Below are 107,121 nucleotides of genomic sequence, written 5' to 3'. Positions count from 1 at the left end.
GCCGGCGCCGCGGCTGTTCCAGACATTGGTGCCGATGTGATGGTGGTAGCCGCCGGTTGAAAAGAAGCGCGCGGCGGGAAGCTCCGAGACGAGGTCGAAGCCGAGCTCGCCGGCATAAAAGGCTTCGGCCGCCGCGAGATCGCCGACCTGCAGATGCACGTGGCCGATGACGGTGCCGTCGGGCGCGCCGGACCAGCGGCCGGGGGCCTGGAGGAGGCTTTGGATATCGAGCCGCAGCGTGTCCATCACGATCATCTGGCCCTCGAAGGTCCAGTCGGTGCGGGGCCTGTCGGCGTAGATCTCGATGCCGTTGCCTTCGGGGTCCCGGAGATAGACGGCCTCGGAGACGAGATGGTCGGAGGCGCCTTCGAGCCGTCCGCCGGCCTCGCCGAAACGCCGGAGCCAGCGGCCGAGATCGTCACGATGGGGGAGGAGGAAGGCCGTGTGGAAGAGGCCGGCCTCGAAGGGGAGGGACCGCGCCTGCGCGTCGCGGCGGAGCTCGATCAGCGGCCGGTCGCCCTCGCCGAGGAGGCGGCTTTCGCCATCGCCGGCGATTTTTTCAAGGCCTATGACGCGCTCATAGAAATCGCCGACCGTGTCGAGATCGCGGACGGTGAGGGCAATATGGTCGATCGAAAGCGGGGCGTTGCTGGTCGCCATGAAACATCTCCTTGGGGCGCGCCGCGGAAGGGCGCGCCGGGTAATGGTGGACGCTGGGGGGCGCGTGCTGGGTGCGCGTTCATGGACGGAATTTAGGGCGGGCGGTCTGTCGCGATAACGGGCTTGATGGGCGAATGACTGTCGCCGTATCGTGGACAATATGGATTATGCGGACGGGATCCGAAGCTTTGTCGCCGTGGTCGAGACGGGCTCCTTCACGGCGGCCGGAGAGCGGCTCGGCATCTCCAACAAGCTTGTCAGCAAATATGTCGCCGCGCTCGAAGAAAGGCTCGGGCGCGCGCTTCTCTACCGCACGACCCGCTCCGTCTCGCTGACGGAGGATGGCGAGCGCTGGCTCCCCTATGCGCGAAAAGTGCTGGATTCGCTGGAGGCGGCGGATGCGGCGTTGATCGACAGCGACACCGAGCTCGCCGGGCGGCTGCGCATCACCTCCGGCACGACCTTCGGCGAATTGTGCCTGGCGGACGCCGCCCAGACCTTCATCGACACCTATCCCGGAATGCGCGTCGATCTCGTTCTGTCGGACGCGATGACGGATCTCGTCGCGGGCGGGTTCGACCTTGCGGTGCGCATCAGCGTGCCGCGGGATTCAAGCTACAGGATGCTGCGCATCGGGGCGATCACGTCGCAGATCGCGGCAAGCCCCGCCTATCTCGAAGCACATGGCACGCCGCGCCATCCCGACGATCTCGCCGATCACCAGGCGATCCTCGATTTGAACGACGACCCGCCGCGGCGGTGGCGTTTTCGCGACGGCAAGAAAGAGAAGGTGGTGGAGGTGGCGGGGCGGCTTGCCGTCAACAGCGCCTCGGCGGCGATCCGCCAGGCGATCGCCGGGCACGGGCTGGTGCGCGCGCCCGATATCTTTCTCTCACCGCATCTCGCGCGCGGCGATCTCGTGACGGTGCTCGATGCGTTTTCGGGGGGTGAGATGGGAGGCGGTATGGGAGCCGCGCGTGCGATCCATCTCCTCACCGCGCCGAGCGCCTTCCGCTCCGACAAGGTCGCGGCCTTTGCGTCCGTGCTCCGGCAGCATCTCGAGCGGCTGAGAGGGCGGGCGTGAGCGCCGCGGCCTTACTGGAATGCGGGCACCGAAGGGGGGCGTTGCGGGGGGCCACAGATTTCAGAGTGGGCACGGGTTTGAGAGTGGGCACGGATGTCCCCCTCCCCCTTGTGGGGAGGGGGTAGGGGTGGGGGTCCGCTAGAAGAAACAACGTCTGAGATCTGACGGGTCCGCGGCGACCCCCACCCGACGCTCCTGGCGGAGCGTCGACCTCCCCACAAGGGGGAGGTGGGCGCGTGCGGCGTGGCCTTGCTGGAGAAATAGGCGCCGGAGGGGGTGGAGCGGCGTTGGGGGCGTGAAGATGGCGGGAATGGACTTGCGTTCCCGTATTTGAGGGCGTGCCTGGATTTGAGAGCGGGCACAGTTTTCAGAGTGGGCACGGCCGTCCCCCTCCCCCTTGTGGGGAGGGGTTAGGGGTGGGGGTCCGCTAAGGAAATCGGCGCTGGGTGGCTGGAACGAATTCGGCGACCCCCACCCGACGCTCCTGGCGGAGCGTCGACCTCCCCACAAGGGGGAGGTGGGAGCGCACGGTGCGGCCTTGCGGCGGCGCGGTGAGCGTTTTGGGGTTCGGTCAGATCCGCAAACCGCTCATTCGCTGCGAAAGCGGATGTGGGGGCGGCCGGTGTCGTCGGCGGGGCTCACTTCCGCCTTGATGCGGAAGACGTCGCGCAACAGAGGCTCGGTCAGGACGTTCGACGGCAGGTCGCAGGCGACGAGGGCGCCGCCCGCAATGACGGCGATGCGGTCGCAGAACATGGACGCGAGATTGAGATCGTGCAGCGCCACGACGCTGGTGAGGTCGAGATCGCGGACCATGCGCAGGATCTCGATCTGGTGGTGGATGTCGAGATGGTTGGTCGGCTCGTCGAGGAACATGATCGTCGGCGATTGCGCCAGCGCGCGGGCGATATGGACGCGCTGGCGCTCGCCGCCGGACAGCGTCTGCCAGGGCTGGGCGCGACGCTCGACCATGTCGACGCGCGCGATGGCGGCGGCGACGGCGGCTTCGTCGGCGGGCGACCAGCCGGAAAGGGCCGAGCGATGCGGCGTGCGCCCGAGCTTCACCACGTCGCGCACGCTGAGATTGGTGTCCGATGCCGCACTTTGCTGAACGAAGGCGAGCTGGCGCGCGAGAGCGCGGCGCGACAGGTTTCCGATCTCGCGTCCCTCGATCTCGACTTGTCCCGAACGCGGCCGCTTCAGCCCGGCGAGAAGCCGCAGCAGCGAGGATTTGCCCGAGCCGTTCGGGCCGATGAGCCCGAGCGTCTCGTTCTTTTCGACGCGCAGGGAGACATCGCGCACGATGGTTTTTCGTCCGACGCCCCAGGTGAGATTGTCGGCGCGGATCGCCATGCGCGTCATGTCGTGGGCCGCGCGCGATAGAGGATGATGGCGAAGAACGGCACGCCGACGAGTGCCGTCACGACGCCGATCGGCACGGTCTGCTGTGTGGCGACGACGCGCGAGGCGATATCTGCGAGCACCATGAAGACGGCGCCAAGCGCGGCCGAGGCCGGCAGAAGGCGCAGATGCAGCGGGCCGACGATGTAGCGCGCCGCATGGGGAACGACGAGGCCGACGAAGCCGATCGCGCCGACCATGCTGACGATCGTCGCCGTGATCAGCGCCGTCACCGCGAAGAGGACGAGGCGGATGCGCGCCACCGGCACGCCGAGCGCCGCCGCATCCTCGTCGCCGAAGGTGAAGGCATCGAGCGAGCGGGCCATCCAAAGGCAGACGGCGAGGCCGAACGCGATGACGAGGGTGAGAAGCTGAAAATCCGGCCAGCGCACGCCGCCGAAACTGCCGAGAAGCCAGAACATCACGTCGCGCGCCTGCTGGGCGTTGCCCGACGTCGTCACGATGTAGGAGGTGAGGGCGTTGAAGAGCTGCGCCGCCGCGACGCCGGCGAGGATCGTATGGTTCGGGCCGCTGGTGGCGCCGTTGGAGAGAAGCGCGACGAGGGCGAAGGCCGCAAAGGCGCCGGCAAACGCGCCCATCGACAGGGAGAGGCTGCCGGCCCCGATGCCGAGGACGATGACGCAGACGGCGCCGGTCGAAGCGCCCGCGGAGACGCCGAGCACGAAGGGTTCGGCGAGCGGGTTGCGCAGAAGCGCCTGCAGGATGGCGCCGCAGAGCGCGAGACCGGCCCCGGAAAAGGCCGCCACCAGCGCGCGGCTGAGGCGCAGATCCCAGACGACGGATTCCTGAATGGGCGGGATATCGGCGCCGGTGAGCCCGAGACCGTTGCTGATCGCCAGAACCACCGTCCCGAGCCCGATCCTGAAGTCGCCGATCGTCGTCGCCAGGGCGACGACAAAGGCGAGCGCCACGAGCATGAGCGCGAGGAAGAGGGCGAGCCAGCCCGCCCCGTCTTCCGCGATCTCTGCCAGAGCCTCTTCCTCAGTCTCTTGCAATGTCTCTGGCGCAGTCTCTTGCAATGTCGCTGGCGCTGCCCCGGGCGCTGTCTCTGCCGTCGTCACTGGAGGTCGAGCGTCCGCAATTGCTTGGCGACCTCTTCGGCGCCGTAGAGGGTCTGGATGCTCGGATTCATGGCCGCGCCCCTCATGACGACGATGCGGCCCTTTTTGACCGCCTGCATCTGGCTGACGGTCGGGTCGGAGGTCAGATAGGCGATCTTCGCGTCCGCCGCGTCGAGCGCCCAGCGCTTGCGATCGACCTGCGAGGCCACGATGACGGTCGGATCGGCGGCCATGATGCCTTCCCATCCGAGCGTCGGCCAGTCGGCTTCGGTCTTGATGGCGTTCGAGCCGCCGAGGAGATCGGCGATATAGCCCGACGGGCCGTTGCCGCCGCCGAGATAGGCATCGTCCGCGGGCGAGGGGCTTGAGAACCAGAAGACGAAGGTGGGGTTTGCGGGACCTGAGAATTCGGCACGCAAGGCCGCCTCGCGCGCCTTCAGATCGGCGATGAGGGCCTCGCCGCGATCGGCGACGTCGAAGATCCGCGCCAGGTCGTCGATCTCCTGATAGAGGAGGTCCATGGTCCACAGCGCGTCGCGGCTGCCATAGGCGTCGTTGGCGTCGAGCGTCGTCGAACAGGCGCTCGGCGCGAGATAGGTCGGGATGCCGAGGCGTTCGAAATCGTCGCGCTTTGCGACCTTGCTGTCCGGCCCGAGGAGCGTCGTCAGCATCGCGGCGACGAAATCCGGCCGCTTCGACAGGACGGATTCGAGCGTCGGAAATTCGACCGTCAGGACATCGACCTCGTCCTTTGCCGCGCGCAGCTCCGGCAGCACTTCGTTCGGCCAGAAGGCGGTGGCGGCCATCCGGTCCTTCAGCCCGAGGAGGAGCATGATTTCGGCGGTGTTCTGCCCGAGCGCGACGGCGCGCTCCGGCGCCTTGTCGAAGGTGATTTCCCGGCCGCAATTTTCGATCGTCAGGGGATAGCTCGTCGCTTCCGCCTGCGCCGACGCGCTGAAGGCGGCCATGAGAACGGCGAGCGAGAGCAGAATCCTGTTCGGCATGTTCGGGTCCATTGTGCACAGGGAAACGTGGCGCCTGCCTATTCGGACATGCTTCAGAAAACAAGACTCTCGCGTTCATGATTTTGTGGGGGTGCGCGGTGGTGGGGACGCGCCCGGGCCTGCACGTTGTGTGCACGGCAAAACCCGTAGGGCTGTGCCGGCTGCCAATGGCTGGCTTCTGCACGAGGCTTGCGGAGGGAAGGTTTGAGCAGCGTCAGGTGCGCGCGTGCAGGTTTCACAGAACCTCTTAAGCGATATCGCTGGTACTGGCGGATCGAGCTTGATGCGCTCCTCCCGAACCGTTGGACCGCATGGGGGGGCGACTTGCCACTCTAGTTCAACTCGATGGCAAACTCGCGAAGATCGATAGAAAGCGTCTTCGCCATGTGTACGAGATTCTTTCGCAGCAGGCTGATAAATCACTACCACTCTCGACCGAGAGTTCTCCCAGTTTCAAAGTCGAGGAAAATGCTTTCGTCATATAGTCCGCAGGAGAGTTGTGCTCTTACGGTTTCTGTCACATTAGTTTATGAGTGCCAGTAATCGTCTGGCAATAATTTCCGGCGCGCCGCTGGCATAACGATAGGGCGAAACCGTCTGGGCAATCCCAGCGACCGTCGTCGATGCAGAGCTGCCTTCCTCCGATGTTATCGGCGGGGCGTGCCATGCGACGGGAGGGTGCCGGCCTTAGGCAATTCGCTCCCGGTGGATCGCCTGGTATAACCATCAGAGACCCCATGCCAGCCTCATCGGACGATCACCCGCTCAAGCCCTCGCCGGAACAATCTGATCAGAAATCACAACTTGGCCTGCAGCTCCGCCGGGACCGCTTAGCGGCCCCGGCAATATGGAAGAGCCTAGTCTTCGCGGACCGTCGTATTGGGGCTAGTCTTGCCGTGTTTTGTGGTGACATACCGCCCCGTGATCGCGCTCCGGTAGTGCGGCCCCGAACTGCCGCTCTTGCCTGGGGCTTCTCGGACTGTGGTGTTCGGACTCGCTTTCCCGTGCTTTGAGGTCACGTATTTGCCCGAAATCGCGCTGCGGTAGTGGCCGCCACCTTTTCCTTTTGACATCGTTTTCTCCTGCACATCAGATTGCATAAGTGCAATCGGAAAGCTATGTAGGTACTTGACCGCTACGGTTGCAAGAGTGAAAATGAATGTCTGGAACGAAATTCGACGGAGACGCCTTCTTTGCATCCCTGGATGCCGAGCGGCAATCTAGGCGCTTGACGTGGAAGAAAGTGGCACAAGAAGCGGAGGTCAGTCCCTCCACATTAACCCGTATTTCCCAGGGGAGGAGACCAGATGTCGACAGTCTAGCGGCTTTGTGTACGTGGTCCGGGCTTAAAGCAGATCAGTTTGTTCGCTCTCGAATTTCGGCAGATGGAAGCGTTAGCTCGCTGGCCCAAATAACGACCTATCTTAGGGCCGATCCACTGCTATCAAAGGAAGGCGCGGACGCGCTGGAGACACTTATTAAGACAGCCTACGAGCGATTGCGTAAGGAGTAGGGAATGGGTCTACGGCGCGGGTTTAAGTCAGAAGCAAATTGGTATGCCCGCATATTTCGCGAGGAGATTGGTCTCGAACCGTTTGAGCCGCTGTGCCCGTGGCAGCTTGCAGATCACTTAGGTTTGCCTGTTGTCTCCCTCGAGGAATTTGCCATCAAGCACCCCGCTGAAGTTGCCTACCTTCGTAGCTCGAGGGGGCAGAAAGATTTCTCTGCCGTTACAGTATGCAGTAATCGCCACCGGCTTGTCGTTTTCAACGACGGTCATTCGCCTAAGCGCCAAAGAGCTGATATCGCACACGAGCTTAGCCACGGTATCCTTATGCACCCTCCCAGCCCACCATTCGGTTGCGACGGAACACGAGGATATGACGTTACTCAAGAAGAGGAAGCGAGCTGGCTCGGACCGGCACTTCTAATTTCTGAAGAAGCAGCACTGTGGATCGCGCGGAACGATTATTCCGTGCCAGCAGCAAGCGAGCTGTTTGGAGTCAGTGAAGCGCTCGTGAGAATGCGCCTGAACGTTACTGGTGCAAGGCGTCGGCTAGCCCGATCCTACGCTTAGCCTTTATGTCTCCACTTTAAAGAAGTTCGCAGATCTGCAAATCCTCACACCCTTAGCAGGGCTTTCAAATCCAGAAGGACGGTTCCAGAAGGACGGCGGCGGGAGATTGTGGTCTTCGGTGGGCTGGTCGGCGCGTGTCGGCCGGCGCTCCAGAGCTGCGACTGGGGCAACGCTGCCGTTTCGTGAGGGGCTTCTCAGTCGCTCTCTCCCCCCTTTTTTGGGGCCTGCGGCCTGGGGCCTGGGGGGCTCGAGGTGGAAAGGCCGTCGCTGTTGCGAGCGATGACCTATTCGGCAAGCCGACGCTTTGCCTCAGGAACGGCGAAATCGAGAAGGACCTTGAGCGACGTCCGCCAGGCTTCGGGATCATTGTAGCGGCCCGCAAAGGACGCAACGACGAGGCCGGGATCGGGCTGCACGGTCAGCCTCTGGCCGCCGTTTCCGACCGCAATGGCGATAATGCGATCCTTGCCGCCTGCAAGATACCAGAGATAGCCGTATTGCGTCGTTTCGTTGACCTGTGCGCGGGGCTGAAACGAGAGCGCCAGCCAGTCTGAGGGAACGATCTGCTTGCCCTTATAGCGGCCTCCATCGGCGACCATCTGCCCGATCTTCGCCAAGTCCGGCAAGGTCAAGCGCAGCCCTGACGCCGCCGAAGGTTCGCCGTCCGCGCCTGCGATCCACTCAACGTTCTCAATGCCCAAAGGAGCGAAGAGCTTTTCCTTGGCAAAGGCATCGAGTTTCATGGCGGTGCCGGTCTCGATGAGTTTGCCCAAAAGCGCAACCGCTCCACCGCTATAGATCCAGCTTCCCCCCGGCGGCTCACGGATGGGCTGTTCCAGGACGTAGCGATAGCGGTCAGGCGCCATTTCCATCGCGACTTCGCTGTTGTGGGGGTCGTCGTAGGGCAGGTCTTCGTCCCATTCGAGCCCCATCTGCATGGAGAGCGCGTGCCGGACCAGAATCCGGTCTCGTCCTTGTTGCTCAAGAAGGTCGGGGTACTGAGGAAAGTGAGCATAAAGCGGCTCTTCCGGCCCCGGAACCTTGCCCTCGGACAACGCAATTCCATAGAGCAGCCCGACCACCGATTTCGTCACCGAACGCAGATCGTGCAATGTGTCCGGCCCATGGGTCTGGAGCCCGAGCGGCCGGCCCCAGCGTTCGTCCTCGCCGGGGAAGTATACTTCTGCGAGCCTTTCGCCCTTCAAATCCACGATGGCACCGTGGAGCCCCGGGAGGGCACCGGCCTCGAAGCCGGACCGCAGCTTCTGATCGAGTGACTGAGCGTGAACTTGCAGCAGCGCGCCGATCCATAGGACGGCCGCGGCGAGCGGCAAAATAGCTGACCTCTTGAGCATGCAGAAACGTCGCATCCTCTCCCGCGAAACACAATCGGGCAAAAAAAGGGTCGGGCGGGCCAAAATGGAGGGTCTCGGCGCTTGCCATGCCGAGACCGACGATCCGATCCCGCCGGGCGCCCTTTGGCAGATCTCTGAGAGGGATCTCAGATAGATTTCAGATGAATGTCAGTGGCAGCCGTATTTTTCGACGAGATGGTCGACGATCACGGGGGCGGCCTCCGTCTGCGTCCAGGTGGCGGTGTCGGGCGCGGCCTTCTGGAAAGCGGCGATCAGCTCCTGGGCGCTGAGGCTGCCGGAGATGTCCTGGCACAGGAACGGCTTTTCGCCGGCGGCGAGGCGGGCGCGCTCGGCCGCCGCAAAACCTTCCACGAGCCCGCTCAGATAGGCGACCACCTCGTCGCGGGCCTCCTTGGAGGTGTCCGCCTGGACGAGACCCTGGACGACGGCCGCGACCGTGACCCGCGCCTTGGGGGAGGGCGCAGCCGCAGCGGGCGCGGCACAGGCGAGAGTGACCAGGCCTGCCGCGAGCGCAAGGCTGAGAGAGCGGCGGCCAAATGACATCGAGACGACCATCGGGAGCTCCATTGATTTGCCGATTCCTCCTTCTATAGCAGAAAGAAATTTCTGTAAAACAATAAAATAATCTTGCCGCGCAGGGAGGCCTGCGCTAGAGACGACGCGTCTTTCGTTGCTGGAGGTTTCCATGCAAGCTGATCTCGATGCCTCTCTCGGGCTGGAGCCGGGGCGGCCGCGCGAGGCGGCCTGGCGCATGCGCCTGCTTTGCCGGGCTCTCGCCGCGACCTGCGTGATCGTTGCGGTCACGCTGCCCGCGACGATCCTCTTCATGTGGATGTTTCAGGACGGGGAAACGCTTTATCGCGCCGCCCTTGCGGACCCTTCGGCGCAGATCTCCGCCCATGTGCCGCACGATCTCGCGCTCTGGCAGCGGCTTGCCGGCGCGGCGCTGACGCTCGTTCCCGCGGTCTTCACGGCCGTGGGTCTTCTCAAGGCGCGGCGGTGTTTCCGCCTCTTTGCCGCCGGCACCTATTTCGACCCGGAGGTGGTGCGTGGTTTGCGCGGATTTGCCGGCATGACGGCGGTTTCCGTGGCGCTCGGGCTTTTGATGCGCGCGCCGGCGAGCGCCGTCATTTCGCTGTCGAACCCGCCGGGCGAGCGCTTCGTGACGCTCGGGCTCGCAAGCGGCGATCTGAGAGATCTCTTCTTTGCCGGCATGGTGTGGGCGATCGCGGCGGTGATGGCGAAGGCGGTCGTTCTCGCCCGCGAAAATGCCGCGTTCGTGTGAGCGGGGCGGGAGGAATGTCGATCGTCGTCACGCTGGATGTCATGCTCGCGATGCGCAAGATGAAGTCGAAGGATCTCGCCGAGACGGTCGGCATCACCGAGGCGAACCTGTCGCTCCTGAAGCAGGGACGGGTGAAGGGCGTGCGCTTCGAAACGCTGGCCGCCATCTGCCGCGCGCTCGACTGCCAGCCGGGCGATCTCTTGCGATATGAGGACGAGGCCGGCCCGGCTGGCTGAAAGGTTTTTCGGGTTTTTGGTCGCCAGGCGGGGCGGCCGCGGGGAGCCCGGTGCCGCCCGGTCATGCGTGAGACGGCGCTCTAAGCGTCGAAGCTCGTCGAGCGGGAGAGGCCGTCCCAGGCGGCGAGCTCGGCCTGCATGGCCGCCAGCTTCTGCTCGACGAGCCCGAGCGCATCCTCGCCCAGAAACAGGCGCAGGGGCGGGGTCTCGGCCGCGACGAGAGCGAGGAGGGCATCTGCGGCCTTCTTCGGGTCGCCCGGCTGGTTGCCGCTCTTGGCCTGGCGGGCGGCGCGGATCGGGTCCATCACCTCGTCATAATCGGCGATGCTGCGCGGTGTGCGGTCCATCGAGCGGCCCGCCCAGTCGGTGCGGAACTGGCCGGGGGCGAGCGCCGTCACGCGGATGCCGAAGCCGGCGAGCTCCTTGCCGAGCGCTTCCGAAATGCCTTCGAGGGCGAATTTGCTGCCGCAGTAAAAGGCGATGCCCGGCATGGTGATGAAGCCGCCCATGGAGGTGACGTTGACGATGTGGCCGCGCCGGCGCTGACGCATGCCGGGGAGCACCGCCTTGATCATGGCGACGGGGCCGAAGACGTTGGCCGCGAACTGGCGCTGAAGATCGTCGATGGAAGATTCTTCGAGCACGCCTTCATGCCCATAGCCGGCATTGTTGACGAGAACATCGACGGGCCCCGCTGCCGTCTCCGCGCCGGCAACGGCATCCGGGATCGCGGCATAATCGGTGACATCGAGGAGGAGGGGATGGGCGCGATCGGGTGCGGCGGCGGCAAACCGCTCGCCGTCTTCCGCGCGCCGCACCGTGCCGACGACGCGGTGGCCGGCGGCAAGCGCGCCCTCCGCGAAGGCCCGTCCGAGACCCGAGCTGACGCCGGTGATGAGAAAGGTTTTTGTTGCCATATGGCTCATGCTAGCTCCTGATCCGATCAACAGATTATATCGTGATATAATTCCGCCATGCCGCGCCGCAAGTCCACACCCTCCCTCTCCGATGCAAAGGCCGGTCCGGCCGCACCCGCGGCTGCGTCTTCCGGGGCGAGCGCCTCCGGGGCCAAGACGTCCGCGAAACCCCGTCCGAGCGCGACCACCCGCGAGCGCGTGCTCGCGGCGGCCGAGCGACTGCTCGAGAAAGGCGAGCCCGCCTTTTCGATGCGCGAGCTGGCGGCCGAGGCGGGCGTGAGCTTTGCCACGCCCTTCAATCAGTTCGGCAGCAAGGCGGCGATCATGCACGCTTTGTCGGCGGAGCTGATCGCAGCGATGCATGCGCGCCTGGCGGCACGTGAACCGGGGGGCGACGCGGCCGCGCGCATTCTGGCGGCGGTTGCGATCGCCGCCTCCGTGATGCTGGAGCGGCCAGCGGTGAACCGAGTGATCATGGCAACGCTCGGTGCGCCCGAAGGCCATCCGGGTCAGGTTCTGGCGCTGTCGCGCGCCTATTGGGCGCGGGCTCTGGGTGAGGCCGAGGGGTTTTCAGATCCGCGGTGCGCGCGCGAGACCCTGCCCGATCAGCTGGCCTTCACGTTTCGCGGCATCCTGTCTTTCTGGACGGCGGGCGAAATCTCCGACGCGGAGCTTCGCGCCCGCACGGCCCGTGCTGCCGCAGCCTCGCTCCTGGGCTTCGCCGGCCCGGACCTGCACGACACGTTTCTGCGGGTTTTGACGCGGGCGGAGGTGTGAGGGCGCGCGATCGAGGCTCTGCGCCTGAGAGGGAGGACCACCCGGATCGCTCCCGGGGAAGCGGCATGCATCGGACCCGCGCCATGCCGGCCCGCCCGCTCAGAGCTCACCCGCATCCGCGCGCCTCACACCCGCAGCAACGCCTTCAGGTCCGGCAGGATTGCGGCGGCGGGAAGGTCGTGGTCTTCGTCGGCCTGCCCGGCGCGGGCGATCCACACCGTGCGGAAGCCATAGGCGGTGGGGCCGGCGATGCCTGGCGAAGCCCGCCGGGGTTGTGCTGGCGGCAAGTGGCATGGCCTCCGCATGAGGCTTGCCGAGGGTGGGGGTGAGGGGTGTCAGCTCAGAGGTCGGAATTGCCTCGATGTCCTGCCGTAAAGCTGCCATTCTGAATTCCCAGCATGCCTTCGGTGAACGTCGCATCTGTATAGCCATCCCTCCTGAACTGGACATCCATGCCCAAGAAGCGTTCGACCCTCCCCAAGAACTTCGAGGAGCTTCTCACCGAAGGTGACCTGGATCGGCTCAAGGCCGTGTTTGACAAGTGTGACCTCGATGCGCGAGGCGGCATTTTCAAGCAAAGCGCGTTGGCATTTGCCGAATGTCCCGACGAGTTGATGCGCTGGTTGGTGAGACGTGGCGCGGACCTGCATGCCGAGGACAAATATGGGGAAACGCCGCTCCATTCCCAGGCAGGTCATTGGCGCGGAAAGGTCGAAGCGCTGGTCACTTTAGGTGCGGACGTTGATCGCGGTGTGGGGAGCCGAAAAGGCACGCCACTTCATCGGGCATCCAGAGCCGGGCTGATTGCGAATGTCCGCCAGTTGTTGGCTGCGGGGGCAAGCGTCGATGCCTTGGACGGGGAGGGTCGGACTCCCTTGGAGCGCTGCTTCGAACACTGTACGAATGCAAATGTCGATCGAGCCGCCGATGTGGCGGCAGCCTTGTTGAACGCAGGCGCGCAGGCGACGTCTCGATGCCGAACGAGTGTTACACGCATCGGCGAGACCTTCGAATTCCATCGCGCTGGCTTCAATCCTGAGCGCGTCGATCAGGCAAGTCGGTCGCTTGAAGAGCTCTACCGCCTGTTTGATGTCACCCCGGTTCCTCGGCGCACCATGCACGACGGCACGTCGCCGATCATCGCTACTGCCGCGCGCTGGGAAGATCGCTTCAACGAACTATGGGAGCTCCTGGTGCCCTCGAGCGGCGCGGCGCAAACCGTCCAAGGCGAGGTCGTTCGCCTCGCGGGAAAAATTCAGCGCGAACTGGACGGCAATGGCGGCGCCAACTGGGATGACGACTTTCACCGAATGGCGGATGCTTGGCTCGTTCTTGTCGGGAGCGGCACGCCATTGGGCGGGGCAGATTTGGCGGAAGCCGGCAACCTCGTTGTCGACGCCAAGGCTCGTGGTGGTGATATGGAGCGTCTCTGTGCGCTCGCGGTTTCCTGGGTCGAACGCAATCCCGATCCGGTTCCGCTACCGCCGCCGCTCTATGCTCGTTGAAACCGGGTATTGAGTGGAAAGGAATGCCTGGAAGCGGCCCGTCCGGTTTCGACCTTTCTAAGACACCCGCTTGCTCTTTAGTGATGCCGCGAAGCGGCCGTTGCTACGACCTCCTGCCTCATTCACATTCGGCTCTGGCTAACTGACCCGGCGGAGTGCGTATGAGTGCCGGCCTGGTTCCTCATTGCTCCGCGAGCACCGCGCTTTGCACGAGATCGTACGCGCTTTGGCCGGGTAGGCGCGTGACGATCATGCTTAAAGGGCGGCCTTCTTCCTCGGCGATATTCGAATAGTAGCTCACGACGAACAAGCGTCCGTTGTTCCAGAACGTCTTGCCTTCGAGTGTTCCGGCACCCTCGCCTTTGGAATTGGTGACGGCGAAGCGAAAGGCTTCGCCCTTCAAGGTGCCATCGCTAGAGAGGTTGATCGGCTCACGCGATTGCAGTTTCGGCCTTGGCAAACCCTCGGATTGCCCCATCAGTTGACGCTGCGCCATCTCCACCCCCGCATCCAGCGGAATCGGCCCCTTAGGCGTATCGAAAACGGCAAGCCACACCAAAGCGCGGACGCCTCCGTCCCTTTGGTCAAGAAGATAGAGTTCTCTCGCGGCACCAGGCTTTTCGAAGTCGTTGAAGACCACCTTCAGCGGGCTCGGGACGGGCAGTTTTGTCGGCGCATCTCCGATCAGAACGTCGATCCATGTGGCTGCGTCGCCGTAACCGTCCGGTCGGCCGTCGTCAAAGTCGAGATTGGAAACGATCGGCAGGGCGACATCGAGCGCGGCATCGACACGCGCATTGAGATCAGCGGGCTCGCTCGCCGGCGCCAGAGGAAACTCGAAGGAATGGATGATCATGTCGTGCCCGCGCGTGCGGCAGTCCGCGAAGAAGCCCTGTTGGGGTCTGTCCTTTTCGTCGAATGTGGCGGACAGCAGCTGCGCGTGCGTCTGGTCGCGATTGGTATCGGCGATCAGCGTCCTGTACTCTTTAGCGGATAGAAACGCCTTACAGAGGCGGTTCGCAGCCCCCGTATCGCGAAGCTGAAACGCCGTGACCGTGCCATCGATCGCGCCGTAGGGGAAATCGAGAGCGTATTTCGCCACGACGCCGACATGACCGAACCCTTCGAAATTCGGCCCGTCGAGGGGAGCGGTCCGAATGCTGGCGTCTTCGGGCAGATAGGTCTCATAGTTGAAGCTGGGAGCCCCAAGGTCGATATCCGCGCGCTTCCATCCCTGCGCCTCGGCCTCTTCGTCCGTCCAGCGGACCGGCGGAAAGGGCACTCCGGCTTCATCGATTTTCGGCTCGGCGACCGCTGCGCCTGTCAAGGCAAGGAAACATCCCAGTTCGAGAAGGCGTTTGCGCATGTTTCGGTGCATGAACTTGATCCGTCACCAGCTCTGAACCGAGCTCCAGCACAAGAAGCTATCGCTGGCTTACGATCGATCAACGCTTCGCTTCACAATGCGTCTGAGGTCCGCAATCTGCTCGGGCGTCAACGCCCGCTTTGGAAGGACTTGGTAGTTGAAGCGCGAGGTCGCGAAAATAAAGACGTTCTTGTCCTCCCTGAGGAACACGTAATCCCGCCAGGCGTACCGACTGTGCGCGTTCTCCTGCGTGACCGTATAGAACTCATCGTCCCAGGACGCGGTGCCCGGTTCGGCGAGCAGCTTTTCCTGTTCCAGTCGCTTTCGGATGATGCGCGGTCCGAGAACCAGCGGAATACCGAAGAGCACCGCTCCCATGACGAAGCTGGCGAGCGACGCGGAAGCGGCAGCGGCGATGACTCCATCGAACCAAGTGCGCCAATCGGCATAGGTGAGGAGCATGAGCACGATGACGGTTCCCACCCAGATCGCCGCCAGTTTTGCGATCGTCTTCGACTGGCGATAGTTCCCGAATGCGTGCAGGCGCATAGCCTGCGTGAGATCGTCTTCCGTAATGGTGAATGTGGTTTGTTGCTTCATGGCGTCGTGTTCGCTCTACCCCAAATACCCCTTCATGGATGAGGATATAGGAATACAGACATGCTGTGCTGCGCCGATATCCGCTGGAGCTTCGTAGTTGTGGAGAAGTCGTGATTGAAAGGGCGGCTATTCTACTTCAACGCCGGAAGGCTGCCTGGCTGGGTTCCACCCTTCCACGATGTCGCCAGGCGACGGGGAGCGTCCACTTCGAAGGAGCCGCCTGGACCGTTTGAACGTTCGCCATGGGCGCATCGCCGTCGGGACGTAACGACCTTGCCGCCTCAATGCTTCTGGAAAAGCGAAAGGGCGCGGGTTGTCACCTCGCGCGCGTCACACCCTGAGCAACGCCTTGAGGTCCGGCAGGACGGCGGCGGCGGGGAGGGCGTGGTATTCGTCGGCCTGGCCGGAGCGGTTGATCCACACGGTGCGGAAGCCATAGGCGGTGGGGCCGGCGATGTCTGGCGAAGCCCGCTGGCCTGTCTCGACCGCCGGTGGCAGGGCCTCTGCACGAGGCTTTCCGAGGGTGGGGTTGAAGGGTGTCGGCTCAGAGGCCGGAATTGCCTCGATGTCCTGCCGTAAAGCTGCCATTCTGAATTCCCAGCATGCCTTCGGCGAGCGGGAGGCGAACGGTTTCCTCATGCCAAGCGAAGCCGCTTCTGGTGACGAGTTGGGTCTGCTGGCCACGGAGGACGATGTGCAGGCGGATCGCGTCACGGCGATCCTCTTTCGGGTCGCCCCGGGCGAACAGCCGCGCTCCTATGGCCTCGATGTCTCCCGTCACTTTTGCCATCCAGGGTTTTTCCCCTGTCTATGCCTGGACGTGGAGCACCGCCGTCGGCCTGTCGATCATCACGGCATTCATTGTGGCTGACATCGTACGTGGCCGAACAAAGCCTATGCCGCGAGTATCCTGAGACCTGTTACGTGACAGGTGTTGGTCTGGTCGCAAAATGCGTCGCAGGTTTCGGGGGTTTTCGCGAAGGGCGAGCCGCGTTGGTAAGCGTCCATGGGTGATAGCCTATTTTCTGGGGGTGAGTAATGATCCGTTTCTTCCGTATATTTTGGGCTGTGTTTTGGCGGTCGATCTTTGTTCTGGCAATAAACGCCGGAATAAACTATGGAATTGCGAGGATGGCCCGCTCTCTGTTTGTTCAGACTGATTTTTTTATAAAAACACGAGCTTCAATCGGCTTGCTCCCTGCAGTAATTATCTTCACGGCCTTGGCCGTGGGAGTCGGAAGAGGTCAAAGCATAATTCTTGAGAGGCGCTCGCCTATGTCTCTTGCGCAATGGCAACAAACCTATTTCGCCACGGCAGCGTGCGCTTTTATAGTAATGATAAGTATTTGTATTGTAGCATTAACAGCAAGTACGGACTTTTGGTTTGCTTTCCGTATGCTGTTCTCGCTCCCGATGTTCCTGCTCTTCTGGATTGGAGTTTCGATTTGGCAGACCAACTCGCGGAAGACCTGACGACATGGAGTGGACCCCGTTTCGCGGGACAGTCGGCGGTTGGGTGTAGGCACTGAGGCGCATGGAGTCCCGAGGCGATCGCTTGGGGCCTGTGGACGGGACGCATGCCGGGTCTGTCGCTCTACCTGCTCGGCGTCGGGTCGGTCGCGGGACTGGCCAATATCAGCTTCCTTCCCGGCACGAACTACGCGTCTCAGCTACTGAGAGGTGTATTCACTGACAACCTGCTCGCCCTCCAACCCGTGTTCGGAGCCATCGTCCGTCTCGCGGTGTCCGGCGAAATTCCCACAGCTTCCGCCCTGATGGGATGCCTACCAGCCTTACTGCCGTCCTTGCCATCGCGAATCCGAAACTCCGGTCGCGCCGCCACAACGCTCGCACCGACGAGGAAAGCGAGACTCTACTTGCGACGCCGAACCGGCCGAATACCAAGCCCTGAACGGCAGCTTCGACTCTACCGACATGCTTTAAGACGGACAGTCAGCAATCCACCCTTCCACGATGTCGCCAGGCGACGGGGAGCGTCCGCTTCGAAGGAGCCGCTTGGACCGTTTGAACGTTCGCCGTGGGCGCATCGCCGCCGGGATGTGACGACCTTGCCGCCTCAATGCTTCTGGAAAAGAGGCGCGTTCATCCGTCTTGTAGAGGCGGATGTCGTCGACGGTTAAGGCCCGTCCTCCTCGGCGATAAGTTCGATATCTCGCGCGCGAAGAGCCTTGAGGAGTTTGGCTCCAGGCTTGCTGTTTTCGAGCCCGCTGATCCGCTTGAGATTGGGAACGAGATCGAGATCGTTCGCGGCCTTCGCCGTGACCGGAACGGGGTCGTCTCCGGCTCCGGGGTCCCAGAACGGAAACAGGTGCTCGATGTAGCCCGGACCGCCATCGAGACCGCTCGATTGATGAAGCCTCTCGACCGTCGCGAGAAGGTCGTCGGAGATTGCGAGATCGCGGAAGTATCTGGCGACTTCGGGAATGATATCATAGCCGTCGTCCTCGACGGAGATCTCGCGCTTGTCGTACTCTTCCGCGAATTCGTGAACATCGAAGCGCGGCCGAAGGTCGTCTCGGCGATACATCAGCTCCTCGATGACGAGAAGCTTGAACCCGAAATCCTTGAAGCGTTTGTCGGCAGGTTTGGGCATCGCAAAGCGCCGCGGTCGCTCGGCATAGGATCGGGCTTCGTCGAGGAGGGTTGCGATGGGCGCGGTGGTGTCCCCGGGCAAAAGCTTGACGACCGTCTGCAGCGCGCGGCGCGTGGTGTGAGACACTGCAACGCGGCGCACGGCCTTGGCGCGCCGCCGGGCGAGCCAGCCGTCGAAATCCTGGCGCACCGCGTCAAGCTCGCGCTCGGACTTGACCAGCCGTTCCTCGTCGTTCGCCTTTTCTTGCGCAGCGGAAAAGCCAAGCGTTCCCCGGCAGGTGTTGGTTTCGATGCGGCGACGTTGGCGCTCCACCTCCTTCGCTATCCGGTCGATCGTGTCCTCTTGCGTCGTGGGTTCAAGTCCGAGCGCGGCAAGAACGAACTCTTCGACGAAAGGCACGGCACGTTCGCGGGGCCAGGATCGCCCGTCGTAGAGAGCTTTTGCGAGAATCGTCGGCGCCTGCGAATGGCGGGGATCGTCGCGGCGCGCATAAAAGCCGAGCATATCTTGCTGCATCCAACCCATGGCGCCTTCGGACACGCTTCGACGTTCCAGAACATAGAACCGGATGATCTCGGCAAAACGCTCGGCGCTTTCCGGCGCATCCGCCAGCAATGAGAGTGCTGCGATGCTATTCTGCCGCGGAAAGGCGCGGAAAAGCCTGGGTACGCGCAACGCCGCTTCCACGGCCTGCGGCCACGGGCGTCCTTCGAAAGGGCAGTGCCAACTGTAAATGTCGATCATGGCACCCGCGACATCGCCGAGGGTTCCGGTGTGGCGAAGCCGTGGCTTTGGGCACAGCCGCCGGTCGGGCATTTCGAGCGCACGATCGATCAGAGCGAGATGCTCCTCATGGCGTGCCAACAGGTGTTCAAAGGCTTCGGCGCGCCGACGCCCGAGAAAGGAACCCGACGAAAAGGCAAGCACGAAGCGATACTGATCGAGTGTGTCGGGCAGGAGCGTCGAAACGCCGTCCTCTTCCCCGAGGAGGGCGTGGACGGCTTGAAAATAGTGGCCGTAAAGCGCGGATATGACGCTCGCGTCCTTGGCAATCAGGTCGTTCAACTCCGCACGAAGCTGCTGGACCGCATCGAAATCGTCCGCGGGTGCGCGTAGGAACGACCGCACCGTCTCAACCAATGCTGCTTCATGATCCGCCAAACCGATCACTCCCCCGATACGCTGTGGTCTGCAAAACGACGATAAGGGATACGCGTTGCGAAATCAGGCGCTCTTCCTGTGCTCAGCCTCAGTTTTGCTGTTGGGCGGCGACGAATTCTTCGAAGCGTTGCTGCTCAAGGTCGTTTCAGCCAGCACCGCTCAAACCCGCATCCGCGCATCGCCTTCACACCCTGAGCAGCGCCTTCAAATCCGGGAGGACGGCGGCGGCGGGGAGGTCGTGGTATTCGTCGGCCTGGCCGGAGCGGTTGATCCACACGGTGCGGAAGCCATAGGCGGTGGCGCCGGCGATGTCCCAGCGGTTCGAGGATTGAAACGAGATCGCTTCCGGATAGACGCGGAAATAGGTGGTGGCGAGCTCGTAGGCGCGTTCATCCGTCTTGTAGAGGCGGATGTCGTCGACGGAGAGGACGGCATCGAAGAGTCCGTTGAGCCCGGCGGCGGCGATCGCCGCATCGAGCATGTCGCGCGTGCCGTTGGAGAGAATGGCGAGCTGGCATCCGGCCGCGCGCAGCCGGCTCAACGTCTCCGGCACCTCCGGATAGCAGTCGAGGCTGCGATAGGCGGCAAGAAGCGTCGGCTTCATGGAGGAATCGAGCGCGGGATAGGACTGGAAGGCGTGGTCGAGCGCGGTTTCCGTCAGCGTCCAGAAATCGACGTAGCGCCCCATCAGCGAGCGCACCCAGGAATATTCGAGCTGTTTGGCGCGCCAGTGATGGGAGAGTTTTTCCCAATCCGGCCCGACGGCTTCCGCATGCCGGCGCACGGCCGCATGCACGTCGAAGAGCGTGCCATAGGCATCGAAGACGAAGATCGATGGCTGCATGCGGCTTCCCCCTTGTCTCGCGCCCCTTGTCTCGCGCGCCGTCGGCTTTCGGGCGCCAAATCGCCGGCGCGCCCGCATTCCGGGCCCGCCCGCAGATGCCGCCCGTCGGCGGCTTGTGACGAGATAGGGTCTAGCAAGACGGCGGCATTCAGGCTACCGCCAGGAGTTCATATTGGCGGCGACGGGCGTCTTCGCCGCGCCCCGGCCGCGCCGCGAAAGACGTGGCGCAACCTCGCTGGAACGGGGTCGGGACGGGCGTTTTTGAAGGCGCGGGCCGTTCGCCGCAAAAAGCGACAGACGAGAGGCACGACATGGCTGAGTGGTCGAAAACCTGGACCTTTGTGGATGGCGACTGGCATGAGGGGAATGTCCCGCTCATCGGCCCGCGCAGCCATGCCATGTGGCTCGCCTCGATGGTTTTCGACGGGGCGCGGCGCTTTGAAGGCGTGATGCCCGACCTCGAATTGCATTGCGCGCGCGTCAATGCCTCGGCCACGGCCTTGGGGCTCGAGCCGAAGGTCGACGTGGAGACGATGGTGGGGCTCGCCAAAGAGGGCGCCAAGAAATTCGACGACGAGACGGCGCTCTATATCCGGCCGATGTACTGGGCGGAGGAGGGCGGCTTCATGTCGGTGCCGCCGCTCGCCTCGTCGACGCGCTTTTGCATGTGCATCTACGAGACGCCGGTTCTGGAGCCGAAAGGCTTTTCGCTGACGCTCTCGCCCTATCGCCGTCCGACCATCGAATGCGCGCCGACGAACGCCAAGGCGGGCGCGCTTTATCCCAACAACGGGCGGGCGATCTTGGAGGCGAAGTCGCGCGGCTTCGACAATGCGCTGGTGCGCGACATGCTGGGCAATGTCGCTGAGACCGGCACCTCCAACATTTTTATGGCGAAGGACGGGGTGGTGTTCACGCCGGCGCCGAACGGCACGTTCCTGAACGGCATCACGCGCCAGCGCGTCATCTATCTTCTGCGCCAAGCGGGCGTGGAGGTGCGCGAACAGGCGCTGACGATCACCGATTTCATGGCGGCCGACGAGATCTTTTCGAGCGGCAATTATTCCAAGGTCGTGCCCGTCAATCGCATCGAGGACCGCGATCTGCAGCCTGGCCCGATCGGCAACCGGGCGCGCGCGCTCTACTGGGAGTGGGCGCACGCCTGAGGCCGGCTGGTCGTCGTTGGTCCTGTTGGGGCCGCTGTCGTGGGGGCCGGTGTTCGGCCGTGTGTTGGAAGCGGCCGGCCGGAACCCCAGATAAAGCTGACGTCTGTTTTCAAGGGAGTTGTGTATGTCCCGCTTTCTGCCTGCCGCCGTTTCGGCCGCCGCCCTGTCCGGGCTTCTTCTTCTCGGCGGGACGGCGCCGGCCGACGCCACCTGGCTGCGTTTCGACGACGGCGTGGGGACCTGCAAGGCGCTGACGGCGCGCTATGATGCGAAAAGTCTGTGGTTCGGCTGGGTCGCCTCGCAGGGCCAGGGGCCGGCGGGCGGCGAACGCGGCAGCCGCCGCTTCTATGCCGAGGGCTGCTTCCGCACCAAGATCGAATGCCAGCGCTTCGTCAACGAAGGGCTGAGCTTCTCGCGCGGCCGGCTCATCGCCATGCAATGCGAGCCGGGCGTGCCGCCGCGCGCGCTCCGCTGAGGTTTTTTTGGGGGGGGGCGGGTTTCGTTGGCTCTCCGGCGCTTTTCTGGCTGGGTCCCAACTCGTTTTGGGGGGACCCCCACCCCTGTCCCCTCCCCACAAGGGGGAGGGGGACCGCGCGGCTGATGCCGGAGTTTTTTGGTGCGCCGCTGCGGGCTGGCGGAGGGGCCGGCCCTCTGCGGGGTCGATCGGCTCTCTTCTGGTTTGACCGACCCTTTTTGCGTTCGAGATGTCGTCGTTTTGGCGGGTGGTTCTGCCCGGCGGATGGGTGCGCTCCACCACCTCCCCCTTGTGGGGAGGTCGACGCGGCGGCGAAAGCCGCTAGCGTCGGGTGGGGGTGGCGGCGCTGATGGCCGTTCTCCGAAGTCAGCACTCGGGAAGGCTCCCACTTTTTGGGGGGACCCCCACCCCTAGCCCCTCCCCACAAGGGGGAGGGGGACCGCGCGGGTGATGCCGGAGTTTTTGGTGCGCCGCTGCGGGCTTGCGGAGGGGCCGGCCCTCTGAAGTCAGCACTCGGGCAGACGCCCACTTTTTTTGGGGGACCCCCACCCCTAACCCCTCCCCACAAGGGGGAGGGGGACCTTGCGGCTGACGCCGGAGTTTCGTCGGGCCGCCCGGTCAAGGGGCGCATGATCAAGGGGCTGGATGATCAAGAGGCTGGCGGGTCAAGGGGATGATCCGGGGATAAGTCTCGCCTGGGGGCGGTTCAGCTTTTCGGGGCTGCCTTTCCGGTCCACGCTTTATCCTCCGGTGTTGTCCGCGCCGCTGCCTCCGCTTTTGCCGGCGCCGAGGGGCGGGATGGCTTTGAGGTAGGCGGCGATGGCGGCGCGGTCTTCGGGCGGGAGTTTCGCGAGGTTTTCCTGCACCGGCACCATCGGCCCGCCGACGCTGTCGAAATCGGGCGTGAAGCCGCTTTCGAAATAATAGGTGAGGTCGGAGAGGCTCCAGCCGCCGATGCCGTCATCGGACGGGGTGATGTTGGGGATGCGGCCTTTGCCTTCCGGGTTCGGCGCGCCGGCGAGCCAGCGATCGGTCTCAAGCCCGCCAAACGCATCGCGCGGCGTGTGGCACTGGGCGCAATGGCCGGGGCCTTCGACGAGGTAGCGCCCGCGCATGAGCTCGTCGTTGCTCTCATCGACGGCGATCACCGGCGCGTCGGAGAGATAAAGCCGCTTCCACAGGCCGATGCCGCGGCGCAGCGAATAGGGGAAGGGGAGGTCGTGGCCCGCGACCCGGTTTGCGCTCGCCGGAAGCGTGTCGAGATAGGCCTTGAGATCGAGAAGATCGGTGAGGCTCATCTTGGCGTAGGAGGTGTAGGGAAAGGCCGGATAAAGATGCGCGCCCGACGGCGAGAGCCCGCGCTTCATCGCATTGACGAAATCGATGTCGCTCCAGGAGCCGATGCCGGCTTCGCCGTCTGAGGAAATGTTCGGCACGCGGAAGAGGCCGAAATCGGTGTCGAGCTCGAGCCCGCCGGAGAGCACGAGCTTTGCCTCGCCTTCCGCTTTGGGCGCGGCATGGCAGGAGGCGCAGCTGCCCGCCAGGAACAGGCGCTCGCCATTGGCGACATCGGGCTCATGCGCGGGAAGCGCCGCGGCCGCGAGCGGCCACGGCATCGTTACGACATAGAAGCCGACGAGTGCCGCGGCCGCCAGGACGACGACCGCTGCCAGAAGCTTTTTCGCCACGAAAACCTCAGTCCTTTTTCACGCGATAATCTTCGTGACAGGATTTGCAGTTCTTCGCGACCTTGCCGAACGTCTCCTTGAAGGCGTCGAGATCCTGCGGCTTCGCTTTCACGGCCGCGGCGGTCGCCTCTTGCAGATCGCCGATCTTGGCGTGGAAGCCGTCCATATCCTGCCAGATCTTGGGCGAGGCTTCGGTGTCGCCGGTGTCCGAGCCTTCCGGGAAATAATGCCCGAACGTGTGGGCGCCGGCATCGAGGGTGGCGAGGACGAGCTGGCCGACCGCGGGATTGTAGGGGATTTCGCCCTTGATCATGCCGCCGCCGACCTTGGCGGAGGCCCCGAAGGATTCCATGATCGTCTGGCGCGTCTTGATGGGGTCGTCGGTGCCGCTGGATGCCGCGTCTTGGGCATGGGCGGCGAAGCCCGCGACAGAGGCCGCGGTGAGGGCGCCGGCGATGGCGAGGGAGATGCTGCGAAGCATGAGGCTGCCTCCTGTTTGTCTTGGACAGGTCTAGTTATAGGGGGCGGTTTCGCGGCAGCCAGCGGCAGAGACCGCGACGGCGCCCCTTCACGCAGGCGTGACGGCGCGCGAGCGATCGGGAGGTTTCGTGATGGCGGCATTGAGAAGCTTTGGGGCGGCGCAGGGGCGCGGGGCGCAAGGTGAACCGCGCGCGGCGGCGAAGGCCGGGGTTTTGGCCGGGGTCTCTGCCGCTGTCGGGGTGGCGGCTCGGGCGGTGGTCTTGGCGGGGGGCCTGGCGACCCTCGTGGTGGCGGGTGCGCTCACGGCGACGCCCGCGGCGGCCGTGGTCGGCCACCCGCCGGCACCCGAAGGCGGCGGCGCCTGCGAGGCGGGCGGCTGGAGCTGGGTCGGGACGTTTTCCGGCACGAGGGAAGACCCGATGAACGACTGGCGCCGCCCGGTCTTCCTGCGCGCCTGCTTCCCCAACGAATACACCTGCCGCCGCTGGGTGAACTCGGTGCAGACCTGGGCCGAAGCGCCGGGGCTGATGCGGTGTGAGAGGATCAAGTAAGTTGCCATTCGCAGGACGGGCCGGGCACGAAGCATGGCTTCAAGCCGCTCGGCAGCTGGCGAATTCGCCAACGTGATCGATGGGGCGCAGGCGGAGTATCTGCTAATGTCCGATGCGATGGCCACTCTCGCGCGGATCCCCGACGGCCCGTCGACCGGCTCTTCCGGCGCCGAAAGCGGGGTGGTGAGGGGCGGTAAGACGGTGATAGTACTTCCTAATACGTCTCTAGCATGTCGCAGCACTCGACAGCGTACAGTTGCCTTCCCTGTCGGCCCATCAGGTAGTGGACTGCCTACATATCTCACTCGTTTATCTAGATTGTCGGGGACCCTTCCAAGCGGCGAATCTCGTTCCTCAGAGCGTTCACTTCCTTGTCGTGGACGTGATTGAAATCGCGATGGCTGGCGTAGAAGACGTTTATCGCCTCATCGCGCCGCTCAACTTTCTCCGGATCGATAGCCTCTCAGCAGGCTCTAAATGCCTCTGCAACCGCCCTGCCTTTTTCGAGCATATCGGAGATATGCGCTTGGAGATCGTCTCCACAGGCTCCCCTGCATTCTTCAACGGTGCTGGAAAGCGATGCAACCGACTTGACGCGGCTAGTTTGGTTTTGGGGACTATCTTTAAAGGTCTGAAGTTCGCGAATGCAGGCCGCCAACTCCTCCGAATAGGCTTTCGAACGGTCCAGTTGTCTCAATGTCTGGCGCAGCCGATCGGCTCGCATCATGGCGGTTTGATGAGCGATTTCGCGAAGCGTGTCGTTGAGTGTTCGAAGCGTCAGCGCCGCGGCTAGAACCGCGAGAGCGCCAGCCAGCAACGTCTGCCATTTATGAGCGGCCACGATGAATTGGCAGAAGAGACCCTGACCGTCGATGGCCACGCAGGCCGTCGTGCCTCCCCATAGACCGAGTACGAGAGCGACCGTCACGCCAATGAGGGCTGCATACGCCGAAATGCTTTTCATTATGCCAACGTTAGGTTTGCCGGCTTCTCCGCAAAGCTGTTCGGAGAACGCTAGTGCCGGACGGTAGGAATTCGGCCGAAAAGCAGGAGCGGTTCGCCCTGCCAGAAGACCGAGACGTCCTGGCTCAGCCCATTCACGGCATGGTAGAGAGCTGCGAATGGGTCTTCGGACGCAGCGATACCCAACTGCGCGCGGATCTCCCGCCGCGCTGCGCCGGGCGTGGCAATCGAGAGGCCAGCCGATCCGTAAGGCCAGGGTGCATCAAGATCCGCTTCGAAACCGTTTTTTTGCAAAAAAGCTTCCCAGTCAGCGCGGGCACGGGCGATGTCGGCTTCTCCAACAAATCGCAGAGCGTCGCGCCAGATCGGCAGACCCGTGGCGATCGCAATAAACGTGTCAAAATCAGGTGCGACGATGCCGTACAACCCCTCCGAATCGATCAGGAGGATCCGCCCATCCGGCGTCACGCTGAAAAAGCCGCCAGATCCATCCATCGCGAAGGGCCGCGCCTCCGGAGGCTCGATCCGGTAATCATCGAGGATGATCTTTGACGGCCGCACCAGCTCAAGCTCGACGATCTCCTCGATCTCGGGTTTGAGCGGTGAGGCCTCGATTCGTTCGGTGATCTCGTCCGCTTTCATGGTTCCTCCCGAAGCCGAAACGTTGCTCACAATGATGCCTGCGATGACGCAGGACATGAAAACGACAAGTTGCAATCGTGTCCGCATGCCGCACCTGCTCCTGACGCCATTTATCGATTCTCTCATCTTGCTAACCCATCACGCAATCGAATGTCGGCGTCCGGGGGATCAAGGCGCCAGCTCAGGTGCAGCCTGGGCCGGATGCAACCGCCGCGGCCGTTCCGGGTTCTCCCTCGGCATTTTGGGAGGGGCGGGGTTCATGAGACGGGTTGTTTTTGCGCTTGCGGCATTCGTCGCCTCGGCCGGGTGTCTTCCGGCGGCGGCGCAGTCCGGTGCGCGTGAGCAGGCGGAGAGGGCGGCCGCCGGAGCGCGGGCGGAGCGTTCGGCGGACGCCGCCTTGGTCGAGGCGGTGCGGGCTGTCGGGATGCGCATCCGCGCCTGCTGGAACCCGCCGCTGGCCTCGTCGGGCGCGCGCGCCGTCGTCTCCTTTGAGGTTGGGGAAGAGGGACGGCTCGTCGGCGAGCCGCACGTCGAGGAGGCGGATGCAGGTGCCGCATCTGGGGCCGCCTCGGGGGGCGCTGGCGTCTCTGGGGCCGACCAGGCTTTTGCGCTCTCCGCGGTGCGTGCCGTTCGCAACTGCGCGCCCTATCCGGAGATCCCGCCGGGCGAGACCGTCAGGGCGCCGTTCGTGTTCGTGGCCGAAGGCGGCGGCGACGATGCCGACACAGGGGCGGATGCGAACACTGCCTCCGATGCGAACACGGCCACCGATGCGAACACTGGCACCGACGCGAACACTGGCACCGACGCGACCCCCGGCGCCGACAGCGCAGGCATGTCGGCCGCGCGCAGGATGGAGGTCGGAGGACGCAGCTTCGGCTATCGTGTGCCGCCCGGTTTCTGCCGGGTCGAGGCTGCGATTTCACCCTATGACGCGGTCCTGCTCGAGCGTCTCGAGCCGCCGAAAGGGCGCGGCGCGACCTTGGTGGCGCTCGAAGCGGATTGCGATGAGCTTGAAGCGGCGCGGGCCGGTGCCGACGTCAAGCCGCGCCGGCTCATCTCCATCGTCGCGATGATCGACGGTGCCGGCACTATTGTCGTCGACGACAAGACGCCGCGCGAGGAATTCCTGAAGACGATGAGGGCGCGTTTTTCCGATATGGCGCCGCTCGGGGAGAATGACGATGCGGAGTGGGAGGGGTCGCGCCGGCTCGGCCACACCGACGAGGCGGTGGTCGTCGTCCACCAAAATCCGGGCGGCGACGGTCGCTCGGCCATCAACCTGGCGAACGCCTATACGCTCGTGCGGGGCGTGCCCTTCATCGTCAACATGCTGGCGGCCGATCGGAGCGAGAGTGTTGCGACGGCGGCCGACATGGCGAACGCCGTCGTGCACACGATGGTCGTCATGTCGGAGCCCGAGCGAGGAGAGGAGACGGGGGAAGGCGACGCGCCCGCCATCGAGCGCTGAACAGCTATTTCGGGGCGCCCTGCGTCTCGGCCGCGCGCAGGCCGACGGACATGCGCGGTCTCCGCGGACCTCTCGCCAATCATGCGCGGGCGCCTATGATGCGGGTTTCGCGATGCCAGGGGATTCAGTTTCGCGATGCCAGGGATTCAGGCGCGTGCCGGTGTCTCGACGGCCAGGGGAAGGGACATTCGATCATGACCACGGGAGGCGCAAGCGCGGCGGAGGGGCCGTTCGTGTTTCGGCTGAAGCTTCCCGCGGGTGTCGAGGCGTGGATTTATCCCTCCGCCTTGGTCGTGGCGGTGGTCTTCAGCGCGCTCGTTGTCTATCACCACGCGCATCAGTCGGTCGCCCTCGCGGTCATCCTTCTGATCGGTCTGGTTCTGTCGGATCTCGCGCATCCGATAGCGGCGCGCGGCTTCGGGCTCACGTGCGATCTGATCGTCCTGTCGGTCGACGGGGCGTTCGGCTTCCTCGAAGAGCCGGAGTTGCGGAGGAGCGCGATCGCCTTCGCTGGTCCAGCGCGCGAAGACCCGATGAACGACATCGATCTGTATCCAGCCTGACCGACGCTCTGCGTTCGCGTCCGGCGGGCATCCGTCCTTGTCAAAGCAATTCGAGTGTCGGCCGAAATTCCTGCGCGGATGTCTCGGCGAGGGTGGCCGCGCGGCTGGAGGGGTGGTTTTGCAGGTAGTTTTCGATGAGGCGGAAGCCGAGGGAATAGCCGAGCCATCTTGGCAGGTCGCCTCGGCCGTAGAACCAGGCTTCATGGTTATAGTCTGTTCTGTCCCATTCGTCCGCCACGCGCGCCGAATGGGGGCGGATGTCATCGTCTGGCAGCCGCTCCCAGGGTTCTGGCGGGCCGCCAAAAAGCTCTTGAACGAAATGGCCTGCCAGTCCTTCCGAGACCAGCGCCTCGCCCAATGATGAGCCATAGCCGGGTCCGTCCCAACGCGCAGCGTGATGAAGCTCGTGGGCGAACATGCGCTCCAGAGACATGTCCGCGTTGGGGCGGAGGGCTGGATTGCCGGGATCCACGGTGACGAAAATGACGCCAGGCTTGGGCGAGCGACCGACATGTCCCTTCTCGGGGATGACCCATGTCCCGCTTTGCACCACGACATCCAGGGGCTGGAGCGGCATGAGGGCCGCCCCCTTCTCGTGCGTGGCCGTCAGGGTGTGGCGGAGCCAGGCACGGATGTCCGCGAGGGTGCCGCGCGCATCGAGGACATGGAGTGTGAGCGAGGACATGCCGGCAGCATAGCGCATCATCCGGCCTGCCGAGCATTGGCTTTCGGATTGCCCGAATGGCGCCGGGGCGCGACAGGACGCTTGGTTCCAGACTGTATGGGGGGAAAGGGGTCGGTCCGCGTCCGAAGCCGATCCTGGGAAATCGGTCGCTCAGACGGCGATGTGATGGCTGACCAGGTCACGGCCGACAAGGCGGTGAACCATGATCATTGGAGGTTCGTGGACGACGGGCACATCCGGTCCGCCGAACCAGAGCGGATTGGCGGGGCAGATCGAGCCGCAGATATGCGCGGGAACTCCGCCGAGAAGGCTGGTCATAGGCCGGTGAACGTGGCCGGAAGAGATGGCGAGCGGCCGGTGCGGCCGTCGTCGAAGCAGGTCGCCGAACTCCCTTGCTCCTTGCGCCATGACCGCGTCCATCGGTGCGATGCCGCTGGCAAAAAGGTGATGATGCGAAAAGACGAGCGATGCATCGGCCCGCGGCGCGTCCAACACCTCTTCGACCCAGTTGAGGTGTGGGGCGACGTCACCCGCGGACGTGTCGTTCAATGTCGTATCGATGCCGATGAGCCGCACACCACCGATCTCGGCCACAAAGTGCATGGCATCGCCGCGCGCAACAGAACCGGGACGGTCCGAAAATGTCGCCCGCATGGCGCTGCGGTCATCCGAGTTGCCGGGCAGGAGCAGGACGGGGCAGCGCAATTCGCCGAGGCGGGCAGCGATTTCCCTGTATTCTTCGCTTGAGCCGTCTTCGATGAGATCGCCCGACATGACGAGTGCGTCGAGGTCGAGCCCGTCAAGCCATGACAGCGCGCGGGCGAACCTTGTCATATTGTCATTGTCCGGCGCTGCATGGATGTCGGAGATCTGCGCTATGATCATCGGGGCGTCCTCCATCGGCGGCGGCAGGACGTTACCACATGGCCGAGGCCGGATGACGGAAACGCGAGGTTCTCTGAAACGCTCGCCAGTCATGCGCGGGGGCCTATGATGCGGAGGACCGGGGGATCTGGATGACACGGGATGCGGACGTCAGGCGTCGGGTTCGTCCGGGGCGGCGGCTCCGCAACTGGCCGGGATGAGGGGCATTCGATCATGACCACGGGAGGCGCAAGCGCGGCGGAGGGGCCGTTCGCGTTTCGGCTGAAGCTTCCTGCGGGCGTCGAGGCGTGGGTTTATCCCTCCGCTTTGGTCGTGGCGGTGGTTTTTAGCGCGCTCGTTGCCTATCACCATGCGCATCAACCCGTCGCGCTCGCGGTCATCCTTCTCGTCGGTCTCGTTCTGTCGGATCTCGCGCACGAACTCGCGCATCTGATCACCGCGCGCGGCTTCGGGCTCGCCTGCGATCGGATCGTCCTGTCGGTCGACGGGGCCTTCGTTTTTCTCGAAGAGCCGAAGTCGCGGAGAAGTACGATCGCGATCGCCTTCGCGGGCCCGGCGGCGAACCTTGTCATTGCGGGCGTCGCGTTCGCGATCTGGGGCTTGAGCCCGTCTGCGCCGGTGCAGCATCTGCCGGGCTTTGCGACGCCGCTGCCCGCGTCCCCGACGCTCGCGCACGAGGCGGCGTTCTTTCTCGGCCTCTTCAATCTGGCTTTCGGGCTCGCCAATCTCGCGCCGGCCGTTCCAACCGATGGCGGCGTCATTCTCTGGTCGGCGTTGCCACGACGGGTGTCGGAAAGGACTGCGCGCCTGATCGTGTCAGCCCTCGGGCTCGTCTTTGCCGTCGTCTCGACCGTGGTGCTGATCGCGAGCGTTCTTGCGATGGTGCCGCTTTATCTGCCGCCGTCCTTCGGCGACAATTTTCGCGAGTTCCGCCGCGCCTGGCGGATGGTGCCGGGTTAGCACCGAAGGATGGCGTCTCTCAGCCGGCACCAGTTTTCAGACGCAAAATTCGTGAGTTCCTCCCCGCCAAGCCCGCAGTTTTCGATGAAGGCGCGGGCCTGCCGCTCCGGGCGGTACTGGTAGGGAAAGTCTGCGGAGAACAGCAACCGATCGGGCCCGACCACGCCCCGTGCGCGGCGCAGATGTTCCGCCGAGAACATCCCACTCGCGCCCAGATAGACGTTCCGGCGCAGATAGGTGTCCAACGGATGGGCAAGTTCAGAGACCGCGTCGAGCGCACGCAACCGGTCGACGTAATAAAGGACGAGCTCGCCCCAATGGCCGAGAAGGACCGGCAGATCGGGGTGCCGGTCGAAGAGCCCCGACAGAAGCAGGCGGATGAACTGGATGCCCGCATCGAGATGCCAGCCGATCGCATAGCCGGCCAGGGCCATCTCGACCCTGTCGCCGAAACCCGAGAACCAGGCGGTGCGCACCCCCTCCGGCACGACGCGCGGATGCAGCAGGAGCGGCACGCTGCGCCGGCCCGCAACCTCGAAGATCGGCGCGAAATCGGGATGGTCGAGGTGGTGTTCACCCACCCGTCCGCACAGCATCGCTCCGGTGAAGCCGAGCTCGACGATGCAGCGTTCAAGCTCCGCCGCCGCGGCCTCGGGCCGGGCGACCGGGAGCGTCGCCATCGCCTCGAACCGGTCTGGATGGCGCGCGACCGCTTCGGCCAGCGTATCGTTCACCCGCCGCGCAATGTCGACGCTTTCGGCCCCAAGGTCGTGGAGCGCCGGCGTGGTCAAGGACAGGACCTGCACGTCGACGCCGGCCTCGTCCATCAGCGCGATGCGGTCCTTGGAGAGGTCGAGCAGCCGTTTCGCAATGTCACCGATCTGGTGATAGGCGACGCCCGGATCGCGGCTTTCCAGTCCGAGCCTGGACCAGGCGTCGATGACTTCGGCGGTCGCCATATGCTCTTCGGTGGCGATGATCTTCACAGGCTCGCCACGCAAAAGGGGCTCACCATGCAAGAGGGTCACCACGCCACCGTGCAACCGTCGCGATCCTCGTAGCGCAGGCCGGGCCTTCCCGTCTGCGCAAGGAGAAGATCGACGAGCTTGGGCGCCGATTCTACGAGCGTGTAGCGCGCTTCCGCCCCGCCCAGCTCCGTCTTGATCCAGCCGGGCGCGATCAGCAGCATCGGGTGCGTATTTCCGGCGCGGATCGCATAGCTTCGCATGTGCTGGTTCAGCGCTGCCTTCGAGCCGCGATAGACCTCGTGGCCGCCGCGCGTGTTCTCGGCGATGCTGCCCTGGCCAGAGGACATGACGGAGATGGTTCCTTCGGGGGTCGTGAGGTCGGCCAAGGTCTCGACCACCCGCATCGGGCTGAGCGCGTTGGTGACCATGACGCGGATGAATTCCTCCGTCGAGGTCTCGGCGATCGTCTCGCTCTGGTTGGCGTTCGCCGTTCCGGCGTTCACGAGCAGGATGTCGTAGCGCCGGTCCTGAAGCTTCTCGCGCAGAGCCTCGATCTGGGTGGGCACGGTGATGTCCAGCGAGGCGATCTCGACCGCCTCGGGGTGCTCGTCGCGCAGCGCGTGCAGGGGCGTTCCGGCGGTGTGCCGGACCGTGCCGGTCACATGCCAGCCGCGCCCCACGAACTCACGTGAAAGGGCATGACCGATCCCGCGGGACGCGCCGATGATGAGAATGCCTTGCATGGGATGTCTCCGTTGCCAGTTCGAACAATGTTCTCTGCAAGCTAGGGAGCAAAAGATGGTTTCGCGAGACGCATCACCTTCAAAAACAAATTGCGCGCCATGCAAGTCTTGCCCATACCCGGGGCATGGCAAATACGGATCTCAACCTGTTGCGGGCGCTCGATGCCCTGCTCGCGACCGGCAGCGTGACCGAAGCGGCCGCACGTCTTGGCCTGAGCGTATCGGCGATGAGCCGCAATCTGGCGCGATTGCGCAAGGTCACCGGAGACCCGCTGCTCGTGCGCGCCGGATCGCGGCTGGTGCCATCTCCACGTGCCGTCGCCTTGTCCGCCGAAGTGCCCGCGCTGCTGGCTCGGGTCGAGAGCGCGCTCGCCCGGGACGAGCATGGTCTCGAGCTTGAGACGCTCAGCCGGACCTTTTCGCTCCGCGCCAATGAGGGGTTCATCCACCGCTTTGCCGCGCCCCTGCTCCAAAGGATGCTCTCGGCGGCACCGCAGACCCGTCTGAAGCTGGCGGCGAAACGGGTGAAGGATGGGGCGCCGCTGCGCGAAGGCACCGCGGATTTGGAGATCGGCGTGTTAGGGGATTTCGCGCCGGAAATCCTGACCCGGCGGCTTTTCGATGACGAGTTCATCGCTGCCGCGCGTCCCGGTCACGCTTTGCTCGATGCGCCGGTCACGCCGGAGCGCTTTGCGAATTGCCTGCATGTGGTCGCGTCCCGACGCGGCCAGACGACTGGGCCGGTGGATGAGGCGTTGGCCCGCCTCGGCCTTGTTCGACAGGTGGTGGCGGTCGTACCGGGATTTCCCGACGCGATGGAGATCGCACGCCGGTCCGATGTGATCGCGCAGATCCCCCGCTCCGTCCTGAGCTCCGATCTGGTCGGAATAGAACTGCCGGTGTCGGTGCCGGGCATTTCCGTATCCGCCATGTGGCATCCGAGGTTCGATGTCGACCCCGAACAGAAATGGTTCCGGGAGATGGTCTTCGAGACGGTGCTGAAATCCCCCGGCGAGCCCTCCTGACGAGCGCGCCGTCCTTCTGTCGGCTTCGGTGTCACGTTCTGGGCGGTCCGGTCGCCGCTCTCTCCTCACCGATAGACCATGTCGATGCAGTCGAAGGCGCCGAGCGCGTGGTCTTCGCGGAAATGCTGGTGGTCGGCCTGGAGGCGGTCGGCGGCTTCTTCGGCGAAGCGCACGAGATCGGCGATGAAGAGTTTTCGCGGTGTGGCGGCGGCGATGATCGAGGGCTCGACGTCATAATCGATCTGGCCGAGATCGTCTGAGAGCGCATGCGCCTTGGCGAGCGCTGCGCCGCAGACTTCGGCGTAATCCTTCCAGGTGCCGTAGCTCAATTCGTCGAGATCGATGTCGTCGCGGAAGGGGGCGCGCTCGCGGCTCATGAAGCTCTCGCCGTCGATTTCGACGGCGCCGTAAAAGATGTCGCCATGGGCGAGCTGCACGGCCTGGCCGTGGACGATGCGGTCGGCCTTGGCGCCGGCATGAAATTCGGAGGGCGGGGTGAGCCCGTCGAGGGCGGAGCGGCGGGCGCGCTTGAACTCGATGATGATGTCGTCGGTGGCGTTCTTCGACGGGCCTTCGATGAGGACGTAATAGCGCGGCAGGCCGAGCGAGGCCGTGCCCTGGCCGTGGCGCACGCACACATCCTTGACCTTGAGCTCGCCGGCGCGGTCGGGCGCGTCGATCCCGTTCGATTTCGCCAGATCGTCGACCGCCTTCTGGAATTTTGTCACCTGACCCGAGATCGGCTGCAGCTCGTCGCTCGCCTTGAAGCCACGGCCGGAACTCTTGAGGTAATCCGCCCACAGCCAGTCGTGGCGGTCCTCCCAGGCTCCCTTGAAGAGGCGGCGGATGACTTTCGGGGAATTGTCCATGCGGTAATCGTCGTTCTTCTCCGTCGCGTGTTCGGCATAGGCCTCCATCGCCTTGAGGTAGCCTTTGACGAATTTCTTCACGACCTTGCGCCGCTTCTTGCGGGTGAGGCCGCCTTCCTCGCGCGCGGCGATCCAGAAGCCGACGGCGCCGCGTTTGATGTCGAAGGTGAAGGGCGCGTAGATCGTCTCGTCGAAATCGTTGACGCCGAAAATGGGCGCGCCGTTTTCATCCGGCATGACGCCGAAATTCTCCGGATGCACGTCGCCGAGTGCCATGACGGAAGGCATGTTGGCATCCTGGCCCGCCAGATCGCGGTAGAAGAGAAGCGCCGTGCCGCGGAAGAACTTGAAGAAATCGTCGGCGAGTTCGTCGAATTTCGCCCGCGCGCCGTGGTTGCGCTGCTCGATGCGCTGGGCGTGGTCTTCCCGCAGGGTGGAGCGGACATGCTCGCGCCGCGCCTGCCCGGTGAGGAGCACGGGCGGGACGATATGCTCGCCGGAGGCGATGCGCTGGGCGAGGTCGCGAAAGGCGTCGCGCTGGCCGCTCGCCTTGCGGGCGGGCTTGATGTCGGCGGATTGGGTTTCCGTATCCGCCGTTTCTGTCGCCGGCGTGTCGGTTGACGGCTTTCTCTTCGCTTCGGCCATGGTCGCTCTTTCCTCTGGCGTCAGCTTGAAAACGCAAACCAGGAGTTGCCGTTCCGAGGGCGACTTTCCGGGGGACCGTTCGGGGTGACCGTTCGGGACCGGGGCTCTCCAGGGTCGTGACGCTGCAGGCCTGTCTCTGAGGCCGGACCATCGCGCCGGCTGTGGGCTTCCTGCACCAATCTCTCTGAAATGTGCCATTCCGCCGGGGAATGTCTGTCTGCCTGCGGCCTCTGCCTTGCGTTTTCAGCTTCAAGCAGGCTTTGGATGCTTTCCAGGTTCGGCAACCCCAGTTTGGCAGCACGTGCCGCTAGGTGTTGCCTACGGATTGCGTCTGCCCCCGCAGGAGGCGATGGGGGGTGGAGGTGAGAGCGGACATTTGGGTCGCGATGGTGGGCACGATCGCGGCGGGATGAAAGGCTGGAAGCGGCAGATCGGCATGGGCGGGCCGGATCGACCGGGACCGGATGCAGTGGGAACAGAATGTTGACGGGACCGAACCCGAGAATGTCGCCTCGCCTTATGGGGATTGTTCGCAGCGGCCTCGCGTTGATCGTGGCGGCGCTCATCGTCATCGCTTCGGCCGCGCCGGGCCGCGCCGTCGAATTGAGCGAGACCGAACGCCAATGGGTGGCCGAGCATCCGACCGTCACCGTCGGTGTCGTCGCCGACAACGAGCCCTATTCGTTTTTCCGCAACGGCTCGATGATGGGCTGGACGCTCGATGTGCTCGACCGCATCGAGGTGGAAAGCGGCCTCACCTTCGTGCCGCGCATGGGCACCTGGCCGGAGATTTACGGCAATTTCCGCGCCGGCCGGCTCGAGGTCGTTGCCGACATCTCCCTGACCGAGGCGCGCCTGCCTTTCATCGCCTTCACCGATCCCTATCACCAGCGCCGCACGGTGATCTTCCAGAACGTCGACCATCCGCTCGCGCCGCCGATCGATGTGGAGGCGCTGTCGAAGAAGCGCATCGGCGTCATCAAGGACATTTATTACGGCGGCGCCCTGCGCAAGGCGGGCATCGAACCCGTCGAATACGACACCTACCGCGATCTGATGGCGGCGCTCGCCTTCGGCTGGGTCGATGCCGTGATCGCGGCGGAGATGACGGGCAATTTCTTCGCCCGCGAGAACGGCTTTTCCAATGTGGAAGCGGTCGGGCCGGTCCCGATCGCCGGCGTGTCGCTCGAAGATTTCCGCCTGGGCGTGCTGAAAGCGGAAGCCGAACATGTCGGGGGAGATGCCGGGAACGCATCGCAGAGGGCCGCTGAGGGCGTGGCGGCCGAGGCCGCGCGCGACCGCGACCGGGAGATGCTGCACGAGATTTTGGCGAAGGCCGTCGCCGCACTGCCTACGGAAGAGCTCGCTGCCATCACCGAGCGTTGGCTCAGCTATCGCAGCGGCCGGGTGTTTTCCGCAGGGCCCCTGCGCCTTCTGCCGGAAGAGCAGCAATTCGTCGCCAATGCGCCGCCTTTGAAGGTCGGCTTCATCAGCGATTACGAGCCTTTGAGTTTCTTGCGCGACGGCAGGGGGCAGGGGTTTGCGGTCGATCTGATGCATGAGATCTCCGCCGCGACGGGGCTTGCCATGATCCCCGTCTACGACAGCGGGGCGAACATTCTGCAGGCGTTTCGCGACGGCGACATCGACATCATGAGCAACATGTCGCGCACGGCCGAGCGCGAAGACTACACGCTCTTCACGCGCGAATATCACCGCATCCCGAACGCCGTCTTCGTGCGCTCCGGCTTCGGCCCCTATCGCGGTCTCGAATCGCTCGAGGGCCACAGCGTCGGCATCGCCGAAGAGATCTATTATGCCGACGCGCTGAAGGCGCGCGTCGCCGATGTGCGCACCTACGCGACGCAGGAAGAAATCCTGCAGGCGCTGGCGCGCGGCGAGGTGGATGCGGCGATCCTGGCGCTGTCCAACGGCAGCGCCATCATCCGGCGTCTGGGGCTCATCAACATCGACATCGGCGGCGAATTTCTGATGCCGGGCGTGGAGCGCGAGGATCTGCGCTTCGGCGTGTCGCCCCGCTATCCTTATGCGCGCAGCATCATCGACCGGGCGATGAGCGCCATGTCGGCGACGCGGTGGAACGAGCTCGAAACGCGCTGGCTCGGGCCGACTGTCGCCGGGATGGAGCGCCAGCGCCCGCTTCTGACGAGCGAAGAGCGCAGCTATCTCGATCGGAAAGGCGTCTTGAAGGTCTGCGTCGATCCTCTGACGCCGCCTTACACCTCCGTCGACATGGATGGCGATTTCACCGGCGTCGCCTCCGAGGTGATGGAGCGGCTCGCCCGCCAGGGCGGCTTTTCCTGGCAGGTGGTGCCGGTGCCGATCTGGGGCGGCGGCCTCAAGAAGGCCGAAGATTACGAATGCGACGTCCTGCCCTTCGTCACCGACAGCGCCGCGGCCGACGACCGCTGGACGTTCACGCTGCCCTATCTCGTCTTGCCGATGGCGGTGGCAAGCTCGCTCAACGAGCCGATCGTCAGCACGATGAACGATCTGGCCGGCAAGCGCGTCGGCATCGCCCCGGGCGAAAGCCCGCTGCGCGTTCTGCAGGAGCGCTATCCGAACGTCGACCTGGTGGAGGTGGCGAGCGAGGCGGCGGCTTTGACCGGCGTGCGCCGGGGCGAGCTCGACGCCGCCCTCGGCACGCTGCCGAGCCTCGGCTATCTCTTGGCCTCCAAGCGGCTTTACGACGTGAAGGTGGCCGGCCGCATTTTTGAGGATTGGCGCGCCTCGATCGCCACCCGCGCCGACGAGCCGATGCTGGCGGCGATTTTTGCAAAACTCGTCGCCGGCCTCGACGAGCAGGACGTGCAGACGATGCTGAGCCGGCAGATGCTGGTGCGCATCGACCAGCGCGTCGATTACAGCCGCCTTCTCCTTCTCGGTGGAGTGGCGCTCGTCACCCTCGTTCTCGTCGTCTACTGGAACCGCAAGCTGCGGCGCCTCAACGCCGCGCTCGAACGCGCCAACCAGAAGCTTCAGGACGTGTCGATCACCGACGCGCTGACGGGCCTCTACAACCGCCGCCATTTCGACGCGCGCGCCGCCGACGAATTCGGCCTGTGCCAGAGGAATGGCTGGCTGTTTTCGGTGGCGATGATCGATGTCGACCATTTCAAGAGCGTCAACGATGCGCGCGGCCACCTCTTCGGCGATCAATGCCTGCGCCACATCGCCCGCCTGGCCCGCGAGATTTTCGGCGAGGACGGCGACATTCTGGGCCGCTATGGCGGCGAGGAATTCATCATCTTCACGCTCGGCGGCGCGAGCGAGGATTTCTTCGACCGCCTGGAGCTTCTGCGCCGGCGCGTGGAAGGAGAGCCGTTTTCGACCGGCGAGGAGACCTGGCGCCTGACGATCAGTCTCGGCGGCTATGCGGCGATCCCCGCGCCGGAGGCGAAGCTCAGCGATTTCGTGCGCGAAGCCGATGCGCGGCTCTACGAGGCGAAAGCGCGCGGCCGCAACCGCGTGGTGGGCGAGACGCGGGCGGAAAAGGGCGCCGACGCGACGGCGGAAGGGCGTGGGGAGATGGAGGGGGCGGAGTAGGGGGCGCGGCTCTGATGCAGCCGTGAGACGCGCGGCTGCTGTGTTGCGATTCGGGCGGTTTCCTGTGGGGCCGAGATCGGACTGTGCCGCCCAAGCGCGGACGTTCACGGGTGAGCCGCATCAAATGAACAAACCCGATCCTTCCAGCCGCTCGGCGCCCCGAGCCGCAATCCAGATGTTCCCGGAATCGCTGCTGAAAATCTGGAACACCCAACCGGCGTCGAGCTCGATCCGTACGGTCATTTGTTCAGAGGTGTAGTCCACCTCTGCCGTCCACTCGCGGCCTTTGTGCTCGGCGACAAAGAGGCCTCTCGGATCATCGAGGAGCTTCGGGTCGTGTGGAGATCCCGTGAAGACGCAGTCATGTCTGCCGGCTGGCGGCCATTCGCCTTCATGTCGGGCGAACATCAGGAAACCGAGATCTTCTTCGTTTTCCGTCCAGATCACGAAGCTCGTCATGTCGGAGCCTTCCACTTCATCATTGGCACACGGTAGTTCAACTTCACCTAAATCTGAACGCGGCCGCTCCAAAGACGATCCAGGCCTGTTCGCGAACCGGCCTTCGGGCAGAAGGGCGACCGCTTCGCGGCGAGAGCGGAGGCGAAGCGACCGGCCTCGGCGAATTCGTCACCGCGCCGAGAGAGCGCGACAATCCGCCGATGCAGGACCTCGTCGAGTTCGGCCGCGGGGGTCGCTTGCACGAACTCGATCTGAGGCGGGGGTGTGGCGGGGTCGTCCATGACGGTTCTGGCACTCGATTGGCGGTTGCGCCGATGTCGTCGGCTCGGTCAGCATCCTACTTCAAAGCGGGCGTCTGCTCATCACTTAGAGTTGTCATTCGCCGTTAATAGATCAAAGTATTTTCCATTTTTTATATCGGTAGACATCCTTGGAGAATCGACGAGATATTGCTCTATTTTAAGCGACCGCTCGCATGGATGCTGCGGCTTGATGGGAGGCATATTTTGGTCGGTTTTGAGGCTGCTGTGGCTATCGTAAAAGATTTTGTGCAAATAATTTTTTGGTGCGTTGCAGGGGTTTTGGCTGTTCTGTCTTATAGGCAGGCTCGAAAGAGTATTTTTCAGCCCGCAAAAAATGAAGTTTTTAAGATTCAGATAAAAGAAATTCAAGATATTATGAAAAAACTTGACTGGAAATCGAGTATTGAGGATTGGGAAAAATCTGGACTAAGAGACTCCTCAGATATGTCACTATATAACATATTCAAATTATATGTACGAGATAGATTTTATTTGGAGTGACAATTTGGTGGTAATCAAAATATATCTTCTGTAGGAGCAATAATGTCAGATCCGCATCGAAATTTACGTCTAGTGATGGGGCCGGCGGATGATGTGGACGAAGAGATTATTAAAAGGAAAATAATTTGGGAAGAATTCAAGTGGGAAATGTTTGAAGTTAGTGCCAGGCTTCAGGGTGTTGTAGATTTTCTTGAGGAGTCATCAAATAATCCTGTGCTCCATAGTGGAATAGCGTCAAAAATAGGATGTTTGTTGAGTGAGCTGAGGCACTCAGCAATTCGAGCTGCGGAAGATATGGAACGTATGGTGCGTGAATTTCCTCGACATTATCCCACAAAAGAAAGCATAAATAGCGTAAATCTTGCGTGGGCGCAAAATATGCAAAATGAAAGAGGAGATAAAATATATTATAAGTTGGAGGAATTGAAGAGAGAAATTAGAAATTATCTAAGTGCTGATGAGCTTTTTGGGTTATAGGTGCAATATAAATATAATAAATTATTTTAGGTATACGGGGGTGCCTCGGAATTCGCCGGAAAGGCGGCCTGCAACGTCGGCTGACCTCTGATGCTTGCCGCTCCCAATCTCCCCCCGCACGCTCCCTCACAAGAAAGCTGGCCACTTGGACCGGGGATTGAGCTCCCGCAAGAGCTTAAAAGCTGTCGAGAGCCTGAGGGTGTCGAGCCGGCGGCGATTTCGGCCGGAGCTTCGCGCGCCGCGGGCGTCTTCAGCCGAAAAGCTTATTTCGCGGCCTCGTCTCGCTCGGCGGCGTCGTCGCAGTTGATGCGGTTGTCGAGCCCGCCCGCGCGTTGCTGTTGTCGAGGGAGCGGGCGAGGGGCGGCGCTGCGGCCGCCGCCCGTCCGGCCCCGGAGCGCGCGCCGCGATGGCGGGAAGCGGAATGCGGGGGCGGACGAGATCGCTTGCGCGGCTTCGCATGCAAGGGCCGTCTCGTTCATCGCCCGGCCGGGTGCCGGGCTTTCAGCCGTGTGCCGGACGATCGGTCGAACCTTGCCGGGCTGGCGGGAGTCTCGGCCGTTCGGGGGGCTGCCAAAGCTTGCCGATCCGCCATGCCGGCTGGCGCATGCGCTCGTCCGGTTACGGCAAGCAGGGCGAACCCCATGGCGATGAGGCGGGCGATCGTATCGGGCTTTCGGGCCGGTCCGGCTCAGTCGATGTCGGCAAAGCGCCTCAGAAATGCGAGATATTTGGGGTCGTCGTCTTCGAAGATCTCAGAACCGCCGCCCATATAGGCGCGCATCAGGTCGTCCTTGGCTCGATCCTCGTCTCCGAGCTCGAGCGCGCATTCGCCCAGGCGGAGATGGATGAAAGGATTGCCGAGCCCGTCGGGGCCGGCAACGGCCTTGCGAAACGCGTCCCGGCACGCCGGCCAGTCACCTTCGAGGAAGAAGGCGTCTCCGCGCGCCGCCTGCAGCCAGGTCCATGCCGACCATTCGCTCTTCGGTTCGGGCAGAAGGGCGACCGCTTCGTCGTATGCGGTGAGAGCGGAGGCGAAGCGACCGGCCTCGGCGAATTCGTCACCGCGCCGGGAGAGCGCGACAATCCGCCGATGCAGGGCCTCATCGAGCTCGGCCGCGGGGGCCGCCTGCACGAACTCGATCTGAGGCGGGAGTGTGGCGGGGGCATCCATGACGGTCTGGCACTCGATTGGCGGTTGCGCCGATGGTGTCGGTTCGGTCAGCAGCCTGCTTCAAAGCGGGCTTCTGCTCGTCACCTGCGTGTGTCGTTCGGCCTTCGGCGAGAATGGGCCGTTATCGGACTGGCAAGTCTCGGCGCGGAAAGGGCCATTATAACGCCGATCATCAGGAAAAGCGGCCGTTCAATCGTGACTATTCGCGCAGGGCAAATTCGATCGCTGATCCGGCCAGCCGCGCACTTGCCAGAAGTTGATCGAGGCTATGCCCATTGCGGGCCTTGGCAGACAGACCGAACATGGTTGTTGTCATGAAGTCCGTCACGCTCGCTGCGGCTTCTGGATGGCGCTTTGCGACATAGTCGCGAATCTGTGTCTCCGCCGCAATGTTGTAGGCGAGAGCGGCGTCTCGCGCGCCCACGTCATTGCAGCGTGTCCCTTCGACGACGAGACAACCGGCCGCCGCCGGGTTGGCGCCGTAGTGCCGGGCCGCCTCCTCGAGCAAGGTTGCCAAGCTCTCGGCTACTGAACGATCTTCCCTCAGGATGTCCGCATAGGGAATCGCTCCATCGAGCGCGTAGCGCTCGAGGACACGGGCGTAGAGACCCTGCTTGCTTCCGAAGGCCGCATAGAAACTCGGCGGGTTGATCCCGAGTGCATCGGTCACGTCCGACACGCTGACAGCGTCGTAACCACGGGCATGGAAGAGGTCACGCGCGACGGCGACTGCCTGCTCGGGATCGAACCGGCGGGGACGACCGCGCGAGCGTGCTTTTTTTGTATTGTCGGATACAAAATTCATTGACAGCACTCCTGGTGCAAAATATGTAGCGGCCCCTAAATTAATGTGCAAGGAGGCGATAGATGGCGACGTTTCAAGGCAAGACGGTTCTGGTACTCGGCGGAAGCCGGGGGATTGGCGCCGCGATCGTGCGACGCTTCGTGGCGGATGGCGCGAGCGTCACCTTCACGTATGCCCGCTCGAAGGACGCGGCCGATGCGCTCGCGGCGGAAACCGGTTGCAAGGCGATGCGCACGGACAGTGCCGACCGCGACGCCGTGATCGCGACCGTGCGCGAAAGTGGCCCGCTCGACGTTCTGGTCGTCAATTCCGGCTTCGCGATCTTCGGAGACGCGCTGGACCAGGACCCGGACGAGATCGACCGCCTGTTCAAGGTCAATGTCCATGCGCCCTACCATGCCTCGGTCGAGGCGGCTCGGCGGATGCCGCAGGGCGGACGGATCATCGTCATCGGCTCTGCGAACGGCGACCGCATGCCCGTGCCCGGCATGGCGTCCTATGCATTGAGTAAGTCCGCCCTGCAGGGACTGGCTCGGGGACTGGCTCGGGATTTCGGGCCGCGCGGCATCACGGTCAACATCGTCCAACCCGGGCCGATCGACACCGACGCCAATCCGGCGGACGGACCGATGCGCGAACTTCTTCATAGCTTCATGGCATTGAAACGCCATGGCAGGCCCGAAGAGGTCGCCGCGATGGTCGCCTGGCTCGCCGGTCCGGAGGCAGGCTTCGTGACCGGCGCCATGCACACGATCGACGGCGCCTTTGGCGCTTAGCAGCCCTACTTCGATCGGTCGTGAAACGGTCCGCTTTCTGACCCAATCGGCGGAAAGCAGACCGGGAGCTTCCCACCCTTCGACGACATTGCCCAGACAAAGGCGAACGCCCGCTTCGGAGGGGCCGACTGATCGCTAGGAACGCCCGACAAGGGGCGCAAAGCTGCCGTCGTCGAAGAAAGGGAGATGCACGCATCGACCCTCTGAAAATCTACGGGTGAGACCCGGCGTGGATGTGCCAGCGGCACTGGCCGCCATGTGGCGGCCTTGCCTGGAACTTCGTCCCATCTCCCGTCACCACGCTACGGTTGATCACCGACGCGAATGCGGCGCTCCAGTTCTTCGTAATCGATCCGCGCCTCGGCAAGATGTTCCTGATCCTCTGCCTCCTCAAGACGTGCGATGCGCTCCAGCATCAACGCGCGCGCTTTCTCGGGGTTTCCACGTTCGTAGGCGAGCACTCCGCGCTGGAACAGCATGTCCTGGACACGATCGAGGTCTTTGTCGTTTTCGCCGATCTCCTGGACACGGATGAGATAGGGTTCGATGTTCTCGCGCCGTTCGAGCGCATGGAGGTTCTGGGCGATGTTGGTCAGAACCGACGCGAGAACGGAAGCGGTCGGCCCATGAAGCCGCTCACCGATCGCCAGCACGGAGCGATTGATGGCCAGCGCCTCGTCGTAGCGTCCCGCCTCGTGCAATTCGTATGCCTGACTTTGCCTGAGGCCCGCACTCTGGTCCTCCGAAAAGGTTGCGAGCGTGTCGGCGATCGCAGCGGCTGCGCCATATTGATCGGCGGCCAACGAATGCCATGCGTTGTTGCCAGGCAGCGTCGCATAACCGCTGGCGAGTTCCGCGTAGGTGAAATGGTCGTACAAGCGACGCTGAGGCGGACGGTCTTCGCCGATCCCGATCTCCATCAATTCGCCGAGGGGCTTGAGCCCGTCCTCGAATTCCATCAGCGGCGCTCTATTCACGATACGCCCCATCATGGACAGGATTTCCCGGCGCTGCCCAAGCAGGTCTTCGCGCTCGCCCGCATAGCTGCGTAAAACACGCAGCGCCTGCATGGCCTCGGAGGCGCTGAAGCGTGCATCAGGATCGTCGAGGTGCCGCCGCATGTCGGCAACGCGCTCCACGAAAGCCTCGTCGTTGTGAGGCGATACCTGCTCGAATTCGACATTGGCCCCAGCGGTCATGGCATGCGTTCCAGGTACAGGTCCAAAGAGAAAAGCGGACAGAAGAAGGACGAAACGGATCCCCCCGGCGAGGAAACGCCGATCGCTGCGCACCGTTGCCGCCGGCTGCATGACGTTCGCTCCGGCCCGGTCCCGTCCGATCATACGGTGCTCCCCCATCTCGCCGACAGAACCGCGCGATCCAACGGCGAGAAGACTTTGAATGATCGAGATGGGCGGTGCAAATTTTCAGCTTCGGGCGCGCGCGCTCTTTGATCGCTTCAATGCCATCAATTGCGCGTCGCCGATCTCCAGGCAGATGGTGTCGTGGCGACGCGCGCCTTGAAGGCGCGTGCAAAATGGCTCTGGCTGGAGAAGCCGCAGGCCGCGGCGATTTGCACGAGAGGGTCGGTGCCGCGCAGCAGCTCCTTGGCACGGTCGATGCGCCGTTCGGTGATCCAGGCGTGCAGGGCCATGCCGCGCGAGGCGCGGAACATCCGGTGGAGGTGGAAAGGCGAAAGACCCGCGAGCGCGGCAAGGTCCGGCAGGCGGATCGTCGCGTCGAGATGTGAGTCGATATAATCGTCGATGCGGCGCAGGATATGGGGGGCGAGCCCGCCCCGCAGAGAAATCCGGCGAGAGCCGATCTGCGCAACGATTTCGGCCATGGCGGCGTCGGCGAAGAGGATGTCGCCGGCGTCGGCCGCGCGGGCAAGGGCATGGAGCGGTCCGGCCAGGGCCGGCATCTCGGCGAAGGTGATTTCCGGCAGGTCGAGCCGGCGGGCGTCGCAATCGTGAATGCGCGAGAAGTCGGCACGAAGACGGTCGTCGGGCATGTAGAGATGCACGAAGCTCGAGTGCGTCGTGATCTCCCAGTCCGAACTCTGCCCGTCGGGGAAGATGCAGACCGCGCCGGGCCAGCCGCGCGCGCCGCGCCCGTCGATGCGCCGCGTGCCGGTCCCGCCCTCGAGGTAGAGGCTGAAGGCATGGCCTCGCGCCCCATCGTAGGAGACGCGGTCGTCGTGGTTCTCCCAGATCGTGACGCCGCGGCCCCCGCCGAGATCGAGCGTGGCGGCCGCGCGGGCGACCGGAGAGCCGAGAAGGAAATCGCGAACAGAGGCCATGAGCTCCTCTAGGCCAGCCGTGCACGGCAGGGAATGGCTGGATCGCAATCCGCCGCAAGATCGTGCAAGAGGCCGGGCCCAGGACGGCGTAGATGACGCGCCACAGGAGCGTCAGATGACCACCCCATTCCTCTTCGTCGCGACCGTTCTCGTCTGGGGAACGACGTGGATCGCCATCGCTGCGCAGGTCGGCGACGTTCCCGTCACCGTCTCGATCTTTTACCGCTTCGCTCTGGCCGGAGTATTGATGCTCGCCGGCCTCGCGGTGATGCGCCGCCTGCGAAGGCCCGCCGTCTGGCGGTTCGTCGTGGTGCAGGCCCTCTGTCTTTTCTGCCTGAACTTCGTGGGGCTCTACACCGCAACGTCGCTCGTGCCCTCGGGGCTCGTCTCGGTGATTTTTTCGCTGGCCTCGATCTTCAACGCCATCAATGCGCGGCTCTTCTTCGGCGAGAGGATCAGCCGGCAGACGGTGCTGGCCGGAGCCCTGGGCGTCACGGGTGTCGTCTGTCTCTTCTGGCCGGACATCGACATGGGCGGGGGCGCCGAGACTTTGCGCGGCATTGGCTGGGCCGTGCTCGGCACGGCGTTCTTCTCCTGGGGCAATATGGCCTCGCGGCAGAACACGCGTCTCGGCATCACCCCCGTCACCGCGAATGCCTGGGGCATGGGGATCGGGGCGCTGTGCCTTCTCGCGATACTGACCGCGACGGGACAGCCGCTTGTCCTGCCTGCAGGAGGCGTCTACTGGACGGCGCTGCTCTATCTCGCGATTGTCGGCTCCATCGTCGGGTTCACCTCATATCTCATGCTGGTCGCCCGCATCGGATCGGCGAAAGCGGGCTACGCAACCGTTCTCTTCCCGATCGTCGCGCTCGCCGCATCGACCCTCTTCGAGGGGTATGCGTGGACCCCGATATCGATCCTGGGCATAGCGCTTGCCGTCGTCGGAAACATCGTCATGTTCTGGAGACGGTGAGCACGGCATGACGGACGCGGGTTTTGCTCGCGTCGCTGACGACGTGCGACCGACGCCCCACCGACGCGCCACCGACGCCCCCCCACAGACATCCAGTGATGCGCGGCCGCTGCGAGCGGCGAGGGCATGCCCGCAATCCCGCGCCTCGCCCACAAAAAAGCCCCGGCCACAGGGGCCGGGGCAGAGCTCCCGCATGGAGCTTGAAGCGCATTGAGCCGACGGCCTGGTCGGCCGAAAAACCGATTTCGCGGCTTCGTAAACCCCGACGACGTCGTCCCAGTCGACGAAGGCGTCGAACCAGGCCTTTCGGCCCTTTGCCGGGTTCCGTCTTCGCCACGGGCCGCGCCCGCCTGTCGGCCTGTCCGCTGGCCCCGACGCAGCGCGGAACTCGGCCGGGGAGGATGTGTTGAATGGGCGAGGACGGACGTCGAGACAGAAGTGGCATAAGATCGCTCTGACGGCCTCGGCCGCCGCGTGTCCGCCTCTCTCGCATCGAAGAAACCACACGCGACCATGACTGAAACACGCCGCCTTTTTCTGAGCTTTGCCGCGACCCTCCTCATTCCCCTCCTTGCCGGCTGTGACGGCTTTCCCAAAGACATCGCCGGGACCATGCAGAACGTGAAGGAGAGGGGCGTGCTGCATGCCGGCATCGTGGCCGACGGTCCGGTTGAGGGCGAGGAGCGCGCGCTCGCCGAACGGGTCGCGCAGGCCACCGACGTCAAGGCGGAGTTCGAGGTGGGCAGCGACGAAGTTCTTCTGCGCCGGCTCGAGGACGGCGACATCGACCTCGTCCTGGGCGAGTTCGCCAAGGCTTCGCCCTGGAAGAAGCGGGTGGCCTTTACCGCGCCGGCGGAAGCGAAATCGCCGTCTGTGCATGAGCCTGTGCTGCGTGCCGCCGTGCGTCCGGGCGAAAACCGCTGGCTGATGTTCGTCCAGCAGACCTTGAGGCAGAAGACCTGAGACAGGAGGACCGCGATGCCGCCGGTGCCCGATAAGCTGAAGTCGGACCTGAACCGGGCCATTCACCTGGAATGGTGGACGCTCGGATGGCAGGCCTCGATCGTCGTCATCATGTTTCTCGTCATGGGATCGAGCCAGGCGATGAAATCGGCCTGGGCGGAGGATCTTCTCGGCCTGTTGCCGGCGACGGTGTTCCTGCTCGCCGTGCATTTCGAACGGAAAGCTCCGAACCGGAAGTTTCCCTACGGCTTTCAGCGCGTCAACAGCCTGGCCTTTCTCGCCTCCTCGAGCGTGCTCGCCTTCATGGGGCTTTATCTCCTTTACGATTCCGGCAGCAAACTCATCGCCATGGAGCATCCGACGCTTGGTCCTCTGGAGGTGTTCGGGGAGACCATCTGGATCGGCTGGGCGATGATGGCAGCGCTCGCCTATTCGGTCGTGCCGCCGGTCATCCTCGGGCGGCTGAAGAAGCCGATTGCCGAGCGGCTCAAGGACAAGGTGCTGCACACCGATGCGCTGATGCAGAAGGCCGACTGGATGACGGGCGTGGCGGGCATTCTCGGCATCGTCGGCGTCGGCTTCGGCCTGTGGTGGGCGGATTCCGCCGCGGCGGCCCTGATCGCCTTCGACATCGTTCACGACGGCTATCGCGCGGCGCGCGTGGCGATGGCGGAGCTCATCGACGGGATGCCGCGCGAACTCGGCAGTACGGCCGTTGCCGACGACGCAAAGGCTCTGCGTGAGGGGCTCCAAGAGCGCTTTCCGGAAGCGGAGGTGCGGCTTCGCGAGACAGGGCGCTACATCGCCGCCGAGGTGGTCGGCGCAGAGGCGCCGACGAAGGCGATGGTCCTGAAGGATTACTGGGCGGGAGACCCGGAACGCGCATGGCGTCTCGCCAATCTCTCCTTTGCGCCCCGTGAGGGAGCCTGACGCCGGTCTCCCTGGGCTTGCGATCAAGCCGGAAGGACGACGCGCCGCCGGCGCGGCCGCAGCTCGCCACGAGCCGGATCCCCACAAAAAAGCCCCGGCCACAGGGGCCGGGGCAGAGCTCCCGCAAGGAGCTTGAAACGCCTTAGAACGCATTGAGCCGACGGCGTTTTCAGCCGGCGGCCTGTTCAGCCGAAAAGCTTACTTCGCGGCTTCGTAGAGCTCGGCGACGTAGTCCCAGTTGACGAGGTTGTCGAACCAGGCCTCGAGGTATTTCGGACGCGCGTTGCGGTAGTCGATGTAATAGGAATGCTCCCACACATCGACGCCCAGCAGCGGCGTGGCGCCGTGGACGAGCGGGTTCTCGCCGTTCGGCGTGTTCATGACGGAGAGCTTGCCGTCCTTCATGGCGAGCCACGCCCAGCCGGAGCCGAACTGGCCCTTGCCGGCATCGATGAACTTGGAACGGAACTCGTCGAACGAGCCGAGATCGGACTGGATCTGCGAGGCGAGACCGCCCGGCAGGGAGGTGCCGCCGCCGCCGGCCTTCATCCACTTCCAGAAATGGATGTGGTTGTAGAACTGCCCGGCCTGGTTGAAGAGCTTCGGGTTGTCGGTGTGGCTCTTCTTGACGATCTCCTCAAGGTCCATGTTCTCGTATTCGGTGCCTTTGATGAGGTCGTTCATCGTCGTGCAATAAGCGTTGTGGTGCTTATCGTGATGATATTCGAGCGTCTCCGCCGACATATGGGGGGCGAGCGCGTCGTAGGAATAGGGCAGGTCCGGCAGGGTGAATGCCATCGATCCATCTCCTTGTCTTGAGATTGCAGTCGGGTGCGTAGTCAACACGACCGGCCCGGGGCCGGTTCCAGGCTACATAAGTGCGATGGCCTCTTTGACAACGGCTTTCCGCAAGGGAAGGCCTCTGATACCGGCCGCGGCCGCCTCTCGGGCCGCTTGTCCCGGCAGGGCCGCATCGCTAACGTCCCGGGCACCATCGAGCGGCCGAGGGAATCGAATCGGATATGGCGCAGAAATTCCACGTCCTGGGAGCACTCCTCGCTTCCGTGTGTTTTGCTGGAACGACACAAGCATCTGAGTTTACTGGGGTTTTGAGCGAGGCGACGAGCTTCGCGGGCGAGCGTCCGGGCGCGCCTCCGACCTTGGTGAAAACACCCCTTCTGCGCCTGGCGCAGGCCGAGATCTCCGTTACGCCGGCGGAGGAGAGCGAGACCACGGACGGCGAAACGGCGCCTGACAAGGCCGCCGACACGGACAGGGATGCGGCCGGCGACGAGGTCGCCGAAGAGCCCGCCGACGAGACTGCCGACGAGACCGCCGACGAGATCAACGATAAGGGCGGCGCGGCCGATTCCGCCGGGGCGGAAAAAGGTGCCGCGGACGGCGCGAAAAGCGAGGCGCCCGAGGACGAAGCCTCAGACAGTGAAGCCTCGGAGAGCGAGGCCTCCGGTGGGGCAGAGAGCACGCCGGCCGAATTGAAGGCGGAAGACGCCTCCGAGGCCGGCAGTGCGCCCGCAGCCGCCGAAAGCCCGGCGGAAGACGGCCTTTCGGCGCAAGACGGGGCGGCACCGGCCGACGGTGCGGTGCCGGCTGAGGGCGAAGGCGCGGATGCGGCCTGTGCCGGGGCGGAAGAGGCCTTTGCCAAGGCGATCGGCGCGGACGGCGCGGACGCGCTCGAAGCCTATGTGAAGGATTTTCCGGACTGCAGCCTGAGCGATGTCGCGCGCACGGAGATCGACCGGCGCGAGGCGGCGGCAGAAGAGGTGGAGCGCGTCTCGCGCGACGCCGAAAGCCGCATCTCCGACATGCAGAAAAAGCTCGACGAAGAAACCCGCAAAGGGGTCGCGGCCGCCGCGGAAAAGCAGGCGCCGTTCCTGGCGCTCGCCTGCGATACGCTCGCCGCCTCTCCGGAAGATCCCGAAAGGCCGGCCGATGTGCCGGGCGTGCCGTTTGCGATCCTCGATGCGCCGCGCGCGATCGAGGCCTGCGAGACGGCGCTCGCCGCCAATCCCGATGAGCCGCGGCTCGAGTTTCAGCTCGGCTATGCGCTCGACAAGGCCGGGCGCGACGATGAGGCGATGGCGCATTACCGCAAGGCGGCCGATGCCGATTACACCCACGCCTGGACGCTGATCGGCACGATGTACGATTTCGGCGAGGGCGTGCCGGAAGACGACGCGGAGGCGATCACCTGGTACCGCCGCGCGGCGGAAGCGGGCGATGCGCTGGCGCAGCGTTATCTCGGCACGAAGTATCGCAACGGCGAAGGCATCGAGGAAAATTGGGAGGAGGCCGCGAAATGGTATGGCCTCGCCGCCGAACAGGGTGATGCTTTTGCGCTGAACGAGATGGGCTGGCTCTATGAGACCGGTCGCATCGTCGAGCAGGACGACGTCAAGGCGGCGACCTACTACCGGCAGGCGGCGGAGAAGGGCAACCGCACCGCGCAGCACAATCTGGGCCTTGCCTATCTCTACGGCCGCGGCGTGGCGCAGGACCCGGTGACGGGTGCCCTGTGGCTGTCGCGCGCGGCGGAAGCGGGCGACACGGATTCACAGAGCGAGCTTGCCGGCCTCTACCGCGAAGGCCGCGGCGTCGACAAAGATCCGGAGCTCGCGCTCACCTGGCTGCGGCGGGCGGCCGATGCCGGCAACGCCTCGGCGCAGAACGAGCTCGGCCTTGCCTATGAGCGCGGCGACGGCGTGGAGAAAGACATGGTCCAGGCGGCGCGCTGGTACCGCAAGGCGGCGCTCGCCGGCGAGGGCTCCGCGCAGAACAATCTCGGCGTCCTCTACCGCGACGGCAACGGCCTGCCGCAGGACGACGAGAAGGCGGTTTCGTGGCTGCAAAAGGCGGCCGACCAGGGCAACGCCGTGGCGCTCGCCAATCTCGGCTTCATGTACATGGAAGGCGGCAATGGCGTTGAGGCGGACCCGCTGCGCGCCGCCAATCTGATGCTGGAAGCCTTGGCGCAGGGCGAGGACAGGGCCGAAAGGCTCTTGATCGACGACAATGCCCGCGGCCAGCCTGCCGCCTTCCGGCGCGCCGTGCAGGAGCGGCTGCAGGACAAGGGGCTTTATAACGGCCCGATCGACGGCATTCTGGGGCGCGGGACACAGGCGGCCTTGCGCCGCTTCCAGGAGCTGCGCGGCTGAGACGAATCCCGGGGCGCTTCGGCGCCTCGGGCTTTCTTGTGAACCGCGGGGTCTTTTGTGGGCCCCGGGGTTTTTTGTGCCCCGGGGTTTTTTGTGCCCCGGGGGTTTTTGTGCATGCGAGCGCTCGGGCGATCGCCCGTGTCAGGTCCCCTCGGCGGGGATGAGCCGTGTCGTGGCGACGCCGAAGATGGCGGCGATGAACATGACGAGGCAGATCGCGCCGAAGACGAGGCTGCCGGCAAAGAGGCCGAAGGCGTTCGACGCAAAGCCCATCGACAGAACGGCGAGCCCCGCCGTGCCGTAGCCGCCGAGGAAGAAGGTGGCGTTGACGGAGCCGAGGATCTCTTCCGGCGTGTGCCGATTGACGAGCTGGACGCCGGTATACTGCCCGACGCTCTGAGCGATGCCGGCCGCCGCCGCGGCGAGTGCGAAGAGCGGCAGCGACACGGAGACTTCGCTCAAGAGCACGAGCGCGAGGCTTGAAAGCGCCAGCGCCAGGCTGAGCCAGGCGGAGCGCCACACCGTCAATTTGCGCGCAAAGACGCCGCCCAAACCGCCTGAGGCAAAGACCAGGAAGGCGGCGGCGCCGGCGACGATCGGGCTGGCGTTATGGAGAAGATCGGCGAGCATGGAGGGCGCGAGCGAGATGAAGAGCGCAGAGAGCGCGAACGGTCCGGCAAAGATGACGATCGCCGTCAGAAGGATGGGCCGGTTCTCCGCCGGCAGGCGCGGCATTTGCCAGATGCGCGCGCTCTGAGACGGTCGCCGGAGCGGCGGCAGAGTGCGGGCGAGGACGAGAAGGAGCGCCGCGAGCAGGCCGGCGAGGAGGACGAAGACGAGGCGGCTTGGTGCGGGGGCGAAGCTTGCAAGTGCGCCGGCGGTCAAGGGGCCGAGGCCGAAGCCGAGAACGACCGACAAAGTGGCGTAGAGCGAGATATGGCCGATGCCGCGCCGGCGCCCGGCGAGGAGAATGGCCGCCGTGCCGGCACTGACGCAGCCGCCGGAGGCAAGCCCGATCAAAAAGCGCGCGACGCACAAGACGGCGACATTGGGCGCGAAGGCGAAAAGAAGCGCGGCCGCAACCGCAAGTACGAGCGCCGGCAGAAGCACGAGGCGCGGGCCATAGAGGTCGGAAAGCCGGCCGCAGCACAACAGCGCGAGCAAGACGCCGAGATTGTAGAAGACGAAGATGACGCCGATCGTGCCCGGCGCGAAACCCATCGCATGCTGCCAGATCGGATAGATCGGCACCGGCGCATTGGCGGTCGCAAAGACGACGAGAACCGCCGCCATCAGGGCAAAAAGCGGCAGGGTGTGTTCTGCAGATGCGGCGGAAGGGGCGGCGGCACCGGCTGGGGGCGTGGCCGGCGGCTGGGACGAAGATGGCATGGCGGGATCGTGCTTTGGCGGAGGCGGGCGAAAGGACGTCCGCGGGAGATACAGCGGAGCTAGGGGGAGACGCCGCTGCGGCAAGGTTTTGGGGGCTGCGAGGCCTCGCGCGACGGACCGGACGACCTCACTGGGCCGGCGCGCGCGTGCCCTGAAAGTCGTGAGACCTCTCTTGCACCTATGGCCGCGAGGTTGCGCGGCGGCCTCCGGCGTGGCTGATCGAAGCGTGGTCTTTTATAGGCGAACGGCGGCGGGCGGAATTTATTCCTCACCTGCCGCCGTCAGCTCCCGTGGCGCCTTTTCGGCCGGCGCCTTGCGGGGCTGAAAGCTGAGCCGCAGGCCGAGCGCTTTGGCGACCTTCAGGATGGTGTCGAGCGTCGGGTTGCCTTCCCCCGAGAGAGCCTTGTTCAGGCCTTCGCGGCTGATGCCGGTGTCGCGCGCGAGCTGGCTCATATTGCGGGCGCGCGCGACGACGCCGAGGGCATGCGCGACGAAGGCCGGATCGTCGCCGCCTTCGTCCATGACGGCTTCGAGGTATTCCGCGATCCGGATCTCGTTCGTCAGAACCTCAGCAGGATCGAACGGGCGCAGTGTTTCCACGGTCATATCTGATCTTTCCACTTGTGAGCCAAGGCCTTCGCCTTCTTGATATCGCCGGCCTGACTGCTCTTGCCCCCGCCACACAGGAGCACGATCACGATAGCCCGGTCCGAAAGGGCGCTGCACGGGGGGAAGTATCACTGTCGCCGCAACGATAGCGCCAACGCCCTTTTACTCATCGGCAGCTGTGTGACTTCGCCGGTGAACCGCTCATGCTGCGCGTATTGGCATATTTTGCAATAATAATTACACTTGAGGATAATATAGAAGATCGATTCGCAGTAATGGCAATCAATTTTCATCCTCACGCCGGCACTGTCTTAATTTGCGATTTCAGGGGATACGAGGAGCCCGAAATATGCAAAAAGCGACCAGTCGTCGTGATCACGCCGAGACTGCCATACCGTAGCGGCTTGGCGACTGTAGTGCCGATCAGCCTCACTGCGCCAAAGCACGATCAACCATATGTCGTGCGGCTGTCCAAAAACTATCATCCCGACGAATGCGACGAGCTGCCATGTTGGGCCAAGTGCGATCTGGTCGCGAGCGTAAGAATGCAGCGACTAGACCGCTTTAAAACAGGGCGTCGCAAGTGGGAAACGCCAAGGATGAGCGGAGAAGATTTGCAGGCCGTTCGTCTCGGAGTCGTGCATGGCTTAGGGCTCGGGGGCTTGCTTAAATGGCCCGATTCTACTAAATAAAACGCGTATCCCGTATATCGGGCTTTAAGACCTAGATCACTAGGCAGGCTGCCCACAGGACGATGACAAGTTCAGGGTAGCCTAGGTCTTGTCACATGTCCCAGAACCCCGCTTCGGCGGGGTTTTGTGTTTCTGAACTCATTTCACAATCTTACCTTTGCCTCGCCACCTGCGCATAGAACACGTTCCCCCGCTCGTCCCGCGACGAACGCACCACGCCTTTCTCCATCTGCTGCGGCAGAGCCCAGCCCACGCGCCCTGTGGCGCCGACGACCTGTCTCCGGTCTCGCTGGTTTCCTGAGGGGATGCTCTTTCATCTGATAGCCGTCGCGTGCAGGGCAGGAATTGCCAACTGGAGTTATCAGACGCGGCGTGGTCGGTCTGCCGGGGCGTCGCCTGGCGTCGGCCCGCTCGCTTGACTTTGGGGGCGGAAGGCCTAGCCTGAGGGCATCATGATCCGAGCGCTTCTTTCCATTCTGCGAATGCTCCAAGGCCAGCCCGTCACGGGACTGTAGCCCGAAGCTCGGCCGTTGCGCCTTCCGAGCTTCGGGGGTGCGCAGCGATTTTTCATGATCCATCAACTGCATGATCTGTGATCCGGTCGTTCTGCGACCGGGACGATCCGCGATCTGAACGATCGGCGCGAAGGCGTTTTTCCCAAAACTCGTTTGCGTGGTCCGGCGGGATGTCTCGTCGGCCGAAGGGTCGTGCAACCATGTCTCAGATCGCCGAAAAAACTCAGATCGTCCAGAAACCCGTCGTCCAGAAACCTGTCGCCCAGAAACCTGGCGTCCGGAAACCCAAAGCCCTGCCGCGTCTCGTCATCGGCAGCGAAGATCATGCGCGCCTTTATGCGATCGCCAACAGCCTCGGCGGACCGCTCGCCGAGCTCGGCGAAAAGCTCCTGAGCGAGCTCGACCGCGCGCGGATCGTTCCTCAAGAGAAGGTCCCTGCCAAGACGGTGCGCATGGGCTCGACCGTTTCCTTCGCCACGAGCGACGGTTTCGAGCGGACCTACAAGCTCGTCTATCCCGAAGAGGCCGATGTCGCGCAGGCGCGCATCTCGGTGCTGACGCCGATCGGCGCCGCGCTCATCGGGCTCTCGGGAGGCCAGACGATCCCCTGGGAGGCGCGCGACGGCCGCGCCCTGTCGCTCACCGTCCTCAAGCTCGCGGACGAGGGATGAGCCCGATGTTGTGCCGTGATGTCCGCGCCTGCAGCGGAGCGGGGGTTCTGAAATTCTGCACGTCTGGCCGGGCCGGCATCAGCCAGCCCGGCCGTGGGTCCTTCACGAAACGACATAACCGGGACACCAGACATGCCAGATGCGATTTTTCCCAAAGTTACTCCGCGTGATTTCTCCATCCTCGAGAACCTGCTCGAGGCCCGCCTCGGCAGCGACGAGCTTCTCGTGGCCGCATTGCGACGCAAGCTGCGCGAGGCGCAGCTCGTCTTCTCCGAGGATCTCCCTGCCGATGTCGCAACGATCGATTCGCGCATCCTATTGCGGGTCGACGAGCGGCTGCCGGAGGAACGAACCCTGGTGACCCCTGCCCATTACATCCCGGGCGTGGGTCATCAGTCGATCGCCACCCCGCGCGGCGTGATGCTGCTCGGGCTCACGGAAGGCGAGAGCGTCGACGTCGATCACCTCGACCGGATCGAACGCGTCGAGGTCCTGAAGGTGCTGTACCAGCCGGAGGCGGAACGCCAGCGCTGGGCGCGCATGACGCGCCCGCATCTGGTGCCCGTGCGAAGCGCCGCGAGCAACAGCGGGGCTGCAGGCGGGGTCACGGGCGGGATAGGGTCCGGCGGACGGCCGGGCGCTGCCAACACAACGCTCATGTCGTCGCATGACGACGATCCCGGGCCGGCAGCCGCCTGAACCCGGCCCGGGGGCAGGACCTCCCGGGTCAGGACTTTGCGGAGAAGCGCGCGAGGATGCGTGCGAGGAAGCCTGACAGCGTCGCCCGCATGCGCCGTTCGCGCGCATGGAGAAGATGGAAGGGCCGCGCCGGACCTTCGTAATCCGGCAGGAGACGCACGAGCCGGCCGGATGTGAGATCGTCGGCGACGGCGCTTTCATAGCCGAGCGTGATGCCGAATCCGTCGAGCGCCGCCTGGTGGATCGCCCGCCAGTCGTTGATCGACAGACGGCTCGCGCTCGGCACCTCGACCGTTTCTCCCCCCTTCGAGAAGGGCCATTCGCGCCCGAGCGGCCCCGACCAGGGGCTGAAGCCGAGGCATTCGTGGTTGCGCAGATCCTCGGGTGTTTCGGGCGTGCCGTGTTCGGCGAGATAGGCGGGTGCGGCGCAGGCGACGAGCCGGTAAGGCGTCAACGGATGGGCGAGAAGGGCGTGCGTCTGCGTCAACTGGCCGGCCAGTGGGCCGGACAGCGGGCCCGACAGCGGACCGATGCGGAAAACGAGATCGAAACCCTCTTCGATCGGGTCGACATAGCGGTCGCTCAAGACGAGGTCGCAGGTGACCTGCGGGTGGGCGCGGAGATAGGCGGTGACGAGCGGCACGAGCACCTGGGCGCCGAAGGTCACCGGCGCGTTGATCCGCAACAGGCCGCGCGGTTCCGAACCGGTTTCCGACGCCTGCGCTTCGGCGTCCGCGACATCGGCGAGGATCGCCTTGCAGCGGTCGCGGTATTGCCGGCCGAAATCGGTGAGGCTGTGGCGGCGTGTGGTGCGGTGGATGAGGCGGGTGCCGAGACGCTTTTCGAGCGCCTCGATATGCTTGGCGACCATCTGGGGCGAGATGGAAAGGGCGGTCGCGGCGGCGGAAAACGAGCCGAGCTCGGCGACGCGCACGAAGACGGACATGCTTTCCAGCCGATCGGGCATTCACCACTCACACTTGGGACAGGAACAACCGGAGAGGCATTTATCACTCCTGGTTGGTCACCGAAACTCGGCGTCCTGATTTTCAGGAACCTGGTTTTCGAGGAGTGAGGCATGGCCTTTTACATCGTGACGATGACGCATCCGGACGGTCCCGGCTGGAACGAGCATGTGCTGGAGCATGTGGAATATCTGCTCGACCTGATCGACGAGGGCACCTTGAAGGCCTCGGGGCCGCTGAAGGGCACGCCGCTGCGCGCCGGCTTCCTCATCATGGTCGCCGACAGCCGCGAAGAGATCGAGAAGATCGTGGCGGGCGATCCGTTTGCGCGCGAGGATCTGATCGTGGAATTGATGATCGAGGAATGGGACCCGCTCTTCGGCGCATTCGGGGCGGAATCGAGCAAGGTGCTGCCGCCGGACATGAAGCCGCTGGCAGAACGGCTCGGCTATCAATGATTGGCTATCGATGAGGTGAGGGCGCGACATGCTCTATGAACTTGCGACGCTCTCCTGCCCGGTGCTGGGCGTCACCAAGGCGGCCGAGGGCGCGCGGCGGTGGATCGGCGATGAGGATGCGCTCGGCACGCCGCTCGGCATGTGGCGCTCCGACATCGGCACGATCGGCGAGCTTTTCGTGCTCCGCTCCTTCGAGGCGGAGGAGGAGCTGCGCGCCGAGCGCGAGCGCGCTTTGATGAGCGAGGACCCGTTCTTCGCCCGTGAGACGGCGAAGGGGCTCCGGATGGAGAGTTTCGCGCCCTTTCCCTTCCTGCCTGAGATTGCGCCCCGGCAATATGGCGGCCTCTTCGAGTTTCGCACCTATCACCTGCGGTCGGGCGGGCTGCCGCGCACACTCGCGGGCTGGGAGGCGGCGATTGGCCCGGCTGCGGCCTATACCGATCACCTCGTGACGAACCTTTACGCCTTGGACGGGCCGCCGCGCATCACGCATATCTGGGGCTTTTCGAGCCTCGAAGAGCGTGCGCGCCTGCGTTCAGAGCACTACGCCGCCGGTCTCTGGCCGCCCAAGGGTGGACCGGAGGAGATTGTCGAGGCGACCTCGACGATCGCCAAGGCTGAAGAGGGGTGGCCGATCGGGTAGCAGAACCGGGATGCCGCCGGGTTCTGCCGTTCTGTCGTTCCCGAGATGGGAAAAGCGACCTCACACAGCCGGGAGCGGGGCTTTGTCGGTGAGGCCCATCACCTTGAGGGCGAAGGCGTATTCGATGGCGACTTCCTTCAAGGCGTCGAAGCGGCCGGAGGCGCCGCCGTGGCCGGCATCCATATTGGTGCGCAGGAGAAGGATGTTGTCGTCGGTCTTGGTGTCGCGGAGTTTTGCGACCCACTTCGCCGGTTCCCAATAGGTGACGCGCGGATCGGTGAGCCCGGCCATGGCGAGAAGCGGCGGATAGGCCTGCGCGGTGACGTTGTCATAGGGCGAATAGGCGAGGATCGTCTGATAATCGGCCGCGCTTTCGACCGGGTTGCCCCATTCGGGCCATTCCGGCGGGGTGAGCGGCAGCGTGTCGTCGAGCATGGTGTTGAGGACGTCGACGAAGGGCACATCGGCGATGACGCCGCCGAAGAGGTCCGGGGCCATATTGGCGACGGCGCCCATCAGCATGCCGCCCGCCGAGCCGCCATGGGCGACGATCCGCCCGCGCGTCGTCAAACCTTCGGCCACGAGATGCTCGCCGGCGGCGATGAAATCGGTAAACGTATTGGCCTTCTTGCTGCGCTTGCCCTCTTCGTACCAGGCAAAGCCCTTGTCCTTGCCGCCGCGGATATGGGCGATTGCGTAGATGAAACCGCGATCGACGAGCGACAGGCGGGTGACGGAAAAGCCGGCCGGAATGGCGATGCCGTAGGAGCCGTAGCCGTAGAGAAGGCAGGGCGCGGAACCGTCGAGCGGCGTGTCGGCGCGGTAGAGAAGCGAGACCGGCACCTCCTCGCCATCCGGCGCTTGGGCGATGATGCGGCGCGAGACGTATTTCGCCGGGTCGTGGCCCGACGGCACCTCCTGCTCCTTGAGAAGCGTGCGGGCGCGGCTCTCCATGTCGTAATCGAAGATGCGCGACGGCGTCGTCGGCGAGGAATAGGAGAAGCGGATCGTCGTCGTGTCGAATTCGTAGCCGGGATCGAGGCCGAGCGAATAGGCCTCTTCGGCGAAGGCGATCTCGTGCTCCTCGCCGTCTTGAAGCCGCCGCACGACGATGCGCGGCAGCCCGGCCTCGCGCTCCAGACGAACGAGATGGCCGGCGAAGAGGGCGTGCGACAGGAGAAGGCGCCCCGGCACATGGGCGACGAGCGGCCGCCAGTTCTCCGGCGAAGGCGACGCGACGGGCGCCGTCAGAATCTGAAAATCCTTGGCGTCGCCGGAATTGGTGCGGATGAAGAGCGTGCCGTTCGCCTCGTCGACATAATATTCGATGCCGTCGCGGCGCGGCGCGATCAGGATGGGCTCCGCCTCCGGCCGGTCGGCCGGGATGAGGCGCGTCTCCGAGGTTTCGTGCGTGTGGCAGTCGATGAGGATGAAATTGCGCGACCGCGTCGCGCCGAGGCCGACGAAGAAGCCGGGATCCGCCTCCTCATAGACGAGGACATCGTCCGTGACCGCGGTGCCGAGCCTGTGGCGGAAGACTTTCGACGGCCGGTGATTGGCGTCGAGACGCACATAGAAGAGATGCGTGTTGTCGGCCGCCCAGACGGCGCCGCCGCTCGTATCGGGGATGACGTCGGCGATGTCTTCGCCCGTCTCCAGATTGCGGATGTGGAGCGTGTAGAATTCCGAGCCGGCATCGTCGAAGGCCCAGGCGAGGCGGGAATGGTCAGGCGAATGCGCCGCGCCGGCGATCTTGAAATAGGCATGGCCTTCGGCAAGCGCGTTGCCGTCGAGAAGGATGGTTTCTTCACCGCCCGAACGCTTCTGGCGCACGAAGAGCGGGTGCTGGCCGCCCTCGATGTAGCGGACCGCATAGGAATAAAGTCCGTCAGGCGCCGGAACGGAGGAATCGTCCTCCTTGATGCGCCCCTTCATCTCGGCGAAGAGCTTTTCCTGTAGCGCTTCCGTGTCGGTCATCTGGGCGGAAAACCAGGCGTTTTCGGCCTCCAGATAGGCGCGGATCTCAGGATCGAGGACGGAGGGATCGCGCATCACCTCCTGCCAGTTGTCGGCACGCAGCCAGTGATAGGGATCGTTGCGGGTGTGGCCGTGGCGGATGATCTCGTGCGGCCGCTTTGCGGCGCGCGGCGGGGAGGAAGGAATGTCGTTCATGGGCGCGAGGTAGGCTCGTTTGTTTTCCGGGGCAAGGGAATGGGTCGTGCGGCGTTAACCGAGGGCCTCGCAGGGACGGTGCGCGAACCTGCGGGAACCAGCATTGCCCCTGCGGCATCCGCGCACGGGGTGACGGCTGCAAGACAAAGCCGAGCGTTGCGTGTGGAGAAACGAGCGCTCGCATAAAAGACCCATGACCTCAGTGTTTCTGCCGTCAGGAATGGCTGAAGCTCCGCCAGAAGCGCGATGTCTTGTGCCGTCTCTGCCGTCCGACATACTTGCGATCGCGCGACTTCGACTGTGCTCGAGATCACACTTCTGCGAGGAAATGCGGCGGCGGCTGGACAAGGAAGGCGCCACCCGGTCTTTCTCCTGTCGCGATTTGCCGGAAAGCATGGGTCATGCTTGAAAATCGCCGCTCTCTAAGGATTGCCAGAAGCGCCCAAATGCTTAGCTTGTCCGGCTGAGGCGGCAAAGCTGGCAGCTTGCCCCGCTCTGGATCGCCCGCTATCCGTTCCTGGTCCCTCGAACGTCACCCCGCTGATGCAAGAATCCCAAATCGACTGGACTTACCTCGTCATGGCCGCCCCGTTTCTGGCGGCGTTCGTGGCGCCGCTTTTGAAGCGGCTGTTGGGTTCTGGCGCGTCCTGGATACTGGCGGCGGCACCCGCGGCGATGTTTGTCTATTTCCTTGGCCTGATCGCGCCGATCGCGTCCGGCAGCGTCATCGCCAACGGCTTTGCCTGGGCACCGTCGCTTCAGATCAACTTTTCCTACCGCCTCGACGGGCTGTCGCTGCTGTTTGCGCTTCTCGTCTCGGGCATCGGCACGTTCATCCTGATTTATGCGGGCGCCTATCTCAAAGGCCATGCGCATCAGGGGCGCTTCTTCTCCTTCATCCTCCTCTTCATGGGGGCGATGCAGGGGCTGGTGCTCGCCGACGATTTCATGACGCTCTTCGTCTTCTGGGAGCTGACCTCGATCACCTCCTTCCTGTTGATCGGCTTCGATCACACGCGTGAGGCGGCAAGGCGCGCGGCACTGCAGGCGCTGGTGATCACGGCGGGGGGCGGGCTCTGCCTGCTGGCCGGGCTTTTGATCATGACCGGGCTCGTCGGCGTGCATTCGATGTCGGAGGCGATCGCGCTCGGCTCGAGCTTTGCGGAAAACCCCTATTATCTGCCGGTGCTGATTCTGCTTCTCGGCGGCGCCTTTACGAAATCGGCGCAGTTTCCGTTCCATTCCTGGCTCGCCAACGCCATGGAGGCGCCGACGCCGGTCTCGGCCTATCTGCATTCGGCGACGATGGTGAAGGCGGGCGTCTATCTGCTTCTGCGCGTCCATCCCTTCATGGGCGAGACCGCGCTGTGGACGACGATCCTGCCGCTCTTCGGGGGCGCGACGCTTCTCGCCGGCACGCTTCTGGCGCTCCGCCAGACCGATCTGAAACTCATCCTCGCCTATACGACGGTCGCCTCGCTCGGCCTTCTCGTCATGCTGACGGGGACGAGCAACGAGACGGCGATTTTGGGCGCGCTCGTCTATCTTCTCGCCCATTCGCTCTTCAAGGGCGGCCTCTTCATGATGGCGGGCTCGGTCGACCATGAGGCGGGCACGCGCGATCTGCGCGAGCTCGGCGGTCTCGGGCTCAAAATGCCGGTCACCTTTCTTTCGGGCCTCGTTCTCGCCTGGGCGATGGGCGGGCTTTTCGTGACGCTCGGCTTCTTCGCCAAGGAGGCGATGTATGAAGGGCTTCTGCACGGAGAGGGCACGACGCCCGTAACGCTTGGCGTCGCCGTCCTCGGCAACGGTCTCATGTTCGCGGCCGCCTTCGCCGTCGGATTGCTGCCTTTCATCGGCAAGCGGCCCGAAAACCTTTCCGGCGCGCATGAAGGCCCGATCGGGTTGTGGATCGGCCCGCTCGTCCTCGCCTGTCTCAGCGTCGCCGGCATCGTCTTTGCGGCCTTCACGCAAGAGGCGCTGATCGGCCCGACGCTTGCCGCCGTCGCCGGGGCAAAGCCCAATCCGGATCTCTCCTACGCCATCCACGTGAACGAGGCTTTTGCCGCCTCCGGCGTCACCTGGGCGATCGGCATCCTGGCGCTTCTCGCCCTGCGGCCGGTGCGGTGCGGGCTCGCGGCGATCCTCGATGCGATCGGCTGGGGTCCCGACCGGGGCTTCGACCAGCTCGTGAACGGGCTCACGACCGGCTCGGCCGCGGTGACGCGCTTCATCCAGAACGGCGATCTGGAACGCTATCTTTCCATCACCTTCACGGTGCTGGCGCTCGTCCTGGTCGTGCCGCTTCTGGTCTTCGGCGAATGGCCGCATGCGCCTGAGACCTTCGCGCTCGCGCCGCATGAATGGGCGGTGATGGGGCTTGCGGCCGTCGGTCTCGTCGCCGTCATCGTGGCGGAGAACCGGCTGACGGCGATCGTCTCCCTCGGCATCCAGGGCTTTGCCGTGGCGCTGATCTATATGCTCTTCGGCGCGCCGGATCTCTCCTTCACGCAATTCATGGTGGAGACGCTTTCGGTCGTCATCCTGGCGCTCGTGATGACGCGCCTGTCGCTGATGACGGCCGACCGGCGCAATTATTTCCAGCGCGCCAAGGACGGAACGATCGCGCTCGCCTGCGGCATCGGCACGGCGGCCTTGCTGATCGCCGTGACGAACCAGCCCTTCGATTCGCGCCTGTCGGATTTCTTTGCAGAGCATTCGCGAACCATCGCCCATGGCCGCAACATCGTGAACGTCATCATCGTCGACTTCCGTGGTCTCGATACTTTGGGTGAGATCGCGGTCGTCATGATCACCGGTCTCGCCATTCTCGCTCTGCTGCGCTTCCCGGCGCCGTGGCGTCAGACGAGAGCCGTGGAGGAAGAGAAGTGAGCACCGTCATCTTTCGCGCGATCGCGCCTTATCTCACGGCCTTGATGGTGCTGTTTTCGGTCTTCGTGCTCTTGCGCGGCCACAACAATCCGGGCGGCGGCTTCATCGGCGGGCTGATCGCGGCTTCCGCCTTCGCGATTTACGGCATCGCCTATGGCGTGCCGCCGGTGCGCCGGGCCCTGCGCTTTCATCCGATGGGGATCGCCGCTTTCGGGCTCGTCGTGGCGACCCTCGCCGGGGTGCCGTCGCTTCTCGGCGGCAAGCCGTTTTTGACGGTACTGTGGGCCTATCCGAAGATCTTCGGCATGGAGGTCGCCGTCTCCACGGCGACGTTCTTCGATATCGGCGTCTATCTCGTCGTTCTCGGGACCATCACCTCCGTGGCGCTGTCGCTGGAAGAAAGGGAGCGCTGATGGAAGGCCCGCTCGCGCTTCTCGTCGGCTGCTTCTTCGCATCCGCCGTTTATCTGATGCTGTCGGATTCCCTGATCCGCATCCTGCTCGGCGTGACCATCCTCTCGAACGCCGTCAATCTTCTGATTTTCACGGCCGGGCGGATCGTCAAGGAAGTGCCGCCGATCATTCCCGAAGAGGCGATGGTGCCGCCGTTTGCGACCGCCAATCCGCTGCCGCAGGCGCTGATTTTGACGGCGATCGTCATCTCGTTCTCGTTCTTCGCCTTCCTGCTGGTTCTGGTGTTCCGCGCCTATCAGGGGCTCGGCACGGACAAGACCGGGAAGATGCATATGGCCGAGCAGCCGGGTGATCCGGTTCCGCCCAGGGGCTATTGATGGCAGAGAGTGCAGGCCATGCAGCGGTGGACGTCGCGTCCGCCATGGTGACGGTGCCGATCGCGCCCTTGGACGCGATCATCGTCGCGCCGACTTTGATCACCCTTCTTTTCGGATCCGTCCTTTTAATGGCGCGCAAGCGCCCGGAAACGCAGGCGCCGCTCGGCATTGCGGGGCTCCTGTTTTTGACGGCGGCGACGGCCGGCATTCTGGCGCGCGTCGTGACCGGCGGGCCGCTCACCATGACCATGGGCAGCTGGCTGCCGCCCTTCGGCATCACCTTTGCCGTCGATGCGCTCGGTGCCTCCTTCGCCTTCGTGTCGTCGGTGGTGGCGCTCGTCGTCGGTGTTTTCGCAAGCCGCGGCCTGCGGCGCGTGGAGAGCCGCTACGGGTTCTATCCCTTTCTGCTGCTGATGATGACGGGCGTGTGCAACGCCTTCCTCACCGGCGACATCTTCAATCTCTATGTCTGGTTCGAAGTGATGCTGATCGCCTCCTTCGGCCTGATCGTCCTCGGCAATTCCAAAGAGCAGCTCGACGGCGCGGTGCGCTATGCCGTCCTCAATCTTCTGGCTGCGGCCTTCTTCCTGACGGCGACCGGCTATCTCTATGGGGCCCTCGGCACGCTCAACATGGCCGAGATCGCGATCAAGCTGCGCGAAGGCGTGCCCGGAATGCCGATCAACACGATCACGGCGCTTTATATTCTGGGCTTCGGCATGAAGGCGGCGGCGTTTCCGGTCGCCTTCTGGCTGCCGGCCTCCTATCACACGCCGTCTCCTTCCGCGGGCGCCGTCTTTGCCGGGCTTTTGACCAAGGTCGGCGCCTATGCGCTGTTGCGCACGCTGATCATGCTGATGCCCTCGGAAGAGGCGCTCTACGACACGTTTCTGACGGCGCTCGCCATCGGCACGATGCTTCTCGGCTCGCTCGGTGCGATGGCGCATTCCGATTTCCGGCGCATCCTCGGCTATCTCGTCATCTCCGGCATCGGCGTGATCCTGGCGGGGCTGGCGATCGGCACGGCGGAGGGGCTGTCGGGCGGCATCTTCTATGCCTTCCATTCGATGATCGTCATGTCGGCGCTCTATCTCGCCTCCGGGCTCGTCGGCCAGCTCGGCGGCAGCCAGGACCTGCGCAAGCTCGGCGGGCTCTACGGCGCGAGCCCGCTTCTGGCCGGGCTGACGCTGACCCTCGTCTTTTCCGTCTCCGCGCTGCCGCCGTTTTCCGGCTTCTGGGCGAAGATCCTGGTGACCGAAGCGGCGATGGTGGACGGGCGCTGGTGGCTCGCCGGCATCGTGCTCGGCACGGGCCTTCTCAACGCCCTCGCTTCGGGGCGCGCCTTCACGCAGATCTTCTGGCGCGGCGGACCGGTGGGGACGCCGGACGGCGCGGAAAAGAGCGTGCCCGGCGAGATCGTCGCTGAAGACCGGGCGGTGCTCTTCGGCTCGCTTGGCGCTCTCACCTTGATGAGCCTCGTCATCGGCCTGTGGCCCGCGCCGCTGATGCGGCTTGCGGAAGCCGGTGCGGCCGGGCTTCTTGATCCGACCCTTTATATTCGCGCGGTGTTTGGAGGCGCTTCCTGATGGTGCTGTTTCCCGTCAACGTGCTTCTGGCACTCGCCTGGGCGTCGATCACCGGCAGCTTCACGCTGCCGAACCTGCTGTTCGGCTTCGTGCTCGGCGCCATCGCGCTGTGGCTCATTCGCGAGCAGATCGGCACGCGCGGCTATATCGGCCGCTCGCTCAGGGTGATCAATCTGTTCTTCCTGTTCATCTACGAACTGGTCATGTCGGCGCTGAAGGTGACCTGGATCGTCCTGCAGCCGAAGATGCCGATTTCGCCCGGACTGATCGCCTATCCGCTCAGGGTGAACCGCGATTTCGAGATCACGTTGCTTGCCAATCTCATCACGCTGACGCCCGGCACCTTGTCGGTCGACGTGTCGGAGGACCGGCGCACGCTTTACATCCATGCTATCGACGTGCCCGACCCCGACCAACTGAAACGCGATATCGCACAAGGCTTTGAGCGAAAGATACTGGAGGCGTTCCGATGAGTGCTACCGAGTTTCTCGAAATCTGTGTCGCGATTTCGCTGGCGCTTCTCGTGCTTTCGTTTGCGCTGATCACCATTCGGATCGTGCGTGGCCCGACTTTTGCGGACCGGGTTCTGGCGCTCGACATGCTGGTGTCCACCGGCATCGGTTTCATTGCCGTGATCGGCGTGAAAACTGGTTTTTATCTTTATATCGACATTGCAATCGCTCTTGGGCTCGTCGGTTTTCTTGCAACCGTAGCGTTTGCCCGCTTCGTGATGCATTGCGGAGACGTGCTCGGAGGCGAATCAGCAATGTGCTACGGCTCCGATTCGGAGAAGCAGCGATGAGCGGCTTTCTCGACGTCTTGGTCGGCGTGATGATTGTGATCGGCGCGCTTTTCGCAGTCGTTGCGAGCGTCGGCCTCTTGCGTTTTCCTGACCTTTACACGCGCATGCACGCGGCCAGCAAAGCGGGAACCTTGGGCTCCGGGCTGATGTTGTTGGCCCTTGCCTTAGAAGCGCCCCATTTAGACATCTTCACTCGCGCCGTGGCAGGTGTGGTGTTCTTCCTTCTCACCGCTCCGGTTTCCGCGCATCTTCTGGCCCGGGCTGCCTACCTCACTGGTGTAAAGCCGGTTCCTGAGACGGAACCCGACGACTATTCGCGGGCTATCGGGGTGACGCGCTCCGATCCGGAAGGCGAGCGCTGAAACAAAGACTGCCATCTTCCGTAAAAGCGGGGTGGCACTTTGTTGGCGAATTCCTATCTTTCCAGGAATGAGCAAGCGAGTGCTGACATATTTTCACACCTTCTTGTTGCGCGCGGTGAAACGCCGCTAAGATTGCTGTGATGTAAGGTTTTTTCTTCTTGTCAGACCGCGCCACCAGCAGTAGCAAGGCGCACTTGATGACTTGCAGTGTGTTGCTGCAAAGGTCACATAGCGAGGATTCAATGGCAGAGGCTATCCAGAACGACAACCTGATCGAGCTCACGGCAGACATCGTATCTGCCTATGTGAGCAACAACACAATTGCGGCTGGCGATATTTCCGGTCTGATCGGCAATATCTATCAGGCGCTGCAGACGACCGCCGATGGCGGCGCTGAGCCTGAGCCGGAGCCGCAGAAGCCGGCTGTTCCGGTCCGTCGCTCGATCAATCCGGACTACATTATTTGTCTGGAAGACGGAAAGAAGTTCAAGTCGCTGAAGCGTCACCTGCGCACGCATTACGACCTGTCTCCGGAAGAGTATCGCGAGAAGTGGGGCCTGCCGGCCGACTATCCGATGGTCGCTCCGAACTATGCAAAAGCCCGCTCGCAGCTTGCCAAGCAGATGGGTCTTGGTCAGAAGCGCGGCCGCCGCTGAACGACGTTTTCTTCCGAACGTGTCAGACGCCGGCCCTTATGCCGGCGTTTTACTTTTCCGGTCGGCGGCTCCCACGCCGGCGCTATGCTTTCCCCGGACGCCGGCTCCCAGGCCGGCGTTTTGCTTTTCCCAGACGCCGGCTTTCATGCCGGCGTTTTGCGTTTCAAGGTCTGGGCCTGGCAGAGCCGCGCAAGCTCGCCGCTTTCGACGTCGAGCGCTGTCTTGAGCGCGATGTGGCGATTGAGATCGTAGCTCCCATGGCCGGCCCGGCCTTTCCTGCGCTCCGCCCGCAGGGCGCATTTGAGACGCGCGACGATGCTGCGCACGCGCTCCGTGTCATTCTTTCCGAGCTCTCCCGGCAGACGATGGATCAACCGCGGCAGGTCGCTGTCGCGGCAATAGGTGCCGGCGCCGCTTTTGGCCAAGCGGGGAGGCGCCGGGTTCTGACGCCGTTGGCGGCGAGTGGGCCTGCCGGCCCCGCCTGAGATTTGGGGATCGTAAAAGCACTGCGCATCGACCATGCCGGGAGCTCCTGAAGCTTTCGTGGCACGATCGCAGGCCCCGGAGCGGCGGGGATAAGTTCGGCGCCTCCCGGCTCGACAAGGTGTGCGGTAAGCTTAAAAACATATCCCCGGTTGCGCTTCTTCGCGGTATAGGAAAGAAATCCTATTATCGGAGGAGGGGCCATGCAGAACCATTTTTACGACGATTTGCGGGGCCGCAGGGGGCTTTTGGGCCATACCAGGGCGAGGGCGGCCGCGCCGTCGCCCGACCCGCCATCGTCAGGGATCGGGGGATCGATGCGGAGAGTTCCGTCTGCCGCTTTGCCGAGGCGGCGCTCGGGGCGGTCTTTCGGGTCGGGCACCATGACCTGCGCAAGGCCGGACGGGGCGTTGCGCGGGTGGCGCAGACGCGGCAGGCGGCGATGTATCTCGTCCATGTCGGCTCCGGCCTGACGCTGACCAAGGTCGGCGCGCATTTCGGCCGCGACCGCACCACCGTCGCCCATGGCTGCCGGATGATCGAGGAACGCCGCGACGAGCCGGTCTTCGACCAGGTGATGGAAAGCCTCGAATTCGCGCTGCGGCGCTGGATGGAGGTTTTTGGCGAGGATGCGAGATGAGCCGCGGGAAGAGACGCGGCGGGGCGCTCGAAAGCCTGATCGAGATGCTGCTGGCCCATGCCGATGCGCGGCTGGTGGAGGCGGATGCGGCGACCTTCTGCTGCGAGGGCGTGCCGGGGCGGCGGCGCGAGATCCCGGCCGCCCTCGTCAAGAAGCTTCTGGCGGCCGGGCTTCTCTGCGAGGCCGGAGAGACGGGGCTTGTCGCGAGCGCGGAAGCCGCGGCATGGCTTCGGCGCATGAAAGCCGGCGAGCCCGCCTTTCTGGCGCAGCACAAATGCCTGGAACGGCAGAAGGGCGGCTCACCCTCGGCGCCCGCGCCGCTGACCGACCTCGACGAGAGCCCGATCGGCCTCCTCGCCCGCAGGGGCGGCGAGGAGGGCGCGCCCTATCTCGGAGCCCCGCTGGTGGCGGCGGCGGAGCGGCTTCGCCGCGATTTCGAGCGCGCGAGCCTGCAGCCGCGCATCACCGCCAATTGGCAGGCCGACCTCAAGGCGCCGAAAGGCTCCCGTCAGCGGGGCGGTCAGGCGGATCTGACGGAGACGGCGATCGCCGCCCGCGCCCGCTTTCATGCCGCCATGGACGCGGTCGGCCCCGAGCTCGCGGGCGTCCTCGTCGATGTCGCCTGTTTCCTCAAAGGTCTGTCGAGCGTGGAGCGCGAGCGCGGCTATCCGGCACGATCGGCGAAGCTCGTCCTGAAACTCGCGCTGCAGGCGCTTGCCCGCCATTACGGCCTAGACGAAGAGGCCGAAGGCAAAGCGTACGTCGCCATGCGCCATTGGGGCGCCGAGGGCTATCGGCCCACGATCGGCGAATGAGAGGACGAAGAGAAGAATGAGAGGACGAAGAGAAAGAAAATGCGCCGCGAGCGGGGGTGGCTATTGTGCGAGCCGGCTCTCCGCGTCGCGGCGGATGCGCTGCAGCATGGCGGAGAGGCCGTTGGAGCGCTGCGCCGTCAGATGTTCGCGCAGGCCCATGCGGGCGAAGACGGCTTCGGCATCGGTCTTCAGGATCTCTTCGGGTGTCGTGCCGGAATAGAGCGCGAGCACGATGGCGATGAGGCCGCGCACGATATGGGCATCGCTGTCGCCGCGGAAGACGAGGACCGCTTCGCCGTCCTTCACCGCGTCTTCGCTGACGAGCCAGACCTGGCTCGCACAGCCGCGGACTTTCGTGGCCTCCGTGCGTTCCTCGGCCGGCATCTCCGGCAAGGCCCGTCCGAGCTCGATCACGTACCGGTAGCGATCCTCCCATTCGTCGAGGAAGGCGAAATCGTCGATGATGGACTGAATGCTCATGAAGGCCTGTCGCGTTCTTGCGTGTCCGCCGGGAGGTGCGCCTCCCGACCGTCGCCGGGCGTCTCAAAAAAGGTGGTGCAAGGCAAAATAGGCATATGAGCCCGGGGCACAAGCGCCGAAGGCCGGATGCGGCCTTGATGCGCGGCCCTGACAAACGGACCCTGACACGCGGCTCTGTTTGCGCGAATGGGCCGCGTTAACGGCAATCCAAAACATGATTACCACTTTGTGAAGTTTTGGCTTATTGTTGAAGCTAAGTTTTACGTTTTGCTGGAGCGAAACCCATGCAAGAGCAGCGCGCCCTCAGACGGCACCATTTGGACAAACGGTCGACCGTCATGTCGCATCGGCTCTATGCCAATTGCCAGGTGCGCAACATCAGCCCGACCGGTGCCTGCATCGAGTTGGACAGCCGGGCCGTTCTGCCCGCGAGCGTGCGCCTGCCGATGCCCAATTGCGGCACCGCCTCGGCGAAGCTGGTCTGGCAGCGCGGCAAGCTCGCCGGTGTCGCGTTCGACCAGCCTTTGAACGGCGATGTACTGACCCAGTACATCGATGCGCGCGCCCCCGTCCGCCAGGAGCGGCAGGTGGCAAGGGATCTCGCCTCGACCATCGGCAAGCCGGCCGCACGCGCGCATCTGCGCCTCATCGATTGCTCGGCCGACTGAGCTTCGCCGAACAGTTCTCGCGCAGCGGCGTGTGGCTGCGCGCCGCTGAACGAATCCGCCCGTTTGAACAGGATTGGCGGGCGGACACCGCATGCTTCGGCCGCAGTGTGAGCCGCGTTGTGCTTCAGCCGATGAGCAGCGCGAGCGCGACATAGGCCGCGAGACCGCCGCCCATTGTCACGACGACGTTGTTGGAGACCCAGGCGATGGCCACGGCCAGCGCCGCGGCGATCCAGGTTGTGGCCTCCGTGCCGGCGAGGGACGTGGCGACGAGCGCGACGACGATCAGGCCCGGCAGATCATCCAGAACGAAAGCGAAGCGGGACTGACGCAGACGGTCGCCGGCGAGGAAGCCGAGAAGGCGCGTCGCGAAGGTGGCGACCGCGAGCCCGGCGATCAACAGCCATTGCGCAGAGCTCATGCCGGCCTCTGACAGAGGCGCAGGAGAGCCGCAAGGGCGAGGCCGGCGAGAGACGCGACGAGGATTGCCGACGCCCGCGAGATCCCTGCCGAGACGAGGCCGATCGCCAGCACGAAGGTCATTCCCCAGGGAAGGAACGCGGCGATGCGTCGGGGCGCCATGCTCCGGGCCATCGCAATGAACGCCGCGGTGAAGGCGAAGCCGAGCCCGGCCGCATCGAGGTCGGGCAGGATGGCGCCGATCTGCGCGCCGAGCGCCGTCGATGCAAACCAGGTGACGAACATGACGCTGCCCGCCCCGAGGAGGAAGAGTGCGCCGATGCTCGGATCCTTGCCGCGCTCCGACAGGGTGAGCGCCCAGTTCTCATCGGAGGTGAGGTGCAGGGCGAGGAGACGCCGCCATGGCGGCAGGCGGGCCAGGATGCCGGCGAGCGAAGCCGTGATCCCGAGATAGCGCAGGTTCATGATCGCGCCCGCGACGATCGCTCCGCCGAGGCCGCTTCCCGCCGAGAACTGATCGACGGCGACGATCTGCGACGATCCCGCGTGAACGCCGGCACTCATGAGCCCGACGCCCCACCAGGGAAAGCCTGCCTGAGCCGCCAGGACCCCGAAGGCGAGGCCGTAAAGTGCGGCACCGACGGCGAGCGGTAGGATGGAGAGCATGCCTCGTTTCACGCCATCCGTTTATCCGTCCGGGGCGAGACGATGAATGCGCCTGTTGCGCTTTCGGTGATATGATCAGCGCATAATAGGCAAACTCTCGAGTGAAAAAGATCATGGATGACAAGGATCGTGCGCTGCTTGTCGAACTGCAGCGCAATGCCCGGCTGCCGATCGCCGAACTGGCCGATCGGGCGGGGCTTTCGAACGCATCCGTTCAGCGGCGATTGAAGGCGTTGCGCGAGGAGGGCGTGATCCAAAACGAGGTGGCGCTGCTCGACCGGCAGAAGCTCGGTCTCGGAGTGACCGCCGTGATTTTAGTCGACCTGGAGCGCGACCGGCTCGACCAGATCGACGCCTTCAAGCGCAAGGCGCGCGCCGAACCGCAGGTTCTGCATCTCTACTGTATCGCCGGCGAGATGGATTTCGTGATGATCGCCGTTGCGCGCGACATGGCCGATTACGAGGCCCTGACGCACCGGCTCTTCTTCGCCGATGCCAATGTCCGCAAGTTCCGAACCTCCATCGTGGTCTCGACGGAAAAGGCGAGCTCGGAATATCCGATTCTGTCGTGAGGAGGCGGGCGCGGCGTCAGTGGCCCTTCGCTGACGACGGGCGCTCCGGCTGTGCGCCGGTCGCGCTCTAGAGAAGGCGCGGGCGGGGCTGCGGCAGGTCGATCTCCACGTGCCTGGCGCTCGGGGAGCCGTCGTCGCTCGAGGCGGATTGCGAGCCGTCGAGCCGCGCTTCGTCTGTTTCTCGGGTTTGAGCGTCGATGCCGTCCTCTGCCCGCTCCGACACGGGCAGGCGCGCGCTCGCCGGGATGGCCTCGATCGGGGGCGCGCCCCGGCCGCTCCACGGCACGGAAAGGTCGCTTGCGCTGAGGCTGCCGTGATCGACGTCGCCCTCATCGTTGCCGCCGGTGCTGGCGGAGAGGGCGGCGGAGGCCATGTCGCGCCCGGTGGCGATCTTGCGGCCGAGGAGGGTGAAGGTCTCGCGACTCGTGGCGCAGGCCTCCGGATGCCGATCGCACACGCCGCTCACATCCTTGGCGAGAACCTGGAAGGCGAGGGCGGATTCCAAAAGGGTGACGCGCGGCGGCGGACCGCCATCGGGCGACGGAGGCAGAACCAAGATCAGTGCCGTCAACCAGAAGATTGATCGGAACAAGAACATAACCTTACCCTGTTTGCGGATTCTTCCGATCCAGCGCCGCGAAGGAACCATGAAGGCTCCAAAATCGCGTTCATCCGATATCTACAATTCGACGCAAATCCGGCTCATTCCAGGCACTAAGGGGCTATTTCCTCGAGCTGTTCCCGAAAGCTTGCTGGGGTGGTTAATACATGCTTTGTGCCGGCGATCGGCGCGACCGCCGGCCGCGGTTTGGCAGAGTTCAAGTTTCCTTAAGCCAAAGCGGCGAAGTTGAGGCACGACAAGCCGGTCTGAAGGAGGCCGGTCGACGATGGGGTTGGTGTGTGAGTGTGATGGCCTCCGAGGCGGATCGACCGATGTCCCGGACGACGAGCCGGGCTGCAGGCGGACGCCGGAAGCGACAGACGCGGGGTGACAAGACCGCGGCGGCGAAGCCGGCAGCGACGAAGGCGGCCTCAGCCCTCGGCGAGCGGAGCCGGCTCGGCCTCGTCCTGCGCCATGGCCCGGCGGCTGCGCTCGGGCTGCTGGCCGTCGCCGCCATCGTCAATGCGCTCGTCCTTCAGCATGGACGCCATCCCGATCCGCTCTTTGCCACGCGGGAGAGAGAGCCCGTCTCGACGCTCCAGGCGGGGGAGAAGGGCGATCTCGAAATGATCATCCGCACCGGCCTCGTCGTGCCGCGCGAACGCCCGGATGCGGTCGGGGCCGCAGAGACGGCCGTCTCTGCCGAGACTTCCTCGGAACGCCCCGCTTCGGGCTCGGCCCCCGACCCGGTCGTCTTCGCCGTGCAGCAGGCGCTTGCCGATACGGCCTATGGCCCGGTGACGGCAGACGGTCTCAAGGGCCATGAAACGACCGAGGCACTGAGGCGCTTCCAGCTCGATCAGGGGCTCAAGGTGAACGGCGAGATCGATCGCGAGACGCTCGACCGGCTGGCCGCGATCGGCGCCATGCCGGACAATCCGTAAGCCCGTGTTTCCGCTCATGTGGTTTCGGGCCGGCTGCGAAGCTGGACCCTCACGGCCATGGTGAGCCCATGGTGAGATTGCGCACCGACATCTTCGTCCAGGCGTTGATTCGCCGTGTCTCGGCCACGGGAGCCTTTGCCACCGTAGCGCGCAAAGGCGCGCTCGAAGCTGGCACGCTCTTCATCATCGTCGACCGTCTCGACGGACGTCTCGATCTCTATGGTCCTGCACCACAAAGCTTTTTTATGGATGAGACGGAGATGCCGGCCGATCGTTTCTTCATACCACTTGTGCGCGAGGGCGAACGCGGCAAGATTGAGGAAAGGTTGGTGAGCGAAAGCCGTTTCGATCCTGACTTATGGGTGGTGGAGATTGAGGATCGGGAAGGACGTTCCTTCGTCGCGGTGGCAGACAGCGACGCTTCGTCGGGGCGGCCGTAACCCAGAATCGCTTTATCCCCGTTCAGCAGTTGTTAACCATACTGCGGCGACAGTGGGTTCGCCGGATCAACGGACGGCCCTTCTGAGGAGGTGGATATGGCCGAAATCCTGAACTTTCCGACGCTGAGCGAAAGCCAGGCGCGCAAGCCTGCATATAGCGGCCCGTGCCAGATTCTGATGTTTACCGGAGTGCGGGTGGAATACCGCGACGAGCCGGGCAGCGTGGCGCTTTCGCGTCGGGCGCGGGCGGCGACGAAGCCGAAGAAGCGCCGCGCAAGCTAAGACAATTGTGGCGGCGCCTGCGTTTCAGCCGGCCGGCTCAAGCGGGGCCGGCACGCATTCCGCCGCCTTGAGATGTTCGATCGCGACCTGGCGTTCGCGCGGGGTCGGCGCATAGAAACGCACGAGCGCGATGAGATCGGGCTGTGCCGCTTCCACGACGATGGTCTCATCGAGGGCTGCGGACGTGCTTTCCTTCAACTGAGCATTCTGAATCGGATCGACGATCAACATGTCGAGCCGTCCGTCGATCGCCGTGCGGTCGTTGACGGAAAAGAGGACAGTGCCGCGCCGCTGGTAGAGCGCCAGCGACCAGAAACTGTTCGGCCCCGAAAAGGACAGAGACGCCGGCGCATCTTTCAGCGAGATGCGGCAGGCGCCGTGCACGAAAAGCGGATCGAGCCCGGCGATCGCCGGCCCCTTGCCGTCGGGCGGCAGGAGCGTGAAGCCGGCTTCCGTCGTGACGGCGGCAAGCTTCGACCAGCCGTCGCTCGAGGCGAGCCGCGGCACCAGGAAAATCACCACGATATGGATCGAGGCGGCGAGCAGGACAATCGCGAGCAGCCAGGCGAGTAGGCCGCCGAAGAAGCCGGCCGGGATGAGCCGCCGACGGCGGCCGATGCGCTCCTCGTAGATCATCGGCAGCCCTTCGGAGTGATCGCCGGAACGGTGAATTGCGTGAGCGCCGTCACCGTGCGGGCCGTGGTGTCGTAGAGGCGCGCGGCGAGCCGGATCTGACCGGCGCCTTCAGAGGAGAGCCAGTTGCCCGGCTGCGGATCGGGCGCCAGAGTGATGGTGAAGGTGCCGTCCGCCTTGCGCACGATCTCGTCGCTGCCGAGCGCCCGGCCACCGCGTTCCGCCGGCGGCAGATGTCCGCCCGCAGCGGTTTCCACGGCCATCGTCCAAAGCCGGGCCGCCGGCATCTGGCCGGAGATTTCGTAGCTGCAGGCGCCGTTGAGATCGCCGCCCGTATCGTCGGAGCGGGCAAGGAGTTTCAGGCCTTCGCTCGGGCCGAGCGCGAGCTCGCCGGTGCGTGCAAGGCGGGCGCGCGAATAGGGATCCTCGTCCTCCGTGCCGGCGCGCGGCCAGCCCTTCCAGGCACCGCTTTCGATCGTGTCGATCGGCGTGAGGTCGCGCAGGCTCAAAAAGGCACTGCCGACGCCCAGGACGAAGGCGATGGCGACGCCGAGAATGATGACGAGGGCACGCAAGGCAGCGGGCCTATCGCGTGGCCGTGCCGCCAGACGCGGCGGCGGAAGCCTCGCGCTTCAAGGCGGGAGCTGCGATCTCGGCGGTTTTGGCGCGCTCTTCCAGACGATCGAGAATGTCTTCCGTCGGCGGGGCGAGGCGGCCCGAGCCCAGAAGCTCGCCGCCCTCCGGCAGGCCCTCCGCGACCGGCACCTCGTCTTCCGCAGGCGGCGGCAGCGGGATGCCCGGAAGCGGCCGATGCTCGATATTGGCTTCCGCGACGCGCATGTATTTCTGCCAGGTCATGGCGGGCAGCGTGCCGCCGGTGAGACGGTTGGTGCTCTTGAAATTGTCGTTGCCGAGCCAGACGGCGGTGGAGAAATCGCCCGTATAGCCGACGAACCAGGCGTCGCGATAAGCCTGGGTCGTGCCGGTCTTGCCGGCGACGGAGACGCCCGGAATGAGGGCGCGGCGGCCGGTGCCGTGCTCGGCGACGCTGTGCATCATCTTGACCATGCCGAGGGCGACCTCTTCCGACAGAACACGTTTGGGCGGTCCGTTGGCGCGGTTGAAATCATAAAGCACCTCGCCCTCGGGATTGAGGATGCGTGCGACGCCGTGCGGGCGGGCGCGAAAGCCGCCGGAGGCGAAGGCGGCATAACCCGTCGCCTGGTCGAGCACCGTCACCTCCGACGTGCCGAGCGGCAGGGAGCGGGTGACGCGGATCGGGGTCTGGACGCCGAGACGTTCCGCCATTTCCGCGATCGGCTGGCGGCCGAAGGCGATCGAAAGGCGCACCGGGATGGTGTTGATGGAATGGGTGAGGCCCTGCATCAAGGTGATGCGGCCGCGGTAACGGCGCGAATAGTTCTGCGGCGACCAATTGCCGATGGAGACCGGCGCGTCGAGGATGACGCTGTCGGGCGTATATCCGCGTTCGAGCGCGGCGGCATAGGTGTAGGGCTTGAAGGAGGAGCCCGGCTGGCGCTGTGCATTGGTGGCGCGGTTGAAGGTGGAGGCGCCGTAATCGCGCCCGCCCACCATGGCGCGCACGGCGCCGGACAGATCCATGGAGACGAGCGCCGCCTGTTTGACGCCATAGGCATCGCCCGATTCCCGCAGCGAGGATTCCACCGCGAGCTCGGCCGCGCGCTGCAGGCGCATGTCGATCGTGGTGCGCACGATGAGATTGCGCTGGCCCGGAGGGGCGAGGCGCTTCACCTCCTCAAACACCCAGTCGAGGAAATAATCGGGCGAGGGCGTCGCCTCGCGCGAGACCGGCGTCGCCGGATGGCGCCTCGCGCTGATCACCTGGCCCTCGGTCATGAAGCCGGCCTGGACCATATTGGTCAAAACCTCGTTGGCGCGTCCGCGCGCCGCCGGCAGGTTGATATGGGGGGCATAGCGCGTCGGCGCCTTGAAGAGGCCGGCGAGCATCGCCGATTCTTCGAGCCGGAGATCGGTGACGGGCTTCCCGAAATAGAACTCCGCCGCCGCCCCGACGCCGAAGGCGCCGCCGCCCATATAGGCGCGGTCGAGATAGAGCTTCAGGATCTCGCGCTTCGTCAGATTGGCTTCCAGCCACAGGGCGAGGAAGGCTTCCTTGATCTTGCGGTCGAGCGTGCGCTCGTTGGACAGAAAGACGTTCTTGGCGAGCTGCTGGGTGATCGACGAGCCGCCCTGGACGACGCCGCCGGCACGGGCATTTTCCACAAGCGCGCGCAAGGTGCCGATGACATCGATGCCGAAATGCTCGAAGAAGCGCCGGTCCTCGGTCGCCAGCACGGCCTGGATGAGATGGTCGGGCAACTGGTCGAGGGAGAACTGCACCTCCTGCAGGACGCCGCGCTTGCCGATCTCGTTGCCGTAGCGGTCGAGCATGGTGACGGAATAATCGGACTGGGCGCGCCAGTCGCGCTTGACCGCGTCGAAGGCGGGGATGGCGAGCGCCAGCATGACGATGAGGCCGGCGCAGCCGAGGGTGACGCTCTCCGACAGGAGCTCGAAGACGGGCCGCTTCCAGCCGGTGGCGTGGAAACGGCGAAAGAACAGAATGGTGCGCTCCCAGGCCATGCCGGAGCTTTGGCCGAGCTCGAAGAAGAAGGTGTCGATCGCGGAATCGATCTCCAGCGCACGCAGCCAGTGCGGAAGCTTCTTCTTCGGTGTAAACGGATCGCGCATCGGGTGTTTTCACAAGAGGCTCGGCCGCGAGCCTTGTCAGGCACGGTTCTAGCACGATTTGGGTCTTTGATAAGTGGCGGCAGGGCCTTGCCGCCGATCGGCAAGGAAGCGGTGCGCGATGGTCACAGGAGCAGGGATGCTCGAAAAAGAGCCGTTCTGGCGCAAGAAGGCGCTCGAAGAACTCACTGACAAGGAGTGGGAGGCATTGTGCGACGGCTGCGGCCGCTGCTGCCTCAACAAGCTCCAGGATTACGACACGGGCGAGATCTCGTGGACGAATGTCGCCTGCCGTCTCTACGATGAAGACGCCTGCCGCTGCCGCGATTACGAGAACCGCATCGAGACCGTGCCCGACTGCCTGCCGCTGTCGCCGGAGGCGGTGCGCGAGATTTCCTGGCTGCCGCCCTCCTGCGCCTATCGCCTCGTCGCGGAAGGCCGCGATCTCTATTGGTGGCACCATCTCGTCTCCGGATCGCGCGAGACCGTGCACGAGGCGGGGATTTCGACGCGTGGGCGCACGGTGTCGGAGAGGGACGTGCCGATCGAAGACTGGGAAGATTTTCTTGTCGAATGGCCCGTCGAGGAACCGGCGCGGTAGACGCGGGAACGCGCCCTGCGCGCATTTTTCGGCAGTGAGGCGGCGTTCTTCGGGCTGAAGTTGAAAAGCGGCCGTCGCATGGTCTGCGATGCTTGACCGCGCGCTGCGGGCTTCCATCTCCTCCGGAATGTCAGACAATTTGATGCTTTCCGTTCTCGATCTGGCGCCCGTGCCGGAGGGGACGAGCGCAGCGGAAGCGTTGCGCGCCACCGCGACCTTCGCCGAGGCCGCCGACCGTTTCGGTTATCACCGCCTGTGGTACGCCGAGCACCACGGCATTCCCAACATCGCCTCCGCCTCGCCGGACGTCCTGATCGGCCATGCGGCGGAGCGCACGACGCGCATTCGCGTCGGCTCCGGCGGCGTGATGCTGCCCAACCACGTGCCCTTGCGGGTGGTCGAAACCTACCGGACGCTGGAGGCGCTCTATCCGGACCGCATCGATCTCGGCATCGGCCGGGCGGGCGGCAGCGACAGCCGCACGCTGTCGGCGCTGAGGGCGGTCGACGGCGGCCAGTTCGCCCAGCAGATGGCCGAATTGATCGCCTTCGAGACAGGCGGTTTTCCCGACGGGCATCCCTACCAGGCGATCGAGGTGGTGCCGGGCGAGGTGGCGCTGCCGCCGATCTGGCTCCTCGGCTCGTCGGGCGCGAGTGCGGAGTTTTCAGGCCTCAACGGTTTCGGTTACGCCTTCGCCGGGCATTTTTCGCCGGCGCCGGCAGCCCCGGCCTTTCAGGCCTACCGCCAGGCCTTCAAGCCCTCGGACGATTTTCCGGAGCCGCGGACGCTTCTCTGCCTCGCCGCCATCTGCGCGCCGAGCGAGGAGGAGGCGGCCTATCTCGCGGGCTCGATGGAGCTCGCCTGGCTGCGCCTGCGCCAGGGCGGGCTGCGCAAGCTGTCGAGCCCGGAGGAAGCGGCCAATTACGCCTTCACGCCGCAGGACCGCGCCACCGTGGAGGCCTATCGGCGGATTGCCATCACCGGCACGCCGGACAAGGTCAGGCGGGAAATCGAGGCGCGCGCGGCCGCCTGCGACGCCGACGAGGTGATGGTGACGATGAATGTCTGGGATCCCGAAGCCCGGGTGCGAAGCCTCGATCTTCTGGCACGCGCCTTCGATCTGCCGCGGCCTTCACTCGCACCGGTTAAGACCGAATTCGCTTGAGGGATGCGTACGACAATTTTTTCGCGTAAAAGGAGAAAATGACAGCGAAGATGAAAACTGTCCAAACGGCGTTCACCAATTGAGAACCGGATTGATGAAAGCGTAGGCGCCGACATGATGCCCAGTCCGAGAAAACCTTTTTCCGCGATTCTGCAGAAGGCGTTGGATGACGTCCTGAGCTGTGCCGAATTCTGGGCCTGGGCGACGGATAAAGATCTGCGCGTCACGTATCTCTCGGCGAATTTCGAGCGGATCACCTCACTCCCGGCGGACGATTTCGTCGGATTGTCGCGCTACGACATGATTCCGGCCGGGATGACCGACGCGATGGCACGCCGGCATCGCCACGAGCTTGAAAAGCGTCTTCCCTTCGTCGGCCTGCGCTATGAATTCAACGATATCCGCGGCACGCGCTGCTTCGAGACGAGCGGCACCCCGACCTTCGACCGGCGCGGCCGCTTTCGCGGCTATCAGGGCATTGCCCGCGACGTCACCGAAGAGGTGCGCGACCAGGAGCGGCTGGAGGAGCTCGGCCGCGAGCAGCGCATCTTGAACGTTCTCTTCAACCATGTGGAACGCATGGCCAATATCGGGGCCTGGCGCTACGACCCCGAGCAAGACGTGCTGACATGGTCGGAACAGCTCTATCGCCTCTATGGCATTCCCCTCGGCGCCAGGGTGACGCTGAAGGAGGGGCTCAGCGTCTTCGCGCCCGATGTCGCCAAAGTGCTGCAGGCGGCGATCGACGAGGCGATGGGCGGCGAGCGCGCCTTCGATCTGACCTTGCCGTTTTTGTCGACGCGCGGCGAGGAGCGCTATGTCCGCGTGCTCGGCGAATGCGAAAGGCGCAACGGCAAACCCGTCAGCGTTTTCGGTACGATCCAGGACGTGACGAGCGAAAAGCGCCGCGAAGAGGAGCGGCAGCGTCTGGCGGTGAGCGATCCCCTGACCGGGCTCGGCAACCGCAACGCCTTCCGCATGGAGCTCGCCGAGGCCTTGAAGAAGCTCGGCGCGCGCAAGCGCGAGGCGGCCTTGTGCATCTTCGATCTCGACGCCTTCAAGGACATCAACGATTTCTTCGGGCACGACATCGGCGACAAGGTGTTGCGCGAAGTCGCCGACTGGCTGCGGAACACGGCGGAGCCCGGCGATCTGACGGCGCGCTCCGGCGGCGACGAATTTGCGCTTCTGACGAGCGCGGCCACGGCCGCCGAGGCGGAAGAGGCGCTCCGCCGGCGTCTGCAGCCGCTCGTGCGCCGCAGCGATTTCGGCCATTCCATCACCTACAGCTTGAGCGCCGGCATCGCGGTCTTCCCCGATGACGGGACGACGGCCGAGGATCTTCTGCGCCACGCGGACCTCGCACTCTACGAGGCGAAGCGCGGCCGCCGATCCACGATCGAGCGCTATGAGCCGCAATTGCTGCGCGAGGCGCAGAACCGCTTTCGTCTTCTCGCCGATTTCCGCGAAGGGCTCGCTTCCGGCGAGATCGAGGCGTTCTATCAGCCGCTCGTCGAGTTTTCGTCGAACCAATTGCCGGTTTCGAGGCGCTGATGCGCTGGCGCCATCCGGAGAAGGGCATCGTGCCGGCCTGCGAATTGATGCCGGTCTTCAAGGACAAGGTGCTGTCCGTCGAGCTCGGCGAATACATGCTGAGGAAAATCGTCGGCGATCTGAAAGCGTGGCGCGACGCCGGCATCGATTTCGGCCGGATCGGCTACAACGTCACCGCCGCCGATCTGCAGCAGGAGGGGTTCGCCCCGAGATTGCTCGGCGCGCTCGCCGGAGCGGGGCTCTCATCCGGCGACATCGTTCTCGAAGTGACGGAGACGAGCGTCATCGACGAGGACAACCGGGCGATCCGCGCGCATCTCGAAGCGCTGCGGGCGGCGGGCGTCGGCGTGGCGCTCGACGATTTCGGCACCGGCTTTTCCTCCCTGACGCATTTGAAGAGCCTGCCGGTCGGCGTGCTCAAGATCGATCGCAGTTTCGTGAAGGATCTGACGTTTTCGCCGGGCGACCGCGCCATCGTGCGCGCGCTCATCGGGCTCGGCAGCGAGCTCGGCTATCACATCGTGGCGGAAGGCGTGGAGACGGCGGCCGAAGCCGCCTTCCTGCACCGCGCCGGCTGCCGCTATGGCCAGGGCTATTATTTTGGCCGGCCGATGCCGGCCGACGACGTGCCGGGATTCATCGCCGAATGGGATGCTGCTGAAGAGGCGGTGCGGCGGGCGTGAGGGGGCGAAGGCCCGAGACCTCGGCGCGCGAGGATATTGAAGGATCGAGTGTCGCGCATGGTCCTTCGAAAGAATAGTCCCGGAGTCTGAACGGCTTCCGTAGGCTTCCCGCTCGGTCAAGGAATGCATGCTATAACCGAAGGTTAGAAGGCCGGCGCAGACGTGCGATCCAATGTCTTGGGTTAGTAAGAGGAAGGCGAAGGAGCCGTCATCTGCCAGTTGGAAGACCCAAGCCAATTACCCGTGACTTGTCACTACGCGACTGCGGCTAAGCCGCAGCGAAAAAGCGTGGGCGGCGCGGGGGTGTTTTTATGAGATCTTTTAGAAGATCTAGCATGAAGCACCTCCTTCCTCCGGGTCTGATCCCGGGTGCCTCCTCATATAAAGATTCCGTTTCGATTTATCCAGATCCCATGGAAGCCTATTCTTCTCGTTTGGTCACGGAAAAATCTGGTCGTATTAATGATGTGCTTCGTTTTTGGAAATCACTGATTCTTAGAGGTGTCGGTCATGGCGGATGATAGCTCCACTGAGTCGCGCGCAGAGGCTAACGAAGTTGCACAGGCATTAGGCATTGCCATGGCCCAGTGGGGCGTGGTTGAGAACCGCCTGTTCTTGCTCTACCTCGTGCTTTGTGGCGCAGGTCAGCCGCCGAACACTGCCTCAGTCACATATGAAACGCTAGTTCACCTAGATACAAAGTTAAACGTTATCGACCGTCTCATGAAGTTCCGGTCTAATGAGGCTGTTACCCTTGAAGAGTGGGCAAGCTTGCTGAACAAGGTTCGCCGGAAAATCAAGAAGGTCCGCAACAAGATCGCCCATTGGCGCATTTGGCGCAACACGGAGAAAGGACGGGCATTCCTCGGGCCGCCGTTGTTCGTCCACCCAGACCAAGTCCCCGATTTTGGATCACCGCAGAGTGGCGCAATGACAGCGCATGACCTGTTAGATCATGCGGACCGCTTCACGGAATTGGCGGATCAGATAGAGAAATTCATGAAAAACATGCGTTTACAACATATTTGAATGTCTGAATTAAGACGCCTATCATCATCAGATGATCAAAATTTTCTATGCTGGCAAGAAGAGGCCTCGAACCTCCATTCTTTTGCCTGTAACATTTCGGGAGTGAATTTAATTTTCTTATCCGCAGATAGATTATCTGGTGTAGTGCTGTGTTGGTCTGTTTTGGGCGGTGTGTCCAAATCGCGTTCTTCGGCTTATCTGTCAATAGGAAAAAATTCCTTGACGACCGTGCGGTGCTTTGCTAGGGTTCAGGTACGGTCGGAGATGTGCGGCTGACGCACGGTTTGGGGCCGATCGTTTTCCGAGATTTTTGGGGTTTGCGCGGCGCTGCTGGGGCGGGGCCGGGGAGTGCGCTTGTCCTCATCTGCTTGCACGCTTGCCCGATCGCATTTGTTCTTGAGTGTTCGTTCGAGCGCGCTTTGTCGCTCGCTCATGGCTGGCGGGCTGCGGGTCCGGGCGGCGGTGTGACGAGCTGATCCCGCCTTCCGGCCGGGCTTTTCAATACGTTCAGATGCGGAGGGGTTTTGGCCGAGGAAGCTGACTGGGCCGCGATCCGGGCTGCCTATGAGGACGGCGCGGCGCCGCTGTCCGCCATCCGCCGGCGCTTTCATGTGAGTGCGGGGGCGATCGCCGAGCGCCGCCGCCGCGAGGGCTGGACGCCGCGCTCCAGCGATCTGGCAGCGATCAGCCGTCAGAGGGCGGCGGAGCGTGAGGAGCGGGCGAAGGCCGAAGCCGGGTCTGGAGACGGATCGACGAAGATTTCTGCCGGGGGGCGCGGCGGCGCTGGGGCGCTGGCCGCTGGGGCGCGCGGAAACGGGCGCAGTTCGGGCTCAGGGTCGCGCGCGAAAACGCCGGAGCGGCCGCCAGGACGGGTCGAACGGCTTCTCCGGCTCGTCGATGCCGAGCTCGGGCGGCTGGAAGCGCGGTTTTCGAGGGAGGGCGAGGTGGACGAGAAGGATGTGCGGCTCCTGTCGGAGGCGGCGCGCATGCTGGACCGGGCCGAGGCGCTGGCGCGCAAGGGCGGCGAGAAAGCGCCGAGCGAAACGGACGATCAGGACTGGCTGCGCGCCGAGCTGTCGCGGCGGATCGTGTCCTTGAAGAAGCGCGCCGGGCAGCGGTGAGGCCGCGCGGAGGCCCCTGAGCGTCGCGACAACACGAACAGGTGGCCTGGCCGCCGGGGAGGCGGCGATGCGCCCGAAATGCCCGCCGGGCCTGCGCGCCGAATGGACGGCGCTTATCGGCGCCGAGGATCTCGACACGGCGATGTCGGAAAAGAGTTCAGACGAACTCGCCCGGCTTCTCGACTGGCGGCTTTGGGCCCGGCCCGACCAGCTGCCGCCCGAGGGCGACTGGACGGTCTGGCTCTATCTCGGCGGGCGCGGCGCCGGCAAGACGCGCGCCGGGGCGGAATGGGTGAAAGGGCTGGCGCTCGGTCAGCGCCCCTTTGCCCGCGAGCCGCTGGAGCGCATCGCGCTCGTCGGCGAGACGCTCGCCGATGTGCGCGACGTGATGGTGGAGGGGCCGTCAGGGCTTTTGGGCCTGCACCGGCCGAGCGAGCGGCCGAGCTTTTCGACGACGCGGCGCCGGCTCCTGTGGCCGAACGGGGCCCAGGCGCTGATGTTTTCCTCGCAGGATCCCGAAAGCCTGCGCGGGCCGCAGTTTCACGCCGCCTGGTGCGACGAGCTCGCCAAGTGGACCTATGCCGAGGCGACCTTCGACATGCTGCAATTCGGGCTCCGGCTTGGGCTGAACCCGCGCCAGCTCGTGACGACGACGCCGCGCAACGTGCCGCTCGTCAAGCGGCTTCTGGCGGCGCCGCGAACGGCCGTGACCAAGGCGACGACGGCGATGAACGCCGCCAATCTGGCGCCGGGTTTTCTGGAGGCCGTCGTCGGGCGCTATCGCGGCACGAGGCTCGGGCGCCAGGAGCTCGATGCAGAACTGATTTCCGACCGGCCGGATGCGCTCTTCAAGCGCGCCGATATCGAGGCGGGGCGGGTCGAGACGGCGCCGGAGCTGATCCGCGTGGTCGTCGCCGTCGATCCGCCGGCCTCGTCGGGGCGCGAGGCCGATGCCTGCGGGATCGTGGCGGCCGGGCGCGGGGCGGACGGGTTCGGCTATGTGCTCGCCGACAAGACGGCGCAGGGGCTTTCGCCCGCCGGCTGGGCGGGGCGGGCCGTCGACCTCTTTCACGCGCTCTCCGCCGACCGGCTGGTGGCGGAGGCGAACCAGGGCGGCGACATGGTGGCCGCCGTCATCCGCCAGGCCGATCCGGGCGTCCCCGTGCGCCTCGTCCATGCGAGCCGCGGCAAGGTGGTGCGCGCCGAGCCGGTCGCCGCCCTCTACGAGCAGGGGCGCATCCGCCATGTCGGCGTGCTGCCGGAGCTCGAAGACGAAATGGCCGATTTCGGCCTCGGCGGGCTCTCCTCGGGCCACTCGCCGGACCGGGTCGACGCGCTCGTCTGGGCGCTGACCGACCTGATGCTGACCGGCGGCGGCGAGGCGCGGGTGCGGCGGATTTGAGGGGGCGCGGAGGTAAGGCCTTCGGCAGTAAACGCAATACCAAGCGAGGAGCAGCTCTATTGCACGCTAAGCTAGTTTTCGCCGTCCTCATGTTGGTCATGGAAGGCGTGAAACCGGCCGATTCGCTCCCCCTCGAGAAACTGCTCATCCCCCACACGCCAAAGATTGAAACGAAGACTCTGTGTCTTGTCGAAGACGTCCTGCCAGTAGATTGCTCCCGTCACCCTACCAGGATGGGCTCCATCAAAGAGTGGAACTCCAGAAATTTCATCATCTCTCCATGTCAAAAAAGTTTCCCCGGTCCCGCCGGCGGGGATGACTCCGCAAATATTATGAGATTCTCGACTTACCGTTGTGATGCTGTCAAAGGGAAATTTTGGAGAGATGGCTGGAGTTGGGAATATAATTCTACCACGAACTTTAATATCCGATGCAGGAGATTGACCATTATTAGTCAATTCAACGGAAACTTTGATTCCGTTTTCGCTGCGGCGGTAATTTGCCCCATTGCATGTCAGATATGCGCGGACTTGTGCTTCGCCAATCTCTCTAGTGACGACCACGGTATTACTAGCGGCCTCAACGGCTTTTCTTGTCTCGAAGAGCGTCCAGACTATGGCGATGGTGCCAACGGCCACAAGCAAAGTTTGAAAAAATGTCCAGAAACTCTGCCACCAGGCGAGTTCAGCTGATCTAATGCTAGCTTCAGCCGCGCGGTTCTGAGCTATCAAGTCGTCGCGTTCACGTTGGTCGCTTTCGCGATCACGGCCGTGGCGCGCCTCTCTTTCTTCAGGGGGCTCGACTATCCGGACCGGAATCGAAAATTCATCTCTCTCGGGATGTTGTTCTGCACTCTCTGCACGGTTATCTTGACCTAGATTGCTCGCCAATACTCTGTCGATGCAAGGGGCTTGTAAGCTTAGGAATGTTCCAATTGCAATTGCGGCGTGCCGATAGCGTATGGGCATCCTAGCTGGAATCCACGTTGAATCTCCGTAGCATTCCGCAGGTTGAGCTCATTCTCGTCAATAGCAATCTCACATAGTCGCATGGCTAGTCGGGCTCAGGTTGCGCCCGCCGGCCATCTCGCGCCTGATGATGCTGTTGGCACATTTTTAGACCGCTGTGTCGTTACGCCGCCTCGGCCATTTTCTGGCGGGCTTCGACGACAGAGGCGAAGTTGGTTTCGGCCCAGTCGATGAGGGTCAGAAGCGGGCCGGCGAGGCTTTTGCCGAGGGGGGTGAGCGAATAGGTGACCTGCGGCGGCACGGTCGGCTGCACGTCGCGGTCGATGAAGCCGTCGGATTGCAGCCGGCGCAACGTCTGGGTCAGCATGCGCTTGGAGATGTCCGGCACGGCGCGGGCGAGCGCGCTGAAGCGTTTCGGGCCGCCGGCGAGCGCTGAGAGAATGAGGATCGACCAGCGGTCGCCGATATGGTCGAGGAGGTTGCGCACCGGGCAGCGTGTCGCGTCGAAATCGAATTGCATCCAGCTTTCGAATTTTTCACCGAGCGCGCGGTGCGGCTCCAGCTCTTGCGCCATCTCGACCTCCATAAGGGGCTTGTCGGTAACCTGGTGACGGGAAAGTGCCGTCTTCTCTGATCGATATACGGTCTCTAAATGAGACTATGTCAAGACAAGAGACCGGAGAATTCCGATGAGCACCAATCCACGTTATGCCGTCACCGGCGCGAGCGGCCAGCTCGGGCGCCTCGTCATTGCCGACCTCGTCCGCCGCGTCGGCGCCGAGGCGGTTGTCGCGATCGTGCGCGATCCCGCGAAGTCCGCAGGTCTTTTCCCTGAGGGCGTCACGATCCGTGAAGGCGATTACGAACGCCCGGAAACGCTCGATGCCGCCTTTGCCGGTGTGGAGCGGCTGTTGCTGATTTCCTCAAACGCCGTCGGACGCCGCGCGGGCCAGCACCGCAATGTCGTGGAGGCGGCAAAGCGTGCCGGTGTTCAGCGCATCGCCTATACGAGCCTGCTGCATGCCGACCGGTCCACGCTCGGACTGGCCGAGGAGCACCGCGACACCGAAGCGGCGCTGGCCACAAGCGGTCTCGCCGTCACGCTGCTGCGCAACGGCTGGTACACGGAGAATTACGCCGCCTCGATCCCGCCGGCGCTGGAGCATGGCGCCCTGATGGGGAGTGCCGATGGCGGGCGGATCGCAAGCGCTGCCCGCGCCGATTATGCGGAAGCGGCGGCCGTCGCGCTGGTCGATGACACCGAGCCGCGCCAAGTTCACGAACTCGCCGGCGACGAGGCCTATACGCTCACCGAATTCGCCGCCGAAATCTCGCGCCAGTCGGGCCAGACGGTCGCCTATGCCGACATGCCCGAGGCGGAGTATCGCGAAGCGCTCAAGAGCGCCGGCCTGCCGGACGGGGTGGCGGCGATGCTCGCCGATTCCGATGCCGGCGCCGCCAAGGGCGATCTTTTCGACGACACACACGAACTGTCGCGGCTGATCGGCCGGCCGACGACGCCTTTCGCGGCAACGATCGAGGCGGCTCTGAAGGGCTGATCCGGCGGGGTCTCCCTGTTTGGGCCATCCCGCAAGCTTATCCCTCACCCGGCCGGTCTCACCGGTCCCCCTCTCCCCGGCGGGGAGAGGACGGGTGCGGGTTCAAGCGTCGGGAGCGGCCGCGCGTCTCGAAAATGCCGCCTGAACAAGGGAGACACGCATGCGCTGGTGGAGACAAGCGCCGGAGGCGAAAGCCTCGCGCACGGGACCGCTGATCGCCTTTGCACGCACCGGCGCGCCGGTGTGGACGCCGCGCCATTACGCGGCGCTCGCCCGGCGCGGCTATATGGAAAATGCCATCGTCTACCGCGCCGTGCGGCTGATTTCCGAGGCGGCGGCCTCCGTGCCGCTGCTTCTTTATGAGGGGGAGCGAGAGCTCGCCGAGCATCCGCTTCTGGCGCTTCTCGCCCGGCCCAATCCACGCGAGGCCGGGGCGGAGCTGCTCGAGGCGGCCTATGGCCATCTCCTGACCGCCGGCAATGCCTATCTGGAGGCGGTGGCGGGCTCAGACGGTGAGATCCGCGAAATCTATGCGCTGCGGCCGGACCGGATGAAGGTGATTGCCGGGCCCGAGGGCTGGGCGGAGGCGTATGAATATACGGTCGCCGGGCGCAGCCTGCGCTTTCAGATGCCGGAGGAGGGGCTGTCGCCGATCCTGCATCTGACGCTCTTTCATCCGCTCAACGATTATTACGGGTTTGCCCCGCTCGAAGCCGCGCAGAAGGCGCTCGACCTCCACAACGAGGCGTCGGCCTGGAACAAGGCGCTTCTGGAGAATGCCGCACGACCTTCCGGTGCACTCGTCTATCAGGGGCCGGAAGGGGCGAACCTGTCGGAAGACCAGTTCGCCCGCCTGAAAGGCGAGCTCACAGAGAATTTCGAGGGCGCGGCCAATGCCGGACGGCCACTTCTCCTGGAGGGTGGACTCTCCTGGCAGGCGATGAGCCTGTCGCCGAGGGACATGGATTTTCTGGAAGCGAAGAACGCCGCGGCGCGCGAGATCGCGCTCGCCTTCGGCGTGCCGCCGATGCTGCTCGGCATTCCGGGCGACAACACCTATTCCAATTACCAGGAGGCGAACCGGGCGCTGTGGCGCCAGACGGTCTTGCCACTGATCGGGCGCATGACGGGTGCGCTGTCGAATTGGCTGGCGCCTTCCTTCGGCGAGCGCCTGCGCCTTGCCTATGACGCCGATCAGATCGATGCGCTCGCTGCCGACCGGGCGGAACGCTGGAAACGGCTGTCGGAGGCGAGTTTTTTGACCGACGACGAAAAGCGCGAGGCCCTGGGTTACGGGCCGCTCGAGGCGTGACGGTTTTCAGGCCTTCATCAGGGCGAGGCCGCAGGCGATGCAGGCGGCCGAGATCCACCGCCAGCGGCTGACGGGTTCGCGCAGGACGAAGGCGGCGATGAGCGCGGCAAAGAGGATGCTCGATTCCCGCAGTGCGGCGACGAGCGCGATCGGCGCCTGCGTGAACGCCCAGACCGCGATCCAATAAGAGCCGAGCGACATCGCCCCGGCGGCGACGCCGCTTTTCCAGGCGGGCCGGAGGCCGGCGAAGGCGGCGCGGCCATGCCGGAGGGCGATGAAGGCCGTGAGGAGAGCGGTATCGCCGATGACCATCCACAGGACGAAGCCGGACGGTGTGCCGGCGACGCGCGCGCCGAGGCCGTCGAGGAGCGTGTAGCTGGCGGTGAAGCCGGCCGTGCCGAGGGCGAAGAAGAGGGCATGCCCGTCCATGCGGCCGGAGGTCGAGCCCTTCGCCGCCATCAGGAGAATGCCGGCCGAGATGGCGCCGATGGCGACGAGAGCGGACGGCGCAAAGGTGGCATCGAGAAACAGGACGGAGATGACCGTGACGAAGATCGGCGCAGCGCCGCGGGCGAGCGGATAGGCCTGGCTGAGATCGGCGCGCGCATAGGCTTCGATGAGAAAGAGCTTGTAGCCGGCATGAAGGGCGGCCGCAGCCGCGATCATCGGGAAGGCGGCTGCCGCCGGCCGGTCGACGAAGGGCAGCGCGACGGCTGCGATCGCCGCCTGCGCGATGGCGAGGAGCAGGATCGTGGAGACGCGGTCGAGCCCGACCTTCACCACGGAATTCCATCCGGCATGGAGAAGGGCGGCGAGGATGACCGCGGCGAAGACGTGATTGTCCATGCAGGCTTTCCAGGAGAGGGGTCTGCGGCCGCAGGCAGCGCGGCGTGATGTGTCGTTTCCTCTTCTGGATGATTGCGCTTTCTTGGAAAAACGATGATTTTTGGCGCTTGGTGTGAGGAAAACGCACATGAAGCGCGGTGCTCTTCCGCTCAATGCCCTGCGCGCCTTCGAGGCGACGATGCGGCATGGCCAGATGCGGCTTGCCGCCGACGAGCTCGGCGTGACGCATGGCGCCGTCAGCCGCCAGGTGCGGCTTTTGGAGGAGATCCTTGAGGTTCCGCTGTTCGAGGGGCCGCGCAACAAGCTGGTGCCGACGCAGACGGCGCTGGAGCTCGAACCGGCCCTGACCGAGGCCTTCGACGGCATCGAGGTGGCGGTCGCCCGCGCCATGCAGAGCGAGAGCCGGTTTCTCGACGTCTCCTGCACGGGCACGCTCGCCATGCGCTGGCTGATCCCGCGGCTCGTCGATTTCCAGGCGGCGCATCCGAAGATCGAGGTGCGGCTGACCGGCGAATACGGGCCGGTGGATTTCTCCCGCCATCGTTTCGACGTGGCGATCCGCGTCGGCCGCGCGCCCTGGGGCGACGCGGAGGTGACGGAGCTGTTTGCCGAGGCGGCCGGGCCGGTGGTGAGCCCGAAGCTTGCCGCGAGCGTCGATCTCGACGCGCCGGAGACGCTTCATGCGCTGCCGGTGCTGCATACGAAGACGCGGCCGGCGGCCTGGGCCGATTGGTGCCGTGAGATGGATCTGGCGCCGCCGGCGGGCGGGCGCGTCTTCGAGCATTTCTACTTCCTGCTCGAAGCGGCGACGGCCGGGCTCGGAGTGGCGATCGCGCCCGAAGTGCTGGTGCGCGACGATGTTGCGGCGGGTCGGCTTCTGGCACCTTTCGGCTTTGCCCCGACGGGGCAGGTCTATGTCGCACTGAGGCCGCGCCGGCCGAACCGCGATGCGCAGCTTTTCATCGCCTGGCTGGAAGACGCGGCGGTCGCGCCCGGCCCGGCAGGCTGATCCGGGCGCCGGCCGGTTCTCCGGCTGGGCGAACATCACAGGAAGCGAAGGGGTGACGATGCCTGAGCTCACCAAGACCTTCGCCGAACGGGGCGATCTGGCGCATCTGGCGCTGTTTCTGTGGGCGTCGGGCGCCTCCGGGCTTCTCGTCTGGAGCCTGCGCGAGCTCGCCGCCTCCAACCGGCGTTTCAACGATTTCGTCAAGGAGATCGCACAGCTGAACCGGCTGTTCCGCGACCATTCCTGAACTTTCGAGGCCACGATGAAGAGACTTTGGAACGCGCTGTTGCCGGCGCGAACGGACCATCGCGCCGTCTTTTCGGAATTCGCCGTCAGGCTTCTGGGGGCGATCGCCGAGCAGAGATTTGCGCGCCACGGAAACGGCGCTGCCGGCGAGACCGGCAGGCCGCGTTTCCGGGTGGTGCGATGAGGGCGCGCGCCCGGCACGGGCCGGACATCCGCCCCGGCACCACGGCCTTGCGCGAAAGCCTGCAGGAGATCGGCGCCGATGGGCGCTTCTCCGGCTATGCGAGCCTGTTCGGCCGGCGCGATCTGGCCGGCGATATCGTCATGCCGGGCGCCTTCGCGAGCTCCTTGAAGGCGCGCGGGGCGGCCGGCATCCGCATGCTCTTCCAGCACGATCCGGCCGAGCCGATCGGTGTGTGGGAGGAGATTCGCGAAGATCGGCGCGGGCTTTTCGTGCGCGGACAGCTGACGCTCGACGTGGCGCGGGCGCGCGAGGTGCATGCGCTGTTGAAGGCGGGCGGGCTCGACGGGCTGTCGATCGGCTACCGCACGCTGCGCGGGCGCAAGGACCGGCGGGCCGGCATCCGGCGCCTCTACGAGATCGACCTCTGGGAGGTCTCGATCGTCACCTTTCCGATGCTGACGGAGGCACGCATCGCCTCCGTCAAGACAAGCGAGGCGGGGCTTTCCGCAAGGTTTTTGGACGCCGCGCGGCGCCTGACACCCGCGCGGCCGAAAGCTGCTGGGCCGAAAGCTGTCAGGCCGCGGCGTGCGGCACCGGCCTTTTCCTGAAGACGCGAAACCAAGAGGACGAAATGACGATGTCTGCCCGAACGGCCGAGTTGCGCCCGGCGCTGGAAAACAAGATGCATGGCGATGGCCTTGCCGAGACCAAGGCGGGGCCGACGCCTGAAGTGGGCGCCGCCTTCGACGAATTCATGAACGCCTTCGAGGCCTTCAAGGAGGCCAATGACGAGCGGCTCGGCGAGATCGAGCGGCGCCTTGCCCCCGATGTCGTCACCGAGGAGAAGGTGGCGCGCCTCAACGACGTGCTCGACCGGCAGGAACGGGCGATCGAACGCCTGACGATCGAGGGACGGCGGCCGCGGCTTTCCGGCGGCACCGGGGCAGAGCCGCGTCTGGAACGCGCCGGTGCCGATCTCTCCGGCCATGGCGCCGCCTTCTCCCGCTACCTGCGGGCGGGCGAGACCGCGGCTCTTGCACGGCTCGAGCGAAAGGCGATGGCGATCGGCGCCTCCGACGGCGCGGATGGCGGCTATCTGGTGCCGGACGAGACGGAAGCGGAGATCGGCCGCAGGCTTGTCGAGGTGTCGCCGATCCGGGCGATTGCGAGCACGATCACCGTTTCGGGCAGCCTCTACAAAAAGCCGTTCGCGGTGAGCGGGCCGGCGACCGGCTGGGTCGGCGAGACGGATGCGCGGCCCGAAACCGACACGCCGGTTCTCGATGCGCTCGAATATCTGGTGATGGAGCTTTATGCGATGCCCGCGGCGACGGGCGCGCTTCTCGACGATGCGATCGTCGATCTCTCCGCCTGGCTGGCCGGCGAGGTCGATCAGGCCTTTGCCGAACAGGAGAGCGCGGCCTTCGTCAAAGGCGACGGCAACAAGAAGCCGACGGGATTTCTCGCCGTGCCGAATGTCGCCGAAAGCGCCTGGGAATGGGGCAAGCTCGGCACGCTTTCGACCGGGGTTTCCGGTGGCTTTCCGGCCGACATGCCGAGCGATCTTCTGATCGACCTCGTCTATGCGCTGAAGGCCGGCTACCGCCAGAACGCCCATTTCGTCATGAACCGGCGCACCGAGGCGGCGATCCGCAAACTGAAGGACGCCGACGGCAATTATGTCTGGGCACCGCCGGCGGGGCTCGGCAGCCGCGCCACGATCATGAATTTCCCGGTCGTGGACGCCGAAGACATGCCCGACATCGCCGCAGGCTCCCTGTCGATCGCTTTCGGCGATTTTTCGCGCGGCTATCTGATCGTCGACCGCCAGGGCATCCGCATCCTGCGCGATCCCTATTCGGCCAAGCCCTACGTGCTTTTTTACACCACGAAACGGGTCGGCGGCGGCGTTCTTAATTTTGAAGCGATCAAATTTGTCAAGTTCAGCGCAAGCTAGGCGTGCGAAGAAGGGTCGTCACCGACCTGAGGGTGCTGCCCTCATGTGATCCGGGGTCCCGCTCCTGCACCCCCATCCTCCGACGGGGCCCCGGCCTGCGGCCTGCCTTCGGGCAGGCCGCTCCTTTTTTCCAAGGTGACATATGCAACGCATTCTTCTGGAAGGCCCGGAGGTGGAGCCCGTGTCGCTCGCCGAGGCGAAGGCGCATCTGCGCGTCGAGCACGAGGCCGAAGACGAGCTCATCTCCGCTTACCTCGTCGCCGCGCGCGTGGCGCTCGAAGGCGATCTCCGAAAAGTCCTGATCGCCCAAGCATGGCGCCTCGTCCTGACGGACCGGCCGCAAGCCGGGCGTGTGCGCCTGCCGATCCGCCCGCTCCTGTCGGTGGATGCCGCGCGGCTCATGACGGCTTCAGGCGAAAGGCTCCTCGAAGAGGACGAGATTTCGCTTGGGGGCGCGGCGGACGAGCTCCGGCTCGACACGCGGCGTTGGGGAATGATCCGCCTCGAAATCGACGTCACCGCGGGGTTCGGCGAGACCGCAGCCGAGGTGCCGGCGCCCTTGCGCCAGGCGATCCTGTTGCGTGCCGCCCATTGGTACGAGCATCGCGGCGCGGCGCTCGCGGCCGATGGGCCCGGCGCACTGCCGGCGGGCTACGAGCGGCTGATTGCGCCGTTTCGCGAGCTGGTGCCGGCATGAGCGCGGCGCGCCGACGGTCGAGGCACTCCGGAATGCGAGCTGTGACGCAACCTGTGACCAGGCCGGGCCGGCTTTCCCGGCGCATGGTCTGGGAACGGCCGGTGACCGCGCCCGACGGGCTCGGCGGCGAGAGCCTAGACTATCTGCCGATCGGGCATGTCTGGGCCGATCTCCGCCCCGGGACGGCGCGCGATGTGGCGCTCGGCGAAGGCCGGGTCGGTGAGGTGACGCACGAGATTGTCGTGCGGCGCGAGGTGGGGCTTCTGGCGGGCGACCGGCTGCGGCTCGGCGCGCGGCTGTTTCTCTGCGTCATCTGCCACGACCCCGACGTGAGCGGCCGCTTCACCCGCGCCGAAGCCGTGGAGGAAGTCTGATGGGTGCCGAAGAGGCCCTGCAGCGGGCGATTTATGAACGGCTTGCGGGCGATGCGGCGCTCGTCGCCCTGATCGGCGCCGACAAGGTCTTCGATCATGTGCCGCGGAATATGAGCGCGCCTTACGTGCATCTCGGCGAGATGGAGGTGACGCCCGTGGCCGCCGGCAGCGGTGCGGAGACGAAGCTCGTCGAGATCGTCTTCTCGCTCGTCGCCTTTTCGCGCGGCCGCGGCCGCCGCGAGACGCTCGGATTGGCCGCGGCTTTGCGCGATCTGCTGCATGATGCCGATTTCACGCTCGCCGGCTTCACGCTCGTCGCCTGCCGCTTCGTCCAGATGAAGACGAGCGGCGCCGGCGAGGCGAGCGGCCGGCGCGCGGTGCTGAAATTTCGCGCCGTGGTGGAGGAGGCGTGAGCCTCACTCGGCCTCCCAGGTGAGGCCGGTGAGGTGTTGGCTGAGGGTCCACAGGCGTTTGGCGGCGTCGGGATCGACGGCGTAGGCGCGCACGCCGGTCGTCAGACGCGTCGAGGGGTCTGAGGCGTTTTCGACGGTTTCCGGCGCGATCGGCGCGACGTCGCAATCATCGCAATAGACGCCGCCCATGCCGTCGAGGTCCGGGCTGACGGCGCACCAGACGGAGGTGGCGGCCCCCTGGGGGATCGTCTTCAGCGAGCGGGCCGGATCGATGACCGGTTCGCCGTTGTCGTCGATGGCGCCCATATCGCGCAGCCTCGACGGATCGAGATGGCGGCCGAGATCGGTCGCGACGATGCCGCCCGGATGCAGCGAGAAGGCGCGCACGCCATGGCTTTCGCCCCGCCGGTCGAGCTCCAGCGCAAAGAGGATGTTGGCCGTCTTCGACTGGCCGTAGCCGAGCCAGGGGTCGTAGCCGCGCCGCTCGAAATTGACGTCGTCGAACATGACGGGCGAGAAGCGGTGGCCGCGCGAGGAGAGCTCCACGACGCGTGCGCCGCCCGCTGCGCCGGCCGCCTTCAGGGCCGGCCAGAGCCGCGCCGTCAGCTGGAAATGCCCGAGATGGTTGGTGGAGAACTGGGATTCGTAGCCGCGCGCATCGCGCGCCAAGGGCGGCGCCATGACGCCGGCATTGTTGACGAGAATGTCGAGGGCCCGGCCGGAGGCGAGAAAGGTCTCGGCGAAGGCATCGATGGAGGCAGGGTCCATGAGGTCCATCGGCGCCGAGGAGACGCGCGCAAGACCGGCGAGGGCGCGCTCGGCCTTTGCCTGATCGCGCACCGGGACGACGATTTCGGCACCGGCGCCGGCAAGCACGCGCACCGTCTCGAGGCCGATGCCGGCATAGCCGCCGGTGACAATGGCTGTCTTGCCGGAGAGATCGATGCCGGAAACGACCTCTTCGGCGGTGGAGGCGGCACCGAAACGGGAGCCGATCGGGGCCTGGGAACTGGGCATGGGGCGAGAACTCCGTTTGGGACGAGACCGGGAGATAGGGTCTCGTCCGGGCGGCGGCTTGCCTGATCCTGTCAATTGCTTGTCCGCTTGAGCGAAGCTTCTTCGCCGAGATCCCCCGGGCGGTGCTCCGAAACCTCTGCCTGAAATCAGCGGGAGAACCCATCATGAGTGCCCAGAAAGGCAAGGACCTGCTCCTGAAACTGGAGCGGGACGGACAATTCGTGACTGTCGCCGGGCTCCGCGCCAGGCGGATTTCGTTCAACCAGGCGAGCGTCGACATCACCAATACCGATTCCGCCGGGCGCTGGCGCGAGCTTCTGGAGGGCGCGGGCGTGAAGCGGGCGGGGCTTTCGGGCTCCGGCGTGTTTCGCGACCAGGCGAGCGACGCGACGATCCGCGAGATCTTCTTTGCCGGCACGATCGTCGCCTGGCAGGTGGTGATCCCGGATTTCGGCACGGTGACGGGCCCGTTTCAGGTGACGGGGCTTGAATATTCCGGCGAGCATGACGGCGAGGTCGCCTACGATCTGGCGCTCGAATCCGCCGGTGAACTCGCCTTTGCGGCGTTGTGAGCGGAGGCGGAGATGGCCAATTCCCATCGCGGCGAGATCGATGCGGTGCTCGGCGGCGAGACGCGCAGGCTCTGTTTGACGCTCGGTGCGCTCGCCGAGCTCGAAGCCGCCTTCAAGGCCGACGATCTGGTGGCGCTTGCGGCACGCTTCGAGACGGGCCGGCTGTCGGCCCGCGATCTCATCCGCATCCTGGGTGCGGGTCTGAGGGGCGCGGGCGAAGCGATCTCCGACGACGAGGTGGCGGTGTTGCGGTCGGACGGGGGCGCGGCCGGCTTTGCCAGGATCGCGGCGGAGCTTTTGCGGGCGACTTTCGGGGCTCCGCAGGGAGACGCCGGCGGTTCCGACGCCCAGGGCGAAACTCCAAAAAACCCTCTTTAGCCGCAGACGGCAGGACAGGCGGCGCGAACGCCTTTCCCTGGCACGAGGCGATCGCTTTCGGCCTTGCCGTTCTGCGGCTTTCTCCACGCGATTTCTGGGCGATGACGCCGCGCGAGTTTTCGGCCTGCCGCACGGCTTTGTGCGGGGCGGGCAAGACGCCGCTCACAGCGGGCGAGCTCGCGCGGCTGATGGCGCGCTTTCCCGATCGGTAGGACATGATGGCAGACGATTTCGATTTCGGCTCGGACGAGTTGTCCGGGAGCGCTGAGACGCTGTCGGCGACGCTCGGCGACCTTCAGCATCTGGCGGACGGGTTCGGGCGCTCCATGACGAGCGCCTTCCGCCAGGCGGCGGTGGAGGGACGACGCTTCGACAGCGTTTTGAAGAGCCTGTCGCTCGGCCTGTCGCGCCGTGCCCTCAATGCCGCGCTCGCGCCGATCGCCGGCGGGTTGTCCGGCGCGCTCACTTCTGTGTTTGGATCATTCCTGGGCGGTTTCGCCCAAGGCGGGGTGTTCACGGGCGGCAAGGTCACGCCCTTTGCTTCCGGCGGTGTCGTCGCCGCGCCGAGCTATTTTCAGACGGGCAGCGGCATCGGCCTGATGGGGGAGGCGGGGGCGGAGGCGATCCTGCCCTTGCGGCGCGGCGCCGACGGGCGGCTCGGTGTTGCAGCCGCGGGCGCCGGGGGGCCGCCCGTCCACGTCACCTTCAACGTGACGACGCAAGATGCGGCGAGCTTCCGCCGGTCCGAAGCCGAAATGACGGCGATGCTGGCGCGGGCCGTGTCGCGCGGCCGGCGGGGGCTGTGAGCCGTCATGTCCGCAGGGTTTCACGAGGTTTCGTTTCCGCTGGCGCTCGCCTTCGGCTCGTCCGGCGGACCGGAGCGGCGCACCGAGGTGGTGACGCTCGCCTCCGGGCGTGAGGAGCGCAACCAGCGCTGGGCGGATTCCAGGCGCCGCTACAATGTCGGCTCGGGCGTGCGCTCGCGCGCCGATATGGAACGGCTGATCGCTTTTTTCGAAGAACGGCGCGGCCGGCTCTATGGATTTCGCTTCCGCGACCGCAGCGATTTTTCCTCCGCGCCGGTGCCGGCCGAGCCCGGCCCCTTCGATCAGCGGATCGGCACGGGCGATGGCGAGACGACGGAATTTCTCCTGGTGAAGCGTTACGGCGACGGGCTCGCCCCGTGGCTGCGTGCGATCGAAAAGCCCGTGGCGGGCACCATCCGCGTTGCGGTCGGCGGGGTGGAGAAGGGGGCGGGAGCATTCTCGCTCGACGCCGCCACCGGGCGCATCACCTTTTCCTCCGGCCATGTGCCGGCGGCGGGGGCGGCGGTCACCGCCGGCTTCCTCTTCGACGTGCCGGTGCGCTTCGACACCGACCGCCTGGACATTGATCTTGCCGCCTTCGAGGCGGGCGAGGCGCCTTCCGTCCCGATTGTGGAGATCAAGCCGTGAAGGATTTTTCCGCTGCGCTGACCGCGCATCTTGAAGCGGGCGTCACGAGCCTCTGCGCCTGCTGGACGCTGATCCGCGCCGACGGGGTGAGGCTCGGTTTCACCGATCACGACCGCACACTCGTCTTCGGCGGGGTGACCTATGAGCCGCAGAACGGGCTGACGGCGTCGGGCGGCGTCGCCCATGCGGGGCTCGAAGTCGGCGGCCTCGATGTCGCCGGGGCGCTGAGTTCCGAACGGCTGTCGGAGGAGGATCTCCTCGCCGGGCTCTATGACAATGCCCGCGTCGAGATGTGGCTCGTCAATTGGGCGGCGCCCGACATGCGCCATCTGATGCGGATCGCTTCGATCGGCGAGGTGACGCGCGAGGACCATGCCTTCAAGGCCGAGCTGCGGGGGCTCGCGCACGCGCTCGACCAGGAGAGCGGCCGGCTCTTTGCGCATCTCTGCGACGCCGATCTCGGCGACAGCCGCTGCCGGGTGGATCTTGCGGCCCTGCGCATCGAGGCGGTCGTGACGGCGACGGACGAGGCCGGTTGGATCGAGGCCGGCGAGCTTGGAGCAGAGGGTGGCGCAGGAGAGGGTGTGGCGGATGGCAGCCTGGCGCGCGGGCTTCTGACGTTTCTCTCCGGCGCCAACGAGGGCCGCGCCATCGAAGTGGCACGCCACGCTGTCGAGGGGACGGTGCACCGCGTGACGCTGTGGCAGAAGATGGAGCGGCCGATCGCCGTCGGCGACCGGTTTGCGGTGACGCCCGGCTGCGACAAGCGGCTGGCGACCTGCCGCGAACGTTTCGGCAATACGGCGAATTTCCGCGGCTTTCCGCACATGCCGGGCAACGATTTCGTCTGGTCGGTGGCAAGCGGCGGCGAGGTCAGCACCACGACGCCCTTCATCGGGCGCCCGGGCCCGAACGAATGAAGACCGAACGGGTCGGGGCCGGCGCATGGAAAAGGTGACCCGTGCGGCGATCGTGGGCGCGGCAAGGCGCTGGATCGGCACGCCCTATCGCCATCAGGCCGCCCTGCGCGGCGTCGGTGCCGATTGTCTCGGCCTCGTGCGCGGCGTGTGGCGCGAGATCTATGGCGAAGAGGCGGAGATACCGCCCGCCTATACGCCCGACTGGGCGGAGGCGCGGGGCGAAGAAACGCTGAGAGACGCCGCGCGCCGGCATCTCTGCGAGATCGAGATTTCAGCGGCGCGGGCCGGTGATGTGCTCCTCTTCCGCTGGCGAAGGGGGCTGCCGGCAAAGCATGCGGCGATCCTTTCCGGCGAGGCGACGATGATCCACGCGCATGAAGGGGCGGCGGTGGCCGAAGTGGCGCTGGTGCCCGCCTGGCGGCGGCGCATCGCCTATGCCTTCGCGTTTCCCAATCTCGATGACAACGACGCGGAGGAGGGCTGATGGCGACGCTTCTGTTGAGCGCGGCGGGCGCGAGCCTCGGCGGCATTTTCGGCGGGGTGGGGGCGATCGCCGGACGCGCGCTCGGTGCGCTTGCGGGCTATGCGATCGACCGCAGCGTATTTTCCTCCGAGCGCAAGGCGGAAGGCGCGCGGCTTTCCGACCTGACGGTGCAGAGTTCGACCGAAGGTGCCCCGATCCCGCGCGTCTATGGCCGCGTGCGTCTGGCCGGCCAGGTGATCTGGGCGACGGATTTCGAGGAAGTCGCGACGACCGACACGCAGCGCGCGGGCGGCAAGGGCGGCGGCAGCAAGGTGACGACGACCACCTACAGCTATTTCGCCAATTTTGCCGTGGCGCTGTGCGAAGGCGATGTGGCGCATATCGGCAGGATCTGGGCAGACGGAAAACCGCTCGATCCCTCGCTCGTCACCCTGCGCATCTATAAGGGCAACGAGGACCAGTTGCCCGACCCGCTGATTGCCGCGCATGAGGAGGAGCCGCCTTCCTATCGTGGCACCGCCTATGTCGTCTTCGAGCGTCTGGCGCTGGCGGAATTCGGCAATCGCATCCCGCAGCTCTCATTCGAGATTTTGCGCCCTGTCGGCAGCATCGAAAAGGATATCCGCGCCGTCTGCGTGATCCCGGGGGCGGGCGAATTCGTCTACGACACGGCACTTCGTCTCAGTGAGGGCGATCCCGGCACCTATGCCACCGCCAACACCTTTGCGCGCCGCGAGGAGGCGGATTTCGAGACTTCGCTCGACGAGCTCATGGATCTCTGCCCGCGGCTCGAATGGGTGACGCTGGTCGTCGCCTGGTTCGGCAACGATCTGCGCGCGCCCGAATGTCTGATCCAGCCGATGGTCGACGATGCCCATAAGCGGATCTCTGGCGGCGACTGGTCGGTGGCCGGGCTTGCCCGCAGCGAGGCGGAGGTCGTCTCCTATATCGACGGACGGGCGGCCTATGGCGGCACGCCGAGCGACGAGACCGTCATCAGGGCGATCCGCGAACTGAAGGCGCGCGGCCTGAAGGTGGCGGTTCTGCCCTTCGTGCTGATGGATGTCGCGGCGGACAATGCGCTTCCCGATCCGCGCAGCGGCGAGGCGGGGCAGCCGCCCTATCCCTGGCGCGGGCGCATCACGCTCTCCGTGGCGCCGGGTCGTGCCGGTTCGCCCGACAAGAGCGCGGCGGCGGCAGACGAGATCGCGGATTTTCTGGGCGAGGCGTCGCTCGGCCAGTTTTCGGTGGGCGCCGGGGGTGTTTCTTATTCCGGGCCGACGGATTGGCGCTATCGCCGCTTCATCCTGCACAATGCGCATCTGGCGAAGGCGGCGGGCGGGGTCGACGCGTTTCTTGTGGGCTCGGAAATGGTGGCGCTGAGCCAGATCCGTGGGCAAGGAAACCGCTATCCGTTTGTCGAGGCGCTGCGCGTGCTGCGTGGCGAATGCCGTCAGGTGCTGGGGCCGGCGACGAAAATCTCCTATGCGGCCGACTGGTCGGAATATTTCGGTCATCAGCCGGCGGATGGCTCCGGCGACGTCTTCTTCCATCTCGACCCGTTCTGGGCGGAGGCCGATTTCGTCGGCATCGACATTTACTGGCCGCTTGCCGACTGGCGCGACGAGCCAGGCCATGCCGACGAGGCGGCCGGGAGGTCGATCTACCGCTGCGATTATCTGCGCAAGAACCTCGCGGCCGGCGAAGGCTTCGACTGGTATTACGCCTCCGACGAGGACCGGAAGGCGCAGCGGCGCAGCAGGGTCACCGACGGGACGGCCGGAAAGCCCTGGGTGTTTCGCTTCAAGGACATCGAGAGCTGGTGGGAAAACCGGCATTACGACCGGCCCGGCGGCGTGGAACAGGCAACGCCGACGGCCTGGGTGCCGTTGTCGAAACCGATCTGGTTCACCGAATTCGGCTGTCCGGCCGTCGACAAGGGCGCGAACCAGCCGAACGTTTTTTACGATCCGAAATCGTCGGAAGGCGCGCTGCCGCATTTTTCCGCCGGCGAGCGAGATGATCTGATCCAGCGGCGCACGATCGAGGCGCTTCTGTCCGCCTATGACCCGAGCCATGCCGATTATGCGGGGATGAACCGGGATGGGCCGAACGGTCCGATGGTCGATCCGGCGCATCTCACACTCTGGACCTGGGATGCCAGGCCCTATCCTTGGTTTCCTGCGCTCGAGGATGTCTGGGGCGATGCACCGAACTGGCGGTTCGGACACTGGCTCAACGGACGGCTCGGCGCCATGGACCTTGCCCGGCTGATCGAGGCGGTGCTGTCAGATCACGGTTTCGATGCGGCGGAAGTCGTCGATGTGCACGGGCTCGTCGAAGGTTTCGTCGTCGGCGAGCGGTCGTCGGCCCGCGCGACGCTCGAACCGCTTTTGTCCGCCTATGGTGTCGACGCCGCCGATGCCGGCACGACAATCCGGTTTCGCGGGCGGGCGCGGCCGATGGATGCGAGCCTGTCGGACACGCGGCTCGTCGATGCGACCGATGCGCCGCTGACCACGCGAAAACGGGCGCAGGAGACGGAGCTTGCCGCGGAAGTGGCACTGCGCACCCTGTCTCCGGACAACGATTACCGCATGGCGGCGGCGCATTCGCGCCGGCTCGCCGGGAGAAGCCGCCGCGTCCTGACGCTCGATCTGCCGATCGTGGCGCGCGATGCGGAGGCCGAAGCGCTCGCCGAGGCGATGCTCGCCGATCTGTGGCGGGGGCGTGAGCAGATCTCCTTCGCGCTGCCGCCGAGCTTTTCCGCGCTCGATGCGGGCGATGCGGTGCGGCTCACCCTGGAGGGGCGGTCCGACACCTTTCTGGTGACGCGGATTGCCGATGGCGAGACGCGCGAAGTGGAGGCGCGGCGGGTGACGTTGCGGCGCAAGGCGATGGTGCCGGCCACGCCGACGCCGCCGGGGATCGTGACGCCGCCGGCCTATGGTCCGCCGCTCGTCCATGCGATGGAGCTGCCGGCGCCGGCCGATGGCGAGAAGGCGCATCAGCCGCGGCTCGCCGCCTTCGCCGAGCCCTGGCCCGGCACGCTCGCCGTCTATCAGGGCGAGGCGGGGGGCGGTTTTTCCTTTCTGTCGACGATCGCAACCCGGGCCACCTGCGGCCGGCTCGCGACGGCTCTGAGGCCCGGCCCGCTCGGCCGCTTCGACCGTGCCAATACGCCGGAGGTGACGCTCTATGGCGGGGCGCTCGCCTCGCTGCCGGAGATCGATGTGCTGGCGGGCGGCAATCTCGCGGCGGTCAAAGCCGATGATGGCAGCTGGGAAGTTTTGCAATTCACCACGGCCGAGTTGATCGGCGCCTCCCGCTATCGTCTCGCCCGGTTGTTGCGCGGGCAGGGCGGCAGCGAGACTGCGATGGCGGCGGGTGCGAGCGCCGGCAATGCTTTCGTGCTCCTGAACGACGCGGTCGCCGTGCTGCCGATGGGGCTCGACGAGATCGGGCGGGACAAGCGTCTGCGCATCGGGCCGATCGCCGAAAGCCATGCGGCGGCGAGTTTTGTCGAGATCGCCGTCACGCCCGAGGGGCGGGGGCTGAAGCCGGCGAGCCCGGTGCATCTGCGGGCAAGGCGCGTTTCCGCGACGGGCGATGTGGCGCTGTCCTGGATCCGGCGCACGCGCTTTGGCGGCGACAGCTGGGCGCTCGCCGACGTGCCGCTCAACGAGACACGCGAAGCCTATCATCTGGAGATTTTGGACGGCGGTGCCGTGCGACGCGAGGTGGAAACGGCAGGGCCGGGCTTTGCCTATGACGCCGCCGCGCAGCTCGCCGATTTCGGCGCTTTGCCGGAGGTGCTGACCGTGCGTGTCGCACAGCTCTCGGAGACGATCGGGCCGGGCTTTGCGGCCGAGGCGACGCTTCGCCTCTGACGGGGGCGGCACCGGGACAGGCTTTTCGAACACAGAGAGGGAGAGCGGCATGATCGCCGTCAAGGACCTGCGGACGATTGCGGGCGCGAGGGCGCGCACCGGCATTCTGGAAGGCGTGGCCGAGGGGCTGGCCCGTCACGGCAAGGCTTTCGGGCTCGACCGGCCGGAGATGCTCGCCGCGTTTCTGGCGCAGATCGGCCATGAGAGCGGGCGTTTTCGCCATCTGGAAGAGATTTGGGGGCCGACGGCGGCGCAGCGGCGCTACGATTCCCGCGCCGATCTCGGCAACACCCCGGAGACGGACGGCGACGGCTATCGCTACCGCGGCCGCGGGCTCATCCACGTGACGGGGCGGGCGAACGTGGCGGCCTTTGCGGCCTGGGCGAAAGAGCGTTTTGCCGATGCGCCGGATTTTTTAGCCGAGCCGAACCGCCTGGCGGCCTTTCCATGGGCCTTCGTGTCGGCGCTCTGGTACTGGGAGAGCCGCGATCTCGGCCGGCTTGCCGCGGTGGGCGATCTGATCGGCCTGACGCGCGCGATCAATGGCGGGCTCAACGGCCTCGCCGACCGGCGGCGGCTTTATGTGCGCACCGCGCTCGTGCTCCTCGGCCAGGAGCTGACGAAGGGGGCGGTGAAGCGCTTCCAGGCCGCGCGCGGCCTGACCCCTGATGACATCGCCGGAGCGAAGACGCTTCACGAGCTGCATGCCGCACTCTCGGAACTGCCGGCGCTGAAGGCGGGTGCCGCGATGCGGCCCGCGCCTCAGGCGGGCCGCGCTGGTCCGCCCTGGGGGCTGATCTTTCTCACACTTTGCGTTCTGGCCGCTCTCGCAGCGGCCATTTTTCTGTCTGGAGGAAAAATCTCATGACCACCGTCACTCAGCCGACGCTCCTGCCGACCAACAAGCTGACCGCGGCGACGTTTGCCGCCTCGCTCGCCAATCTCGCCCAGCTTCTCGTGGCGCGGCATTTTCCCGAATTCGCCGATCCTGAGATCTGGGCCCCGCTCGCCCCGGCGCTGGCGCTGATCGTCGGCTATTTCGTGAAGGACCGGGCGAATGTGTGAGGGGGGAACACGTCAGTCATTGGAGGGCAGGTTGCCGATCGCGAGGTGATGTCGGGGCGGCGAGCACGTCCTCCAGGATTTCGTCGAGCGTCCTCGTAGAGAAGCGGCCGGCCGCGGCCTCTTCAAGTCCGCGTGTGATTTCCCGTCTCAGGGTGAGGAGCTTTTCTTCCTCTGCGGCCTTCTCGTGCTGCAGCAACAAGAGCGCGTCCTGCACGACGTCACTCGACGAGGTGTAGCCGCCCTTCGCCACTTCGCCCTCGAGGAAGTCGGCAAGGTCGGGGCGCAAGTTGACGGTCACAGTCGTCATCGCGGGTCTCCAATCAACGATCTAAAGATCGGGGCGCCACAGTTTTTGTCAACGGCGGCCGAAGATCGACGGGCGTATGCGTGGATCATGATGGCGCTTGCGGCCGTTTGAAGCCATATGCAACATACAGCCGATGGCAAGTTTGTCCTCGCCATCGGCAAAGGTGAGGCGCTTGATGTCATCAACAACGACGAAGTTCAGCCAGAAAGATTTCCGGCGTGGCGTCGACGATATTTTGACGTTGGGTCCAATCCGCAATGCACTGCGCGAACTTTTGCATGCGAGGCGCAGCGGTAAAAAGACTGGTTCAGCCGGCGATATGGCCTCTCGCGGCAATGTGAGCGCTTATGACGAACGAGCTTCCCGAAAGGCCGGATAGCTCGAACCGCAAGGGCGAGGAAGGCGGGTCGCGGGCCGGCGACCGCTACCTCGCGATCGGCAGTCTTCATCTCCACGGCAACGACCTGGCCGAGTTGCGGAAGATTGCCAGCGAGAACCCTGCGCTTGCCGAAAAGATCGTGGATCAGAGAGACAGGGAAGATGCCCGGGCGAATGCGAGTTATCGCTTCGGCATCGTGGCATCCCTCATTTTGATCGCGATGGCGCTCTCTTCCTTGACTTTCATTCTCGTCTGGGCAGGGCTGCTCGCGACGATCGGTCTGGCGCTCGCGACGCTTGCGATTGCCGTTCTGATCCGAGTGGTCCTTACGGGAGAATGGTCCGAGACCAGCTGGTTCGGCAGGGTGGTCAACGCTCTGGCGCGCATGCTCGGTTCAGCAAGCGAATGACTCAAAAGGGCGGGCGGGCAGCAATGGCTTTGCCCGGGACGATTTGTGTCGCGGCCTTTCCCCAGAAACTCTCCTCCCCATTCAGCCCGCATTCAGCCGCTCGTGCTATGAGACAGGCATGATGATGTTGCGCCCCTTCCTGTCGGTCTTCGCCCTTCTTCTGTCGCTTCTGGTGGCCGGGGAGGCGGCTGCTGCCTGTCTTGGCCCCGGTGAGGCGCGCCAGGTGGTGGCGTCCGGCCAGGCCGTGCCGTTGTCGCAGGCGCTCCGGCGCGCCGGAATTTCCGGCGAGGTCGTCGACGTCAAATTGTGCGAGGCGGGCGGCGGCTATGTCTATCAGGCCTCCGTGCTCGGCCCGGACGGAAGGCTCCAGCGCGTCAACATTCCGGCGCGTTAGGCAGAGAGATAGGCTTTCGAAGACGAATCGCAGCCGATGAACATTGGCCGACGAACACGGCCCTGGAGAATACGGGCCGGCGAATACGAGACCGCGAAAAAGGCCGGGTAAGAGGCCGGTAAAAAGGGATCCCGATAGCGGGCGACAAATCCCGAGCAGAGACGAAAGGCGAAGGCTCTCATGCGCATTTTGGTCGTGGAGGACGACGAGAATCTGAACCGTCAGATGGTGAGCGCGCTCACCGAGCAGGGCTATGCGGTCGATGCCGCGCTCGACGGTGAGGACGGCCATTTTCTCGGCGAGACGGAGCCCTACGACGCGGTGATTCTCGATATCGGCCTGCCGCAGATGGATGGGCTGTCGGTTCTGGAAGCCTGGCGCCGCGAGGGGCGCACCATGCCCGTCCTCATCCTGACTGCGCGCGACCGCTGGTCCGACAAGGTGCAGGGGATCGACGCCGGCGCCGACGATTATGTCGCCAAACCCTTCCATATGGAGGAGGTTCTGGCGCGCGTGCGCGCGCTCGTGCGACGCGCCGCCGGCCATGCCTCGAACGACCTCACCGCCGGGCCCGTGCGCCTCGATCTGAGGGCGAGCCGCGTGACGGTCGACGGCAACCCGGTGAAGCTCACCTCCCACGAATACAAGGTGCTCGAATATCTCATGCACCATCGCGGCAAGACGATTTCGCGCACGGAGCTGACGGAGCATCTTTACGATCAGGATTTCGATCGCGATTCCAACACGATCGAAGTTTTCGTCGGGCGTCTCAGAAAGAAGCTCGGCATCGATCTGATCGAGACGGTGCGCGGGCTCGGCTACCGCATCGATCCGCCGGGAGGCGAGACCGACGGCGCCGATGCTTGAGCGGCTGCATCCACGAAGCTGGAGCCTCGGGCGCAGCACGTCCGAGGGGCGGGCCAAAGGGCAGGGCTCGCTCAGCCTGCGGCTCGCCATCATCGCGGCGGCCGGCACGACGGTGGCGCTGCTTCTCGCCGCCATTCTCTTCATTTCGCTTTTCCGCGACAGCCTGCAGCGCAGTTTCGATTTCCGCCTGGTGGCGCTGCACAAGGCGCTCGTCGGCGCCGTCGTCGCCTCGGGCGAGGGGCCGAACGAAACGCAGGTGGCACTCGGCGAGCCACGCTTTTCCCTTCCGCAATCGGGCTGGTACTGGCAGATCCGCGACATGGAGACGGGCGCTGTTCTGACCGCCTCGCCGTCGCTCTTCGGTGATCATCTCGCCGTCGACGATCTGCCCGACCCGGACGGGCGGCCGCGCCGCCTCTC

122 protein-coding genes and 1 pseudogene (2 of these 123 cut by a window edge) are annotated in these 107,121 nt (G+C 64.9%); 76 read left to right on the top strand and 47 right to left on the bottom strand.

Annotated features, from left to right (window positions below; all coding sequences use genetic code 11):
• Nucleotides 1-660, bottom strand: the 5' portion of a protein-coding gene (locus ACK8CP_RS10820; protein ID WP_414831769.1) for a VOC family protein. The gene continues 195 nt to the left of window position 1, outside the view; the window shows 660 of its 855 coding nt (coding positions 1-660); its start codon is at nt 658-660; its stop codon lies beyond the left edge, outside the window.
• Nucleotides 661-820: 160 nt separating this feature from the next.
• On the opposite strand from ACK8CP_RS10820, the gene ACK8CP_RS10815 reads away from it, so the two are divergent.
• The gene (locus tag ACK8CP_RS10815) at nt 821-1,744 is read left to right on the top strand and encodes a LysR family transcriptional regulator (protein WP_414831768.1); all 924 of its coding nucleotides are present in this window, start codon (nt 821-823) and stop codon (nt 1,742-1,744) included.
• A 588-nt stretch (nt 1,745-2,332) separates the two neighbouring features.
• On the opposite strand, the gene ACK8CP_RS10810 is transcribed toward ACK8CP_RS10815, so the two are convergent.
• The 3 genes from ACK8CP_RS10810 to ACK8CP_RS10800 all read right to left on the bottom strand — a co-directional run bounded on the left by ACK8CP_RS10810 (nt 2,333) and on the right by ACK8CP_RS10800 (nt 5,195).
• The gene (locus ACK8CP_RS10810; protein ID WP_414834243.1) at nt 2,333-3,097 is read right to left on the bottom strand and encodes an ABC transporter ATP-binding protein; all 765 of its coding nucleotides are present in this window, start codon (nt 3,095-3,097) and stop codon (nt 2,333-2,335) included.
• Between the two features lie 5 nt (nt 3,098-3,102).
• Complete coding sequence (locus ACK8CP_RS10805) at nt 3,103-4,083, bottom strand: FecCD family ABC transporter permease (RefSeq protein ID WP_414834242.1); 981 nt, start codon at nt 4,081-4,083, stop codon at nt 3,103-3,105.
• 140 nt (nt 4,084-4,223) lie between these two features.
• Nucleotides 4,224-5,195 carry an ABC transporter substrate-binding protein gene (locus tag ACK8CP_RS10800; protein ID WP_414834241.1) on the bottom strand — a complete coding sequence of 324 codons (972 nt, stop codon included), beginning with the start codon at nt 5,193-5,195 and terminating at the stop codon, nt 4,224-4,226.
• Between the two features lie 730 nt (nt 5,196-5,925).
• On the opposite strand from ACK8CP_RS10800, the gene ACK8CP_RS10795 reads away from it, so the two are divergent.
• The 3 genes from ACK8CP_RS10795 (at nt 5,926) to ACK8CP_RS10785 (ending at nt 7,308) form a co-directional block, all read left to right on the top strand.
• Complete coding sequence (locus ACK8CP_RS10795; protein WP_414834240.1) at nt 5,926-6,021, top strand: integrase core domain-containing protein; 96 nt, start codon at nt 5,926-5,928, stop codon at nt 6,019-6,021.
• A 369-nt stretch (nt 6,022-6,390) separates the two neighbouring features.
• Nucleotides 6,391-6,744, top strand: coding sequence for a helix-turn-helix domain-containing protein (locus ACK8CP_RS10790; protein ID WP_414831767.1), 354 nt, complete (start codon nt 6,391-6,393; stop codon nt 6,742-6,744).
• A 3-nt stretch (nt 6,745-6,747) separates the two neighbouring features.
• A complete protein-coding gene (locus ACK8CP_RS10785) occupies nt 6,748-7,308 on the top strand; it encodes an ImmA/IrrE family metallo-endopeptidase (protein ID WP_414831766.1) in 561 nt (186 codons plus the stop codon).
• A gap of 284 nt (nt 7,309-7,592) precedes the next feature.
• Here the strand turns inward: ACK8CP_RS10785 and ACK8CP_RS10780 are convergent, their stop codons facing one another.
• Both ACK8CP_RS10780 and ACK8CP_RS10775 read right to left on the bottom strand, forming a co-directional pair.
• Nucleotides 7,593-8,663, bottom strand: coding sequence for a serine hydrolase domain-containing protein (locus ACK8CP_RS10780; protein WP_414831765.1), 1,071 nt, complete (start codon nt 8,661-8,663; stop codon nt 7,593-7,595).
• Nucleotides 8,664-8,831: 168 nt separating this feature from the next.
• Nucleotides 8,832-9,251 carry a hypothetical protein gene (locus ACK8CP_RS10775; protein ID WP_414831764.1) on the bottom strand — a complete coding sequence of 140 codons (420 nt, stop codon included), beginning with the start codon at nt 9,249-9,251 and terminating at the stop codon, nt 8,832-8,834.
• A gap of 118 nt (nt 9,252-9,369) precedes the next feature.
• On the opposite strand from ACK8CP_RS10775, the gene ACK8CP_RS10770 reads away from it, so the two are divergent.
• Both ACK8CP_RS10770 and ACK8CP_RS10765 read left to right on the top strand, forming a co-directional pair.
• On the top strand, nt 9,370-9,969 hold the full coding sequence (locus ACK8CP_RS10770; protein WP_414831763.1) for a DUF2975 domain-containing protein: 600 nt from the start codon (nt 9,370-9,372) through the stop codon (nt 9,967-9,969).
• Nucleotides 9,970-9,983: 14 nt separating this feature from the next.
• A complete protein-coding gene (locus tag ACK8CP_RS10765) occupies nt 9,984-10,205 on the top strand; it encodes a helix-turn-helix domain-containing protein (protein ID WP_414831762.1) in 222 nt (73 codons plus the stop codon).
• Nucleotides 10,206-10,285: 80 nt separating this feature from the next.
• On the opposite strand, the gene ACK8CP_RS10760 is transcribed toward ACK8CP_RS10765, so the two are convergent.
• On the bottom strand, nt 10,286-11,122 hold the full coding sequence (locus tag ACK8CP_RS10760; protein WP_414831761.1) for an oxidoreductase: 837 nt from the start codon (nt 11,120-11,122) through the stop codon (nt 10,286-10,288).
• Between the two features lie 57 nt (nt 11,123-11,179).
• On the opposite strand from ACK8CP_RS10760, the gene ACK8CP_RS10755 reads away from it, so the two are divergent.
• A complete protein-coding gene (locus ACK8CP_RS10755; RefSeq protein WP_414831760.1) occupies nt 11,180-11,899 on the top strand; it encodes a TetR/AcrR family transcriptional regulator in 720 nt (239 codons plus the stop codon).
• Nucleotides 11,900-12,024: 125 nt separating this feature from the next.
• Here the strand turns inward: ACK8CP_RS10755 and ACK8CP_RS10750 are convergent, their stop codons facing one another.
• A complete protein-coding gene (locus ACK8CP_RS10750) occupies nt 12,025-12,186 on the bottom strand; it encodes a hypothetical protein (protein WP_414831759.1) in 162 nt (53 codons plus the stop codon).
• Nucleotides 12,187-12,351: 165 nt separating this feature from the next.
• Here ACK8CP_RS10750 and ACK8CP_RS10745 point away from each other — a divergent pair, with 165 nt between their 5' ends.
• On the top strand, nt 12,352-13,404 hold the full coding sequence (locus ACK8CP_RS10745) for an ankyrin repeat domain-containing protein (protein ID WP_414831758.1): 1,053 nt from the start codon (nt 12,352-12,354) through the stop codon (nt 13,402-13,404).
• A 181-nt stretch (nt 13,405-13,585) separates the two neighbouring features.
• Here ACK8CP_RS10745 and ACK8CP_RS10740 read toward each other — a convergent pair whose 3' ends face one another.
• The 6 genes from ACK8CP_RS10740 to ACK8CP_RS10715 all read right to left on the bottom strand — a co-directional run bounded on the left by ACK8CP_RS10740 (nt 13,586) and on the right by ACK8CP_RS10715 (nt 19,989).
• Nucleotides 13,586-14,770, bottom strand: coding sequence for a hypothetical protein (locus tag ACK8CP_RS10740; RefSeq protein ID WP_414831757.1), 1,185 nt, complete (start codon nt 14,768-14,770; stop codon nt 13,586-13,588).
• A 69-nt stretch (nt 14,771-14,839) separates the two neighbouring features.
• Entirely contained in the window at nt 14,840-15,370 is a 531-nt protein-coding gene (locus ACK8CP_RS10735) for a YcxB family protein (protein WP_414831756.1), read from the bottom strand.
• Between the two features lie 330 nt (nt 15,371-15,700).
• Nucleotides 15,701-15,958 carry a hypothetical protein gene (locus tag ACK8CP_RS10730; RefSeq protein WP_414831755.1) on the bottom strand — a complete coding sequence of 86 codons (258 nt, stop codon included), beginning with the start codon at nt 15,956-15,958 and terminating at the stop codon, nt 15,701-15,703.
• A complete protein-coding gene (locus ACK8CP_RS10725) occupies nt 15,915-16,160 on the bottom strand; it encodes a hypothetical protein (protein ID WP_414831754.1) in 246 nt (81 codons plus the stop codon). The genes ACK8CP_RS10730 and ACK8CP_RS10725 overlap by 44 nt, the downstream gene beginning before the upstream one ends.
• Nucleotides 16,161-17,507: 1,347 nt before the next feature.
• Nucleotides 17,508-19,145 (bottom strand): DUF6892 domain-containing protein, encoded by a 1,638-nt coding sequence (locus tag ACK8CP_RS10720; RefSeq protein WP_414831753.1) that lies wholly within the window; start codon nt 19,143-19,145, stop codon nt 17,508-17,510.
• Between the two features lie 184 nt (nt 19,146-19,329).
• On the bottom strand, nt 19,330-19,989 hold the full coding sequence (locus ACK8CP_RS10715; RefSeq protein WP_234630500.1) for a haloacid dehalogenase type II: 660 nt from the start codon (nt 19,987-19,989) through the stop codon (nt 19,330-19,332).
• Nucleotides 19,990-20,300: 311 nt separating this feature from the next.
• Here ACK8CP_RS10715 and ACK8CP_RS10710 point away from each other — a divergent pair, with 311 nt between their 5' ends.
• Nucleotides 20,301-21,155, top strand: coding sequence for a branched-chain amino acid aminotransferase (locus ACK8CP_RS10710; protein WP_234630501.1), 855 nt, complete (start codon nt 20,301-20,303; stop codon nt 21,153-21,155).
• 124 nt (nt 21,156-21,279) lie between these two features.
• Nucleotides 21,280-21,630, top strand: a complete 351-nt coding sequence (locus ACK8CP_RS10705) for a hypothetical protein (RefSeq protein ID WP_234630502.1) — start codon at nt 21,280-21,282, stop codon at nt 21,628-21,630.
• A 740-nt stretch (nt 21,631-22,370) separates the two neighbouring features.
• Here the strand turns inward: ACK8CP_RS10705 and ACK8CP_RS10700 are convergent.
• Together ACK8CP_RS10700 and ACK8CP_RS10695 are read right to left on the bottom strand one after the other, a co-directional pair.
• The gene (locus ACK8CP_RS10700; protein ID WP_414831752.1) at nt 22,371-23,318 is read right to left on the bottom strand and encodes a c-type cytochrome; all 948 of its coding nucleotides are present in this window, start codon (nt 23,316-23,318) and stop codon (nt 22,371-22,373) included.
• 7 nt (nt 23,319-23,325) lie between these two features.
• Complete coding sequence (locus tag ACK8CP_RS10695; RefSeq protein WP_414831751.1) at nt 23,326-23,799, bottom strand: c-type cytochrome; 474 nt, start codon at nt 23,797-23,799, stop codon at nt 23,326-23,328.
• Nucleotides 23,800-23,929: 130 nt separating this feature from the next.
• Between ACK8CP_RS10695 and ACK8CP_RS10690 the strand changes: the two genes are divergently transcribed.
• Both ACK8CP_RS10690 and ACK8CP_RS10685 read left to right on the top strand, forming a co-directional pair.
• The gene (locus ACK8CP_RS10690) at nt 23,930-24,349 is read left to right on the top strand and encodes a hypothetical protein (RefSeq protein ID WP_414831750.1); all 420 of its coding nucleotides are present in this window, start codon (nt 23,930-23,932) and stop codon (nt 24,347-24,349) included.
• Between the two features lie 2 nt (nt 24,350-24,351).
• Nucleotides 24,352-24,559 (top strand): annotated as a pseudogene (locus ACK8CP_RS10685) (NAD(P)-dependent alcohol dehydrogenase); the annotation flags it as partial.
• Nucleotides 24,560-24,812: 253 nt separating this feature from the next.
• Here ACK8CP_RS10685 and ACK8CP_RS10680 read toward each other — a convergent pair.
• Both ACK8CP_RS10680 and ACK8CP_RS10675 read right to left on the bottom strand, forming a co-directional pair.
• On the bottom strand, nt 24,813-25,313 hold the full coding sequence (locus ACK8CP_RS10680) for a hypothetical protein (protein WP_414831749.1): 501 nt from the start codon (nt 25,311-25,313) through the stop codon (nt 24,813-24,815).
• A 50-nt stretch (nt 25,314-25,363) separates the two neighbouring features.
• Nucleotides 25,364-25,954, bottom strand: coding sequence for a hypothetical protein (locus tag ACK8CP_RS10675; RefSeq protein WP_414831748.1), 591 nt, complete (start codon nt 25,952-25,954; stop codon nt 25,364-25,366).
• A 259-nt stretch (nt 25,955-26,213) separates the two neighbouring features.
• On the opposite strand from ACK8CP_RS10675, the gene ACK8CP_RS10670 reads away from it, so the two are divergent.
• Nucleotides 26,214-27,425: a hypothetical protein gene (locus ACK8CP_RS10670; protein WP_414831747.1), complete on the top strand. Its 1,212-nt coding sequence runs from the start codon at nt 26,214-26,216 to the stop codon at nt 27,423-27,425.
• Nucleotides 27,426-27,619: 194 nt separating this feature from the next.
• Nucleotides 27,620-27,988, top strand: a complete 369-nt coding sequence (locus ACK8CP_RS10665) for a hypothetical protein (RefSeq protein WP_414831746.1) — start codon at nt 27,620-27,622, stop codon at nt 27,986-27,988.
• A 40-nt stretch (nt 27,989-28,028) separates the two neighbouring features.
• Here ACK8CP_RS10665 and ACK8CP_RS10660 read toward each other — a convergent pair whose 3' ends face one another.
• Nucleotides 28,029-28,694 (bottom strand): DUF2268 domain-containing protein, encoded by a 666-nt coding sequence (locus tag ACK8CP_RS10660; protein ID WP_414831745.1) that lies wholly within the window; start codon nt 28,692-28,694, stop codon nt 28,029-28,031.
• A 129-nt stretch (nt 28,695-28,823) separates the two neighbouring features.
• Complete coding sequence (locus ACK8CP_RS10655) at nt 28,824-29,507, bottom strand: metallophosphoesterase (protein ID WP_414834239.1); 684 nt, start codon at nt 29,505-29,507, stop codon at nt 28,824-28,826.
• A gap of 264 nt (nt 29,508-29,771) precedes the next feature.
• Here ACK8CP_RS10655 and ACK8CP_RS10650 point away from each other — a divergent pair, with 264 nt between their 5' ends.
• Entirely contained in the window at nt 29,772-30,518 is a 747-nt protein-coding gene (locus ACK8CP_RS10650; protein ID WP_414831744.1) for a site-2 protease family protein, read from the top strand.
• Here the strand turns inward: ACK8CP_RS10650 and ACK8CP_RS10645 are convergent.
• Together ACK8CP_RS10645 and ACK8CP_RS10640 are read right to left on the bottom strand one after the other, a co-directional pair.
• Complete coding sequence (locus ACK8CP_RS10645; RefSeq protein WP_414831743.1) at nt 30,515-31,546, bottom strand: amidohydrolase family protein; 1,032 nt, start codon at nt 31,544-31,546, stop codon at nt 30,515-30,517. The two genes, ACK8CP_RS10650 and ACK8CP_RS10645, sit on opposite strands and share 4 nt — an antisense overlap.
• Nucleotides 31,543-32,229: an SDR family oxidoreductase gene (locus ACK8CP_RS10640; RefSeq protein ID WP_414831742.1), complete on the bottom strand. Its 687-nt coding sequence runs from the start codon at nt 32,227-32,229 to the stop codon at nt 31,543-31,545. Before ACK8CP_RS10640 ends, ACK8CP_RS10645 begins: the two co-directional genes overlap by 4 nt.
• A gap of 149 nt (nt 32,230-32,378) precedes the next feature.
• On the opposite strand from ACK8CP_RS10640, the gene ACK8CP_RS10635 reads away from it, so the two are divergent.
• On the top strand, nt 32,379-33,254 hold the full coding sequence (locus tag ACK8CP_RS10635; protein WP_414831741.1) for a LysR family transcriptional regulator: 876 nt from the start codon (nt 32,379-32,381) through the stop codon (nt 33,252-33,254).
• A 65-nt stretch (nt 33,255-33,319) separates the two neighbouring features.
• On the opposite strand, the gene ACK8CP_RS10630 is transcribed toward ACK8CP_RS10635, so the two are convergent.
• On the bottom strand, nt 33,320-34,768 hold the full coding sequence (locus ACK8CP_RS10630; protein WP_414831740.1) for a DUF2252 domain-containing protein: 1,449 nt from the start codon (nt 34,766-34,768) through the stop codon (nt 33,320-33,322).
• 504 nt (nt 34,769-35,272) lie between these two features.
• On the opposite strand from ACK8CP_RS10630, the gene ACK8CP_RS10625 reads away from it, so the two are divergent.
• The gene (locus tag ACK8CP_RS10625; RefSeq protein WP_414831739.1) at nt 35,273-38,335 is read left to right on the top strand and encodes a transporter substrate-binding domain-containing protein; all 3,063 of its coding nucleotides are present in this window, start codon (nt 35,273-35,275) and stop codon (nt 38,333-38,335) included.
• A 120-nt stretch (nt 38,336-38,455) separates the two neighbouring features.
• Here the strand turns inward: ACK8CP_RS10625 and ACK8CP_RS10620 are convergent, their stop codons facing one another.
• A complete protein-coding gene (locus ACK8CP_RS10620) occupies nt 38,456-38,866 on the bottom strand; it encodes a hypothetical protein (RefSeq protein ID WP_414831738.1) in 411 nt (136 codons plus the stop codon).
• Between the two features lie 434 nt (nt 38,867-39,300).
• Here ACK8CP_RS10620 and ACK8CP_RS10615 point away from each other — a divergent pair, with 434 nt between their 5' ends.
• Nucleotides 39,301-39,597 carry a hypothetical protein gene (locus ACK8CP_RS10615; RefSeq protein ID WP_414831737.1) on the top strand — a complete coding sequence of 99 codons (297 nt, stop codon included), beginning with the start codon at nt 39,301-39,303 and terminating at the stop codon, nt 39,595-39,597.
• Nucleotides 39,598-39,639: 42 nt separating this feature from the next.
• Nucleotides 39,640-40,074 (top strand): hypothetical protein, encoded by a 435-nt coding sequence (locus ACK8CP_RS10610; protein WP_414831736.1) that lies wholly within the window; start codon nt 39,640-39,642, stop codon nt 40,072-40,074.
• Nucleotides 40,075-40,762: 688 nt separating this feature from the next.
• On the opposite strand, the gene ACK8CP_RS10605 is transcribed toward ACK8CP_RS10610, so the two are convergent.
• Together ACK8CP_RS10605 and ACK8CP_RS10600 are read right to left on the bottom strand one after the other, a co-directional pair.
• Nucleotides 40,763-41,245, bottom strand: coding sequence for a tetratricopeptide repeat protein (locus ACK8CP_RS10605; protein ID WP_414831735.1), 483 nt, complete (start codon nt 41,243-41,245; stop codon nt 40,763-40,765).
• Between the two features lie 199 nt (nt 41,246-41,444).
• On the bottom strand, nt 41,445-42,050 hold the full coding sequence (locus tag ACK8CP_RS10600) for a TetR/AcrR family transcriptional regulator (RefSeq protein WP_414831734.1): 606 nt from the start codon (nt 42,048-42,050) through the stop codon (nt 41,445-41,447).
• Between the two features lie 62 nt (nt 42,051-42,112).
• Here ACK8CP_RS10600 and bdcA point away from each other — a divergent pair, with 62 nt between their 5' ends.
• Nucleotides 42,113-42,826, top strand: coding sequence for an SDR family oxidoreductase (gene bdcA, locus ACK8CP_RS10595; protein WP_414831733.1), 714 nt, complete (start codon nt 42,113-42,115; stop codon nt 42,824-42,826).
• Between the two features lie 302 nt (nt 42,827-43,128).
• On the opposite strand, the gene ACK8CP_RS10590 is transcribed toward bdcA, so the two are convergent.
• Both ACK8CP_RS10590 and ACK8CP_RS10585 read right to left on the bottom strand, forming a co-directional pair.
• Entirely contained in the window at nt 43,129-44,169 is a 1,041-nt protein-coding gene (locus tag ACK8CP_RS10590) for a tetratricopeptide repeat protein (protein ID WP_414831732.1), read from the bottom strand.
• 125 nt (nt 44,170-44,294) lie between these two features.
• Nucleotides 44,295-45,128 (bottom strand): helix-turn-helix transcriptional regulator, encoded by an 834-nt coding sequence (locus ACK8CP_RS10585; protein WP_414831731.1) that lies wholly within the window; start codon nt 45,126-45,128, stop codon nt 44,295-44,297.
• Between the two features lie 115 nt (nt 45,129-45,243).
• Here ACK8CP_RS10585 and ACK8CP_RS10580 point away from each other — a divergent pair, with 115 nt between their 5' ends.
• The 3 genes from ACK8CP_RS10580 to ACK8CP_RS10570 all read left to right on the top strand — a co-directional run bounded on the left by ACK8CP_RS10580 (nt 45,244) and on the right by ACK8CP_RS10570 (nt 47,997).
• Entirely contained in the window at nt 45,244-46,104 is an 861-nt protein-coding gene (locus tag ACK8CP_RS10580) for a DMT family transporter (protein ID WP_414831730.1), read from the top strand.
• Nucleotides 46,105-46,617: 513 nt separating this feature from the next.
• Nucleotides 46,618-47,067 (top strand): transporter substrate-binding domain-containing protein, encoded by a 450-nt coding sequence (locus tag ACK8CP_RS10575; RefSeq protein WP_414831729.1) that lies wholly within the window; start codon nt 46,618-46,620, stop codon nt 47,065-47,067.
• A gap of 15 nt (nt 47,068-47,082) precedes the next feature.
• Nucleotides 47,083-47,997: a cation diffusion facilitator family transporter gene (locus ACK8CP_RS10570; protein WP_414831728.1), complete on the top strand. Its 915-nt coding sequence runs from the start codon at nt 47,083-47,085 to the stop codon at nt 47,995-47,997.
• A 198-nt stretch (nt 47,998-48,195) separates the two neighbouring features.
• On the opposite strand, the gene ACK8CP_RS10565 is transcribed toward ACK8CP_RS10570, so the two are convergent.
• On the bottom strand, nt 48,196-48,795 hold the full coding sequence (locus ACK8CP_RS10565) for a superoxide dismutase (protein ID WP_234630519.1): 600 nt from the start codon (nt 48,793-48,795) through the stop codon (nt 48,196-48,198).
• Between the two features lie 224 nt (nt 48,796-49,019).
• Between ACK8CP_RS10565 and ACK8CP_RS10560 the strand changes: the two genes are divergently transcribed.
• Nucleotides 49,020-51,170, top strand: a complete 2,151-nt coding sequence (locus ACK8CP_RS10560) for a peptidoglycan-binding protein (protein WP_414831727.1) — start codon at nt 49,020-49,022, stop codon at nt 51,168-51,170.
• A gap of 141 nt (nt 51,171-51,311) precedes the next feature.
• On the opposite strand, the gene ACK8CP_RS10555 is transcribed toward ACK8CP_RS10560, so the two are convergent.
• Both ACK8CP_RS10555 and ACK8CP_RS10550 read right to left on the bottom strand, forming a co-directional pair.
• Nucleotides 51,312-52,559: an MFS transporter gene (locus tag ACK8CP_RS10555; RefSeq protein ID WP_414831726.1), complete on the bottom strand. Its 1,248-nt coding sequence runs from the start codon at nt 52,557-52,559 to the stop codon at nt 51,312-51,314.
• A gap of 261 nt (nt 52,560-52,820) precedes the next feature.
• Nucleotides 52,821-53,165 carry an addiction module antidote protein gene (locus ACK8CP_RS10550; protein WP_234630522.1) on the bottom strand — a complete coding sequence of 115 codons (345 nt, stop codon included), beginning with the start codon at nt 53,163-53,165 and terminating at the stop codon, nt 52,821-52,823.
• Nucleotides 53,166-53,371: 206 nt separating this feature from the next.
• Between ACK8CP_RS10550 and ACK8CP_RS10545 the strand changes: the two genes are divergently transcribed.
• The 3 genes from ACK8CP_RS10545 (at nt 53,372) to ACK8CP_RS10535 (ending at nt 55,745) form a co-directional block, all read left to right on the top strand.
• A complete protein-coding gene (locus ACK8CP_RS10545; RefSeq protein WP_414831725.1) occupies nt 53,372-53,860 on the top strand; it encodes a type II toxin-antitoxin system PemK/MazF family toxin in 489 nt (162 codons plus the stop codon).
• Nucleotides 53,861-54,575: 715 nt separating this feature from the next.
• Nucleotides 54,576-55,046: a nucleoside diphosphate kinase regulator gene (gene rnk / locus ACK8CP_RS10540; protein ID WP_414831724.1), complete on the top strand. Its 471-nt coding sequence runs from the start codon at nt 54,576-54,578 to the stop codon at nt 55,044-55,046.
• Between the two features lie 132 nt (nt 55,047-55,178).
• Nucleotides 55,179-55,745 carry a nucleoside-diphosphate kinase gene (locus ACK8CP_RS10535; RefSeq protein WP_414831723.1) on the top strand — a complete coding sequence of 189 codons (567 nt, stop codon included), beginning with the start codon at nt 55,179-55,181 and terminating at the stop codon, nt 55,743-55,745.
• A 28-nt stretch (nt 55,746-55,773) separates the two neighbouring features.
• On the opposite strand, the gene ACK8CP_RS10530 is transcribed toward ACK8CP_RS10535, so the two are convergent.
• Entirely contained in the window at nt 55,774-56,712 is a 939-nt protein-coding gene (locus tag ACK8CP_RS10530; protein ID WP_414831722.1) for a LysR family transcriptional regulator, read from the bottom strand.
• Nucleotides 56,713-56,823: 111 nt separating this feature from the next.
• On the opposite strand from ACK8CP_RS10530, the gene ACK8CP_RS10525 reads away from it, so the two are divergent.
• A complete protein-coding gene (locus tag ACK8CP_RS10525) occupies nt 56,824-57,168 on the top strand; it encodes a YciI family protein (protein WP_414831721.1) in 345 nt (114 codons plus the stop codon).
• 28 nt (nt 57,169-57,196) lie between these two features.
• Complete coding sequence (locus ACK8CP_RS10520) at nt 57,197-57,811, top strand: NIPSNAP family protein (protein WP_414831720.1); 615 nt, start codon at nt 57,197-57,199, stop codon at nt 57,809-57,811.
• Between the two features lie 60 nt (nt 57,812-57,871).
• Here ACK8CP_RS10520 and ACK8CP_RS10515 read toward each other — a convergent pair whose 3' ends face one another.
• Nucleotides 57,872-59,983 (bottom strand): S9 family peptidase, encoded by a 2,112-nt coding sequence (locus ACK8CP_RS10515; protein ID WP_414831719.1) that lies wholly within the window; start codon nt 59,981-59,983, stop codon nt 57,872-57,874.
• A gap of 543 nt (nt 59,984-60,526) precedes the next feature.
• Between ACK8CP_RS10515 and ACK8CP_RS10510 the strand changes: the two genes are divergently transcribed.
• From ACK8CP_RS10510 to ACK8CP_RS10475, 8 genes are all read left to right on the top strand, one after another.
• Complete coding sequence (locus ACK8CP_RS10510) at nt 60,527-62,875, top strand: putative monovalent cation/H+ antiporter subunit A (RefSeq protein ID WP_414831718.1); 2,349 nt, start codon at nt 60,527-60,529, stop codon at nt 62,873-62,875.
• Entirely contained in the window at nt 62,872-63,288 is a 417-nt protein-coding gene (locus ACK8CP_RS10505; RefSeq protein ID WP_414831717.1) for a Na+/H+ antiporter subunit B, read from the top strand. The genes ACK8CP_RS10510 and ACK8CP_RS10505 overlap by 4 nt, the downstream gene beginning before the upstream one ends.
• Nucleotides 63,288-63,665: a Na+/H+ antiporter subunit C gene (locus tag ACK8CP_RS10500; RefSeq protein WP_234630531.1), complete on the top strand. Its 378-nt coding sequence runs from the start codon at nt 63,288-63,290 to the stop codon at nt 63,663-63,665. The genes ACK8CP_RS10505 and ACK8CP_RS10500 overlap by 1 nt, the downstream gene beginning before the upstream one ends.
• Nucleotides 63,665-65,251 (top strand): Na+/H+ antiporter subunit D, encoded by a 1,587-nt coding sequence (locus ACK8CP_RS10495; RefSeq protein ID WP_414831716.1) that lies wholly within the window; start codon nt 63,665-63,667, stop codon nt 65,249-65,251. The genes ACK8CP_RS10500 and ACK8CP_RS10495 overlap by 1 nt, the downstream gene beginning before the upstream one ends.
• A complete protein-coding gene (locus ACK8CP_RS10490; RefSeq protein ID WP_092809369.1) occupies nt 65,251-65,724 on the top strand; it encodes a Na+/H+ antiporter subunit E in 474 nt (157 codons plus the stop codon). The genes ACK8CP_RS10495 and ACK8CP_RS10490 overlap by 1 nt, the downstream gene beginning before the upstream one ends.
• Nucleotides 65,721-66,053: a cation:proton antiporter gene (locus tag ACK8CP_RS10485; RefSeq protein WP_234630533.1), complete on the top strand. Its 333-nt coding sequence runs from the start codon at nt 65,721-65,723 to the stop codon at nt 66,051-66,053. The genes ACK8CP_RS10490 and ACK8CP_RS10485 overlap by 4 nt, the downstream gene beginning before the upstream one ends.
• Complete coding sequence (mnhG, locus tag ACK8CP_RS10480) at nt 66,050-66,415, top strand: monovalent cation/H(+) antiporter subunit G (RefSeq protein ID WP_234630534.1); 366 nt, start codon at nt 66,050-66,052, stop codon at nt 66,413-66,415. Before ACK8CP_RS10485 ends, mnhG begins: the two co-directional genes overlap by 4 nt.
• A 242-nt stretch (nt 66,416-66,657) precedes the next feature.
• On the top strand, nt 66,658-67,071 hold the full coding sequence (locus ACK8CP_RS10475; RefSeq protein WP_092809372.1) for a MucR family transcriptional regulator: 414 nt from the start codon (nt 66,658-66,660) through the stop codon (nt 67,069-67,071).
• Nucleotides 67,072-67,214: 143 nt separating this feature from the next.
• On the opposite strand, the gene ACK8CP_RS10470 is transcribed toward ACK8CP_RS10475, so the two are convergent.
• Entirely contained in the window at nt 67,215-67,496 is a 282-nt protein-coding gene (locus tag ACK8CP_RS10470; protein ID WP_414831715.1) for a DUF6477 family protein, read from the bottom strand.
• 476 nt (nt 67,497-67,972) lie between these two features.
• Between ACK8CP_RS10470 and ACK8CP_RS10465 the strand changes: the two genes are divergently transcribed.
• Both ACK8CP_RS10465 and ACK8CP_RS10460 read left to right on the top strand, forming a co-directional pair.
• Complete coding sequence (locus ACK8CP_RS10465; RefSeq protein ID WP_414831714.1) at nt 67,973-68,194, top strand: helix-turn-helix domain-containing protein; 222 nt, start codon at nt 67,973-67,975, stop codon at nt 68,192-68,194.
• Nucleotides 68,191-69,009, top strand: a complete 819-nt coding sequence (locus tag ACK8CP_RS10460; protein WP_414831713.1) for a DUF6456 domain-containing protein — start codon at nt 68,191-68,193, stop codon at nt 69,007-69,009. Before ACK8CP_RS10465 ends, ACK8CP_RS10460 begins: the two co-directional genes overlap by 4 nt.
• 60 nt (nt 69,010-69,069) lie before the next feature.
• On the opposite strand, the gene ACK8CP_RS10455 is transcribed toward ACK8CP_RS10460, so the two are convergent.
• On the bottom strand, nt 69,070-69,489 hold the full coding sequence (locus tag ACK8CP_RS10455) for a SufE family protein (RefSeq protein WP_234630538.1): 420 nt from the start codon (nt 69,487-69,489) through the stop codon (nt 69,070-69,072).
• A gap of 284 nt (nt 69,490-69,773) precedes the next feature.
• Here ACK8CP_RS10455 and ACK8CP_RS10450 point away from each other — a divergent pair, with 284 nt between their 5' ends.
• Nucleotides 69,774-70,157, top strand: a complete 384-nt coding sequence (locus ACK8CP_RS10450) for a hypothetical protein (protein ID WP_234630539.1) — start codon at nt 69,774-69,776, stop codon at nt 70,155-70,157.
• Nucleotides 70,158-70,281: 124 nt separating this feature from the next.
• Here ACK8CP_RS10450 and ACK8CP_RS10445 read toward each other — a convergent pair whose 3' ends face one another.
• Together ACK8CP_RS10445 and ACK8CP_RS10440 are read right to left on the bottom strand one after the other, a co-directional pair.
• Nucleotides 70,282-70,578, bottom strand: a complete 297-nt coding sequence (locus tag ACK8CP_RS10445; RefSeq protein WP_414831712.1) for an AzlD domain-containing protein — start codon at nt 70,576-70,578, stop codon at nt 70,282-70,284.
• Nucleotides 70,575-71,243 carry an AzlC family ABC transporter permease gene (locus ACK8CP_RS10440; RefSeq protein ID WP_414831711.1) on the bottom strand — a complete coding sequence of 223 codons (669 nt, stop codon included), beginning with the start codon at nt 71,241-71,243 and terminating at the stop codon, nt 70,575-70,577. The genes ACK8CP_RS10445 and ACK8CP_RS10440 overlap by 4 nt, the downstream gene beginning before the upstream one ends.
• A 113-nt stretch (nt 71,244-71,356) precedes the next feature.
• Between ACK8CP_RS10440 and ACK8CP_RS10435 the strand changes: the two genes are divergently transcribed.
• Nucleotides 71,357-71,815, top strand: a complete 459-nt coding sequence (locus ACK8CP_RS10435) for an Lrp/AsnC family transcriptional regulator (protein ID WP_414831710.1) — start codon at nt 71,357-71,359, stop codon at nt 71,813-71,815.
• A 67-nt stretch (nt 71,816-71,882) separates the two neighbouring features.
• Here the strand turns inward: ACK8CP_RS10435 and ACK8CP_RS10430 are convergent, their stop codons facing one another.
• Nucleotides 71,883-72,407 (bottom strand): DUF5330 domain-containing protein, encoded by a 525-nt coding sequence (locus ACK8CP_RS10430; RefSeq protein ID WP_414831709.1) that lies wholly within the window; start codon nt 72,405-72,407, stop codon nt 71,883-71,885.
• Nucleotides 72,408-72,748: 341 nt separating this feature from the next.
• Between ACK8CP_RS10430 and ACK8CP_RS10425 the strand changes: the two genes are divergently transcribed.
• From ACK8CP_RS10425 to ACK8CP_RS10415, 3 genes are all read left to right on the top strand, one after another.
• Entirely contained in the window at nt 72,749-73,360 is a 612-nt protein-coding gene (locus tag ACK8CP_RS10425; protein WP_164879650.1) for a peptidoglycan-binding domain-containing protein, read from the top strand.
• 68 nt (nt 73,361-73,428) lie between these two features.
• Entirely contained in the window at nt 73,429-73,800 is a 372-nt protein-coding gene (locus ACK8CP_RS10420) for a DUF1491 family protein (RefSeq protein ID WP_414831708.1), read from the top strand.
• A gap of 96 nt (nt 73,801-73,896) precedes the next feature.
• Nucleotides 73,897-74,082: a hypothetical protein gene (locus ACK8CP_RS10415; RefSeq protein ID WP_414831707.1), complete on the top strand. Its 186-nt coding sequence runs from the start codon at nt 73,897-73,899 to the stop codon at nt 74,080-74,082.
• Between the two features lie 24 nt (nt 74,083-74,106).
• Here the strand turns inward: ACK8CP_RS10415 and ACK8CP_RS10410 are convergent, their stop codons facing one another.
• From ACK8CP_RS10410 to ACK8CP_RS10400, 3 genes are read right to left on the bottom strand one after another with little or no spacing between them, the layout of a single operon-like run.
• Nucleotides 74,107-74,718: a hypothetical protein gene (locus tag ACK8CP_RS10410; protein ID WP_414831706.1), complete on the bottom strand. Its 612-nt coding sequence runs from the start codon at nt 74,716-74,718 to the stop codon at nt 74,107-74,109.
• A complete protein-coding gene (locus tag ACK8CP_RS10405; protein WP_234630545.1) occupies nt 74,715-75,290 on the bottom strand; it encodes a DUF1214 domain-containing protein in 576 nt (191 codons plus the stop codon). Before ACK8CP_RS10405 ends, ACK8CP_RS10410 begins: the two co-directional genes overlap by 4 nt.
• 10 nt (nt 75,291-75,300) lie before the next feature.
• Nucleotides 75,301-77,448, bottom strand: coding sequence for a transglycosylase domain-containing protein (locus tag ACK8CP_RS10400; RefSeq protein WP_234630546.1), 2,148 nt, complete (start codon nt 77,446-77,448; stop codon nt 75,301-75,303).
• Between the two features lie 136 nt (nt 77,449-77,584).
• Between ACK8CP_RS10400 and ACK8CP_RS10395 the strand changes: the two genes are divergently transcribed.
• From ACK8CP_RS10395 to ACK8CP_RS10360, 8 genes are all read left to right on the top strand, one after another.
• Nucleotides 77,585-78,046, top strand: coding sequence for a YcgN family cysteine cluster protein (locus tag ACK8CP_RS10395; RefSeq protein ID WP_414831705.1), 462 nt, complete (start codon nt 77,585-77,587; stop codon nt 78,044-78,046).
• Nucleotides 78,047-78,188: 142 nt separating this feature from the next.
• Entirely contained in the window at nt 78,189-79,211 is a 1,023-nt protein-coding gene (locus ACK8CP_RS10390) for an LLM class flavin-dependent oxidoreductase (protein ID WP_414831704.1), read from the top strand.
• Nucleotides 79,212-79,373: 162 nt separating this feature from the next.
• Nucleotides 79,374-80,765, top strand: a complete 1,392-nt coding sequence (locus ACK8CP_RS10385) for a diguanylate cyclase domain-containing protein (protein ID WP_414831703.1) — start codon at nt 79,374-79,376, stop codon at nt 80,763-80,765.
• Nucleotides 80,765-81,448, top strand: a complete 684-nt coding sequence (locus ACK8CP_RS10380) for an EAL domain-containing protein (protein ID WP_414831702.1) — start codon at nt 80,765-80,767, stop codon at nt 81,446-81,448. Before ACK8CP_RS10385 ends, ACK8CP_RS10380 begins: the two co-directional genes overlap by 1 nt.
• 335 nt (nt 81,449-81,783) lie before the next feature.
• Entirely contained in the window at nt 81,784-81,969 is a 186-nt protein-coding gene (locus tag ACK8CP_RS10375; RefSeq protein ID WP_414831701.1) for a hypothetical protein, read from the top strand.
• Nucleotides 81,959-82,477: a hypothetical protein gene (locus ACK8CP_RS10370; protein WP_414831700.1), complete on the top strand. Its 519-nt coding sequence runs from the start codon at nt 81,959-81,961 to the stop codon at nt 82,475-82,477. The genes ACK8CP_RS10375 and ACK8CP_RS10370 overlap by 11 nt, the downstream gene beginning before the upstream one ends.
• Before the next feature lie 524 nt (nt 82,478-83,001).
• The gene (locus tag ACK8CP_RS10365; RefSeq protein WP_414831699.1) at nt 83,002-83,598 is read left to right on the top strand and encodes a hypothetical protein; all 597 of its coding nucleotides are present in this window, start codon (nt 83,002-83,004) and stop codon (nt 83,596-83,598) included.
• A gap of 142 nt (nt 83,599-83,740) precedes the next feature.
• Complete coding sequence (locus ACK8CP_RS10360) at nt 83,741-85,000, top strand: DNA-packaging protein (protein ID WP_414834238.1); 1,260 nt, start codon at nt 83,741-83,743, stop codon at nt 84,998-85,000.
• 71 nt (nt 85,001-85,071) lie between these two features.
• Here the strand turns inward: ACK8CP_RS10360 and ACK8CP_RS10355 are convergent, their stop codons facing one another.
• Both ACK8CP_RS10355 and ACK8CP_RS10350 read right to left on the bottom strand, forming a co-directional pair.
• Nucleotides 85,072-85,968, bottom strand: coding sequence for a hypothetical protein (locus tag ACK8CP_RS10355; protein ID WP_414831698.1), 897 nt, complete (start codon nt 85,966-85,968; stop codon nt 85,072-85,074).
• 163 nt (nt 85,969-86,131) lie between these two features.
• Nucleotides 86,132-86,542, bottom strand: a complete 411-nt coding sequence (locus ACK8CP_RS10350) for a winged helix-turn-helix transcriptional regulator (RefSeq protein ID WP_414831697.1) — start codon at nt 86,540-86,542, stop codon at nt 86,132-86,134.
• A 115-nt stretch (nt 86,543-86,657) separates the two neighbouring features.
• Here ACK8CP_RS10350 and ACK8CP_RS10345 point away from each other — a divergent pair, with 115 nt between their 5' ends.
• Together ACK8CP_RS10345 and ACK8CP_RS10340 are read left to right on the top strand one after the other, a co-directional pair.
• Complete coding sequence (locus ACK8CP_RS10345) at nt 86,658-87,527, top strand: SDR family oxidoreductase (RefSeq protein WP_414831696.1); 870 nt, start codon at nt 86,658-86,660, stop codon at nt 87,525-87,527.
• Nucleotides 87,528-87,687: 160 nt separating this feature from the next.
• Nucleotides 87,688-88,839 (top strand): phage portal protein, encoded by a 1,152-nt coding sequence (locus ACK8CP_RS10340; protein ID WP_414831695.1) that lies wholly within the window; start codon nt 87,688-87,690, stop codon nt 88,837-88,839.
• A 6-nt stretch (nt 88,840-88,845) separates the two neighbouring features.
• On the opposite strand, the gene ACK8CP_RS10335 is transcribed toward ACK8CP_RS10340, so the two are convergent.
• Nucleotides 88,846-89,685, bottom strand: coding sequence for an EamA family transporter (locus ACK8CP_RS10335; RefSeq protein ID WP_414831694.1), 840 nt, complete (start codon nt 89,683-89,685; stop codon nt 88,846-88,848).
• A gap of 127 nt (nt 89,686-89,812) precedes the next feature.
• Between ACK8CP_RS10335 and ACK8CP_RS10330 the strand changes: the two genes are divergently transcribed.
• The 8 genes from ACK8CP_RS10330 to ACK8CP_RS10295 all read left to right on the top strand — a co-directional run bounded on the left by ACK8CP_RS10330 (nt 89,813) and on the right by ACK8CP_RS10295 (nt 94,565).
• Nucleotides 89,813-90,694: a LysR family transcriptional regulator gene (locus ACK8CP_RS10330; protein ID WP_414831693.1), complete on the top strand. Its 882-nt coding sequence runs from the start codon at nt 89,813-89,815 to the stop codon at nt 90,692-90,694.
• 58 nt (nt 90,695-90,752) lie between these two features.
• Nucleotides 90,753-90,941, top strand: coding sequence for a hypothetical protein (locus ACK8CP_RS10325; RefSeq protein ID WP_092810102.1), 189 nt, complete (start codon nt 90,753-90,755; stop codon nt 90,939-90,941).
• Between the two features lie 15 nt (nt 90,942-90,956).
• Nucleotides 90,957-91,124 carry a hypothetical protein gene (locus tag ACK8CP_RS10320; protein ID WP_164879654.1) on the top strand — a complete coding sequence of 56 codons (168 nt, stop codon included), beginning with the start codon at nt 90,957-90,959 and terminating at the stop codon, nt 91,122-91,124.
• Complete coding sequence (locus ACK8CP_RS10315) at nt 91,121-91,732, top strand: HK97 family phage prohead protease (RefSeq protein ID WP_414831692.1); 612 nt, start codon at nt 91,121-91,123, stop codon at nt 91,730-91,732. The genes ACK8CP_RS10320 and ACK8CP_RS10315 overlap by 4 nt, the downstream gene beginning before the upstream one ends.
• 29 nt (nt 91,733-91,761) lie before the next feature.
• Nucleotides 91,762-93,081: a phage major capsid protein gene (locus ACK8CP_RS10310; protein ID WP_414831691.1), complete on the top strand. Its 1,320-nt coding sequence runs from the start codon at nt 91,762-91,764 to the stop codon at nt 93,079-93,081.
• Between the two features lie 142 nt (nt 93,082-93,223).
• Nucleotides 93,224-93,778 (top strand): head-tail connector protein, encoded by a 555-nt coding sequence (locus tag ACK8CP_RS10305; protein WP_414831690.1) that lies wholly within the window; start codon nt 93,224-93,226, stop codon nt 93,776-93,778.
• Nucleotides 93,779-93,819: 41 nt separating this feature from the next.
• Nucleotides 93,820-94,152 (top strand): head-tail adaptor protein, encoded by a 333-nt coding sequence (locus ACK8CP_RS10300; RefSeq protein ID WP_414831689.1) that lies wholly within the window; start codon nt 93,820-93,822, stop codon nt 94,150-94,152.
• Nucleotides 94,152-94,565, top strand: a complete 414-nt coding sequence (locus ACK8CP_RS10295) for a DUF3168 domain-containing protein (RefSeq protein WP_414831688.1) — start codon at nt 94,152-94,154, stop codon at nt 94,563-94,565. Before ACK8CP_RS10300 ends, ACK8CP_RS10295 begins: the two co-directional genes overlap by 1 nt.
• Nucleotides 94,566-94,568: 3 nt before the next feature.
• Here the strand turns inward: ACK8CP_RS10295 and ACK8CP_RS10290 are convergent, their stop codons facing one another.
• Nucleotides 94,569-95,582: an oxidoreductase gene (locus tag ACK8CP_RS10290; RefSeq protein WP_414831687.1), complete on the bottom strand. Its 1,014-nt coding sequence runs from the start codon at nt 95,580-95,582 to the stop codon at nt 94,569-94,571.
• A gap of 164 nt (nt 95,583-95,746) precedes the next feature.
• Between ACK8CP_RS10290 and ACK8CP_RS10285 the strand changes: the two genes are divergently transcribed.
• The 10 genes from ACK8CP_RS10285 to ACK8CP_RS10240 are packed head-to-tail and all read left to right on the top strand — an operon-like array spanning nt 95,747 to nt 104,345.
• Complete coding sequence (locus ACK8CP_RS10285) at nt 95,747-96,154, top strand: phage major tail protein, TP901-1 family (protein ID WP_128292597.1); 408 nt, start codon at nt 95,747-95,749, stop codon at nt 96,152-96,154.
• A gap of 12 nt (nt 96,155-96,166) precedes the next feature.
• Nucleotides 96,167-96,532, top strand: a complete 366-nt coding sequence (locus ACK8CP_RS10280) for a gene transfer agent family protein (protein ID WP_414831686.1) — start codon at nt 96,167-96,169, stop codon at nt 96,530-96,532.
• A 50-nt stretch (nt 96,533-96,582) separates the two neighbouring features.
• The gene (locus tag ACK8CP_RS10275; RefSeq protein WP_414834237.1) at nt 96,583-96,744 is read left to right on the top strand and encodes a phage tail assembly chaperone; all 162 of its coding nucleotides are present in this window, start codon (nt 96,583-96,585) and stop codon (nt 96,742-96,744) included.
• A 3-nt stretch (nt 96,745-96,747) separates the two neighbouring features.
• On the top strand, nt 96,748-97,338 hold the full coding sequence (locus ACK8CP_RS10270) for a phage tail tape measure protein (RefSeq protein WP_414831685.1): 591 nt from the start codon (nt 96,748-96,750) through the stop codon (nt 97,336-97,338).
• 6 nt (nt 97,339-97,344) lie between these two features.
• A complete protein-coding gene (locus tag ACK8CP_RS10265; RefSeq protein WP_414831684.1) occupies nt 97,345-97,986 on the top strand; it encodes a TIGR02217 family protein in 642 nt (213 codons plus the stop codon).
• The gene (locus ACK8CP_RS10260) at nt 97,983-98,906 is read left to right on the top strand and encodes a DUF2163 domain-containing protein (RefSeq protein WP_414831683.1); all 924 of its coding nucleotides are present in this window, start codon (nt 97,983-97,985) and stop codon (nt 98,904-98,906) included. Before ACK8CP_RS10265 ends, ACK8CP_RS10260 begins: the two co-directional genes overlap by 4 nt.
• Nucleotides 98,907-98,931: 25 nt before the next feature.
• Nucleotides 98,932-99,390: a DUF6950 family protein gene (locus tag ACK8CP_RS10255; RefSeq protein ID WP_414831682.1), complete on the top strand. Its 459-nt coding sequence runs from the start codon at nt 98,932-98,934 to the stop codon at nt 99,388-99,390.
• A complete protein-coding gene (locus tag ACK8CP_RS10250) occupies nt 99,390-103,280 on the top strand; it encodes a baseplate multidomain protein megatron (RefSeq protein WP_414831681.1) in 3,891 nt (1,296 codons plus the stop codon). The genes ACK8CP_RS10255 and ACK8CP_RS10250 overlap by 1 nt, the downstream gene beginning before the upstream one ends.
• A gap of 49 nt (nt 103,281-103,329) precedes the next feature.
• A complete protein-coding gene (locus ACK8CP_RS10245) occupies nt 103,330-104,148 on the top strand; it encodes a glycoside hydrolase family 19 protein (RefSeq protein WP_414831680.1) in 819 nt (272 codons plus the stop codon).
• Nucleotides 104,145-104,345 (top strand): hypothetical protein, encoded by a 201-nt coding sequence (locus ACK8CP_RS10240; protein WP_234630570.1) that lies wholly within the window; start codon nt 104,145-104,147, stop codon nt 104,343-104,345. The genes ACK8CP_RS10245 and ACK8CP_RS10240 overlap by 4 nt, the downstream gene beginning before the upstream one ends.
• Nucleotides 104,346-104,361: 16 nt before the next feature.
• Here ACK8CP_RS10240 and ACK8CP_RS10235 read toward each other — a convergent pair whose 3' ends face one another.
• Together ACK8CP_RS10235 and ACK8CP_RS10230 are read right to left on the bottom strand one after the other, a co-directional pair.
• The gene (locus ACK8CP_RS10235; RefSeq protein WP_414831679.1) at nt 104,362-104,652 is read right to left on the bottom strand and encodes a type II toxin-antitoxin system ParD family antitoxin; all 291 of its coding nucleotides are present in this window, start codon (nt 104,650-104,652) and stop codon (nt 104,362-104,364) included.
• Nucleotides 104,653-104,700: 48 nt separating this feature from the next.
• Entirely contained in the window at nt 104,701-104,988 is a 288-nt protein-coding gene (locus ACK8CP_RS10230) for a hypothetical protein (protein ID WP_128292607.1), read from the bottom strand.
• Between the two features lie 11 nt (nt 104,989-104,999).
• Between ACK8CP_RS10230 and ACK8CP_RS10225 the strand changes: the two genes are divergently transcribed.
• The 4 genes from ACK8CP_RS10225 to ACK8CP_RS10210 all read left to right on the top strand — a co-directional run.
• On the top strand, nt 105,000-105,440 hold the full coding sequence (locus tag ACK8CP_RS10225; RefSeq protein ID WP_128292608.1) for a hypothetical protein: 441 nt from the start codon (nt 105,000-105,002) through the stop codon (nt 105,438-105,440).
• Between the two features lie 118 nt (nt 105,441-105,558).
• A complete protein-coding gene (locus ACK8CP_RS10220; protein ID WP_205649906.1) occupies nt 105,559-105,834 on the top strand; it encodes a PepSY domain-containing protein in 276 nt (91 codons plus the stop codon).
• Between the two features lie 180 nt (nt 105,835-106,014).
• A complete protein-coding gene (locus ACK8CP_RS10215) occupies nt 106,015-106,701 on the top strand; it encodes a response regulator transcription factor (RefSeq protein ID WP_414831678.1) in 687 nt (228 codons plus the stop codon).
• A protein-coding gene (locus ACK8CP_RS10210) for an ATP-binding protein (protein ID WP_414831677.1) crosses the window boundary here: on the top strand, nt 106,694-107,121 show its 5' portion. 997 nt of this gene lie beyond the right edge of the window; the window shows 428 of its 1,425 coding nt (coding positions 1-428); it begins with the start codon at nt 106,694-106,696; the stop codon falls past the right edge of the window. The genes ACK8CP_RS10215 and ACK8CP_RS10210 overlap by 8 nt, the downstream gene beginning before the upstream one ends.

The sequence above is a fragment of the Afifella sp. YEN Y35 genome (assembly GCF_047553465.1).
GTDB classification, from domain to species: Bacteria; Pseudomonadota; Alphaproteobacteria; order Rhizobiales; family Afifellaceae; genus Afifella; species Afifella aestuarii.
The sequence above is the reverse complement of the archived record's forward strand: the minus strand, read 5'-3'. Positions and strand labels throughout refer to the sequence as shown.

Bases quoted from the DNA above. Each gene is read 5' to 3' on its own strand.
- ACK8CP_RS10355 (WP_414831698.1), bottom strand. From the start codon at position 85,968: ATGCCCATACGCTATCGGCACGCCGCAATTGCAATTGGAACATTCCTA.
- ACK8CP_RS10420 (WP_414831708.1), top strand. From the start codon at position 73,429: ATGGTGAGATTGCGCACCGACATCTTCGTCCAGGCGTTGATTCGCCGT.
- ACK8CP_RS10715 (WP_234630500.1), bottom strand. From the start codon at position 19,989: ATGCAGCCATCGATCTTCGTCTTCGATGCCTATGGCACGCTCTTCGAC.
- ACK8CP_RS10310 (WP_414831691.1), top strand. From the start codon at position 91,762: ATGTCTGCCCGAACGGCCGAGTTGCGCCCGGCGCTGGAAAACAAGATG.
- ACK8CP_RS10370 (WP_414831700.1), top strand. From the start codon at position 81,959: ATGGCGGATGATAGCTCCACTGAGTCGCGCGCAGAGGCTAACGAAGTT.
- ACK8CP_RS10375 (WP_414831701.1), top strand. From the start codon at position 81,784: ATGAAGCACCTCCTTCCTCCGGGTCTGATCCCGGGTGCCTCCTCATAT.
- ACK8CP_RS10590 (WP_414831732.1), bottom strand. From the start codon at position 44,169: ATGATCGGACGGGACCGGGCCGGAGCGAACGTCATGCAGCCGGCGGCA.
- ACK8CP_RS10785 (WP_414831766.1), top strand. From the start codon at position 6,748: ATGGGTCTACGGCGCGGGTTTAAGTCAGAAGCAAATTGGTATGCCCGC.
- ACK8CP_RS10450 (WP_234630539.1), top strand. From the start codon at position 69,774: ATGCAAGAGCAGCGCGCCCTCAGACGGCACCATTTGGACAAACGGTCG.
- ACK8CP_RS10585 (WP_414831731.1), bottom strand. From the start codon at position 45,128: ATGGCCTCTGTTCGCGATTTCCTTCTCGGCTCTCCGGTCGCCCGCGCG.
- ACK8CP_RS10800 (WP_414834241.1), bottom strand. From the start codon at position 5,195: ATGGCCGCCTTCAGCGCGTCGGCGCAGGCGGAAGCGACGAGCTATCCC.
- ACK8CP_RS10350 (WP_414831697.1), bottom strand. From the start codon at position 86,542: ATGGCGCAAGAGCTGGAGCCGCACCGCGCGCTCGGTGAAAAATTCGAA.
- ACK8CP_RS10445 (WP_414831712.1), bottom strand. From the start codon at position 70,578: ATGAGCTCTGCGCAATGGCTGTTGATCGCCGGGCTCGCGGTCGCCACC.
- ACK8CP_RS10560 (WP_414831727.1), top strand. From the start codon at position 49,020: ATGGCGCAGAAATTCCACGTCCTGGGAGCACTCCTCGCTTCCGTGTGT.
- ACK8CP_RS10270 (WP_414831685.1), top strand. From the start codon at position 96,748: ATGATGGCAGACGATTTCGATTTCGGCTCGGACGAGTTGTCCGGGAGC.
- ACK8CP_RS10360 (WP_414834238.1), top strand. From the start codon at position 83,741: ATGTCGGAAAAGAGTTCAGACGAACTCGCCCGGCTTCTCGACTGGCGG.
- ACK8CP_RS10220 (WP_205649906.1), top strand. From the start codon at position 105,559: ATGATGATGTTGCGCCCCTTCCTGTCGGTCTTCGCCCTTCTTCTGTCG.
- ACK8CP_RS10790 (WP_414831767.1), top strand. From the start codon at position 6,391: ATGTCTGGAACGAAATTCGACGGAGACGCCTTCTTTGCATCCCTGGAT.
- ACK8CP_RS10650 (WP_414831744.1), top strand. From the start codon at position 29,772: ATGACCACGGGAGGCGCAAGCGCGGCGGAGGGGCCGTTCGCGTTTCGG.
- ACK8CP_RS10345 (WP_414831696.1), top strand. From the start codon at position 86,658: ATGAGCACCAATCCACGTTATGCCGTCACCGGCGCGAGCGGCCAGCTC.
- ACK8CP_RS10495 (WP_414831716.1), top strand. From the start codon at position 63,665: ATGGCAGAGAGTGCAGGCCATGCAGCGGTGGACGTCGCGTCCGCCATG.
- ACK8CP_RS10460 (WP_414831713.1), top strand. From the start codon at position 68,191: ATGAGCCGCGGGAAGAGACGCGGCGGGGCGCTCGAAAGCCTGATCGAG.
- ACK8CP_RS10555 (WP_414831726.1), bottom strand. From the start codon at position 52,559: ATGCCATCTTCGTCCCAGCCGCCGGCCACGCCCCCAGCCGGTGCCGCC.
- ACK8CP_RS10580 (WP_414831730.1), top strand. From the start codon at position 45,244: ATGACCACCCCATTCCTCTTCGTCGCGACCGTTCTCGTCTGGGGAACG.
- ACK8CP_RS10325 (WP_092810102.1), top strand. From the start codon at position 90,753: ATGCCTGAGCTCACCAAGACCTTCGCCGAACGGGGCGATCTGGCGCAT.
- ACK8CP_RS10640 (WP_414831742.1), bottom strand. From the start codon at position 32,229: ATGCAAGGCATTCTCATCATCGGCGCGTCCCGCGGGATCGGTCATGCC.
- ACK8CP_RS10530 (WP_414831722.1), bottom strand. From the start codon at position 56,712: ATGCCCGATCGGCTGGAAAGCATGTCCGTCTTCGTGCGCGTCGCCGAG.
- ACK8CP_RS10390 (WP_414831704.1), top strand. From the start codon at position 78,189: ATGCTTTCCGTTCTCGATCTGGCGCCCGTGCCGGAGGGGACGAGCGCA.
- ACK8CP_RS10760 (WP_414831761.1), bottom strand. From the start codon at position 11,122: ATGGCAACAAAAACCTTTCTCATCACCGGCGTCAGCTCGGGTCTCGGA.
- ACK8CP_RS10250 (WP_414831681.1), top strand. From the start codon at position 99,390: ATGGCGACGCTTCTGTTGAGCGCGGCGGGCGCGAGCCTCGGCGGCATT.
- ACK8CP_RS10500 (WP_234630531.1), top strand. From the start codon at position 63,288: ATGGAAGGCCCGCTCGCGCTTCTCGTCGGCTGCTTCTTCGCATCCGCC.
- ACK8CP_RS10435 (WP_414831710.1), top strand. From the start codon at position 71,357: ATGGATGACAAGGATCGTGCGCTGCTTGTCGAACTGCAGCGCAATGCC.
- ACK8CP_RS10725 (WP_414831754.1), bottom strand. From the start codon at position 16,160: ATGGCAAAAGTGACGGGAGACATCGAGGCCATAGGAGCGCGGCTGTTC.
- ACK8CP_RS10520 (WP_414831720.1), top strand. From the start codon at position 57,197: ATGCTCTATGAACTTGCGACGCTCTCCTGCCCGGTGCTGGGCGTCACC.
- ACK8CP_RS10425 (WP_164879650.1), top strand. From the start codon at position 72,749: ATGTCCCGGACGACGAGCCGGGCTGCAGGCGGACGCCGGAAGCGACAG.
- ACK8CP_RS10745 (WP_414831758.1), top strand. From the start codon at position 12,352: ATGCCCAAGAAGCGTTCGACCCTCCCCAAGAACTTCGAGGAGCTTCTC.
- ACK8CP_RS10675 (WP_414831748.1), bottom strand. From the start codon at position 25,954: ATGAAAGCGGACGAGATCACCGAACGAATCGAGGCCTCACCGCTCAAA.
- ACK8CP_RS10285 (WP_128292597.1), top strand. From the start codon at position 95,747: ATGAGTGCCCAGAAAGGCAAGGACCTGCTCCTGAAACTGGAGCGGGAC.
- ACK8CP_RS10710 (WP_234630501.1), top strand. From the start codon at position 20,301: ATGGCTGAGTGGTCGAAAACCTGGACCTTTGTGGATGGCGACTGGCAT.
- ACK8CP_RS10550 (WP_234630522.1), bottom strand. From the start codon at position 53,165: ATGACCGTGGAAACACTGCGCCCGTTCGATCCTGCTGAGGTTCTGACG.
- ACK8CP_RS10575 (WP_414831729.1), top strand. From the start codon at position 46,618: ATGACTGAAACACGCCGCCTTTTTCTGAGCTTTGCCGCGACCCTCCTC.
- ACK8CP_RS10305 (WP_414831690.1), top strand. From the start codon at position 93,224: ATGCAACGCATTCTTCTGGAAGGCCCGGAGGTGGAGCCCGTGTCGCTC.
- ACK8CP_RS10810 (WP_414834243.1), bottom strand. From the start codon at position 3,097: ATGGCGATCCGCGCCGACAATCTCACCTGGGGCGTCGGACGAAAAACC.
- ACK8CP_RS10475 (WP_092809372.1), top strand. From the start codon at position 66,658: ATGGCAGAGGCTATCCAGAACGACAACCTGATCGAGCTCACGGCAGAC.
- ACK8CP_RS10320 (WP_164879654.1), top strand. From the start codon at position 90,957: ATGAAGAGACTTTGGAACGCGCTGTTGCCGGCGCGAACGGACCATCGC.
- ACK8CP_RS10395 (WP_414831705.1), top strand. From the start codon at position 77,585: ATGCTCGAAAAAGAGCCGTTCTGGCGCAAGAAGGCGCTCGAAGAACTC.
- ACK8CP_RS10290 (WP_414831687.1), bottom strand. From the start codon at position 95,582: ATGCCCAGTTCCCAGGCCCCGATCGGCTCCCGTTTCGGTGCCGCCTCC.
- ACK8CP_RS10565 (WP_234630519.1), bottom strand. From the start codon at position 48,795: ATGGCATTCACCCTGCCGGACCTGCCCTATTCCTACGACGCGCTCGCC.
- ACK8CP_RS10805 (WP_414834242.1), bottom strand. From the start codon at position 4,083: ATGCTCGTGGCGCTCGCCTTTGTCGTCGCCCTGGCGACGACGATCGGC.
- ACK8CP_RS10400 (WP_234630546.1), bottom strand. From the start codon at position 77,448: ATGCGCGATCCGTTTACACCGAAGAAGAAGCTTCCGCACTGGCTGCGT.
- ACK8CP_RS10340 (WP_414831695.1), top strand. From the start codon at position 87,688: ATGCGCTGGTGGAGACAAGCGCCGGAGGCGAAAGCCTCGCGCACGGGA.
- ACK8CP_RS10665 (WP_414831746.1), top strand. From the start codon at position 27,620: ATGACCACGGGAGGCGCAAGCGCGGCGGAGGGGCCGTTCGTGTTTCGG.
- ACK8CP_RS10730 (WP_414831755.1), bottom strand. From the start codon at position 15,958: ATGGCAGCTTTACGGCAGGACATCGAGGCAATTCCGGCCTCTGAGCCG.
- ACK8CP_RS10415 (WP_414831707.1), top strand. From the start codon at position 73,897: ATGGCCGAAATCCTGAACTTTCCGACGCTGAGCGAAAGCCAGGCGCGC.
- ACK8CP_RS10410 (WP_414831706.1), bottom strand. From the start codon at position 74,718: ATGATCTACGAGGAGCGCATCGGCCGCCGTCGGCGGCTCATCCCGGCC.
- bdcA (WP_414831733.1), top strand. From the start codon at position 42,113: ATGGCGACGTTTCAAGGCAAGACGGTTCTGGTACTCGGCGGAAGCCGG.
- ACK8CP_RS10535 (WP_414831723.1), top strand. From the start codon at position 55,179: ATGCCAGATGCGATTTTTCCCAAAGTTACTCCGCGTGATTTCTCCATC.
- ACK8CP_RS10740 (WP_414831757.1), bottom strand. From the start codon at position 14,770: ATGCGCAAACGCCTTCTCGAACTGGGATGTTTCCTTGCCTTGACAGGC.
- ACK8CP_RS10610 (WP_414831736.1), top strand. From the start codon at position 39,640: ATGTCAGATCCGCATCGAAATTTACGTCTAGTGATGGGGCCGGCGGAT.
- ACK8CP_RS10690 (WP_414831750.1), top strand. From the start codon at position 23,930: ATGGCGGCATTGAGAAGCTTTGGGGCGGCGCAGGGGCGCGGGGCGCAA.
- ACK8CP_RS10695 (WP_414831751.1), bottom strand. From the start codon at position 23,799: ATGCTTCGCAGCATCTCCCTCGCCATCGCCGGCGCCCTCACCGCGGCC.
- ACK8CP_RS10815 (WP_414831768.1), top strand. From the start codon at position 821: ATGGATTATGCGGACGGGATCCGAAGCTTTGTCGCCGTGGTCGAGACG.
- ACK8CP_RS10265 (WP_414831684.1), top strand. From the start codon at position 97,345: ATGTCCGCAGGGTTTCACGAGGTTTCGTTTCCGCTGGCGCTCGCCTTC.
- ACK8CP_RS10670 (WP_414831747.1), top strand. From the start codon at position 26,214: ATGAGACGGGTTGTTTTTGCGCTTGCGGCATTCGTCGCCTCGGCCGGG.
- ACK8CP_RS10765 (WP_414831762.1), top strand. From the start codon at position 9,984: ATGTCGATCGTCGTCACGCTGGATGTCATGCTCGCGATGCGCAAGATG.
- ACK8CP_RS10330 (WP_414831693.1), top strand. From the start codon at position 89,813: ATGAAGCGCGGTGCTCTTCCGCTCAATGCCCTGCGCGCCTTCGAGGCG.
- ACK8CP_RS10525 (WP_414831721.1), top strand. From the start codon at position 56,824: ATGGCCTTTTACATCGTGACGATGACGCATCCGGACGGTCCCGGCTGG.
- ACK8CP_RS10755 (WP_414831760.1), top strand. From the start codon at position 11,180: ATGCCGCGCCGCAAGTCCACACCCTCCCTCTCCGATGCAAAGGCCGGT.
- rnk (WP_414831724.1), top strand. From the start codon at position 54,576: ATGTCTCAGATCGCCGAAAAAACTCAGATCGTCCAGAAACCCGTCGTC.
- ACK8CP_RS10280 (WP_414831686.1), top strand. From the start codon at position 96,167: ATGGCCAATTCCCATCGCGGCGAGATCGATGCGGTGCTCGGCGGCGAG.
- ACK8CP_RS10515 (WP_414831719.1), bottom strand. From the start codon at position 59,983: ATGAACGACATTCCTTCCTCCCCGCCGCGCGCCGCAAAGCGGCCGCAC.
- ACK8CP_RS10240 (WP_234630570.1), top strand. From the start codon at position 104,145: ATGACCACCGTCACTCAGCCGACGCTCCTGCCGACCAACAAGCTGACC.
- ACK8CP_RS10255 (WP_414831682.1), top strand. From the start codon at position 98,932: ATGGAAAAGGTGACCCGTGCGGCGATCGTGGGCGCGGCAAGGCGCTGG.
- ACK8CP_RS10455 (WP_234630538.1), bottom strand. From the start codon at position 69,489: ATGAGCATTCAGTCCATCATCGACGATTTCGCCTTCCTCGACGAATGG.
- ACK8CP_RS10485 (WP_234630533.1), top strand. From the start codon at position 65,721: ATGAGTGCTACCGAGTTTCTCGAAATCTGTGTCGCGATTTCGCTGGCG.
- ACK8CP_RS10490 (WP_092809369.1), top strand. From the start codon at position 65,251: ATGGTGCTGTTTCCCGTCAACGTGCTTCTGGCACTCGCCTGGGCGTCG.
- ACK8CP_RS10630 (WP_414831740.1), bottom strand. From the start codon at position 34,768: ATGGCCGAAGCGAAGAGAAAGCCGTCAACCGACACGCCGGCGACAGAA.
- ACK8CP_RS10655 (WP_414834239.1), bottom strand. From the start codon at position 29,507: ATGACAAGGTTCGCCCGCGCGCTGTCATGGCTTGACGGGCTCGACCTC.
- ACK8CP_RS10315 (WP_414831692.1), top strand. From the start codon at position 91,121: ATGAGGGCGCGCGCCCGGCACGGGCCGGACATCCGCCCCGGCACCACG.
- ACK8CP_RS10775 (WP_414831764.1), bottom strand. From the start codon at position 9,251: ATGGAGCTCCCGATGGTCGTCTCGATGTCATTTGGCCGCCGCTCTCTC.
- ACK8CP_RS10660 (WP_414831745.1), bottom strand. From the start codon at position 28,694: ATGATGCGCTATGCTGCCGGCATGTCCTCGCTCACACTCCATGTCCTC.
- ACK8CP_RS10735 (WP_414831756.1), bottom strand. From the start codon at position 15,370: ATGAAGCAACAAACCACATTCACCATTACGGAAGACGATCTCACGCAG.
- ACK8CP_RS10335 (WP_414831694.1), bottom strand. From the start codon at position 89,685: ATGGACAATCACGTCTTCGCCGCGGTCATCCTCGCCGCCCTTCTCCAT.
- ACK8CP_RS10245 (WP_414831680.1), top strand. From the start codon at position 103,330: ATGATCGCCGTCAAGGACCTGCGGACGATTGCGGGCGCGAGGGCGCGC.
- ACK8CP_RS10570 (WP_414831728.1), top strand. From the start codon at position 47,083: ATGCCGCCGGTGCCCGATAAGCTGAAGTCGGACCTGAACCGGGCCATT.
- ACK8CP_RS10510 (WP_414831718.1), top strand. From the start codon at position 60,527: ATGCAAGAATCCCAAATCGACTGGACTTACCTCGTCATGGCCGCCCCG.
- ACK8CP_RS10600 (WP_414831734.1), bottom strand. From the start codon at position 42,050: ATGAATTTTGTATCCGACAATACAAAAAAAGCACGCTCGCGCGGTCGT.
- ACK8CP_RS10545 (WP_414831725.1), top strand. From the start codon at position 53,372: ATGCTGCGCGTATTGGCATATTTTGCAATAATAATTACACTTGAGGAT.
- ACK8CP_RS10605 (WP_414831735.1), bottom strand. From the start codon at position 41,245: ATGGATGCCCCCGCCACACTCCCGCCTCAGATCGAGTTCGTGCAGGCG.
- ACK8CP_RS10295 (WP_414831688.1), top strand. From the start codon at position 94,152: ATGGGTGCCGAAGAGGCCCTGCAGCGGGCGATTTATGAACGGCTTGCG.
- ACK8CP_RS10770 (WP_414831763.1), top strand. From the start codon at position 9,370: ATGCAAGCTGATCTCGATGCCTCTCTCGGGCTGGAGCCGGGGCGGCCG.
- ACK8CP_RS10705 (WP_234630502.1), top strand. From the start codon at position 21,280: ATGTCCCGCTTTCTGCCTGCCGCCGTTTCGGCCGCCGCCCTGTCCGGG.
- ACK8CP_RS10235 (WP_414831679.1), bottom strand. From the start codon at position 104,652: ATGACGACTGTGACCGTCAACTTGCGCCCCGACCTTGCCGACTTCCTC.
- ACK8CP_RS10440 (WP_414831711.1), bottom strand. From the start codon at position 71,243: ATGCTCTCCATCCTACCGCTCGCCGTCGGTGCCGCACTTTACGGCCTC.
- ACK8CP_RS10780 (WP_414831765.1), bottom strand. From the start codon at position 8,663: ATGCTCAAGAGGTCAGCTATTTTGCCGCTCGCCGCGGCCGTCCTATGG.
- mnhG (WP_234630534.1), top strand. From the start codon at position 66,050: ATGAGCGGCTTTCTCGACGTCTTGGTCGGCGTGATGATTGTGATCGGC.
- ACK8CP_RS10680 (WP_414831749.1), bottom strand. From the start codon at position 25,313: ATGAAAAGCATTTCGGCGTATGCAGCCCTCATTGGCGTGACGGTCGCT.
- ACK8CP_RS10625 (WP_414831739.1), top strand. From the start codon at position 35,273: ATGTCGCCTCGCCTTATGGGGATTGTTCGCAGCGGCCTCGCGTTGATC.
- ACK8CP_RS10225 (WP_128292608.1), top strand. From the start codon at position 105,000: ATGACGAACGAGCTTCCCGAAAGGCCGGATAGCTCGAACCGCAAGGGC.
- ACK8CP_RS10380 (WP_414831702.1), top strand. From the start codon at position 80,765: ATGCGCTGGCGCCATCCGGAGAAGGGCATCGTGCCGGCCTGCGAATTG.
- ACK8CP_RS10215 (WP_414831678.1), top strand. From the start codon at position 106,015: ATGCGCATTTTGGTCGTGGAGGACGACGAGAATCTGAACCGTCAGATG.